The 115343-nt window shown below is 41.0% G+C and carries 105 protein-coding genes, 1 tRNA gene, 1 pseudogene, 1 CRISPR repeat array and 1 riboswitch (1 of these 109 running past the window's edge); of the genes and pseudogenes, 60 read left to right on the forward strand and 47 right to left on the reverse strand.

Features of this window, described 5'->3' with window-relative positions:
* The first annotated feature begins 267 nt into the window (after positions 1 to 267).
* Positions 268 to 1032, forward strand: coding sequence for a putative type VI secretion system effector (locus WA352_RS03600; RefSeq protein ID WP_033134775.1), 765 nt, complete (start codon positions 268 to 270; stop codon positions 1030 to 1032).
* Between the two features lie 81 nt (positions 1033 to 1113).
* On the opposite strand, the gene trmB is transcribed toward WA352_RS03600, so the two are convergent.
* Entirely contained in the window at positions 1114 to 1830 is a 717-nt protein-coding gene (gene trmB, locus WA352_RS03605) for a tRNA (guanosine(46)-N7)-methyltransferase TrmB (protein WP_004654068.1), read from the reverse strand.
* 182 nt (positions 1831 to 2012) lie between these two features.
* Between trmB and WA352_RS03610 the strand changes: the two genes are divergently transcribed.
* Positions 2013 to 4451: an ExeM/NucH family extracellular endonuclease gene (locus WA352_RS03610; protein ID WP_033134774.1), complete on the forward strand. Its 2439-nt coding sequence runs from the start codon at positions 2013 to 2015 to the stop codon at positions 4449 to 4451.
* A gap of 206 nt (positions 4452 to 4657) precedes the next feature.
* Positions 4658 to 5269, forward strand: a complete 612-nt coding sequence (locus WA352_RS03615; RefSeq protein WP_005294962.1) for a glutathione binding-like protein — start codon at positions 4658 to 4660, stop codon at positions 5267 to 5269.
* 53 nt (positions 5270 to 5322) lie between these two features.
* On the opposite strand, the gene WA352_RS03620 is transcribed toward WA352_RS03615, so the two are convergent.
* Positions 5323 to 5667 carry a hypothetical protein gene (locus WA352_RS03620; protein ID WP_004806359.1) on the reverse strand — a complete coding sequence of 115 codons (345 nt, stop codon included), beginning with the start codon at positions 5665 to 5667 and terminating at the stop codon, positions 5323 to 5325.
* A gap of 157 nt (positions 5668 to 5824) precedes the next feature.
* Positions 5825 to 7390: an alkyl hydroperoxide reductase subunit F gene (gene ahpF / locus WA352_RS03625; protein WP_241345081.1), complete on the reverse strand. Its 1566-nt coding sequence runs from the start codon at positions 7388 to 7390 to the stop codon at positions 5825 to 5827.
* 230 nt (positions 7391 to 7620) lie between these two features.
* On the opposite strand from ahpF, the gene WA352_RS03630 reads away from it, so the two are divergent.
* Positions 7621 to 7839 (forward strand): DUF1653 domain-containing protein, encoded by a 219-nt coding sequence (locus WA352_RS03630; RefSeq protein WP_005204420.1) that lies wholly within the window; start codon positions 7621 to 7623, stop codon positions 7837 to 7839.
* Positions 7840 to 7879: 40 nt separating this feature from the next.
* The gene (locus WA352_RS03635) at positions 7880 to 8467 is read left to right on the forward strand and encodes an O-methyltransferase (protein WP_005204419.1); all 588 of its coding nucleotides are present in this window, start codon (positions 7880 to 7882) and stop codon (positions 8465 to 8467) included.
* On the opposite strand, the gene WA352_RS03640 is transcribed toward WA352_RS03635, so the two are convergent.
* Complete coding sequence (locus WA352_RS03640; protein WP_033132995.1) at positions 8444 to 9493, reverse strand: helix-turn-helix domain-containing protein; 1050 nt, start codon at positions 9491 to 9493, stop codon at positions 8444 to 8446. The genes WA352_RS03635 and WA352_RS03640 overlap by 24 nt on opposite strands.
* A 122-nt stretch (positions 9494 to 9615) precedes the next feature.
* On the opposite strand from WA352_RS03640, the gene WA352_RS03645 reads away from it, so the two are divergent.
* Positions 9616 to 10809, forward strand: coding sequence for an alkane 1-monooxygenase (locus WA352_RS03645; protein ID WP_033132994.1), 1194 nt, complete (start codon positions 9616 to 9618; stop codon positions 10807 to 10809).
* A 51-nt stretch (positions 10810 to 10860) separates the two neighbouring features.
* Here the strand turns inward: WA352_RS03645 and WA352_RS03650 are convergent, their stop codons facing one another.
* Both WA352_RS03650 and ahpC read right to left on the reverse strand, forming a co-directional pair.
* The gene (locus tag WA352_RS03650) at positions 10861 to 11070 is read right to left on the reverse strand and encodes a KTSC domain-containing protein (RefSeq protein WP_005204416.1); all 210 of its coding nucleotides are present in this window, start codon (positions 11068 to 11070) and stop codon (positions 10861 to 10863) included.
* Between the two features lie 253 nt (positions 11071 to 11323).
* Positions 11324 to 11887, reverse strand: a complete 564-nt coding sequence (gene ahpC, locus WA352_RS03655) for an alkyl hydroperoxide reductase subunit C (protein WP_004654049.1) — start codon at positions 11885 to 11887, stop codon at positions 11324 to 11326.
* Between the two features lie 477 nt (positions 11888 to 12364).
* On the opposite strand from ahpC, the gene hrpA reads away from it, so the two are divergent.
* Both hrpA and WA352_RS03665 read left to right on the forward strand, forming a co-directional pair.
* Positions 12365 to 16219, forward strand: a complete 3855-nt coding sequence (gene hrpA, locus WA352_RS03660) for an ATP-dependent RNA helicase HrpA (protein WP_033132993.1) — start codon at positions 12365 to 12367, stop codon at positions 16217 to 16219.
* 45 nt (positions 16220 to 16264) lie between these two features.
* The gene (locus WA352_RS03665; RefSeq protein ID WP_004806370.1) at positions 16265 to 17371 is read left to right on the forward strand and encodes a beta-ketoacyl-ACP synthase III; all 1107 of its coding nucleotides are present in this window, start codon (positions 16265 to 16267) and stop codon (positions 17369 to 17371) included.
* 64 nt (positions 17372 to 17435) lie between these two features.
* On the opposite strand, the gene lipA is transcribed toward WA352_RS03665, so the two are convergent.
* Positions 17436 to 18449 (reverse strand): lipoyl synthase, encoded by a 1014-nt coding sequence (gene lipA, locus WA352_RS03670; RefSeq protein WP_033132992.1) that lies wholly within the window; start codon positions 18447 to 18449, stop codon positions 17436 to 17438.
* Between the two features lie 189 nt (positions 18450 to 18638).
* On the opposite strand from lipA, the gene sthA reads away from it, so the two are divergent.
* Both sthA and WA352_RS03680 read left to right on the forward strand, forming a co-directional pair.
* A complete protein-coding gene (gene sthA, locus WA352_RS03675; RefSeq protein WP_004806376.1) occupies positions 18639 to 20054 on the forward strand; it encodes a Si-specific NAD(P)(+) transhydrogenase in 1416 nt (471 codons plus the stop codon).
* A gap of 79 nt (positions 20055 to 20133) precedes the next feature.
* Positions 20134 to 20607 (forward strand): DUF3465 domain-containing protein, encoded by a 474-nt coding sequence (locus tag WA352_RS03680; protein WP_004806378.1) that lies wholly within the window; start codon positions 20134 to 20136, stop codon positions 20605 to 20607.
* A gap of 40 nt (positions 20608 to 20647) precedes the next feature.
* Here WA352_RS03680 and WA352_RS03685 read toward each other — a convergent pair whose 3' ends face one another.
* The 8 genes from WA352_RS03685 to WA352_RS03720 all read right to left on the reverse strand — a co-directional run bounded on the left by WA352_RS03685 (position 20648) and on the right by WA352_RS03720 (position 27665).
* Entirely contained in the window at positions 20648 to 21100 is a 453-nt protein-coding gene (locus WA352_RS03685) for an Mpo1 family 2-hydroxy fatty acid dioxygenase (protein ID WP_004806380.1), read from the reverse strand.
* A 135-nt stretch (positions 21101 to 21235) separates the two neighbouring features.
* The gene (locus tag WA352_RS03690; RefSeq protein ID WP_004806381.1) at positions 21236 to 21847 is read right to left on the reverse strand and encodes a septal ring lytic transglycosylase RlpA family protein; all 612 of its coding nucleotides are present in this window, start codon (positions 21845 to 21847) and stop codon (positions 21236 to 21238) included.
* A gap of 289 nt (positions 21848 to 22136) precedes the next feature.
* Positions 22137 to 23138 carry a lytic murein transglycosylase B gene (gene mltB, locus WA352_RS03695; protein ID WP_033132991.1) on the reverse strand — a complete coding sequence of 334 codons (1002 nt, stop codon included), beginning with the start codon at positions 23136 to 23138 and terminating at the stop codon, positions 22137 to 22139.
* A 19-nt stretch (positions 23139 to 23157) separates the two neighbouring features.
* On the reverse strand, positions 23158 to 24300 hold the full coding sequence (rodA, locus tag WA352_RS03700; RefSeq protein ID WP_004806385.1) for a rod shape-determining protein RodA: 1143 nt from the start codon (positions 24298 to 24300) through the stop codon (positions 23158 to 23160).
* 154 nt (positions 24301 to 24454) lie between these two features.
* Entirely contained in the window at positions 24455 to 25114 is a 660-nt protein-coding gene (locus tag WA352_RS03705; protein ID WP_033132990.1) for a hypothetical protein, read from the reverse strand.
* A gap of 33 nt (positions 25115 to 25147) precedes the next feature.
* Positions 25148 to 25963, reverse strand: coding sequence for an NADPH-dependent 7-cyano-7-deazaguanine reductase QueF (gene queF, locus WA352_RS03710; RefSeq protein ID WP_033132989.1), 816 nt, complete (start codon positions 25961 to 25963; stop codon positions 25148 to 25150).
* Complete coding sequence (locus WA352_RS03715) at positions 25960 to 26733, reverse strand: ABC transporter permease (RefSeq protein ID WP_033132988.1); 774 nt, start codon at positions 26731 to 26733, stop codon at positions 25960 to 25962. The genes queF and WA352_RS03715 overlap by 4 nt, the downstream gene beginning before the upstream one ends.
* Positions 26730 to 27665, reverse strand: a complete 936-nt coding sequence (locus WA352_RS03720; protein ID WP_004654024.1) for an ABC transporter ATP-binding protein — start codon at positions 27663 to 27665, stop codon at positions 26730 to 26732. The genes WA352_RS03715 and WA352_RS03720 overlap by 4 nt, the downstream gene beginning before the upstream one ends.
* Positions 27666 to 27938: 273 nt before the next feature.
* Between WA352_RS03720 and WA352_RS03725 the strand changes: the two genes are divergently transcribed.
* Positions 27939 to 28014 (forward strand) — tRNA-Arg (locus tag WA352_RS03725).
* A gap of 95 nt (positions 28015 to 28109) precedes the next feature.
* On the opposite strand, the gene WA352_RS03730 is transcribed toward WA352_RS03725, so the two are convergent.
* Both WA352_RS03730 and WA352_RS03735 read right to left on the reverse strand, forming a co-directional pair.
* Positions 28110 to 28697 carry a hypothetical protein gene (locus tag WA352_RS03730; RefSeq protein ID WP_033132987.1) on the reverse strand — a complete coding sequence of 196 codons (588 nt, stop codon included), beginning with the start codon at positions 28695 to 28697 and terminating at the stop codon, positions 28110 to 28112.
* Between the two features lie 148 nt (positions 28698 to 28845).
* Positions 28846 to 29529, reverse strand: a complete 684-nt coding sequence (locus tag WA352_RS03735; RefSeq protein WP_033132986.1) for a 3'-5' exonuclease — start codon at positions 29527 to 29529, stop codon at positions 28846 to 28848.
* Positions 29530 to 29771: 242 nt separating this feature from the next.
* On the opposite strand from WA352_RS03735, the gene WA352_RS03740 reads away from it, so the two are divergent.
* The 7 genes from WA352_RS03740 to WA352_RS03770 all read left to right on the forward strand — a co-directional run bounded on the left by WA352_RS03740 (position 29772) and on the right by WA352_RS03770 (position 39734).
* Positions 29772 to 31019, forward strand: coding sequence for an alpha/beta hydrolase (locus WA352_RS03740; protein ID WP_033132985.1), 1248 nt, complete (start codon positions 29772 to 29774; stop codon positions 31017 to 31019).
* Between the two features lie 243 nt (positions 31020 to 31262).
* Entirely contained in the window at positions 31263 to 32516 is a 1254-nt protein-coding gene (glyA, locus tag WA352_RS03745) for a serine hydroxymethyltransferase (protein ID WP_033132984.1), read from the forward strand.
* A gap of 205 nt (positions 32517 to 32721) precedes the next feature.
* A riboswitch (guanidine-I (ykkC/yxkD leader) is annotated at positions 32722 to 32823 on the forward strand.
* Positions 32824 to 32869: 46 nt separating this feature from the next.
* Positions 32870 to 33607 (forward strand): urea amidolyase associated protein UAAP1, encoded by a 738-nt coding sequence (locus tag WA352_RS03750; RefSeq protein ID WP_033132983.1) that lies wholly within the window; start codon positions 32870 to 32872, stop codon positions 33605 to 33607.
* Positions 33608 to 33623: 16 nt separating this feature from the next.
* Complete coding sequence (locus WA352_RS03755) at positions 33624 to 34268, forward strand: urea amidolyase associated protein UAAP2 (protein ID WP_033132982.1); 645 nt, start codon at positions 33624 to 33626, stop codon at positions 34266 to 34268.
* A gap of 9 nt (positions 34269 to 34277) precedes the next feature.
* Positions 34278 to 37883, forward strand: a complete 3606-nt coding sequence (gene uca, locus WA352_RS03760; protein ID WP_033132981.1) for an urea carboxylase — start codon at positions 34278 to 34280, stop codon at positions 37881 to 37883.
* Between the two features lie 299 nt (positions 37884 to 38182).
* Positions 38183 to 38620 carry a CopG family ribbon-helix-helix protein gene (locus tag WA352_RS03765; protein WP_004654007.1) on the forward strand — a complete coding sequence of 146 codons (438 nt, stop codon included), beginning with the start codon at positions 38183 to 38185 and terminating at the stop codon, positions 38618 to 38620.
* A gap of 82 nt (positions 38621 to 38702) precedes the next feature.
* Entirely contained in the window at positions 38703 to 39734 is a 1032-nt protein-coding gene (locus WA352_RS03770; protein ID WP_033132980.1) for an ABC transporter substrate-binding protein, read from the forward strand.
* A 132-nt stretch (positions 39735 to 39866) separates the two neighbouring features.
* Here WA352_RS03770 and WA352_RS03775 read toward each other — a convergent pair whose 3' ends face one another.
* From WA352_RS03775 to yiaA, 8 genes are all read right to left on the reverse strand, one after another.
* On the reverse strand, positions 39867 to 40742 hold the full coding sequence (locus tag WA352_RS03775) for a hypothetical protein (RefSeq protein WP_033132979.1): 876 nt from the start codon (positions 40740 to 40742) through the stop codon (positions 39867 to 39869).
* Entirely contained in the window at positions 40739 to 41755 is a 1017-nt protein-coding gene (locus WA352_RS03780) for an isopenicillin N synthase family dioxygenase (RefSeq protein WP_033132978.1), read from the reverse strand. The genes WA352_RS03775 and WA352_RS03780 overlap by 4 nt, the downstream gene beginning before the upstream one ends.
* Before the next feature lie 53 nt (positions 41756 to 41808).
* Positions 41809 to 42687, reverse strand: a complete 879-nt coding sequence (locus WA352_RS03785; protein WP_033132977.1) for an ABC transporter ATP-binding protein — start codon at positions 42685 to 42687, stop codon at positions 41809 to 41811.
* A 2-nt stretch (positions 42688 to 42689) separates the two neighbouring features.
* A complete protein-coding gene (locus WA352_RS03790; protein ID WP_033132976.1) occupies positions 42690 to 43625 on the reverse strand; it encodes an ABC transporter permease in 936 nt (311 codons plus the stop codon).
* Positions 43626 to 43795: 170 nt separating this feature from the next.
* Positions 43796 to 44050 carry a YfhL family 4Fe-4S dicluster ferredoxin gene (locus WA352_RS03795; protein ID WP_033132975.1) on the reverse strand — a complete coding sequence of 85 codons (255 nt, stop codon included), beginning with the start codon at positions 44048 to 44050 and terminating at the stop codon, positions 43796 to 43798.
* A gap of 1 nt (position 44051) precedes the next feature.
* Positions 44052 to 45419 (reverse strand): prephenate-dependent tRNA uridine(34) hydroxylase TrhP, encoded by a 1368-nt coding sequence (gene trhP, locus WA352_RS03800; RefSeq protein WP_033132974.1) that lies wholly within the window; start codon positions 45417 to 45419, stop codon positions 44052 to 44054.
* Between the two features lie 145 nt (positions 45420 to 45564).
* Positions 45565 to 45993 (reverse strand): hypothetical protein, encoded by a 429-nt coding sequence (locus WA352_RS03805; RefSeq protein ID WP_004806422.1) that lies wholly within the window; start codon positions 45991 to 45993, stop codon positions 45565 to 45567.
* Between the two features lie 236 nt (positions 45994 to 46229).
* The gene (gene yiaA / locus WA352_RS03810) at positions 46230 to 46697 is read right to left on the reverse strand and encodes an inner membrane protein YiaA (RefSeq protein WP_033132973.1); all 468 of its coding nucleotides are present in this window, start codon (positions 46695 to 46697) and stop codon (positions 46230 to 46232) included.
* 238 nt (positions 46698 to 46935) lie between these two features.
* Between yiaA and prfA the strand changes: the two genes are divergently transcribed.
* The gene (gene prfA / locus WA352_RS03815) at positions 46936 to 48024 is read left to right on the forward strand and encodes a peptide chain release factor 1 (RefSeq protein WP_004653992.1); all 1089 of its coding nucleotides are present in this window, start codon (positions 46936 to 46938) and stop codon (positions 48022 to 48024) included.
* Positions 48024 to 48839 carry a peptide chain release factor N(5)-glutamine methyltransferase gene (gene prmC, locus WA352_RS03820; protein WP_033132972.1) on the forward strand — a complete coding sequence of 272 codons (816 nt, stop codon included), beginning with the start codon at positions 48024 to 48026 and terminating at the stop codon, positions 48837 to 48839. The genes prfA and prmC overlap by 1 nt, the downstream gene beginning before the upstream one ends.
* On the opposite strand, the gene WA352_RS03825 is transcribed toward prmC, so the two are convergent.
* From WA352_RS03825 to WA352_RS03840, 4 genes are all read right to left on the reverse strand, one after another.
* The gene (locus WA352_RS03825; RefSeq protein WP_005313245.1) at positions 48836 to 49681 is read right to left on the reverse strand and encodes an ABC transporter permease; all 846 of its coding nucleotides are present in this window, start codon (positions 49679 to 49681) and stop codon (positions 48836 to 48838) included. The genes prmC and WA352_RS03825 overlap by 4 nt on opposite strands.
* A 3-nt stretch (positions 49682 to 49684) precedes the next feature.
* Complete coding sequence (locus WA352_RS03830; protein ID WP_004806432.1) at positions 49685 to 50659, reverse strand: aliphatic sulfonate ABC transporter substrate-binding protein; 975 nt, start codon at positions 50657 to 50659, stop codon at positions 49685 to 49687.
* Between the two features lie 194 nt (positions 50660 to 50853).
* Complete coding sequence (locus WA352_RS03835; RefSeq protein WP_033132971.1) at positions 50854 to 51486, reverse strand: FMN-binding negative transcriptional regulator; 633 nt, start codon at positions 51484 to 51486, stop codon at positions 50854 to 50856.
* A gap of 15 nt (positions 51487 to 51501) precedes the next feature.
* The gene (locus WA352_RS03840) at positions 51502 to 52560 is read right to left on the reverse strand and encodes an AraC family transcriptional regulator (RefSeq protein WP_033132970.1); all 1059 of its coding nucleotides are present in this window, start codon (positions 52558 to 52560) and stop codon (positions 51502 to 51504) included.
* Between the two features lie 143 nt (positions 52561 to 52703).
* Between WA352_RS03840 and WA352_RS03845 the strand changes: the two genes are divergently transcribed.
* Together WA352_RS03845 and WA352_RS03850 are read left to right on the forward strand one after the other, a co-directional pair.
* Positions 52704 to 53474: a 3-hydroxyacyl-CoA dehydrogenase gene (locus WA352_RS03845; protein ID WP_033132969.1), complete on the forward strand. Its 771-nt coding sequence runs from the start codon at positions 52704 to 52706 to the stop codon at positions 53472 to 53474.
* 150 nt (positions 53475 to 53624) lie between these two features.
* Positions 53625 to 54197 (forward strand): hypothetical protein, encoded by a 573-nt coding sequence (locus tag WA352_RS03850; RefSeq protein WP_033132968.1) that lies wholly within the window; start codon positions 53625 to 53627, stop codon positions 54195 to 54197.
* A gap of 12 nt (positions 54198 to 54209) precedes the next feature.
* On the opposite strand, the gene WA352_RS03855 is transcribed toward WA352_RS03850, so the two are convergent.
* On the reverse strand, positions 54210 to 54785 hold the full coding sequence (locus WA352_RS03855; protein ID WP_004806443.1) for a flavin reductase family protein: 576 nt from the start codon (positions 54783 to 54785) through the stop codon (positions 54210 to 54212).
* A 56-nt stretch (positions 54786 to 54841) separates the two neighbouring features.
* Positions 54842 to 55861, reverse strand: a complete 1020-nt coding sequence (locus WA352_RS03860) for a helix-turn-helix domain-containing protein (protein ID WP_033132967.1) — start codon at positions 55859 to 55861, stop codon at positions 54842 to 54844.
* Positions 55862 to 56139: 278 nt separating this feature from the next.
* On the opposite strand from WA352_RS03860, the gene WA352_RS03865 reads away from it, so the two are divergent.
* The 9 genes from WA352_RS03865 to WA352_RS03900 all read left to right on the forward strand — a co-directional run bounded on the left by WA352_RS03865 (position 56140) and on the right by WA352_RS03900 (position 63469).
* On the forward strand, positions 56140 to 57156 hold the full coding sequence (locus WA352_RS03865; protein WP_033132966.1) for a lipase family alpha/beta hydrolase: 1017 nt from the start codon (positions 56140 to 56142) through the stop codon (positions 57154 to 57156).
* A gap of 83 nt (positions 57157 to 57239) precedes the next feature.
* Complete coding sequence (locus WA352_RS03870; protein WP_033133000.1) at positions 57240 to 58271, forward strand: lipase secretion chaperone; 1032 nt, start codon at positions 57240 to 57242, stop codon at positions 58269 to 58271.
* A gap of 57 nt (positions 58272 to 58328) precedes the next feature.
* Positions 58329 to 58772 carry a hypothetical protein gene (locus tag WA352_RS21815; RefSeq protein ID WP_033132965.1) on the forward strand — a complete coding sequence of 148 codons (444 nt, stop codon included), beginning with the start codon at positions 58329 to 58331 and terminating at the stop codon, positions 58770 to 58772.
* 58 nt (positions 58773 to 58830) lie between these two features.
* Positions 58831 to 59099: direct repeats of the CRISPR family, unit length 28 nt; unit sequence TTTCTAAATGACGTATGCCGTCATGAAC.
* 291 nt (positions 59100 to 59390) lie between these two features.
* Entirely contained in the window at positions 59391 to 60119 is a 729-nt protein-coding gene (locus WA352_RS03875; protein WP_171526002.1) for a HesA/MoeB/ThiF family protein, read from the forward strand.
* Positions 60120 to 60175: 56 nt separating this feature from the next.
* Positions 60176 to 61474, forward strand: coding sequence for an ABC1 kinase family protein (locus WA352_RS03880; protein ID WP_004806458.1), 1299 nt, complete (start codon positions 60176 to 60178; stop codon positions 61472 to 61474).
* Positions 61475 to 61500: 26 nt separating this feature from the next.
* Positions 61501 to 61881 carry a dihydroneopterin aldolase gene (folB, locus tag WA352_RS03885; RefSeq protein WP_005313266.1) on the forward strand — a complete coding sequence of 127 codons (381 nt, stop codon included), beginning with the start codon at positions 61501 to 61503 and terminating at the stop codon, positions 61879 to 61881.
* Positions 61838 to 62272, forward strand: a complete 435-nt coding sequence (locus WA352_RS03890; protein WP_033132964.1) for a 2-amino-4-hydroxy-6-hydroxymethyldihydropteridine diphosphokinase — start codon at positions 61838 to 61840, stop codon at positions 62270 to 62272. The genes folB and WA352_RS03890 overlap by 44 nt, the downstream gene beginning before the upstream one ends.
* A 40-nt stretch (positions 62273 to 62312) precedes the next feature.
* A complete protein-coding gene (locus tag WA352_RS03895; RefSeq protein ID WP_005313269.1) occupies positions 62313 to 62864 on the forward strand; it encodes a DUF2799 domain-containing protein in 552 nt (183 codons plus the stop codon).
* Between the two features lie 140 nt (positions 62865 to 63004).
* On the forward strand, positions 63005 to 63469 hold the full coding sequence (locus tag WA352_RS03900) for a hypothetical protein (protein WP_033132963.1): 465 nt from the start codon (positions 63005 to 63007) through the stop codon (positions 63467 to 63469).
* A gap of 59 nt (positions 63470 to 63528) precedes the next feature.
* On the opposite strand, the gene coq7 is transcribed toward WA352_RS03900, so the two are convergent.
* Both coq7 and WA352_RS03910 read right to left on the reverse strand, forming a co-directional pair.
* Positions 63529 to 64164 (reverse strand): 2-polyprenyl-3-methyl-6-methoxy-1,4-benzoquinone monooxygenase, encoded by a 636-nt coding sequence (gene coq7 / locus WA352_RS03905; RefSeq protein WP_005313273.1) that lies wholly within the window; start codon positions 64162 to 64164, stop codon positions 63529 to 63531.
* Positions 64165 to 64167: 3 nt separating this feature from the next.
* Complete coding sequence (locus WA352_RS03910) at positions 64168 to 65487, reverse strand: MFS transporter (RefSeq protein WP_032858926.1); 1320 nt, start codon at positions 65485 to 65487, stop codon at positions 64168 to 64170.
* Between the two features lie 162 nt (positions 65488 to 65649).
* Between WA352_RS03910 and WA352_RS03915 the strand changes: the two genes are divergently transcribed.
* The 6 genes from WA352_RS03915 to WA352_RS03940 all read left to right on the forward strand — a co-directional run bounded on the left by WA352_RS03915 (position 65650) and on the right by WA352_RS03940 (position 77469).
* The gene (locus WA352_RS03915) at positions 65650 to 68364 is read left to right on the forward strand and encodes an autotransporter assembly complex protein TamA (protein WP_033132962.1); all 2715 of its coding nucleotides are present in this window, start codon (positions 65650 to 65652) and stop codon (positions 68362 to 68364) included.
* A gap of 48 nt (positions 68365 to 68412) precedes the next feature.
* Positions 68413 to 72918, forward strand: coding sequence for a translocation/assembly module TamB domain-containing protein (locus tag WA352_RS03920; protein WP_033132961.1), 4506 nt, complete (start codon positions 68413 to 68415; stop codon positions 72916 to 72918).
* A gap of 252 nt (positions 72919 to 73170) precedes the next feature.
* Entirely contained in the window at positions 73171 to 73653 is a 483-nt protein-coding gene (locus WA352_RS03925; RefSeq protein ID WP_033132960.1) for a DUF4124 domain-containing protein, read from the forward strand.
* A 102-nt stretch (positions 73654 to 73755) separates the two neighbouring features.
* Positions 73756 to 74115 (forward strand): hypothetical protein, encoded by a 360-nt coding sequence (locus WA352_RS03930; protein WP_005204329.1) that lies wholly within the window; start codon positions 73756 to 73758, stop codon positions 74113 to 74115.
* A gap of 259 nt (positions 74116 to 74374) precedes the next feature.
* Positions 74375 to 77014, forward strand: coding sequence for a bifunctional aconitate hydratase 2/2-methylisocitrate dehydratase (locus tag WA352_RS03935; RefSeq protein ID WP_004653959.1), 2640 nt, complete (start codon positions 74375 to 74377; stop codon positions 77012 to 77014).
* Positions 77015 to 77247: 233 nt separating this feature from the next.
* On the forward strand, positions 77248 to 77469 hold the full coding sequence (locus WA352_RS03940) for a hypothetical protein (RefSeq protein ID WP_033132959.1): 222 nt from the start codon (positions 77248 to 77250) through the stop codon (positions 77467 to 77469).
* A gap of 108 nt (positions 77470 to 77577) precedes the next feature.
* On the opposite strand, the gene WA352_RS03945 is transcribed toward WA352_RS03940, so the two are convergent.
* Positions 77578 to 79035, reverse strand: coding sequence for a DASS family sodium-coupled anion symporter (locus tag WA352_RS03945; protein ID WP_033132958.1), 1458 nt, complete (start codon positions 79033 to 79035; stop codon positions 77578 to 77580).
* Positions 79036 to 79302: 267 nt separating this feature from the next.
* Here WA352_RS03945 and WA352_RS03950 point away from each other — a divergent pair, with 267 nt between their 5' ends.
* The 6 genes from WA352_RS03950 (at position 79303) to WA352_RS03975 (ending at position 84899) form a co-directional block, all read left to right on the forward strand.
* Entirely contained in the window at positions 79303 to 80286 is a 984-nt protein-coding gene (locus tag WA352_RS03950) for an ion transporter (RefSeq protein ID WP_033132957.1), read from the forward strand.
* Between the two features lie 291 nt (positions 80287 to 80577).
* Complete coding sequence (locus tag WA352_RS03955; RefSeq protein ID WP_033132956.1) at positions 80578 to 81534, forward strand: ABC transporter permease; 957 nt, start codon at positions 80578 to 80580, stop codon at positions 81532 to 81534.
* A complete protein-coding gene (locus WA352_RS03960) occupies positions 81524 to 82480 on the forward strand; it encodes an iron chelate uptake ABC transporter family permease subunit (RefSeq protein ID WP_033132955.1) in 957 nt (318 codons plus the stop codon). Before WA352_RS03955 ends, WA352_RS03960 begins: the two co-directional genes overlap by 11 nt.
* Positions 82471 to 83235, forward strand: coding sequence for an iron ABC transporter ATP-binding protein (locus tag WA352_RS03965; protein ID WP_033132954.1), 765 nt, complete (start codon positions 82471 to 82473; stop codon positions 83233 to 83235). Before WA352_RS03960 ends, WA352_RS03965 begins: the two co-directional genes overlap by 10 nt.
* 9 nt (positions 83236 to 83244) lie before the next feature.
* The gene (locus tag WA352_RS03970; RefSeq protein WP_033132953.1) at positions 83245 to 84198 is read left to right on the forward strand and encodes a siderophore ABC transporter substrate-binding protein; all 954 of its coding nucleotides are present in this window, start codon (positions 83245 to 83247) and stop codon (positions 84196 to 84198) included.
* Between the two features lie 95 nt (positions 84199 to 84293).
* Positions 84294 to 84899 carry a DUF2238 domain-containing protein gene (locus WA352_RS03975; RefSeq protein WP_033132952.1) on the forward strand — a complete coding sequence of 202 codons (606 nt, stop codon included), beginning with the start codon at positions 84294 to 84296 and terminating at the stop codon, positions 84897 to 84899.
* 26 nt (positions 84900 to 84925) lie between these two features.
* Here the strand turns inward: WA352_RS03975 and WA352_RS03980 are convergent, their stop codons facing one another.
* Positions 84926 to 86146, reverse strand: a complete 1221-nt coding sequence (locus WA352_RS03980; RefSeq protein WP_005204315.1) for an MFS transporter — start codon at positions 86144 to 86146, stop codon at positions 84926 to 84928.
* 197 nt (positions 86147 to 86343) lie between these two features.
* On the opposite strand from WA352_RS03980, the pseudogene WA352_RS03985 reads away from it, so the two are divergent.
* Positions 86344 to 87134: pseudogene (locus tag WA352_RS03985) on the forward strand (DUF4198 domain-containing protein).
* A 312-nt stretch (positions 87135 to 87446) separates the two neighbouring features.
* Here WA352_RS03985 and WA352_RS03990 read toward each other — a convergent pair.
* Entirely contained in the window at positions 87447 to 88148 is a 702-nt protein-coding gene (locus WA352_RS03990) for an epoxyqueuosine reductase QueH (protein WP_033132950.1), read from the reverse strand.
* Between the two features lie 242 nt (positions 88149 to 88390).
* Here WA352_RS03990 and WA352_RS03995 point away from each other — a divergent pair, with 242 nt between their 5' ends.
* On the forward strand, positions 88391 to 89311 hold the full coding sequence (locus WA352_RS03995; protein ID WP_162180561.1) for a LysR family transcriptional regulator: 921 nt from the start codon (positions 88391 to 88393) through the stop codon (positions 89309 to 89311).
* 87 nt (positions 89312 to 89398) lie between these two features.
* On the opposite strand, the gene WA352_RS04000 is transcribed toward WA352_RS03995, so the two are convergent.
* Positions 89399 to 89854, reverse strand: a complete 456-nt coding sequence (locus tag WA352_RS04000) for a DUF441 domain-containing protein (protein ID WP_005204306.1) — start codon at positions 89852 to 89854, stop codon at positions 89399 to 89401.
* Between the two features lie 182 nt (positions 89855 to 90036).
* Positions 90037 to 90891, reverse strand: a complete 855-nt coding sequence (locus tag WA352_RS04005) for a hypothetical protein (RefSeq protein ID WP_005204303.1) — start codon at positions 90889 to 90891, stop codon at positions 90037 to 90039.
* A gap of 449 nt (positions 90892 to 91340) precedes the next feature.
* On the opposite strand from WA352_RS04005, the gene WA352_RS04010 reads away from it, so the two are divergent.
* On the forward strand, positions 91341 to 91901 hold the full coding sequence (locus WA352_RS04010) for a TetR/AcrR family transcriptional regulator (RefSeq protein WP_004806520.1): 561 nt from the start codon (positions 91341 to 91343) through the stop codon (positions 91899 to 91901).
* Between the two features lie 139 nt (positions 91902 to 92040).
* Here the strand turns inward: WA352_RS04010 and WA352_RS04015 are convergent, their stop codons facing one another.
* Positions 92041 to 92820, reverse strand: coding sequence for a ferredoxin--NADP reductase (locus WA352_RS04015; RefSeq protein WP_004806522.1), 780 nt, complete (start codon positions 92818 to 92820; stop codon positions 92041 to 92043).
* A gap of 118 nt (positions 92821 to 92938) precedes the next feature.
* On the opposite strand from WA352_RS04015, the gene tsaA reads away from it, so the two are divergent.
* From tsaA to WA352_RS04040, 5 genes are all read left to right on the forward strand, one after another.
* Entirely contained in the window at positions 92939 to 93652 is a 714-nt protein-coding gene (gene tsaA, locus WA352_RS04020; RefSeq protein ID WP_004806525.1) for a tRNA (N6-threonylcarbamoyladenosine(37)-N6)-methyltransferase TrmO, read from the forward strand.
* Positions 93653 to 93700: 48 nt separating this feature from the next.
* On the forward strand, positions 93701 to 95479 hold the full coding sequence (locus tag WA352_RS04025) for a GspE/PulE family protein (protein WP_032811639.1): 1779 nt from the start codon (positions 93701 to 93703) through the stop codon (positions 95477 to 95479).
* A gap of 87 nt (positions 95480 to 95566) precedes the next feature.
* The gene (locus tag WA352_RS04030) at positions 95567 to 95932 is read left to right on the forward strand and encodes a NirD/YgiW/YdeI family stress tolerance protein (RefSeq protein ID WP_033132949.1); all 366 of its coding nucleotides are present in this window, start codon (positions 95567 to 95569) and stop codon (positions 95930 to 95932) included.
* 100 nt (positions 95933 to 96032) lie between these two features.
* The gene (locus WA352_RS04035; RefSeq protein WP_033132948.1) at positions 96033 to 96692 is read left to right on the forward strand and encodes a response regulator transcription factor; all 660 of its coding nucleotides are present in this window, start codon (positions 96033 to 96035) and stop codon (positions 96690 to 96692) included.
* A gap of 4 nt (positions 96693 to 96696) precedes the next feature.
* Positions 96697 to 98031 (forward strand): sensor histidine kinase, encoded by a 1335-nt coding sequence (locus WA352_RS04040; protein WP_033132947.1) that lies wholly within the window; start codon positions 96697 to 96699, stop codon positions 98029 to 98031.
* A 96-nt stretch (positions 98032 to 98127) separates the two neighbouring features.
* On the opposite strand, the gene hemP is transcribed toward WA352_RS04040, so the two are convergent.
* On the reverse strand, positions 98128 to 98298 hold the full coding sequence (hemP, locus tag WA352_RS04045; protein WP_004653932.1) for a hemin uptake protein HemP: 171 nt from the start codon (positions 98296 to 98298) through the stop codon (positions 98128 to 98130).
* A gap of 177 nt (positions 98299 to 98475) precedes the next feature.
* Between hemP and WA352_RS04050 the strand changes: the two genes are divergently transcribed.
* A complete protein-coding gene (locus WA352_RS04050; RefSeq protein WP_033132946.1) occupies positions 98476 to 99387 on the forward strand; it encodes an NUDIX domain-containing protein in 912 nt (303 codons plus the stop codon).
* A 2-nt stretch (positions 99388 to 99389) separates the two neighbouring features.
* Here WA352_RS04050 and WA352_RS04055 read toward each other — a convergent pair whose 3' ends face one another.
* Positions 99390 to 99947, reverse strand: coding sequence for a tetratricopeptide repeat protein (locus tag WA352_RS04055; RefSeq protein ID WP_005204291.1), 558 nt, complete (start codon positions 99945 to 99947; stop codon positions 99390 to 99392).
* A gap of 20 nt (positions 99948 to 99967) precedes the next feature.
* On the reverse strand, positions 99968 to 102379 hold the full coding sequence (gene mrcB / locus WA352_RS04060) for a penicillin-binding protein 1B (protein WP_033132945.1): 2412 nt from the start codon (positions 102377 to 102379) through the stop codon (positions 99968 to 99970).
* A gap of 234 nt (positions 102380 to 102613) precedes the next feature.
* On the opposite strand from mrcB, the gene WA352_RS04065 reads away from it, so the two are divergent.
* The 3 genes from WA352_RS04065 to WA352_RS04075 all read left to right on the forward strand — a co-directional run bounded on the left by WA352_RS04065 (position 102614) and on the right by WA352_RS04075 (position 104260).
* Positions 102614 to 103522 carry an NAD(+) kinase gene (locus WA352_RS04065; RefSeq protein ID WP_032858932.1) on the forward strand — a complete coding sequence of 303 codons (909 nt, stop codon included), beginning with the start codon at positions 102614 to 102616 and terminating at the stop codon, positions 103520 to 103522.
* On the forward strand, positions 103519 to 103791 hold the full coding sequence (locus WA352_RS04070; protein ID WP_005313347.1) for a YeaC family protein: 273 nt from the start codon (positions 103519 to 103521) through the stop codon (positions 103789 to 103791). Before WA352_RS04065 ends, WA352_RS04070 begins: the two co-directional genes overlap by 4 nt.
* Before the next feature lie 61 nt (positions 103792 to 103852).
* Complete coding sequence (locus WA352_RS04075; protein ID WP_032859000.1) at positions 103853 to 104260, forward strand: hypothetical protein; 408 nt, start codon at positions 103853 to 103855, stop codon at positions 104258 to 104260.
* A 39-nt stretch (positions 104261 to 104299) separates the two neighbouring features.
* Here WA352_RS04075 and WA352_RS04080 read toward each other — a convergent pair whose 3' ends face one another.
* The gene (locus WA352_RS04080; RefSeq protein WP_033132944.1) at positions 104300 to 105295 is read right to left on the reverse strand and encodes a glycosyl transferase family protein; all 996 of its coding nucleotides are present in this window, start codon (positions 105293 to 105295) and stop codon (positions 104300 to 104302) included.
* A gap of 247 nt (positions 105296 to 105542) precedes the next feature.
* Here WA352_RS04080 and WA352_RS04085 point away from each other — a divergent pair, with 247 nt between their 5' ends.
* Positions 105543 to 106688 carry an acyl-CoA dehydrogenase family protein gene (locus WA352_RS04085; protein ID WP_033132943.1) on the forward strand — a complete coding sequence of 382 codons (1146 nt, stop codon included), beginning with the start codon at positions 105543 to 105545 and terminating at the stop codon, positions 106686 to 106688.
* 53 nt (positions 106689 to 106741) lie between these two features.
* On the opposite strand, the gene WA352_RS04090 is transcribed toward WA352_RS04085, so the two are convergent.
* Both WA352_RS04090 and WA352_RS04095 read right to left on the reverse strand, forming a co-directional pair.
* Positions 106742 to 107365: a hypothetical protein gene (locus tag WA352_RS04090; protein ID WP_033132942.1), complete on the reverse strand. Its 624-nt coding sequence runs from the start codon at positions 107363 to 107365 to the stop codon at positions 106742 to 106744.
* Between the two features lie 116 nt (positions 107366 to 107481).
* Positions 107482 to 108417, reverse strand: a complete 936-nt coding sequence (locus WA352_RS04095; protein WP_033132941.1) for an alpha/beta hydrolase — start codon at positions 108415 to 108417, stop codon at positions 107482 to 107484.
* Positions 108418 to 108608: 191 nt separating this feature from the next.
* On the opposite strand from WA352_RS04095, the gene pheA reads away from it, so the two are divergent.
* The 4 genes from pheA (at position 108609) to WA352_RS04115 (ending at position 114281) form a co-directional block, all read left to right on the forward strand.
* Positions 108609 to 109718: a prephenate dehydratase gene (pheA, locus tag WA352_RS04100; protein WP_005204264.1), complete on the forward strand. Its 1110-nt coding sequence runs from the start codon at positions 108609 to 108611 to the stop codon at positions 109716 to 109718.
* Positions 109719 to 109793: 75 nt separating this feature from the next.
* On the forward strand, positions 109794 to 112043 hold the full coding sequence (locus tag WA352_RS04105; RefSeq protein ID WP_033132940.1) for a bifunctional prephenate dehydrogenase/3-phosphoshikimate 1-carboxyvinyltransferase: 2250 nt from the start codon (positions 109794 to 109796) through the stop codon (positions 112041 to 112043).
* A gap of 291 nt (positions 112044 to 112334) precedes the next feature.
* Entirely contained in the window at positions 112335 to 112718 is a 384-nt protein-coding gene (locus WA352_RS04110; protein ID WP_004653914.1) for a hypothetical protein, read from the forward strand.
* Between the two features lie 102 nt (positions 112719 to 112820).
* Positions 112821 to 114281 (forward strand): aminoacyl-histidine dipeptidase, encoded by a 1461-nt coding sequence (locus WA352_RS04115; protein ID WP_033132939.1) that lies wholly within the window; start codon positions 112821 to 112823, stop codon positions 114279 to 114281.
* Between the two features lie 18 nt (positions 114282 to 114299).
* On the opposite strand, the gene WA352_RS04120 is transcribed toward WA352_RS04115, so the two are convergent.
* The gene (locus WA352_RS04120) at positions 114300 to 114869 is read right to left on the reverse strand and encodes an RNA 2'-phosphotransferase (protein ID WP_033132938.1); all 570 of its coding nucleotides are present in this window, start codon (positions 114867 to 114869) and stop codon (positions 114300 to 114302) included.
* Positions 114870 to 114881: 12 nt separating this feature from the next.
* Positions 114882 to 115343 carry the final stretch of an RNA 3'-terminal phosphate cyclase gene (gene rtcA / locus WA352_RS04125; RefSeq protein ID WP_033132937.1) on the reverse strand. The gene runs 588 nt beyond the window's last position, so 462 of the gene's 1050 nt are visible here — the last part of the coding sequence; its start codon lies off the right edge, out of view; the stop codon is at positions 114882 to 114884.

Consider the following 115343-nt stretch of genomic DNA (forward strand, 5'->3'; position numbering starts at 1 on the left):
AGATATAAAGAAATAAAATTTGAAATAATTAATATTTTATTTATTTTCTGATCTCTAAATTTTTTTGTAATTGAGCCATGTTTTTTATTTTTAAATTTGGAAGTAATTTTGATGTAAGTAATATGTTAATTGGATAGAAAGTTATTTTTGTTGTGTATGCTTTGGCTTTTTATTTTTAATATTTGGTCTTACACATATAAAAGACTTATTTTTTAATATGTTGTTATCTAATTGATTTTTATTAATGCAATAATGTGATGGATTTAGATGAAAGTTGTTTACGGTAAAATTAAAAATCTTCAGTATGTTGATGCAATGATAAGTGAGCTCCCTAAACCAAAAAAAGTTAGAGCACAAGCTGGAGCTACAGCATTGGTATCGATTTTTTCTGAGTCTGGAGGGATGGGTGCTGCTGCTACCTTGGGTGGAGCAAATGGCGAACCAGGTTATTATATTTATTTCTGTATTGATCATATCAATTTTTATGCCGCGCTTACTTCTGTTTTCTTTAAAGAAGATGAAGACGTATATGTCGTTTATGATGAAAATGTGGAAGGTGACTTTAATGTCTTAGCAGTTATGAATAAAAATAATAAGTTATTAGGCATATCTTTGCCTTTTGGAGAAACGGTAGAAATGGTAACAAATAGCCACAGCCCCAAGAATTTGGCTATTGTTGCATCGGGAATGTCGATATTCATGCTTATAATATCATTGTTCTTGACTGATAACGGCACTATTAATGTAGACATAATGGATTATGTCTTTTTATATGCATGTATTTTAGTTTTACCATTTGTTGTGATATTTGGGATAGGGGCGAGTGCGAAAAAAGAGTTACTCCGTTATGCTCTCATATCGGATCAAATTTATAAGTTGTTAGGAGTAAAAGACTTAAAAGTATTTGAGAAAAGGGATCTTACATTAGCTTATCATGATGTTGAGAATAGACAGTTATGTAAGGATATACATGATTACACCCAGTTTTTAGATTACGATCCTCAGCCACTAGTAGATGTAAAGACTAATTGAGTCATATAAAATCTATAAATAAATGAGAAGAAGTAAAAAGCCACTAAAAAATTAGTGGCTTTCTCGAAAAACTAAATCAGCTTATTTAATTTTCTTAAAGATAAAATCATTAATCTTATGACCAGATTCAAGACCACGACGCTCAAATTTAGTCACTGGACGCCATTCTGGGCGAGGGTAGCTATTGCCTTTACCTGCCAAGTTTTCCATATCTGGACGGTTATCTAGGATATCAAGCATCCACTCTGCATACGGTTCCCAGTCAGTTGCTGAGTGGAAGGTACCACCAAGCTCTAACTTCTGTTCAACCAGTTGCATACGCTCATGAATCACAAAGCGGCGTTTAAAGTGACGCTTCTTCTGCCACGGATCTGGGAAATAAAGCTGTACACAGTTAATGCTGTTGTCTGGCATTTCACGTAACACTTGGATTGCATCGGCATCCAGTACAAACAGGTTCTTTAAGCCCGCCATACCCGCTTCATAAACACACTGTGCGATACCAGGCACATGCACTTCGATGCCGACAAAGTTACGTTCTGGATTGGCTTTTGCCATCAATACCAAAGAGCGACCCATACCAAAACCGATTTCAACAGTTAAAGGGCGTTCAGGATGTTCAAAATGCTGGCGTAAATCACCAACAGGGTATTCCAAAATTAAATCACGATAATCTTCTAAAGCAGTACGTTGTGAAGTATTGAGCGGAGCTGAACGACGCATAAACGTCACAATTTCACGGTGCTCAGGCAAATTGTCGAGTTCCGTAATTTGCGTTTCTAACTGATCGTTTGACATGATTCTGGAGATATAAATATAGAAATGCCGTATTTTAAGTGTTCAGGTGGTCAAGTCAAACTTTAAGTGATTTTATTTAGCCGATCATTTCTAAAATTGCTTAAAATTTGTCAAAAAATCTTCATGTAGCTGTCACAGAAATTGCATAGCCTAATTACAATTTTAACACTAAGTAAAAAACCATGAACAATTTTAAATACCATTCGATCGCCATTTGTTTAGGCCTGTTAGGTGCATCTTCACTCTTTTCTGCTGCACATGCACAACTGATGTTTAGCCAGTATGTCGATGGCAGCAGTAATAAAAAGGGACTGGAAATCTATAACCCCGATGCCACAACCGTGAATTTAGCCGATTATGAAATTCAGCAGTTTAATAATGGTGGCACAGTCAAAACCGCAGCTTTTCCTTTACAAGGTAGCTTGGCCAGTAAACAAAAATTTCTGATAGGTCGTTCTGAATTACAGGCACAATTGGGCGATAAGGTTAATCAAGTTGCGGGATTATCTTTTAATGGCGACGATGCCATTGTGTTGCTTTATCGCGGTACACCCGTAGATCGTTTTGGTCGTATTGGTGAGCGTCCAACGGCAGGTTGGGGCACAACGGTATTCAGTACTGCGAATAGCTTTAAACGCATTCAAACAGTTAATCCTGTAGTGAGTGTTGACCCGACCAGTCCATTTGACCTTGACCAATCTTGGCAGGCATGGACAGATCGAAATGATTTTTCGAATTTAACAGGTTCAACCACCACTCCACCTGTAGATGCAGTCAGCTGTAGCAGTAGCGATACACCAATTGCCAGCCTTGCGCAATCGACTCAAAATCAAAACTATACTATTCGTGGTGTAATCACGGCGGATTATCGTTATAGCAATGGTTTCTCAGGTTTCTATGTACAAACCCCTGATAGCAAAGCTACGCCAAATGTCAGTAATGCGATTTTTGTCTATATTCCTGCAAGCAGTGTAGTCAAAGGTGGGCAGGTTGGTGATGAAGTTATCCTACGTGGTCGTTTAACCAGTTATCAAAACCAACTTCAACTGGATCAGTTACAGCAGGATATTAAAACCTGTAACCAGAATATGGCATCGCTGATTCAACCACTGGACTTAAACTTGCCATTTAGCAGCTTGACCGATACTGCTGGTAATTCACCTAAGCGTTATCAAGGGATGTTGGTGAAATTACCGCAAACGTTGACGGTAAGTGAAAACTATAATTTTGGTCGTTATGGCGAACTTTCTCTAAGCCTTGGTCGCTTATTTATTCCGACCAATCTTTATCCTGCACTTTCAAATGAAGCCAAGGCTTTAGCGCAACAAAATCTGCTTTCAAAGATTATCTTTGATGATGGTTATAACAATCAAAACCGTGCACCGTGGTTGCCACAAAACTTTAGTGCGTTGAATACGCTACGTTCGGGCTATCAGTTAAAGAATGCACAAGGGATTCTAGAATATCGTTTTAATGCATGGCGTGTACAGCCGATTGCAGGTGCAAACTTGCCAGAAGTGGTGAACACGACCAATCCACGTACAACGATTGCGGCTAAACAAAGCAAACATATTCGTGCTGCGGCATTTAACGTGCTGAACTATGACAATGGCAAGAATGGTTTCCCAACCGAGCGTGGCGCCAACAGTCAGGCTGAATTTGATAAGCAACATACCAAAATCGTCAATGCATTAAAATCAATCGATGCAGACGTGTATGGTTTGATGGAGATTGCCAATAATGGTTATGGCAGTGATAGTGCAGTTGCTAACTTGACTAAAGCTTTAGGGCCAGACTGGAAATATGTGATTCCAGAAGGACTTAATCAGTTGGGTACTGATGTGATTGCGGTTGCGATTATTTATAACAGCAAACGTGTTCAGCCAGTGAATAAGCCTGCGGTATTGGATTTAGGGGATAAAAGCCGTTCAACCATTGCACAATCCTTTAAGCCTGTACAAGGTGGACAAATCTTTACAGTGATCCCAAATCATCTTAAATCGAAGAGCTGTCGCGGTGTCGATGAAAACTCTCTGGATGCAGATCAACGTGATGGGCAGGGCTGTTGGAACCCAACCCGAGTGAAAGCGGTTGAGCAACTCACCCAATGGATTGCCAAGAATCCAACCCAAGTGAAGAATCCGAATATCTTACTGTTAGGCGATATGAATAGTTATGCCAAAGAAGACCCAATCTTAAGTTTTGAGAAAGCCAATTACAAAGTTTTGCTGAATGACAGCAAAGTCGGTGAGGGGAGTAAGGCATATAGCTATGTCTTTGGTGTGGCGAGCGATGCCGATGGTTATGGCGGTGCAGGTAACCTTGATCATGCCATTGCCGATGCCAATCTGTATAAACGTGTGATTAAAACCTTTGCATGGCATATCAATGCCGATGAACCAACGGTATTGGACTATAACGAAGAATATAAAACTGATGAGCAAAAGGCTTTGTTCTTCTCGGCAGATGCTTATCGCTCGTCAGATCATGATCCTGTGATTGTAGATTTGGATATGAAAAGCTCGGATTCTCAACTTGAGCCAAATAATCCGAAGAATATCATCGTTGAATTTTTAAACTCATTATTTGAATGGTTAGGCAAACTTTTTGGTCGAGCGTAATCTGATTTCCGTGACATTGTTTGGTTTGTTTTTTCATAAATTAATCAATCGTCACGGAATATAACTTGCAAGGCAGAAAAAAATTCATTAATAGTAGTGGTGTAGATGTTCTTAGCATGAAAGCTATTATAAATTTTGGTTATTTCTGTTCTCGAGTTTCGTAGGAACGTTCTAGGGCATAAGTTGTTAGATAACAAGGATCAATTATGAAGTTGTATTATTCACCTGGTGCATGCTCATTGGCAGCCCATATTATTTTAAATGAAATAAATGTCGATTTTGATTTAGAACGAGTTGATCTAAAAACACATAAAACTTCAAAAGGTGCAGATTATTACGAGATTAATCCAAAAGGCTATGTCCCTGCTTTGGAAATTAATCCAGGTTTGATTTTAACTGAGAATGTGGCAATTTTACCGTTTTTGGCACAGCATGATCCTAAACAGGATTTGATTCCACCATCAGGAATGGGGCGTGCTAAAGTCCTAGAGTGGTTAGGCTACTTGAATTCAGAATTGCATGATGCTTATTCAGTATTCTTTGGCGGGAAGCTCACTGACGATGAGAAAACCAAAGCCTATGCAGAAGTTGATCGTTTGCTTAAATATATCGACAATTATTTAGCTGAATCGGATTGTGATTATTTGGTCGATGATAATTTTGGTCCTGCGGATGCCTATCTATTTGTTCTTACCAACTGGTCAAACCATATTGAACATGACTTAACGCCATATATCAATATTATTGCATTGCGTAATAAAGTGGCTGAACGTCAGTCTGTACAAATTGCGATGCGGGATGAAGGTTTATTAAGCTAATTCAAACCAATAAAAAAGCCTCTGTTTACAGAGGCTTTTTTATTTCAACTCAATTATTGTTGAGCTTTTTCTTTCACATCAGCAGCAGTTGATTCTACTGCACCAGCAACTTTAGCCGTTGCATCACGTGCCGCAGCCTCAGTTTTAGCAGCAGCTTCAGCCGTTGCAGTTGCAGTGTGATCAGCAGCAGCATCAATTTGATCACCAGCAGTATCTACAGCCGTTGCAACATTGCTCGCAGCTGCATCAGCCGCATTTTGAACGTCTGCACCAGCTTGATCAGCAGCATGTTCTAAATGCTCACCCGTGGTTGCACCAGTTTCAGGTGCTTTATCTTTATTACAGCCTACAAGCGCAACAGTAGCAGCAAGACCTAATGCAACAAGTAATTTATTCATTGTCTATTTCCTTTTCTTTGTGGCATCCAATCGGATATGGATACCGAAAATATAAACATAAACTTGATGAATAATAAAGTTGAAAATTTGTTGATAACTTGTAAAAACACGCACTTACATCGGAAAATGTAAGTGCGTGCACATGTTCTGAGTAGACTTATACTCCAGAACGGATCATATAATCAAAAGCAGACAGCGATGCTTTGGCGCCTTCACCTGTGGCAATGATGATTTGCTTGTACGGTACTGTCGTACAGTCACCTGCGGCAAAGACACCTTTGACATTGGTTTCGTTGCGATCATTAATCACAATCTCACCACGATTACTCAACTCAACCGCACTGCTCTTTAAGAAATCTGTGTTTGGTAATAAACCAATTTGTACAAAGATCCCTGCAAGTTCAACTGTGTGTTCAACATTAGTAGCACGGTCTTTGTATTTCAATGCCGTTACCTGAGCACCATCACCAACCACTTCAGTACTTAAGGCATTCATGATCACAGTGGTATTTGGTAAGCTATTTAATTTGTCCTGCAACACTTGGTCTGCACGAAGTTTGGTATCAAACTCAACCAAAGTCACATGCTCAACAATCCCTGCAAGGTCAATCGCTGCTTCAACACCAGAGTTACCTCCACCAATCACCGCAACACGTTTGCCTTTGAATAATGGACCATCACAGTGTGGGCAGTATGCTACACCACGAGTACGGTATTCAGCTTCACCCGGTACATTCATTTCTCTCCAACGTGCACCTGTAGACAGGATGATGGTTTTCGATTCAAGCTTGGCACCATTTTCCAGTTCCACTTCAACCAGACCATTGGCCGTTTGATCTGCACCAGTGATTTTGCTGACACGTTGCAAGTTCATGATATCGACACCGTATTCACGAACATGTGCTTCCATGTCTTGAGCGAACTGAGGACCGACAGTTTTTTGAACAGTGGTGAAGTTCTCAATGTCCATGGTATCCATCACTTGACCACCGAAACGTTCAGCCACAATACCCGTTTTGATGCCTTTACGTGCCGCGTAAATCGCTGCTGTACCACCCGCAGGCCCACCACCAATCACCAACACATCAAATGCATCTTTGGCATTGATTGCGGCTGCATCTTTCTCAGCCGAGTTGCTATCCAACTTCGCTACAATTTCTTCCAAAGTCATACGACCTTGACCAATATGCTGATTGTCTTGGAACACCATTGGCACAGCCAAGATTTTGCGTTCTTCAACTTCGTCTTGGAAGAAAGCACCATCAATCATGGTTGCCGTGGTATTTGGATTGTTAATCGCAATCAAGTTGAGTGCTTGAACCACATCCGGACAGTTATGGCAGCTCAGCGATACAAACACATCAAAGTTGGCAGTCAAGTTTAAGCCTTTGATCTGAGTGAGTACTTCATCAGACACTTTAGGCGCATAACCTGATACTTGTAATAATGCCAAGATCAAAGAAGTAAACTCATGTCCCATCGGTAAGCCAGCAAAGAACACACGTGGTTGTTCACCTGCTTTGGCTACACCGAAACTAGGACGGCGAGCGTTTGAACCGTCAAAACGCGCCGTAACTTGGTCAGAAAGTTCCGCAATTTCAGTCACGAGTTCTTTAATTTTTTCTGCTTTGTCGGAGTCATTTAAAGCAGCAACCAACTCGATTGGACTTTCTAAACGTTCTAAGTAAGCTTTTAATTGAGTTTTAATATTTTGATCTAACATGTATTTCTCCAAACGCTAAGACTTTTAAATCAGCTAAATTCATTCAATGAGGCTATAGTACGCAAAAGTACTGAATAGGTAAAACAGTATGTTTTTATGAGTTTGATCGGTTTTTTGAATTTTTAATAAATTTACTATTTTTTGAAGATTTCTTTCACAAAAAATTTGAGTACAATCAAAGTTGTTATATAACTGCAATCATTTCGTGGCATAAATAAAGGGTAAGTAATATGACCTTACAACGTGGCATTTATCAACACTATAAAGGTCAGCTGTATCAAGTGTTTAATGTGGCTCGTCATAGTGAAACCGAAGAGGAATTGGTGGTCTATCAATGCTTATATGGTGATTACTCAATGTGGGTACGTCCATTGGCAATGTTTAGCGAAACCGTTCAGCTCGATGATGGTCAAATTCTGCCACGCTTTAAACTAATACAAACGACTTAAATTAAATACACTTTGCATAAGCGTAGTTGGGGGATCAGATATGACCAGCACTGTATTTTTAAAACGTATCTCTGATTTATATGATGAGTTTAAACAACATGATGCTCGACAGTCTGATCGTTTAAGACGCTACCGAAATATTGAAGCTGAGTCAGCTAAGCTACTTGCGATGTTGGTTCGTACTCAACGATCAAAACGGATTCTAGAAATTGGGACATCTACAGGCTATTCAACACTTTGGCTGGCGGAAGCAGGTAAAAGCGTCGGTGGGGCTGTACAAACCCTAGAAATTAATGCCTTTCGCAGTGCGCAAGCAAAAAAATATGCGGAAGAATTTGGCTTGGAGCCGTTTATTGATTTTTGGGTGGGAGATGCTGCTGATTATCTGGCCCAAGCGGTTGAACCTTATGATTTGATTCTACTGGATGCTGAACGTGGTAGTTATGTGAGCTACTGGCAAGACTTAAAGCGTTTATTGCAGTCTTCGGGAAGTACTTTAATTGTTGATAATGTGATTTCTCATGCAGCAGAGGTGAAGGAATTCCTCGAACTGATTAAAGATGATGAAGATTACATGAGTACCATTCTGCCGATTGGTGCAGGTTTATGTATGGTAGTGTTGAAGTGAATTGATTTTACTTTGATGATGTAGTCGATATGCTTGAGGGCTACAGCCAATCACTTTATTAAATGCACGGGTGAAATTGGCAGGATTAGAATAACCCAGCTCATAGGCAATATGGGTAATGGTAAAGCTAGAATTTTCTAATAACTCAATCGCACGCTCAGTGCTGATTTGCTGCTTTAAAGCTTGAAATTCAACGCCTTGTTGCTGTAAATAGCGTTGCAAGGTCTTGGTCGAAATGTTTAATACTTTGGCACATTCCATGAGGGTTGGGACTTGATTGGCTTGTCGCAACATCATGCTGACCCATTCCACAATTTCTCCTTGATGATAGATCTTCTGGATTTGTTCCTGACAGCGTTGTTCAACTATTTTTAAACTATGTGCATCTGCCAAAGGTAAGGGGAGTGCTAATTGCTGCTGATCAATCACCACGCGGATACCTGAAAGCCAAGTATAGTTAAAGTGGAAATTGGCTTTTACTAAGGTTAAATAACGTTCTTGATAGCTTGGCTCTGGAACACTCAAATAGACTTGATAACGTTGTAATTGCTGACCTGCCAACTCTAATAGGCTGTAGTAGAACGCTACGGCAATCGCTTCAATATGAAAGGCCAAACATTGCTTATTCATCTGCAAAATTGGTTCAAATAATAGTTCAACTTTTTGTGAGCCTGTTGGAAACTGAATGCTGAGCTTAAAACTTGGCATAATCAGTCTAAAATATTGTGCAATCAGCCTAAGTGCATGTTCCAGATTAGGACTGGTCATGAGTGCATAACCGACGAGACTATGTGAGCTGAGCTTGATATTTTTGCCCAGTTCAAAGGCCAAGTCTTGGGTATTGGGCAGACTTAAACCAATCTCAATGAATTGTTCAATTTGCTGAATCGATAATAATTCTGTTTTTGCCAGTTCTTGCTGCACAGCCATCAACAAATCATTATCGTATTGATGCGTACCGATTAGAATTTCAATCAGTCGTAAATAATAACGTGATGGAATAACAGGGATCTGTTGCTTTTGCACAAGAAAAACTCAGTAAAGTCTTAAAATGATAATAGCAAGTCTTAAAATGATAATATAGAGGGCCGGTGAAGAGACACAATCAACTCAAGCAAAACATTTTGTGTTTGATTGAGGAGTTTCTAATGAATATGCATACTCAACTGGATGTCGAGCAAGCGACAACAACATTTAAGGATAAGAAACGTCATTTATGGCTATTGGGTTTGGCTGTACCGACCATTGCGATGGGTGGTTTGGCGGGCTATCAGTTTGGCCCTAAAAAAACGAAAAAGTTCTTTGCTTCATTTGGGCCATTATTTATTCATGGCGTTATTCCAACATTAGATAAATTAATTGGTGAAGACACCGAAAACCCACCATTAGATGCAATCGCGGATTTAGAAGCCGATCCGTATTACGCTCGAATTGTTAAACTTTTTATTCCATTACAATATGCAACCAATATTTATGGGGCTTATTTAGCCAGTCGTAAAGACACCCCAGTTGCAGATCAGGCCTTATTGGGAACTTTGGTGGGCATGGTCAATGGAATTGCGATTAATACTGCACATGAACTGAGCCATAAGAGTGGGCGTCTAGAGCATTATCTTTCGCATTTGGCTTTAGCGCCATCGGGTTATAACCATTTTCGAATTGAACACCCGTATGGACATCATCGTCGCGTTGCAACACCTGAAGATCCAGCATCTTCACAATTTGGCGAAAGCTTTTGGAGGTTTTTACCGCGTACTGTGATTGGCAGCTTTAAATCGGCGATCGAAATTGAGAAAAACCGTTTAGAACGTAAGAAACTGCCTTTCCTCTGTAAGGAAAATGAGTTAATTCATGGCTGGGCGATGTCTGCTGTATATCATGCCGCCATGTTTAGCAAGTTTGGTATGCGTTCAGTCCCGTTCCAAGTCACGCAAGCAGCTTATGCGATTACCTTGTTTGAATCAGTAAATTATATTGAACATTATGGTTTAAAGCGTGCAAAGAAAGAAAATGGCCAATATGAACGGACTTTGCCAGAACATAGCTGGAATAATAATAATGTGGTGACCAATTTGTTCTTGTATCAATTACAACGTCATTCGGATCATCACGCCAATCCGACTCGAAGCTTTCAAACCTTACGTCACTTTCAAGATGCGCCGCAGTTACCCGCAGGTTATGGTGCCATGATTCTGCCAGCATTTATTCCATCTTGGTGGTCAAAAATCATGGATGATCGGGTTGTAGCGCATTATAAAGGTGACCTCAGTAGAATTAATATGCATGCTGATGTGAAGGAAGAAATGCTCGAGAAGTATATTGAGCAAAATGACGCGGCTTAAATAAGCGAAAGATATAAAACAGATCAGCCCCAACGGGCTGATTTTTTATGACTAGGCTGAAATACAGAGTCGTTTAAAATGTAGATCAAATTCTAGATATTTATGCACAAAGGCAGTTTTATCATTGGTGCGAAGTAAATTATTGTAGATAAACTCTGGAACGGGATGATAAAGCTCACCTGAGCCATTGCTATAGAAAATTTTTAAATAGCGTGAAGAAACATCATATTTCCAAGAGGTTACAACAACTGGTTTTTCCATATATTTGTCCCCATTTTGATTTGATCTTTTAGTACATGGTTAATAACTCTGGTGTTCTATTCTTTGACAGTACTCCAACTGTAACCGTCTGACAATTCATAAATGAAGCTTGCTATAAATTTATAAGTATAAGAATTGTAAAAAAATAGCTATAAATTTTGGGTGTGAAATAGGGCTTGGATTGATAAAAATAATCAATAAAAAAACCACCCTAAAAAGGGTGGTTTCAAACCAATTGGTCTAATCTAAATAATTAGATTTTACCAACTAAGTCGATAGATGGAGCAAGCGTAGCTTCGCCTTCTTTCCATTTAGCTGGGCAAACTTCACCTGGGTGAGCGTGAACATATTGAGCAGCTTTAACTTTACGAAGAAGTTCAGATGCATCACGGCCGATACCACCAGCGTTGATTTCAACGATTTGGATTTTGCCTTCTGGATCGATTACGAAAGTACCACGGTCAGCAAGACCAGCAGCTTCGATTAATACGTCGAAGTTTTTAGAAAGTGTCCAAGTTGGGTCACCGATCAATGGGTATTGGATTTTACCAATAACTTCTGAAGTGTCGTGCCAAGCTTTGTGCGTGAAGTGAGTGTCAGTAGACACGCCATAGATTTCAACGCCTAATTTTTGGAATTCAGCATAGTTGTCAGCAAGGTCGCCTAACTCAGTTGGACATACGAAAGTGAAGTCAGCTGGGTAGAAGAATACAACAGACCATTTGCCTTTAAGATCTGCTTCAGATACGTCAACAAATTGACCGTTGTGGTACGCAGTCGCTTTAAATGGTTTAACTTCAGTATTAATTAAGCTCATCATTGTCTCCATGATTGAGGTTTTATTGAGAGGCTAACGCCTTACTTGTTTACGAGGTCAAGAATAAATAATTTTTAGTTATTGGGGAAATAGTATTTTTACATGACTAAAATCGGAAAATTGAATAAATCAATAAAAACGACTTTCACCCAAGAATATCTGTCCTATTTGACTGCATCGAGATGAAGCAAACATGACAAAAGATCCAGAACTAATGTGCATAACAACATGAAGTCTACGCCATCAAAATTCAAGGGTAAAATTGAAAAAATCTAAAATTATATAAAAAACGGAGATATACGATTAAATATTCTACATCAGATGAATATGTAAAATGATCTGGGAATAAAAAAGTATAATTGGACGAATAAGTGCGGTTTTAGATTTTATCTCAAACAGTTTGAAAAGGTTTCTTTGCATAGCAAGGGCTTAAGGCGTAAAATAGCCGATTATTTAATTTTTCAGGAAAGCTGTTCAGTGCAGAGTCATTTAAATGTAGATCAATTGGTTATGGCACGTGACCGTCACCGTTTAAATCGACTGCGCAAAGATAAAAAAACAGAAACAGCGGAAATCGAAAAACTGATTCAACAATCGAATCATAAAGTAAAACAACGCTTAGCACGTGTTCCCAAGATCAAGCTGAATCAAGACCTACCTGTTACCCAATACGCAGACCGTTTAATTGAGGCGATTCAAAAGCATCAAGTCATTATTGTTGCTGGTGAAACGGGTTCTGGTAAAACTACACAGCTTCCCCAAATCGCGATGCTGGCAGGGCGTGGACTCACTGGGATGATTGGTCATACTCAGCCACGTCGATTGGCGGCTCGAAGTGTCTCACAACGTATTGCAGAAGAAGTGGGCGAGAAGCTTGGCGAATCAATTGGCTTTAAGATTCGTTTTAATGAGCAAGGTTCACAAGATTCAATCGTCCGTTTGATGACAGATGGTATTTTGTTGGCTGAATTGACCAATGACCGTTTTTTATCAAAATACGATACGATCATTATTGATGAAGCGCATGAACGTTCACTCAATATTGACTTCATTATGGGCTATCTCAAGCAGCTTTTGCCAAAACGCCCTGATCTAAAAGTTATCGTGACCTCGGCTACGCTAGATGTAAATCGTTTTAGCCAGTATTTTTATAATGCACCAATTTTTGAAGTAGAAGGTCGCAGCTTTCCTGTCGAGCTACGTTATCGTCCAATCTCTGAGCTGAGTATTGTCGGTAGCGATGACGACGAGTTTGACGATTTTGAAGAAAATTTACCGCGCGCTGTAGTACAAGCGGTAGAAGAGTGTTTTGCCGATGCTGAAGCAAAAGGTCATCCTGAATATGCGGATATTTTAATTTTTGCCAGTACAGAGCAGGAAATCCGTGAATTACAGGAAACGCTGCAAAAATATGGTCCTCGTCATACTGAGGTGTTGCCTTTATATGCACGTTTAGCACTGGCTGAACAGCAAAAGATTTTTAGTCCAAGTGGCAAAGGTCGACGCATTATTATTGCGACCAACGTGGCTGAAACTGCATTGACGGTTCCGAATATTCGCTATGTGATTGACAGTGGTTTTGCTCGTATCTCGCGTTATAACTACCGTTCTCGGGTACAGCGCTTACCGATTGAAGCGATTTCACAAGCTGCAGCCAACCAGCGTAAAGGCCGCTGTGGTCGTATTGCTGCGGGTGTATGTATTCGTCTATACAGTGAAGAAGACTTTTTAAGTCGTCCTGAGTTTACTGAACCTGAAATTAAACGGACCAACTTAGCCTCTGTTATTTTGCAAATGCAAAGCTTAGGTTTGGGCAATCTAGAAGATTTTGATTTTATTGAGCCACCTGATTTCCGTTTGGTGAATGACGGACGTAAGCTCTTGGTTGAGTTAGGTGCATTAAACGAACGTAAGAATGATTTAACCAAAGTCGGTCAAATGATGGCGCGTATGCCAATTGACCCACGTTTAGCACGTATGTTGGTTGGCGGGGCTCATTTTGGTGTGCTCAAAGAAACGTTGATTATTGTCAGTGCCTTGGCTATTCAAGATCCGCGTGAGCGTCCTGCGGACAAGCAAATGCAGGCAGATCAAAAACATGCCTTGTTTAAAGAAGCTGACTCAGACTTTTTATTCTATTTAAAACTTTGGAGTACGCTGCAAACCAGTCCTGAAACACAAACTGAAAATAAGCGCCGTCAATTTGCACGTCAGCACTTTTTAAGTTGGTTACGTCTTCGTGAATGGAAACAAACCCATCAGCAATTGGTTGAATTGGCAGAAGGTTTAAAGCTCAGTTTTAATGAAAAATCAGCCAATTATGAAAACTTACACCGTGCGCTGTTAACTGGTTTGCTTTCATTTATCGCGAATAAAACAGATGAACGTAATACTTTTATGGCGGTGCGCCAGCAGAAGGCTAAAGTTTTTCCTGCCAGTACCTTACACAAGACCAATACCGCTTGGGTTATGGCATTTGAGATGGTGGAAACCTCTCAGGTGTATTTACGGACTTTGGCAAAAATTGATCCTGAATGGATTCTATTGGCTGCGCGTGATTTATTGAAATATCACTATTTTGAACCACATTGGTCGAAAAAAGCGGGTATTGTTAATGCTTATGCGCAGATTTCTCTGTTTGGTTTGATTATTGAACCGAAAAGATTAATCAATTTTGAAAAAGTGGACCAACCTGCGGCACATGAAATCTTTTTACGTGATGCCTTAACGACAGGTAATTTAGGTATTACGCCGCCATTTTTAAAACATAACTTACTCAAACTTCAAGAAGTTGAACGGGTTGAAGATAAATTACGTCGTCGTGATTTGGTGGTGGATGAAGAGACTATTTACCAGTTCTATGCAGAGAAAGTGCCAGAAGAAATTGCCAGTCGCAGCAGTTTTGAAGATTGGCGTGCAACCATTGAGTCAGAGCATCCGCGTTATTTATTTGTAGATGATGATGCGTTATGGATGAATGATCGTCCAACGACGCAACAATTCCCAGATTATTTGCATAATGGACAACTGCGACTTGCTGCCAGCTATCGTTTTGACCCTAGCCATGATGAAGATGGTGCGACAGTTAAAATTCCAGTGCAGGCTTTACCGCAAGTGGATGAAAAGCAGTGGTCATGGGGCATTCCAGGGTGGCGTCAGGATTTAATCGAAGCTTTATTAAAAGCACTACCAAAAGACAAGCGTCGCAATTTGGTGCCGATTCCAGATACAGCTAAAAAGCTCATGCAGGGGATTGATGCGGTTCATCTGCGTGAACATTTATTTAGCTACTTGGCGTTTGCTTTACGCGGTGAGCAGATTACGGAAAAAGATTTTTCTTTTGAGCGCATTGATCAGTATCTGATTCCGTTTATCAAGGTGGTAGATGAAAAAGGCAAGTTGATTGCACAAGGGCGTGATCTAGATGAGTTAAAAGCACGTTGTCGTGTTGAAACCCATCGTCCAGTGAAACAGCAACAAGGCGAGTTCCAGACCTTCCCTGAAAATTTTGTATTCGAAGCATCGCAAAAAGTAACAGGTGTTGTGATCAAGCAATATCAGGCCTTGGTGCCAAGCAAGCTATTTGCTGATCTTGACGCCAAAGATGAATCTGGCGTGGTGATTCAAACCTTTAATGATCAGGATGAAGCGATTAAGCAACATCGAGAAGGGGTGATTCGTCTTGTACATATGCAGTTGGGGGATTTAATCCGTCAATTGAAAAAACAGATTTCCAAGCCGTTGGCTCTCGCTTATTCACCCCTGGGTGATCGTGCCAAGCTGGAACAAATGCTGGTTTATGCAACCTTGCAAGTTTCAATTCAAGATCTACCAAAAAATTCGGCTGAGTTTCAGCAGTTACTCACTGAAACTAAAAAGCAATTTTTAGCAAATGGTCAACAGACATTAAGTGATTTAACTGAAATATTTACTCAATGGCAGCAGATCCGCCGTGAGTTATTGGTGTTGGATCAAAGCATCTTTGGTCGAAGTGTAGATGACATTGAAGATCAACTTGATTTAATGTCATTAGCAAACTTTGTTTATAGCCGTCCTGCTGAAATTTGGCAGGAATACCCGCGTTATTTAAAAGCGCTGCTATTGCGTTTAGATCGTTTGCCCAATAATCTACAACGAGACCTTGCTGCAATTGATGATGTCGATCCATGGATGGACAAAGTATTTAAATTTAAAAATGATCCTAAAATCAAAGAACTGTATTTGATGTTGGAAGAATTTAGAATTTCTTTGTTTTCTCAGCCGATGAAAACAAAGCTGCCTATTTCACCAACTAGATTACAAAAACTATGGGATCGATTAGCAATCGGTTAAACTGAGAAATATGAAAGTTAGAAGCATTCTTTACAGGAGTTTTACATGGGCATCCGTATAACAGGTACAGGTTTATTCCACCCAACCGAATCTATTTCCAATGAAGAATTGGTTGAAAGTTTAAATGCTTATGTAGAACAGTATAACCAAGATAACGCAGCGCAAATTGAAGCTGGCGAAATTGAAGCACTTCGTGGCTCAAGCCCTGAATTTATTGAGAAAGCATCGGGTATTCAACGCCGTTATGTGGTCGAAAAATCAGGTATTCTTGATCCGACACGTTTACGTCCGCGCTTGCAAGAGCGTAGTAATGATGAACTTTCACTTCAAGCAGAGTGGGGTGTTATTGCTGCTAAGCAGGCGATGGAAAATGCAGGTGTTACCGCAGAAGATATCGACGTTGTAATTTTGGCATGTTCAAATATGCAACGTGCCTATCCAGCGGTTGCAATTGAAATCCAGTCAGCTTTGGGTATTCAAGGTTATGCTTATGACATGAACGTGGCATGTTCTGCTGCAACGTTTGGTTTGAAACAAGCCTACGATGCAGTGAAATGTGGTGCACGCCGTGTACTCTTGCTCAATGTTGAAATTACATCGGGTCATTTAGACTACCGTACTCGTGATGCACACTTTATCTTTGGTGATGTTGCGACAGCATCAATTATTGAAGAAACTGAAACCAAATCGGGTTATGAAATCTTAGATATCCATTTGTTTACCCAGTTCTCAAATAATATCCGTAACAATTTTGGTTTCTTAAACCGTAGTGAAGATGCAGTTGTTGACGACAAGTTATTCCGTCAAGATGGTCGTAAAGTCTTTAAAGAAGTTTGTCCACTAGTTGCGAAAATCATTACCGCACAATTGGAAAAACTTGAGTTAAGCGCTGAACAAATCAAGCGTTTCTGGTTACACCAAGCCAATGCCAATATGAATGAACTGATTTTGAAATTGGTGGTCGGTAAAGAGGCTGATTTAGAGCGTGCACCGATCATTCTGGATGAGTTTGCCAATACCTCATCTGCAGGTGTGATTATTGCGATGCATCGTACTGGTGAGCAGGTCAATGATGGTGAGTATGCTGTGATTTCTTCATTCGGTGCTGGTTATTCTGTCGGTTCGATTGTAGTGCAGAAGCATATTGCCTAAAGTTTTGTTTTAATCATAAAAAAAACACCACAATTGTGGTGTTTTTTTATTGCCAACTAAAAAGTTAAGCTTCAATCGCCTGAACTGCAATTTTCTTGGCAGGATCGACTTTACGGCGTACCACTGGAACAGGTTCACCATGGTATTGGCGATCAGCAAAGTAGCTTGAGCGAACCATTGGCGCAGACCAGATATTTCTAAAGCCAAGTTTACGACCATGCTCAGCATAACGCTCGAATTCATCTGGCGTTACAAAGCGGTCAATCGGCGCATGTTGCTTAGATGGCTGTAGATATTGACCAATGGTAATGTAGTCAACATCATGTGCTCTAAGGTCATCGAGCAGGGCAATCACTTCTTCTTCAGTTTCACCGATGCCGACCATCAAACCACATTTGGTTGGTACATCAGGGCAGTATTCTTTAAACATTTTTAACAGCGTTAAAGAGTGCTGATAATCAGAACCTGGACGCATCGCTTTATACAAACGTGGCACAGTTTCAATGTTGTGGTTGAATACATCTGGCGGACATTCAGTCATGATGCGTAAGGCAATATCCATACGACCACGGAAGTCAGGTACTAGAATTTCCAATAAGGTTTTTGGGCTTAATGCACGGGCTTCTTTGATACAATCAACGAAGTGTTGCGCACCACCATCCAAAAGGTCGTCACGGTCAACCGAGGTAATCACGGCATATTTGAGGCCGAGATTGGAAATGGTTTCTGCCATGTGGCGTGGTTCATCTGGATCTAGAGCATTTGGGCGACCATGTGCAACGTCACAGAATGGACAGCGACGTGTACAGATATCACCCATGATCATGAAGGTTGCTGTACCACCACCGAAACATTCTGGTAGGTTGGGGCAAGCCGCTTCTTCACATACGGTATGCAGTTTTTGCGAGCGCAAGGTTGTTTTGATACGCTGAACTTCTTCTGGAGCGGTCATCTTGACTCGAATCCAGTCAGGTTTGCGAGGTACTTCAACCGTAGGGATAACTTTTACAGGAATTCTCGCGACTTTTTCCGCGCCACGAAGTTTTATACCCTGTTCAGGTTTACGGTGTTCAGACATATAATTTCTACAGCCTTTGACTTGAGATATCCCGTTATTATAGTCAAATTTACCGTAATAAAGCATGAAAAGTGGTATTCATTTTGAAAATGTAAATATATAAAAATATATAGTTGTGAAATACATCATCTGGCTGCATATTGGTTATCATATATATAGCAAAACGGTTAAGAGACAAAGGAGCTTTGAATGCCACGTAAGAAAGAGGTCGTTGGTGGGAATATTGTCAAATATGATGCAGTAATTCTCGGTTCTGGCCCAGCTGGCGAAGGCGCGGCAATGAAGCTTGCAAAAGCAGGTAAGCGTGTTGCAATCGTTGATGTTCGTGATCAACTCGGTGGTAACTGCGCACACGTAGGCACAATTCCAAGTAAAGCTTTACGTCAAACAGTTTCAAGTATTATTCGTTATCAACGTGACCCAATGTTTCAAAAAGTAGGTGAGTGGAAACAATTCACCATGAAACAGGTACTACGTAATGCGCATAAAGTCATTCAACAGCAGGTTGATACGCATACACGTTTTTATGATCGCAATAAAATCGAAGTTTTCCACGGTCGTGCGTATATCCAAGATAAAAACACCGTACTGATTTTTGGTCAGGATGGCATTAAAGATACCATTATTTGCAAGCAAATCGTGATTGCAACGGGTAGCCGTCCATACCAACCAAAAGGTTTAGATTTCAATCATCCGCGCGTATTTGATTCGGACAAGATTCTTGACCTTGATTATTCAATCCAAAAGATCATCATTTATGGTGCGGGCGTAATTGGTTGTGAATACGCTTCTATTTTTATCGGACTCGATCATAAAGTTGATTTGATCAACACCCAGCAAAAGCTTTTAAGCTACCTTGATGATGAAATTGCCGATGCATTGTCATATCACTTACGTGAACAAGGGGTATTGATTCGTCATAATGAGCAAATTGATCGTTTAGAAACTTTTGATGATCATGTGGTCTTACATTTACTCAGCGGTAAGAAGATCAAGGCAGATGCGATCTTATGGTGTAATGGCCGTTCAGGTAATACCGATGGTCTAGGCTTGGAAAATGTGGGCTTGGTACCGAATGGTCGCGGTCAGCTCATGGTCAATGATCAATATCAAACTGAAGCTGAAAATATTTATGCTGCAGGTGATGTGATTGGTTGGCCTTCACTTGCTTCCGCTGCGTATGACCAAGGTCGTTGCGCAGGTGCAAACATGGTAGGCGAAAAGAATGTGAAGCCAATCCGTGATGTACCAACAGGTATTTATACCATTCCAGAGATTTCTTCAATTGGTAAGACTGAACAAGAACTGACTGAAGAGAAAGTGCCTTACGAAGTTGGTCAGGCTTCTTTCCGTCATTTGGCACGTGCACAGATTACTGGTGATACCGTCGGTGAATTAAAGATTCTGTTCAATCGTGATACTTTAGAGGTCTTGGGTATTCACTGTTTTGGTAACAATGCAGCAGAGATTATTCACATTGGTCAAGTGGTGATGCACAGTCCAAACAATACCTTGAAGTATTTCGTAGAAACGACATTCAACTATCCAACCATGGCTGAAGCCTATCGTGTTGCGGCTTTGAATGGTATGAATCGACTATTCTAAATGTGATAGACGTTGTATGATCAAAATGCCAATCAATTCGATTGGCATTTTGCTATTTTGCGTCTGATAAAAGGTAAATATGAAAACTCAAAAAAATAATCTGATCATTATTGCGATCATTGTGTTGATTGCAGCTTATTTCGGTCTTGATTTTAAGCAAAAACAAAATACCAGTAATTCTTCCTCTATACCAAGTACGAGTAGTGCTGTAGCGGTCGATGATCAAAACAAGATCATGCAAGCCTATCAGCATCAACGAAGTAATGTACAGGTCCAAGCACAAGGTGTTGTGAAAGCGATTTTGCCAGATGACAATGAAGGTTCAAGACATCAGAAAATGATTCTTAAACTGGAGAATGGTTTAACCGTATTGATCGCACACAACATTGATTTAGCCCCAAGAATCGAAGGGCTGAAAAAAGGCGATACAGTTGAGTTTTTTGGTGAATATGAATATAGCCAAAAAGGTGGTGTCATTCATTGGACCCATCATGATCCACGTGGAAAACACATCGATGGTTGGTTGAAATACCAAGGGAAAATCTATCAATAACAGTTTCCCTTGGCTGGTTGCTTGCAAGATGTGCGCTAAATTAGCTTGTAAGCGCTGATTTTTGACGAATTTTCCATTTAGGTAGGACTTTAGCTAAATAAGCGTCCATGCACCACACAGGGCCAATCAGAAGGAATTGTAAATCTTTAAAGAATGAAGGCTTCTTGCCCTCAACTTTATGCCCATAAAATTGTCCGATCCACGCAATCACAAAAACACCGATATAGAATCCAACTCCCACAGGTAGGATCACAATTAGCCACGCCATGACGGCTAATAAAGCAGCCATTGCTATTGCAAGTACGACATCCAGACGTGCGTAAAACACCAAAGTTAAAACCAGCAATAGGGCGGTGAGTAAGGTGCTAAAGTGCGCCAGAATACCAATGATCGAAAATAGAATGGCAGGAACACAGACCCAGTGGATTTTTTTGTTGGTTTGGTTTTGGTGACTGTCACTATATTCATCAAACCATTCGTCAATCGATTTCACAGCGCGCTCCTTGCAGTATTCATTTTTATTTATTCAATATACCGAAGAATAGGATAAGGCGTAAAGCATTAACAAATGTAATAGATAAAAATAAAAAAGCCGCAATAAGCGGCTTTTTAGTAATGGTCTTAATGATTAAGAATTAGGACCATCAACACGTTCAATGCTCACATTGCCCGTACCTGAACTAGACATACCAAGTTGCTTTGCAGCGCCATAAGATAAATCTAATACACGGTTACCATGGAATGGACCACGATCGTTAACTTTTACAACAACACTTTTGCCATTGTCTTTGTTTGTTACACGGATATAACAGTTCAAAGGAAGGCTACGGTGAGCAGCAGTCATAGCATTCATATCGAATGTTTCACCGCTTGCTGTTTTGCGACCATGGAATTGACGACCATACCACGATGCAACGCCATTTTGGCTGAATTTACGAACGGTGTTCGAAGCAACAGTATTCAGTTTTTCAATCACTGAAGGCTCTTCTGCTGGGATATCGATCTTAGCAGCGATCGTTTGGCGACGTACTTTGTCACCTGAACTCTCAGTGATTGAAAGACTATTAACGTTTGAAAAACGAGAATTAAAATTTTGAGAATCTTTGCTTAGTACGCGGGCAGCCAAGTTAGAACCTTCAACATCATTGGTTAATGATGAAGACTGTACCATTTCAGCATGTAACGGGCTTAAACTTAAGCCTGCCGTCAGCGCTATAATATATTTTAGCGAAAACTGCATTGTATAAACTCCTAGAGAACATGCTTTTCTATTTCAATAAAAACACCTTGAAATATAGTGCACATGTCTAATTATTCACTTTTGCAATTACTTTATCTTGCGGCGATAATATTCATCACTTACGAAGTGTGTCTAGTCCTTAACGATAAATAGTTACAAAAAGGGCAAAAACTTACAGTTTCTGGTTAAAAAATAATCAATATTGTAACAATTTATAAATTTTGCTGATTAAGTGTACTTTTTTAATAAAAAATTTATTGACTTTTCATAATGTTGTAAAAAAGCTAGCCTATCGGCTAGCTACTTCGGTGCCTAATAACCATACAGCAGTTGCATACATGCGACTCTTGTTGTAGGTCGTAATGACTTGGAAATTTGGATAAGTAATATAGTAAATTGGACCAAATTGGTCTTGTAATTGAATAACATTGACTAAATCAAGATCATCAATTTTTACCAAAGGGTCAATTGGTGCGACTCCCAATTTTTTCAATTCACCATAAGGAACTGGCTGGGTCAAATCTTTAGCAATCACGCTATCTGGATTGTTACCTAAGTAGCGAGCAGGGAAGCCAATTGGACGATCTCGCTGCCAACCGTGTTGAGCTAAATAGTTGGCAATTGAACCAATTGCATCAGCAGCAGAGTTTCTTAAATCGATATGTCCATTACCATCGTAATCCACGCCTAATTTTTGAATATTGCTTGGCATGAATTGCGGGTAACCAATCGCACCTGCATAAGAACCCATGATACTGTTGGTTGGATAGCCTTCTTTATATGTCCATGAAATTAATGCAGCCAATTCATCGCTAAAGTAGTCAGCACGACGAGGGTAACCAAAGGCAAGCGTTGCTAAGGCGTCTCTAGTGATGAAAGAGCCTTTATTGGCACCATAGCCCGTTTCTACACCTAAAATGCCGAGAATCACCGATTTAGGTACACCATACTGCTGTTCAGCACGATTTAGTACATCTTCATATTGGCTTTTAAAACGTGCACCACGTTGAATGGTACCTTCAACTAAAAACATTGAACGATATTGATACCAAGGTTTACTTTCACCAGGGCGAGTCATGATGTTCAAAATATTGGGTAAATTACGCGCACCACTCATCGCAGCATCGATTTGTTCGCTGCTTAAGCCGTAGGTTGTCATTGCCTTTTGTTTGAAAGCAAAGTAATTAGGGTGATTGTAAAATTCATTTGCTTGTGCCCAATTACTGCTCAAGAATAAACCAGCACTTAAAGTTAAAAATTTAAAAGTTTTATTCAAAGTAGGAAGAAACATAAGTTTATAAAATTCCTCATTATCGATGTGTATGAATAGACATAACCAGTCCAAAAGTTGACATAAGGGTAATAATTGCAGTTCCGCCATAACTCATGAACGGCAAAGGCACACCTACTACAGGTAAAATACCACTGACCATGCCTGCATTTACAAATACATAAACAAAAAATGACAAACCAAAGGCACCAGCAACCAAACGACCATAGTTATGAAAGCTTTGTAAGCCAATCTGGAATGTTCTAAAAATAATTGCACAATAGAGAAGAATCAGCAGTGTAACGCCAATCAAGCCAAATTCTTCTGAATAGGCGGCAATAATAAAGTCAGTATGACCTTCAGGTAAAAAGTGTAAGTGGGATTGAGTTCCCTCTAAAAAGCCTTTACCTGAAAAGCCACCAGAACCGATTGCAGTTTTAGACTGAATAATGTTCCAACCTGTACCTAGAGCATCGGCTTCTGGGTTAAATAAAGTCAAAACACGTTGGCGCTGATAGTCGTGTAGTAAAAATTCCCATGCGATCGGAATAATGACACCTGCTACACCCGCTGCACCTGCAATCAATTTCCATGATAAGCCACTGAGGAAAAGCACGAAAATCCCACTGGCGAGTACCAATAAGGAGGTGCCTAAGTCGGGTTGTTCAGCAATGAGGAGAAAAGGCACCACAATCAGCAATAAAGACAGAATGACTTGTGAGAAGCTTGGCGGCAGAGCTTTACGTGACAAGAACCACGCTACCATCATCGGCATACCAATTTTCATAAACTCACTGGGTTGCACGCTACCAAAGCCGGGGATGTCAATCCAACGCTGAGCACCCATACGAACTTCACCAAAAATCACCACTGCAAGCAGCGACAGCACTCCAAATACATAAAAGTAGGGAGAAAATGCTTGATACACTTTTGGTGGGATCTGAGCCAAACTAAACATGACCACGAAACCGATACCAAAGCTCATGGCTTGTTTACTTACAAGCCCAACGTCTTGTGCAGATGCACTATATAAGACCGTGAGCCCTAGTATGGCATTGAGAATCAGAAATAGACAAAGCCATGGGTCGATATGCAGTTGTTGCCAACGAGAAGGCTGATTGGCTGTGCTCAAGCCATCACGAGGTGCTTGACGTAAAAATTTGTATTGCGGGCTTGGAGACATGCGATTCTAAATCAGGTAAATCAACGCTTCGCGAATGCTAACATAAACGCTGATTTAGACAATGTAAATTTAGAAATTGTGACATTTATAAGAGATTAATTTGGCATAAAAAAAGCGACGATTTGGCAATCGTCGCTTTCTCAGCATTCTAGGCTTATTTTTGTACCAAAAGTTGGTCGAAGTGCTTGGTAAAGACTTCAAGTTCCACTTGGCTTAAGCTCGGAATCAGTTTTTTAATCACGATATGAACAGCAGTTTCTACGCCGCTGGTCGCAACGCTGGCAACGCCACGTTTCACCATACCTAGACCAAGAGTTTTGTTGAATTCAGTCATAAAGTGATGGATGAGGGCATCAGCAAAAGATTTAAACTGCTTTGTTAAAGCATCACGTTGCTCTTTACCGTTTCCAGCAGCAACTTCTGCAAAGCTTTTTTTCATGTCGTTGACAAGATTGTCTGGTAATACCGTACCGATACGTTGTTTACCCTCATTATCAATAAACAAGCTCTTTTCCATGAATGCTAATGATTCAAGCACTTGTTCATTTGAAGCTTTGCCTAGGAGCTGCTTCATCAAGGTTTCAACAATGCCGCGAATTTTAATCGCAAGACCTTCAGTCGTATCACGTTTGTCACTTGGTGGAAATTGTTGAACCAAGTGAACCAACATAGTGTCAATTAACTCATCAGTTAGCTGTAGAGAAATTTTGTCGCGTAAAGGGTATTGAGGCTCTTTACTGTCACGGTTGGCTTGTGCAAGTTGAATGTCCTGACTCAAACTTGCTGACGGAAGAATCCCGAAATAACTGGTCATTGAAGAACGTCCTCTATATCAAATTTATTCGTTTTATTGTCGTGCCAAGCGAATTGGCTCGGGCATCCATGACAAATCTGATACTCGGCATGGGTTAATATCCAAGCCCCCACGGCGAGTATAAGTTGCATAGACCATCAGTTTTTCTGGTTTTAACAGTTGCCAAATATCCGCAAATATTTGCTCAACACATTGTTCATGGAAACCATTATGCTGACGGTACGAGATAATATAAGCTAAAATGCTGCGATAACAAGGCTTTTTACCTTGCAAACGAATAAAAACAGTGCCCCAGTCGGGCTGACCCGTCACTGGACAATTGCTTCTCAATAAATGTGAATACAACTCGATTTCAACCTCATCTTCAGCGCTTGTATCTAACTGCAACAAAGTCGAATCAGGATGTTCTGATAAACGCTCAGGAATGAGATCGTCAATACAGATCCCTTGAGGTTTAGAAATCGCTAAATCATCAACTTGAAACAGTTGCAGCTCGACTTTAGCACCCGCAGCATTAGATAAATCACCTTCAACGGTTTCAATAAAGGCTTGCTGAGACTCAAATTGGGTGAAGTTCATGCTGTTGAAATAAAGTTTAAGCGACTTTGATTCAATTAAATTGGGTGAATGGGCTGGTAATGTCAAACGGCCAATCGCAACTTGTGGTAAGCCAAGTTGGTTCAACCATGAAATTTCAAAAACATGCCACCAGTCTTTACCCTGCGTAATTCCGTCAACATGTAAATATTGCTGACGTGACTCGGCACGAGCAATCGGAAATAAAACATCGGGTTGATATTGAGTTGGGTATTGGGTGTCTTTACCCAATAAAGAATGTTCAACACTCATTCACGCATTCCTGAACCACGAGCTAATAAATGATAGGCAACTGCATAGAGGACAACACAGCACAACGTCACGATGCCTAAAGAGAAAGATACATTGACATCGCTATGACCCAAGATACCGTAACGGAATGCATTGACCATATATACAATTGGATTAACTAAAGAGACGTTTTGCCAAAATGGGCTGAGTGCACTAATGGCATAGAACACACCACCTAAATAGGTGAGTGGTGTCAATACGAAAGTCGGGATAATTGAAATATCATCGAAGGACTTGGCATAAACCGCATTGATAAAACCGCCCAGTGAAAATAATAATGAAGTAATGATGACGGTATATATAGTCACAAATACATTATAAATTTCTAGATGAGTAAAGAATAGGCTCATTATCGTGACGATCAAACCAACCAATACACCACGGCTAACACCACCAATCACATAACCCCATAAGATTAAGTGTAAGGGTACTGGGCTCATGATCAGTTCTTCAATACTTTTCTGGAATTTGGCACTAAAGAAGCTTGAGGAAACGTTAGCATAGCTGTTGGTGATCACGGCCATCATAATTAAGCCAGGCACAATAAACTGCATGTAGCTAAAGCCACCCATTTCACCAATACGTGAACCCACCAAGTTGCCAAAAATTACGAAGTACAAACTCATGGTAATTGCTGGTGGAAGTAAGGTTTGTGGCCAAATTCGCATAAAGCGACGAATTTCTTTAACCACTAAAGTCCAGAGTGCGGTTTGTAATTGACTGAAATTCATTGATCCGCTCCTGCAAGATTTTTCTCGACCATTTTCACGAACAATTCTTCCAAGCGATTCGATTTATTCCGCATACTGCTGACTTGGATATTCTGTGACTGTAATAACAAGAACAGATCATTCATGCTATGCGCTTTGTCCATCGTTACTTCTAAGGTGACGGGGTCAATTAAATTGAATTTAAAACCAATAATATTGAGATCAAATCCATTGATCGGCTCAGCTAAATCAAAAATGAATGATTCTTCATTCAGCTGATTGAGGAAACCTTTCATCGAGGTATCTTCTTTAATCACACCGCGGTCAATGATTGCGATGCGACGGCACAGCATTTCTGCTTCTTCTAAATAGTGTGTTGTGAGAATGATGGATGTGCCATTTTCATTCATTTCGGTGAGGAAGTCCCACATCGAACGACGCAACTCAATATCAACGCCAGCTGTCGGTTCATCGAGGATCAGCAGTTTAGGTTCATGCATCATCGCACGTGCAATCATCAAACGGCGTTTCATACCACCAGAGAGCATACGCGATTGAATATTACGTTTTTCCCATAAACCGAGCTTTTCTAAATAATGTTCAGCACGTTGTTCGGCCAATTTCTTCGGAATGCCGTAATAACCCGCTTGGGTCACTAAAATATCGAAAGTTTTTTCGAATTGACCAAAGTTAAATTCTTGAGGAACAACGCCAAGACATTGTTTTGCATGTGAGGGATGGGTATCTAAGTTATGCCCAAAAATCTCAACTGAACCAGATGTTTTTTTGGTTAAAGAGCTGATGATACCAATCGTTGTCGATTTTCCTGCACCATTAGGTCCTAATAATGCATAGAATTCACCTTCAGGTACGGTAAGGTCGATCCCTTTTAACGCCTGAAAACCATTACGATAAGTTTTGGACAAACCGCTCAACACCAAAGCATCAGTCATAAACGTCTCACGTTGTTAAATAGAACGGGTATTTTGAGCGATATGAAAAAATAAACCAAGTAGAAAAATAGGTTTATGGCGTGTTAAAAACAGAACGTTGTCTGTTGGGCTTGATTCAAGCGTAAGGAGATCGGTTTTTGTTAAATTAAACTGTTTAAAAGTAATTAGATAATTCTATAAGACCAAAATCGTTGTTTTAATAGGCAATAAACATTTTTGTTTAAGGCTATGTATTTACCAATATGCTTTTTTTGCCTATGATGTGGCTCGCATGCGCTCATAGCTCAACTGGATAGAGTACAGGTCTCCGAAGCCTGTGGCGTGGGTTCGAGTCCCGCTGAGCGCACCAAAATTATTAATTTCTTACATAATATAATAAGCATCGTCTCTCTAAATGAGCTTTTAGAGGATTGCGATTGGCTCAAATTCTTTCTTTTCACTTCTCTATAAATGTTGCACTGAATAATTGATCAACTTTAACGTTTGATTCAGTTGAGCCGGTGGAATGCGTGATTCTTGCAAGGACGTAATCCATTGCATTTGGCAGGCCTTCAGTTGTTGTAAAGAACTAATCGACTGAATTTTTTGTATCAATGGACGCGCCATCAAACCACAATAGGTCGTGAGTGTTTGAATCATGACTTGCTGGATTTCAACAAAAGGTAATTTTTCTAACTCAAGAATTTCAGGTTCGATTTCAGGTTTTAGTTCAACTTCAATCGGTTTTGGTGCGATTGCGATTGTTTCTTGTGTTGTAACGGGCTCTGATGGTGTTTTGAGATCATTAACTTTTAATTCTGACGCTACATTTTCTTTTTGAACAATAGGTGTTGTTTGTTCAGCCAGTAGGCCCATATCAATCAGTTGTTGAACCAGTTCAGTCGGTGCAATCCTTTCCTTATAGTCTTGATCCAGTTCTTTAAAATCTTCATGATCAATTAAAAGTAGTAGACGACGTTGACGTGCAGTCAATGCAATACTACGTTCTTGTAGTGCAGTTTGCCCAAGCTCTGTTTTAAAAAAATGTGACATCTCTTAATCTCCCCAAATCAAGATCTAGACGGAGATTAAGATAAGGTTAAAAAATGACAATAATGTTAACAATTTATTAAATATCATTGTCTTGTTTAAAGTAACTGGCAAATAAGATAAAAATTGAGAACTTTATCCTTTATTTCACTCATTTAGTTTCTAATGCTTTGCGCAAATATGGGTCAAGATCATCCTGACGTATTAACCATTGAATGTAATCAGCAGGGAGGTCTTGAATGGCAGTGCCTTTATGTTTACCAAAGGTAATGCTTTTAGGAATACGGGCGTCTTCAGAAGCAAGATAAAGTTGTTCAATATTTTGAATGTTAAGCTGATGAATAATATGCATCAGAATGTTGGCGGTTAAGATAATGTCTGCATCAGCTCGATGTGCACCTTTCAACATTTCCCGTGCTTTATCACTGCCTTTTGAGATCAAATAAATCAAGGCGGAAATGTTATGTGCCTCTGCATCTTCCCATACGCGACGAGCTAAGGCCAAGGTACAAATTGGTTTTAATTTTGAGGTATCAACGCCACAACGTGCAATAGCTGCAATATCATAATCAACGTTGTGACCAATGATATAAGTTGTTTGAGCAGGAAGTTGAAATTCATTATAAAAAGGTTGGTCTACGAGATCAGATTCTAAAATATGATGTACCGCCATCGCAGCAAATGAAATGGGCTGGCCAACTTGATAAAGCTGATCAAAAATTTGTTTTTTATCGAGACTGAGTTTGCCATTTTCAATTTCAATCGGGGCATAGGCAATTTCAATCGGCAAACCATTCAGTGTATGTGTTTCAGTATCTAAGATGATTGCTTGCATAAAACTAACCTAGCTTGAGTTGAGTGTGCGAATATCTTACAAGAAATTCATAGTCAGCAGTGCTGAATGAAGGGGATGCGATTTAATTTTCTAGTTATCAAAAAGAGTTTGAATAAATAAACAGCAAAATAAAAAAATACTTGAACAATTTGATATTAAGCGCATCCTTATGGAAGTAATTGCCTTAGTAAAAGAAATACTAAGCACTAAAATGAAAACGATAATAATCAGGGAAACATGACATGAACATGAAATTATTAACGGTTGCACTGCTGAGCTCAAGTGTGTTGCTTACAGCTTGTAATGATGATGACGACAATATTTCGTTTGTACCGAAGCCAGAAATTCCAGAAAATAATATTAAAAATCCTGTGGTGGGTATTCCTGTCGCTTATACCAAAACAGATTTTAGCGCTGTGGCTGCTGAAAGTTCGGTCATGACGTATAAAATGCTAGGACAAAATGGTAAAGAGACCATGGCAACCAGTTTATTGTTTGTCCCTGGTGGACCAACGCCAGCAGGTGGCTGGAAAATTGTTGCTTGGGCGCATGGTACAACAGGGGTTGCAGATCAATGTGCACCGAGTCGTAATGCGACTAATCCTGCTATTAAAGATATGATTAGCCAATTTCTGGCAGCAGGTTATGTGGTGGTTGCACCTGACTATGAGGGTTTAGGAGAGCCAAGTGGTCGCGAACTTCATCCTTTCTTGAATGTTAAAAGTGAGGCATATTCAATTACCGATGCGGTGGTTGCTGCACGCTATTATTTAGCAGGGCAAGGTAAACTGCTTTCACGTCAATGGATGACCGTTGGGCACTCTCAAGGTGGGCAAGCCGCATTAGGTGCAGCACAATATCAAAGTCGTGCTAAGCTTGACTATAAAGGGACAATTGCTGTTGCACCTGCCTCAAATTTAGCTGCGATTTTAGTCAATGGTAATGCGTCAGTTGAGAATGCACCTTTAGCGCAAAAAATTGCGATGTACGCACAGTTAGATACATATACTGCATTGATCACAGCTGGGCTTAGAAATAGTGCGCCTGCTTTAACTTATCGAGATGTATTTAAAGTTCCTACAGATGATGTGGCAAGTAAAGCTGAAAGCTTATGCGCTAGTGGCGACAAAAGTTTAGGGCAGGCTTTTGTCCAAAGTATGGGGATTTATGCTGCAAGCCATAATAATAGTCTAGATGGTTACCCGCGAACTCAAACTAACTTTATGGGTATTCCTGTGATAAAAACATTCTTGGATACAGATTCCCAGCCAGCTCAAGTGAAGTTGAATCAACCTGTCACTATTTATCAGGGCGACAAAGATACAACTGTTCCTAAAGCTGTAACGGATGTGTTGGTCACAACTGCTCAAAATAAAGGATCAAAAATCCAATATATTACCAATGCAGAGTGGGACCATAGTACTGCCTATGAGGCGAATATTGTGAATATTGTGGATGATGTAAAAACGAAAATGCCTGCCAATAATTAAGAGACCAGAGGAGCCCGATTTTCCCTTTTGAGAAGATTGGGCTTTTTCAATTTTAGCCTCTAATATATAAAAATGTATAAAAAATAGCTTGTTGATTTTGGCTTATCAAAACCACTGCTAGGAATGAATAAAATTCACGAATAATTAAATAAATATCAATCTGTGAAACCATAAACTTCGTGCTACAATATGCACCAATCTTTAGCACGGCTTAAAAGCCCTAATATATAGGACCCTCCGCTAATGTTTGCCAATATTTCTATTGCTGAATTTGATCCAGAATTAGCTCAAGCGATTGCTTCTGAAGGCGTACGCCAAGAAGCGCATATTGAGTTAATCGCATCTGAAAACTATTGCTCACCAGCTGTAATGGAAGCACAGGGATCAAAACTTACGAATAAATATGCAGAAGGCTATCCTGGCAAACGCTACTACGGCGGTTGTGAATATGTGGATGTGATTGAACAACTTGCGATTGATCGCGCTAAAGAGTTGTTTGGTGCAGACTATGCAAACGTTCAACCACATGCGGGTTCACAAGCAAACTCTGCGGTTTACCTCGCGCTTCTTAACCCAGGTGATACCGTTCTTGGTATGAGCTTGGCTCACGGTGGTCACTTGACTCACGGTGCTAAAGTAAGCTTCTCTGGTAAAACCTATAACGCGGTTCAGTATGGTTTAAATACTGAAACTGGCGAAATTGATTATGAAGAAGTAGAACGTCTAGCGTTGGAACATAAGCCACGCATGATCGTTGCTGGTTTCTCTGCATATAGTCAAATCGTTGATTGGCAGCGTTTCCGTGACATCGCAGACAAAGTAGGTGCATACCTTTTTGTTGATATGGCGCATGTTGCAGGTTTAGTTGCTGCTGGTGTTTATCCTAACCCAGTTCAAATTGCAGACGTTACTACAACAACGACGCATAAAACACTTCGTGGTCCACGTTCTGGTTTAATCCTTGCGAAAGCAAATGAAGAAATCGAAAAGAAACTTCAATCTGCTGTATTCCCAGGCAACCAAGGTGGTCCTTTGATGCATGCGATTGCCGCTAAAGCAATCTGCTTCAAAGAAGCAATGTCTGATGAGTTTAAAACTTACCAACAACAAGTTGTGAAAAACGCGCAAGCAATGGCTGAAGTATTAATTTCACGTGGTTTTGATGTTGTTTCTGGTGGCACAGAAAACCATTTATTCTTATTGTCTTTGATTAAACAAGACGTAACGGGTAAAGAAGTTGATGCTTGGTTAGGTGATGCTCACATTACCGTAAACAAAAACGCAGTTCCAAATGACCCGCGTTCTCCGTTCGTGACTTCTGGTATCCGTATTGGTACGCCAGCAGTGACGACTCGTGGTTTTGGCGAAGCTGAAGTACGTGAACTTGCAGCTTGGATCGCTGACGTGATCGACAGCAAAGGTGACGAGAAAGTTATCGCTGACGTAAAAGCTAAAGTTGAAGCTGTTTGTGCAAAATTCCCAGTATATGCAAACTAATTTGTATATCTAAAAAAGCGCCGTAAGGCGCTTTTTTTATGGATAAAGAAAACCTAAAAGTATCAATCATTCCAATTTCACAGCATCAAATTGGTGCTTTCTTTTTAAAAGCGCACCTAGAATAATCTAAAAATGATCATTTTAGTATTACGAATATGGAAAATCGTATTACCAAACTGGCATGTCTTTTGCTTCATACAATACAGATAAAGTTGTCTAGGGTTCCGATGTGTCCGTAGGGAGACATGACTGGTCCGAGAGATAACGGTTCGATAGAACTACACGGAGGGATAAAAGCCCGGGAGGACAGGCATATCGCCATAACGAGGTTAAGCATCCGCAAGAGGTTTGTTATGAATCAATCGTTCTATCACGACAATAAAATACTGTGGGAAGAAACACTACCGGGTGGGCATCACTGGTCTGATCGCATTCAACGTGGCGCAGTTTTGCAGTTTGAAGCACTGGAACATCGTGCCAATGTGTCTTTGTTCTGTGTCAATGCCGATGACAAGTTGGAGCGCTTTAATATGCCGGATAGTTTGAAAGCACAACATACGGCTTTTCTCTCGACAGGGCATGTTCTGTATTCTGATCTGGGTCGTGTGATGGCCTCCATTGTTCAAGATCAACATGGCTGGAATGATGTGTTTTGTGGTCCGAGTACGGCACAGCATATTGCACAACATTTTGGTCAGAAAAACTTTCAGGATGCGCGTAATGACATGCATCAAAATGGTCTAGATAGTTTATTGGTGGAATTGACCAAGTTTGGTCTAGGCCAAGCGGATTTGAGTGCGACGGTAAATTTATTTTCAAAAGTCCAGCCTGATGATCATGGTCGATTAAGCTACATCACAGACGATAATCAAAATCAAAAGATTGAACTGCGTTTTGAAATGGATTGTTTGGTGTTTCTTTCTGCGGCACCGCATCCACTCGACTCATCCACACCTTATCAGCCCTCCGATATCCAACTTCGCCTATTCAAAGCCAATACCTTAACTGAACAGGACGTTTGTCGGGATTCATGCACGCAAAATCAGCGTGGTTTTGCCAATAACACACGCTATTACGCATTGTCGAATTAAGGTGGGGAGCGAGAAAATGACAGCATCTGCAAAAATTGAACAGATTGTTTTAGATGAGATTTGCCTTGCAGGCGAAGCGTGGATGGGGGAGGTTAAACAAGGTCAGTACTTCCGCATTATTGATCTGGAAGGCAACCAAGCCGTTGATACCTTATTTATCAGTGCCAACAATGCCGAAGAGCGTTATAGCGCAACAGATACTTTGGCGCAAAATCAGCAGCTTTATCTGGAAAAAGGCACAACCTTATTTAGTAATTTTGCCCGTCCTATTGCCAGCATTGTCGATGACAATTGCGGCAGACATGACACCTTAGGCGGCGCGTGTTCATGTGAAAGCAATACGGTACGTTATGCACACGATAAATATCCGATGCACAGTTGCCGTAATAATTTTATGTACGCCTTGGCACAGCACCCAATTGCCAAAAAGCATCAGCTCAATGTCCGTCATATTGGACCCAATATTAACTTTTTTATGAATGTACCTGTGACCGCTGAAGGCCACTTAAAGTTTGAAGATGGGGTGTCTGCACCGGGTAAATATGTCGAGATCAAAGCGGAAATGGATCTGATCATTCTGATTTCGAATTGTCCGCAATTGAATAATCCTTGTAATGCCTATAACCCGACCAAAATTCAACTTGTTATACGTGACACGTGAGGTGACATAATGTTTAAAAAAGTACTCATTGCCAATCGTGGTGCGATTGCCTGTCGTGTCATTCGTAGTTTAAAGAAACTTGGGATTCAATCTGTTGCGGTTTATTCCGAAGCGGATCGGGATTCCTTACACGTCAGTTTAGCTGATGAAGCGATTTTTATTGGTGATTCAGCTGCACAGCAAAGCTATCTTAATATTGAAAAAATTCTGGCTGCAGCACAGCATACTGGGGCCGAAGCGATTCATCCTGGTTATGGTTTTTTATCGGAAAATGCCGCATTTTGTGATTTGTGCGAGCAACAAGGTATCGAATTTATTGGTCCGACTTCACAGCAAATGCGTGATTTTGGTCTAAAACATACTGCACGTGAATTGGCAATTCAAAACAATGTACCCTTACTCCCAGGCAGTCAGTTGCTTATCGACTTGGCTGATGCCGTGTTTCAGGCCGATCAGATTGGCTATCCCGTGATGCTGAAAAGCACCGCAGGCGGTGGCGGTATCGGGATGCGTTTGGTATGGAATGCGCAGGAATTAAAAGAAGCCTATCAAACTGTTTCTTATCTGGCACAAGCCAATTTTAAAGATGCAGGGCTGTATCTGGAAAAGTTTGTCGAAAATGCGCGTCATATTGAGGTACAAATTTTCGGTGATGGTCAGGGTCATGTCATTGCACTTGGTGAGCGTGATTGTTCCGTACAACGCCGTAATCAAAAGGTGATTGAGGAAACACCTGCACCGCATTTGAATGATGAGCAACGTACTTATATTCAAAAAGTTGCGATTCAATTGATGCAGTCGGTGCAATATCGTTCCGCGGGTACGGTGGAATTTGTGATGGATACCGATACACAACAGTTCTACTTTTTAGAAGTGAATACACGTTTGCAAGTGGAACATGGGGTGACGGAACAGGTTTATGACGTTGATCTGGTTGAATGGATGGTGAATTTGGCCAGTGGGGATTGGCAAGCACCGCAACAGATTGCGCCACCCAAAGGTCATTCGATTCAAGTGCGTTTATATGCCGAAGATCCGATTAAGAACTTTCAACCTAGCGCAGGCTTATTGACCAGTGTCAAATTTGACCCTCAATCACGGGTGGAAACCTGGGTGGAAACAGGCTCAAATGTTTCTTCATTCTATGACCCGATGATTGCAAAAATTATTGTCACGGCGACAGATCGCGAGCAGGCGATTGCTGCCATGCAAAATAGCCTAAGCAATACGGAAATTGCAGGGATTGAAACCAATCTCGAATACTTACAGGAAATCATTGCAGGAGAGGTGTTTCAGCAAGGCATACAGACCACGCGTTTCTTGAATCATTTTGAATGGAAAACCCAAAAAATAGAGGTGTTACAGGCAGGGATTCAAACTGCAGTGCAAGATGTAACAGGTCGCTTGGGCTATTGGGACGTCGGTGTTCCGCCTTCAGGCGCAATGGATGCATTGAGTCTGAATGTTGCCAATCAATTGTTGGGCAATACATTTAACAGTTCGGGACTAGAATGTACCTTGCTTGGACCGACTTTAAAATTTCATTGTGACACTCAGATTGCCATTACAGGCGGCGAGATGGAAGTCAGTTTGGATGGCCAACCGGTTGCGATGTGGTCAACGATCAATGTGCGTAAAGGGCAGGTGTTAAAATGTGGTCGTATCAGTACAGGTTGTCGCAGTTATATTGGGATTAAACATGGATTTAATCTGCCTGCTTATTTAGGCAGTTTAGCCACATTTACCTTAGGGCAATTTGGTGGTCATGCAGGGCGTAACTTATTGATTGGTGATATGTTGCCAATCACTGAGGCGAAAACCGAGCAAACAGTTGTATTAAAGCCTGAACAAATCCCTAGTTTTAAAACTGAATGGGAAATTGCGGTCATGTATGGCCCGCATGGTGCACCTGATTTCTTTACGCCAAATGATGTTGCCATGTTTTTTGATCAAGACTGGGAGATTCATTTTAATTCGAGTCGTACTGGTATTCGCTTGATTGGACCGAAGCCTAAATGGGCACGGATTGATGGAGGTGAGGCTGGTCTACATCCGTCGAATATCCATGACAATGCCTATGCGATTGGTGCAATTGATTTCACTGGAGATATGCCGATTATTTTAGGGCCAGATGGTCCGAGTTTAGGCGGTTTCGTTTGTCCTGCGGTGGTGATTAACTCAGAGTTGTGGAAGTTGGGGCAACTGAAAGTAGGCGATAAAGTCAGATTTATTCCTGTCAGCTATACACAGGCGCAACAGCTAGAACAACGCTATCAATCGGCTTTACAGGATGAAACGATATCGCAGGTTAATTTTTCACCTGTATTCAAAGCTGAGCCTGTTACTTTAAAAAATGCGGTGTTGGCGACTTTGGATCAGGGCGCTGATAAACCCAAAGTGAGCTATCGCCCTGCAGGTAACCAATATCTGCTGGTGGAATATGGTGAACTGGTCTTGGATCTTAATTTACGTTTCCGTATTCATGCCCTGATGCAATGGGTACAGCAACAAAATATTCAGGGCATCATTGATCTGACGCCGGGCATTCGTTCATTACAAATTCATTTTGATTCGACAGTCTTAGAGCAACTGGATTTACTCCGCTTGTTACAGGTCGCTGAAAGTGAATTACCTGATATTGAAAATATGCAGGTACCGTCTAGAACTGTGTATTTGCCGTTAGCTTGGGAAGATTCACAAACGCAGCTTGCAACCGAAAAATATACCCAATTGGTTCGTCCAGATGCACCGTGGTGCCCAGATAATATCGAGTTCATTCGCCGTATTAACGGTCTTGCATCTAAGCAAGCAGTAAAAGATGTGGTCTATGACACGGCTTATTTAGTGATGGGTTTGGGAGATGTCTATCTGGGTGCACCTGTTGCCACACCGCTAGACCCGAGACATCGTTTAGTCACCACCAAATATAATCCTGCTCGAACATGGACGCCTGAAAATGCGGTCGGAATTGGCGGCGCCTATATGTGTGTTTATGGCATGGAAGGGCCAGGTGGCTATCAGTTTGTTGGACGTACCACACAGGTGTGGAGCCGTTATCGTCAAAATCCGAATTTTGAACCGCACAAGCCGTGGTTGCTTAGATTCTTTGACCAGATCCGTTTCTATGAAGTGTCCGAATCTGAGCTGTTGGAAATGCGTGAAGACTTTAAAGCAGGACGTTTGCAATTACGGATTGAAGAGGGGGTGCTGAATCTCAAAGACTACAATGCTTTTCTAAAAGACAATGAAAGCAGTATTCAGGCTTTTAAACAGGTTCAACAAAGTAATTTTGAAGAAGAACGCCGTCGCTGGCACGAAGCAGGCTTGGCTGAATATGTTTCCGAAAACATGGATGTAGTACTGGATGATTCAGAAATAATTGTTCCGAGTGGTGGCATGATCGTGGAGTCACATATGCCAGGCTCAGTCTGGAAAATTGAATGTACCGTGGGGGATATTATCGAAGAAGGTGAAACCTTGGCGGTAATTGAAGCAATGAAAATTGAAATCCCAATCCTGGCGCCTGCAAAAATGAAAGTTGACAGTATCTTGATTGATAAAGCACAAACGGTAAAAACAGGACAGGCATTATTCACGCTTGCACCTGCCGTATAGCGATTAAATTCATGATGCAGAAAAGGCCCTATGATGAAACATAGGGCTTTTTTTATGTGCATTTATTCAGCAATGCACACGTTTTTTTCTACTTTATTTGGCTAAAAAACTGGCATAGATACTGCATTAAATATTACGAATTATAAATTTGGTATTACTAAGGCTGAGGTGGTTATGAAAACGCAATCAATCCTAATTCAGTATTTCAAAGTTGCAGCGCGCTGTTTTGCCAATTTACTGAGCGTCCGTGCAGGTCTGTATGTAAAGCAAACCCAGCTTCCTAAACAGTAGTCTTCATTATGAATGCTCGTCCTAAACTAACCCGAATCAGTATTACCGTCCCTGAAAAAACGGTTGAGGCCTTAGATCAAACTATTGTCGAAGAGCATTATGAAAGTCGCTCTCAGGCAATTGTCGACATGATCAACAAGCATCTCATTGCTGAGCAGGCACAGCAAAATGCAGTCATGGTTGGCACGCTGACCTTGCTCTATGACGCCAGTTGTATGCCGTTGCGTATGCAGCTATTAGATTTACAACAGAAATTTTTAGAACAGGTGATCAGTTCATTACATATTCAACTGGATCAACAAAAAATATTGGAAGTGATGCTATTACAAGGTGGCAGTAATGACCTTAAACAAATTAGTCAACAATTTACGGCCTTAAAAGGAGTCATTAAAGGGCATCTGGAACTCATGGATGCCGTGATGCCACCCTTACAGCAAAATGAATAGGAAGCGTCGGCATTGGTATTGTCGCAAAACGTGGGATTCACATGTTCTCTGGGCAAAATTTCAAAAAAGATATGGGGTGATTATGAAGCAAGCAATAGCAACTTTATCCGTTTCAGTGCTGTTGGGACTGAGCCTTACAGCGTGTGATAATTCGGCCAAGGTGCCAACAGCGGAGAAAGCAACCGAGGCCAAAGACTCAATGTCGACGACACCAATGACGATTGGTTATAGTGATTGGCCTGGTTGGGTGGCTTGGCAAGTGGCGATTGAAAAAGGTTGGCTCAAAGACGCAGGCTTAAATGTTGACTTTAAATGGTTTGATTATTCAGCCTCAATTTCTGCCTTTGCTGCCAATCAACTGGATGCGGTGTTTATTACCAATGGAGATAATTTGGTGAATGCCTCGGGCGGAAGCAAGGGCATGATTATTATGGTCACAGATTATTCTGCGGGTAATGATGTGATTATTGCCAAGAATGGCATCAATAGCATTCAAGATTTAAAAGGCAAATCCATAGCTACAGAAAAGGGCTTGGTCGATCACCTATTATTATCGACCGCTTTAACGGATGCCAAGATTCCATTCTCAGATATTAAACTGGTCAATTCGGTAACCAATGAACTTCCTCAAGTGTTTGGCAGTCAGGATGTTGCTGCAATTGCAGTTTGGCAACCTGTTGCCAATCAAGCCCTAAAAGCGGTGGCGGGTTCCAAGATTATTTATAGTTCCAAAGATAAACCAGGCTTGATCTACGATACCTTGGCGGTAAATCCAAGTCATTTATCTGCGCATAAAGAGGATTGGAAAAAGCTGATTCAAGTGTGGGATAAAACGGTGAAATACATCCAAGACCCTGCCACCCATGCAGATGCGGTAAAAATCATGGCCAACCGTGTTGGTGTTGATCCTCAACAATATGAGCAGTTTATTAAGGGGACGCATTTACTGGATATTGCTGCGAATAAGAAAGTGTTCCAGAAGGGAACAGGCTTTGATTCGATTTATGGTTCGACCTATCACGTCAATCAATTCAATGTCAGTAATGGGATTTATAAAACTGAAGTGGATGTAGATGGCTTGATCTATCCAGCGTTGGTGGATGAGTTGAAATAGATATTTTCTAGTATAAAAAATCGTTCTCAATGAACGATTTTTTATACTCTCAGATTCTAAATTAACAGGACGATTGTAATAGAACCCTTTATCACAATCGTCCTTGTCTAGATCAATCACATAGAAATAGGATTAGTAAGTTCGCGTGGCATTTTTTAATAAATGCTTTTGCTCGTCAGCCAGCCATTGTTGTGTATCCGTGGTGGTTGCGGTTGTGGTATGAAATACAAAATCAGGTTGATAGATATCCAAGTGAAAATAAAGTCGATACAGCTCACCCTCAATCTGTTTCAGTTGGGTCAGGGTATTGGCATTTTCTATTTCAAAATCATCCAGTGAAATTGATTGCTGCAAACGACTGGTGATGGTACTAAAACCAATATGACAACCATTTAAAGTGACCGAGACTTCATAGCTTTCAATTGCTTTTAGATCATTATCAGGATGATCAATTAGACCATTCCTCAGTTGAATTTGTTGTTGAGGAAGGCGTGATTGTGCATAAGCCATGTGTTGATCGCAAATCATCAAGCCCCCATCCATAGGTACAATCTTTTGTGTTGCCACATGTTGCATTTGAAATAGACGTAAACCAAGCAATAAGCCATGCTGAGCCTGTTGTCGCCAATCTTCTACGTAGGCATGGGAAGGTGAGAACTCTAAAATGCTATTGCCGATCGGGTAAAGCTTGGCGGGTTCAGGCCATTGAATATGATTTTGATAGTTTTGATGAACCTGCCAAGAGAGTAATTCACGATCTGCATCCCATAAAGTATCGCCAATCCATCCTTGTCGTTCATATACTGGGGTTTGATTGGCATCGATCAGTCGAAGGTCAATGCTGAAAGATTTGGACTGAAACCAATACACAATGGTTTTTTCATCGGTCATGCCATTGAAGAAGCTGATACTTTTACGTCTAAAGCATCCCAGTAAATAGCGCGGTAAGGGGAAGTGAGTATCCATTGGGGTTGGCTGAAGTTGCACTAGTACGTCAAATAGGTTCATTCGCTTGCTCCTTGTTCATTTAAACCAAAGGAGTACAGCGGACGGGCATTTTCAAGTACCAGCTCACCCGACTGAATGCGTTGCTTGAGGTACATAAAAGTTTGAGCGGTTTGATTAAATAGATGCTCACCACCTTTCATTGGCGGATATAACGGCGCTTCATTAGGAATCAGTGGTTGAATCAGATAGTCATAATCACAGGAGAAGAACAGCGGAAATGAGTAACGCTCTTGCTGTACCCGTCTTACACGATGCTTGGTTGCCAGATAACGACCGTTGGATAAGATTTCCATCATATCACCAATATTCATCACCATAGTGTTTTCAATTAAGGGAATATCGATCCATTCGCCTTGTTTATTGAGTACTTGTAAACCTTCCGCCGTTGGAAATAAAAGGGTGAAACATTCATAGTCGGTATGTGCACCAATACCTGATTGATCTTGTGCTTCGGGATTGTAAGGGTAGTGAATCAACCTCAATTGGCTTGGCGCATGCTTTGAATGCGGTTCAAAAAAGTCCTCATTCAAATCAAGTGCCAAAGCAAAAGCTTTAAATAGTTGATTGCCGATGGCTTTGATATGTTGATAATAATTTAAGACCGTGTGTTTAAAGTGAGCATCTTCAGGCCATAGTGTTGGGCCGAGTAAAGGACGACGATGCCGTTCACCGAGATAGTCATAATTAATGTCATAAGATTCTTTTAGATCATAGACATTGGTTTTGAATTGTTCTTCGCCGATTGGCACATAACCACTATGATTTTCGGATAGACCAATATAATGTTGCATTTTAGTGGCTTGGTCTTGGCTAAAATAATGCTGCGCGGTTTGTTTTAACTGATCGAACAGTTCGGGTTGAAATTGCTCCCCCTGAATGTATAAGAAGCCAACGTCTTTACAGGCTTGATCAAGTTGCTTCACCACCTGTTTGCGATCTTCTAAACTCGTGCTGTTGAGGAGTGAAATATCAATTAAGGGCAACACATAATCATGGTTCATGAGATTCACCATTGGCTGGTCGTCCAGCAATAAATGAAGCGTATTGGGTCGTCCCAAACGCTATTTTATTTCTGTGTACTCATTTGGGTCATACGTGGAATTTTAGGTAAATCCTGCAACGCGGGATCTAGGGCTTCCTCTTGGTGATGTACCAACAGATCAACACGTTCCCGTAGTCGTTTAAATTCAGGCGACTGCATCAATTCCATGCTTCGTGGGCGTGGTAAATTGACCTCAATAATCTCTTTGACCTCACCCGGATTGGCTTTTAAAGCCACAATACGATCTGCCAGTAAAATGGCTTCATCCATGTCATGCGTGACAAATAAAATAGTAATATCAATGTTTTGCCATAAGTCCATGAGATGCTTTTGCATTTTTTGTCGGGTGTAGGGATCAAGTGCCCCAAAAGGCTCATCCATCAGTAAAATCTTGGGTTCATTGACCAAGGCCCGGGCAATCGCGACACGCTGTTTCATCCCACCAGAAAGTTCATGTGGAAACTGATTTTCATATTTTTCTAAGCCAATAATATTGATCCATTCACGCGCCATTTCTTCGGCACGGGTTTGACTGATGCCTTTCATCAAAGGCCCAAACATCACATTTTCTTTGACGGTTTTCCATGGAAATAAGGTATAGCCTTGAAACACCATGCCACGTTCTGAACTTGGGCCTTTAATTTTTTGTCCTTCAACCAGAACCTCACCACTGTGGTAGTCATCTAGACCTGCAACCACACGGCTTAAAGTTGATTTTCCGCAGCCCGAAGGACCAATCACACAGGCAAACTCACGCTTATGAATACGTAAATCAATCTGGTTCAGTACGGTTCGTTCTGAATCACCATGCTGAAAAATTTGTGTTAGTTGCTTAGTTTCCAACATTACGGGACGCGTATAAATATGCTCAAAATAGGCTTTGGCATCAAAATGATCTGTCATATTTATACTCCTTTTTTCCATTTAAACAGGGAGTTGCCGAGTTTCATTAAAATCAAATCACATAACAGTCCAATCACCCCGATAATCAGGATGGCGGCATAAACATTATCGAAATTTTGATAACGCGCTTGTTGCGTAATGAACCAGGTAATTCCTGAGGTCGCACCAATCAGTTCCGACACGATCAAATAGGTCCAAGCCCAACCCAATAGGACACGTTGATCACGATAAATATCAGGCAGTGCTGCAGGAATCACTACATGGAACAGGCTTTTAAGCTTATTGGTACCTAGGGTATAACCTGCTTCAACCAAGCCGCGATCAACCATTCGAGTGGTATTGGCAATGATCAGAATTTGCTGAAATAAGGTTCCAATTACGATAATGGCAATTTTCGGAGCATCATTAATGCCTAAAATCGCCACCGCCAATGCCCCGAAAGCGGGTGCGGGCAGGTAGCGAAAGAACTCGACAAAGGGTTCAGTTAGCTTGGAAATAGTATTGGAAAAGCCACAGAGGATACCAAGCGGCACACCGATCAATGAAGAGATAAAAAACGCCGTAAACACAATCTTGATACTGTGCCATAGGCTTTGATGTAACCAAGGGGCATCGGCCTGTTGCGGAGGCGTGGTAAACGAAGTGAAAAGTGCTTTCGCCACTTGATGTGGTGCAGGCAAATAAATTGGATTGACCAGAATACCTGTAGGCGGTGTTTTGCCTTGATTGACGGCATCTTGAGCCTCTGCATAGTAAGCCTGCTTATCTATTCGGGTGCCTGCCTGTAGATAAGTGGCTGAGCCTGCATTGGTAATTTGAACTTGTGGATGCCAGATAAATGGTAAGTAACTGACACAGCTCCAGATTAAGATGGGAATCAGAAAAGATCCCAAACTCAATAAAAGCTTTTTCCTTTTTGACAATACTGAATGATGCATAGGTGCACACCCGTAGTAATACTAATTGAATAAAACGTAATACTAATTAGCAATTTTGATGCCAGTGCAGATGCTGAATCGCAAAATAAGGGTGAAGTGCAGTCAATGAAAAGAGAGATAGGCACTTTGTAATGCTTTTAATGTGTTTGTACCTATCTGTAAGTGAGTCCTTAATGCTTGAATAGATTCAGGTTATTGAATTTTATCAGCAGTTGATCAGGAGATTCCAGCCACGCTGGGTCAGGCTGAATACAATCGATGGGACAGACAGCGAGGCAGGTGGGTGCTGTGTAGAAACCGACGCATTCGGTGCAACGTTCTGGGTCGATTTCATAGAGTTTTGCACCTTCATTAATCGCTTGATTGGGGCATTCAGGCAAGCACATATCACAATTGATACATGCATTGGTAATGATGAGTGCCATATCAATCTGCCGAATAGGCAAGTGCTGCAGATTGCAACTCGGTTGTGGCGTGGGGCAAATTACGAATCAATAGGGCATATTTAATATCGATCTCAGCGGAGAGTGGAATTTCTACGATATGACCTGAACCTTTGGCATTTTCAATGGCATTGCCCTTAAGATCACGCATCTGTTCTAATTTGAAGTTGATATTGCCTTTGGGTGTCATTAACTCAAGTGAATCACCAATCACAAAGCGGTTTTTAACCTCAATGCGAATATAGTCACCATGACGGCCAATCACTTCACCGCAAAATTGTTGATAGTCAAAATGTGATGAACCATCGGTATAATTTTGATAATCGCTATGCACATGGCGTCGCAAGAAGCCCTCGGTATAACCACGATTGGCCAATCCTTCCAGTTGTGTCATCAAGCTAGGATCAAATTCTTTACCCACTAGTGCATCATCAATGGCTTTGCGGTAAATCTGTGCAGTACGGGCACAATAAAAATAAGATTTGGTACGACCTTCAATCTTTAAAGAAGCGACACCCATTTGAGTTAGACGATCCACATGCTGTACTGCGCGTAGATCTTTGGAGTTCATGAAATAGGTGCCATGCTCATCTTCTTCAGCGGCAAACATATCTTCATCATTACGCTGCACCAAAACAGTTTGCGCCGTATTAGTGTTGTTTGATGTCTGTGAGCAACATTGCTGTTGGGTATCGACTTGCTGAACAGGAATGACATCACCATTGGCATCTTCTTGCGCTGAGTGGATTTTATAGTCCCAACGACAGGCATTGGTACAGGCGCCTTGATTGGCATCACGTTTATTCATATAGCCCGATAACAAGCAACGACCTGAATAGGCCATACACAGTGCACCATGTACGAACACTTCCAGTTCAATTTCAGGGACATGTTTCTGGATTTCTTCTATTTCTTCTAGCGAAAGTTCTCGTGACAAGATCACGCGACTTAGACCATAGTCTTTCCAGAATTTTACAGTAGCCCAATTGATCGCATTGGCTTGTACCGACAGATGAATCTGCATCTCAGGGAAATGTTCACGTACTAACATAATCAAACCAGGGTCTGACATAATCAGCGCATCGGGTTGCATGGCAATAATAGGTTCGATATCTCGGATAAAGTTTTTGAGCTTACTGTTATGCGGCTGGATATTGACCACCACATAAAATTTTTTGCCTAGGGTGTGGGCTTCATCAATCCCGATTTTTAAATTGTCATGATCAAATTCATTGTTGCGTACGCGTAAGCTATAACGTGGCTGGCCTGCATAGACCGCATCGGCACCATAAGCAAAAGCATAACGCATATTTTTAAGTGAACCAGCAGGAGAGAGTAATTCAGTATTCATGATGCGGAATAAAAGGCATATAAAAAATAAGGAATTATTTTAGAAAGTTCAGCATAAGGATTCAACCTAGCATTTTGCTCAGGATTTTATAGATGTTTAGGGGAAATCTAGGCCATAAAAAAGCACCCGAAGGTGCTTTTTAGAATTAGTGATGACGGTGCTTTCTTTTCTTCTTGTATTTTTTAGACTGGTAATTGTCATAGTCACGGTCTTGACCGACTTTACGGCCTAGAGCAGAACCACCTGCCGCACCAGCAGCAGCACCGATATAACCGCCAGTCGTACCACCGAGGTTTTTACCTACAGTATAACCACCCACGCCGCCTAAACCACCACCAATGGCAGCTTCAGTACGGGTACGTTTGCTACTTGCAGCCGCTGCACCACCAGCACCACCGAGTGCAGAGCCAATCATTGCGCCGCTGTTTCCACCCATTTCTTTACCAATTGCAGTACCTACAACACTACCAAGCGCAGAAGTTGCAGCAACACGGGTTGCATTATCAGCATGAGCAGCAGTAACCAATGATGAGCTCGCAAAAACAGCAGCACATAACCAAGCATTTAATTTCATTTTTGACTCCGTGTCCGAAACATGACGGACCTCTTTTTCATGGCTGCAAATGTAACAAAGTTTGAGTATGAAAGTGTGGAGAAGCTTTTCTGAATTATTACTCTTTGGTGTCTGGATTGTAGTGTTTTGTTGCTGAGAATAGTAAGGAATGAGGGTTAAGTTTGATTAAACAATAAGATAGTTAATCACTGCACAAAAAAATGAAACCTTATTTTAAGGTTCCATTCATTTTTGAATTAATCTAATGGAGCATCTTTGCTGCTTTGTTCTTCAATTTTGAGCTGGCGAGGATTCAGTTCAGTTTGCAAACGTAGATAGTTTAAGTCACGGATATTCTTTTGGGTTGCGACCACGCCAAACAGACTTAATAAGAAGGACATGATGTAAAAGCCTTTTTCACTCATGGTCAGATCCGCATTCCATAAGCTCACCAATAAAAGACCGATACAAAGTGCCATCGAAGCCCAGCATAGCCCATAGTAAATCGTCGTAACGGGAATTTCTTCGAGTTGGTCACGGACAGTTTTCTGTAATGATGCAGCAGAGAAAAGTCCATAAAGCAAGATCACTAGATAATAGCCTTTTTCATGCAAGGGCATATTGGCATTCCATAGACCAATCATAAAGCCAACGCCACCTGCGAGTAAGGCCACCCAACTCGCAGCGATAAAGGCTGAGGTGGGGCGGTTTATAAAATTATTCATAGATTATCCTGTTGTTTTATCTTTCTATTTGTCTTTCATTATTTATATATAAGCCTTGATCAGAGAACAAGCAATGAAAACTAAAACTGAACAATTTGTGATGAAATGGGTGAGGAATAGTAAGTTCCCCTGATTCTCTATGTCTTTTAAGCAGTAGAGTCTGTAAACTATGCGCAATTTTTTGATTTTGCTCGTGCTTCATTGGCACTGAGTCTTTAGATTTTGAGATATTCCGCCCATGAAAGCATCACTCCGTTTAAGACTCGATCAACTTTGTGATCGTCACGAAGAGCTGACTGCATTACTCGCTGATGTAGAAGTAATTTCGGACAATAAACGTTTTCGTAAACTGTCCCGTGAACACAATGATTTAACTGAAATCACCGAGGTTTGGAGCAAATATCGTCAAGCGGAAGAAGATATCGAAACGGCTGAAATGATGAAATCAGATCCTGATTTCAAAGACATGGCCGAGGAAGAAATCAAAGAAAATAAAGCACTTTTGGTTGCGCTTGAAGAGCAGTTAAACGTGTTGATGATTCCGAAAGATCCAAATGATGCCAACGCAGCCTATCTTGAGGTGCGTGCGGGTACAGGTGGTGATGAAGCGGCGATTTTTTCGGGTGATCTATTCCGTATGTATAGCAAATACGCTGAAACACAAGGCTGGCGTATTGAAGTGCTTTCTGAAAACGAAGGCGAGCATGGCGGTTATAAAGAGATCATTTGCCGTATCGATGGCGAAGGCGTGTATGGTCGTTTGAAATTTGAGAGTGGTGCACACCGTGTACAACGTGTCCCTGCGACTGAATCACAGGGTCGTGTACACACTTCGGCTTGTACCGTTGCGATTCTGCCAGAAGTCGATGTAGATACCACCGTTGAAATCAATCCTGCCGATTTGCGTATTGATACTTACCGTGCATCAGGTGCGGGTGGTCAGCACATTAACAAAACCGATTCAGCGGTACGTATTACTCATATCCCATCGGGTGTAGTGGTGGAATGTCAGGAAGAACGTTCACAACATAAGAACAAAGCCAAAGCGATGGCTTTGTTAGTCTCACGTTTAGAAAATGCGAAACGTGCAGCAGCGGATGCAGCCACCTCAGAAATGCGCCGTGACTTGGTCGGTTCAGGTGACCGTTCAGAACGTATTCGTACGTATAACTACCCGCAAGGTCGTATGACCGATCACCGTATTAACCTGACTTTATATAAGTTGGATGCGATTATGGAAGGTGATTTAACTGAATTACTGGATAGCTTACACCGTGAATATCAAGCGGATCAGTTGGCGATGCTTGCACAGGAAAATGGCGGCTAATGAATATTGCTCAAGCCTTAGAGATCAAAGGTGAAATTGATAGCTATGAACGTCAAGAGGCGGCGTGGCTACTCGAACATATTTTGGGGATCAATGCTTTAGAACTCAAATTAAGACTTGAGCAAGAACTGACTGAAATGCAGGAGCAAGCTTATTTAGATGGGCTGGCTCGTATCGAACAAGGTGAACCGTTGGCCTATGTCACAGGTTCACAACCGTTTTGGACGCTTGATTTAAAAGTTACCCATGACACTTTGGTGCCGCGTCCCGATACCGAAATCCTTGTGGAAACGGTATTAAAACTGCCATTAAGTTCACATGCCAATATTGTTGATCTAGGTACAGGCACGGGTGCAATTGCTTTGGCACTGGCGAGTGAGCGTCCACAATGGCAAGTGACTGCAACTGATATCTATGCACCGACTTTAGAAGTGGCACAGGACAATGCCGTTCGACATGGTCTCATGCAGGTGAAGTTTGCTTGTGGTGCTTGGTTTGAGGCTTTAGAACAGCAACAGTTTGATCTGATTGTATCGAATCCGCCATATATTGATCCTGATGATGTGCATATGCAAAAGCTCAAGTCTGAACCTGAGCGTGCATTGATTGCAGATAAGCAGGGTATGGCAGATATTGAGATTATCATCACCCAAGGTAAAGACTGGCTTAAACCGAATGGCTGGATTGTGCTTGAACATGGTTATGACCAAGGCCAAGCAGTACGTGATATTTTTGAGCAACACGGTTTTGAGCAAATTCAGACCATCAAGGATTATGGTGGCAATGACCGAGTGACCTTGGCTCGTTGGGTTTAAGCCTGTTTGTGAATGGTATCACGCCAACCTAATAATCTATTTTCCAGTAGTTTCATCAAACTATCAGATATTTTTCCAAGCAAAGCCAATAAAATAATCGCAATAATTACAATATCTGGGCGTGAAGTTTCTCGTCCATCACTGAGTAGATAACCAATTCCTTGAGTTGCAGCAATCAGTTCGGCTGCAATCATAAACATCCATGATAAGCTCAAGCTATTGCGTAAACCTGTCAGGATTCCAGAAGACGCGGCAGGCAACACAATTGAGATAACTCGTTGCAATGCATTGAGGCGATAGACTTTTCCAACCTCAATCAGTTTGCGATCTACATTATGGATGGCTGCGACCGTATTGGTATAGGTCGGAAAAAAAGCACCTATCGCAATCAGTGTGATTTTAGAAGATTCATCAATCCCTAACCAAAGTAATAATAATGGAATCCATGCCAGGCTTGGAATGGATTTGAGTGCGGAAAAAGAGGGTTCTAAATAGGCTTCTACTTCTTTGCTTAAGCCAACCCAAATCGCAAAAATTAAAGCTAAACCACTACCGATTGCAAAACCGATGAGTACTCGCCAAGTACTGATGTAAATGTGCTGGAGTAAATCAGTTTGAGCCAAATCCCAAAAAGATTGCCACAAGCTACTGGGCGCAGGAAGCAGATATGCTTCGATATCGCCATTTCTAACTAAGAATTCACAGAGTATTAACAGCAGAGTAGGAAGTAGCAATGCTTTTAGCCAACGAATGAGGTTTGGGCTAAAACGCTTTTTATTAGTTTGTGTGCTTTGCTGAGCGAGAAAATCGGTTAGCTCAGCCTTGTGACTTGAATTGCTCATGGATTATTTCACAACTTTTTGAGCAAAGCGTGGATCAAGTAGCTGATCAATCACTTGATTGACATCAGTTCCTTTTCTAACCAAGTCTTCTTCTGTCAAGATTTTTCCTGATCGTTTCAGTGCTTGAGCTTGGGTAACTGAAGGAATGTTTTGGTCAAAGTTGGTACGGCTCAATTGTAATTGTGCCACTGGTAACGGGAGCTTAGCTTCACGTGCCAATAATGCTGCAACTTTATCTGGATTGGCTTTGGCCCATTTTCGTGCTTGTTCGTAGGCTTTAATTACCGCCTCAATCGCTTCTGGGCTTTGTTTACTAAACTCTTCTTTGACGTTCAAGACGCTATAACTATTAAACGCAACATTACGATAAAGCAATTTAGCCCCAGATTGGATTTGTGCAGATGCCATTAAGGGATCAAGTCCCGCCCATGCATCTACTTGACCGCGTTCTAATGCAGTTTTGCCGTCTGGGTGTTGTAAATGAACCAATTGAACATCACGTTTATTCAATCCGACTGTATCCAATGCCTGGAGCGTAAACAGGAAAGGATCTGTGCCTTTGGTTGCAGCAATTTTTTTGCCTTTGAGATCTTTTAAGTTTTTGATCGGTGAGTTTGCAGGAACAACCAATGCTGTCCATTCAGGTTGGCTTTGAATATAGACCGTCTTGATTGGGCTGCCATTTGCACGACTAAGCACTGCAGCCAAACCCGCGGTTGAAGCGAAATCAATACTATTGCTATTTAAATATTCTAGAGAACGGTTACTACCTTGGCTAAATACCCATTTAATTTCGGTATTGGGAAGGGCCTTTTCTAACAGTTTTTGATCTTTTACCACTAAGCTGGTTGGCGCATAGTAGGCATAGTCAAGTTTAAGTGTGGTGGGAATGGCAGCAAAACTGGAGGATATAAATACCGTAGAGAAGCCTAAAGCGAATAAAGTCTGAGAGAGAGGTAATTTAGAAAAGAAAGACATGAGATAAATCAGCGCCGTATAATGAAATATCAGCGATCTTTACATGGATCACAGCGCATCCCAACTGAGTTATTTTGATTTAGAAATCATGATAATAGATAAAAATCAAATTGGTCTCAAAACACTGTTTTTATTCACGAACAATGTTGATTATTACGTTGGGCTGCTATTGAAAATATCGTGATATCCTCAGCTTAATCTTCGATATATTGCTGTACTGCATTGGCTAAACGACTTTCACCTTGTTGTTGTAGTCCATCCACCACGCCCAGAGCATCTGGCTTTTCCCGATTTTGGCTGAGTTTATACTTTCCCGTGATCTGTGAGATCGGAATTTCGATCCCGACAATGCCTTGCAGTTCTTGAGCAATATAGTCATCTGGTGCCTCCGACATTTTCCAAGGCGTTGCTTGTTTGGCTTCATGGGTACGTGTCAGTCTGGCCAAGATGCCGCGTAGTGCTTTTTCATCATGTAAGAAATTGATGCTTCCTTTGACATGAACCACTTGATAGTTCCAGGTGGGTACATGTCGATGGTGTTGTTGCTTGCTAGGATACCAATTCGGTGAGATATAACCGTGTTCACCCTGAAAAATAATTAAAACCGCTGCGCCATTTTCAATTTGAGTGTGTAGTGGATTATTCTTGGCTATATGCGCAATCAGTGTCGCTGTTTGGCTGTGCTCATCACGCAATAAATGAAAGGGTAAATGATTGGCTTCTAAGCCTTCAGCACTATGACTTATCAGTGTGGCAAAAGGGTAGTCCTGAATCAGTCGGTATAATCTTTCAAGATCTGTTTCTTCAAATATTTCAGGCAAATACATTGCTTATTCCTTCGATTATTCTAAATGGCCCAAACGTTTCTTTTTATTGGGTGAAGACTTTCTATAGCTGCCCGGACTGACTCCCGTCCATTTTTTAAAGGCACGATGGAACGCACTTGGGTCATGGAAATGCAAATCATCACTGATGTTCTGGATTGAATCATTGCTTTTACTGAGTCGTTCAATGGCAATATCACAGCGGATATCATTTTTAAGCTGTTGATAGCTGACACCTTCTTGCTTAAGGCGACGTTGAATAGTTGCGGTTGACATATTTAGTTGCTGTGCAATCTCTTTCAGTTCATCCCATTGCGATGGTGGCTGTAGCAGCAGTTGACGGCGGATTTGCAAGCTTAACGAGTTCTCATTTTTAAAGCGTACAATCAGGTTATAAGGTGTATGTTTGAGAAAATCCTTGAGTGCTTGTTTATCTTTTTTGATTTTATGCTTGAGATAATGCGCGTCAAACTCGATTTGATTTTGCTCGGCATTAAATTGAATGTTCTCGCAAAACCGTACCCGATAATCTTGTATTTCCACAGGTGGATGACATCTAAAACTCATTTTTTGGAAACCAATGCGCTGATCACTCAACCAGCACATCAAACTATGCACCAACATTAAATAGGTTGAATAGGTAAACATCCGTTTCGGATGCTCACGATCATGCAAGATCAGATAGGCTTTACTGCCTTTTTGAATCAGTTCACCCCGAATATCATCCAGCACCAAACTTAAAAATTTTAAAATTTCTTGGATGGCTTGCTCCAGCGTTTCGGCATTAAAAGCTAATTTTGCTAATAGGCTATAACTGCCTCGGCGCATGGGATGAGTATCCATACCAAGAAATTCATCATTCATACTTTCTGCAACTTCGACCCATAACTGCGCACATTGGGTCACAGGCACTCGCGCCTTGGAGGAAGTCAATAGTTCAGCTGAAATACCTGCGCGATTGGCGATATTGACAATATTCAACCCACGACTTGCAGCAACACTTAATGCTTCACGGATTAAAGCATTTGAAATGGTGTCCTTAGCCGAATTAAGATCGAGGTTGAGGTTTTTGTTCATATATCAATAAAATACAGGAGAAGAATGAAATCGAATGCTCAAAAGCCGCAGCAAATTTGCTACTTTTTGAAATTGTATCGGAAAAAACTTGCCTTTAGGCTTAGTTATAAAAATTTATATCTTTAATTTGATAGGAAACGTAAATGAAAATTCAGGGAAAACATTTTGTTATTACAGGTGGCGGTTCAGGCCTAGGCGCAGCAACAGCGGAATATCTAGTTGAAAAGGGGGCTTCCGTCACTTTGGTTGATATGAATATCGAAGCTGGGGAGCAACAAGCGCAGACTTTGGGTGCAGCAGCAGAATTTGTAAAACTGGATGTGACCGATGAAGCGGCAGCAGAACAGTTCTTTAAAGATGTATTGGCGAAACATGGCAGCGTTTATGGTTTGATCAACTGTGCCGGCATTGGTCCATCTGCAAAAGTCGTCGGTAAAGAAGGCGTACATGATTTGGCGATGTTCTCTAAAACCTTGCATATCAACGTGACAGGTACATTCAATATGTTGCGTTTCGCAGCGGAGGCCATGAGCAAAAATACTGTTGCTGAAGGCGATGAAGATCGAGGCGTGATTGTGAATACAGCGTCAGTGGCTGCCTTTGATGGTCAGATTGGACAAGCGGCTTATTCAGCATCAAAAGGTGCTGTGGTGGCGATGACTTTACCGATAGCACGAGAGTTAGCACGGCATGGTATTCGTGTCATGACCATTGCTCCAGGGATTATGGAAACGCCAATGTTGAAAGGCTTGCCTCAAAATGTACAAGACGCCTTAGGACAAATGGTGCCTTATCCATCACGTTTAGGTCGCCCAGAAGAGTTCGCGCGTTTAGTGGCGCATATTGCTGAAAACTCCTATTTGAATGGTGAAGTGATCCGTTTGGATGGAGCAATCCGTATGGCAGCCAAGTAAGTTTTACTTTAATTCGAAGATTATGCTCTGATTTTGTTTAAAACCGTTGTGGATCTCACAGCGGTTTTTACTTTGTTATTTGATATTGTGTCCGAATCGATTTCGTTTTAAGGTCGAATCAGAATATTGATTTGGATGATAATAACAACGATGAAAGCACTGATCTTTTTATCTGCAGCAATGACTGTGTCTTTAGCAGGTTGTGTGGGCAATATGAACCCGACGGGTGGCAACTCAAGACCGAATTATCCTTACTATGTGACACAGCAACCGATGCTGGTTAAAAAAATTCATGTTCCAGCAGGAACGACCTTGGTCTATAAGGAACAGTACTTCAAACAAGGCAAACAAGACCAGATGATGTCAGAAAATAAACTGACCGATATTCGATTGCCGATTGGTCAAAGCATTGATTGGGGTGGTGTGCCGGTCACCATGATTTCGCAGTTTTTTAATTCAGCTATGCGTGGTTATTCTGTCCATGCAAATTTTAAAAAACTAGATGCAGCTAAGCGAACCAGATTTTCTCAGTTATGGCAGAGTTGTGATGATGAGCTAGGCATCAGCATTAAGGACAGAAAGGATTGGTCATTTAATAAAGCCAATATTGCGGATGTTGAAAGCTGTAGTACCAACTATCAACGTTACTTTAAAAATGACCAAGAACAGCAGCAGTTCTTGGATCTTATGTATCGGGAATTGATGAAAATCAATGGTCAATAAAAGAGGCAAAGATTATTTGGCCTTAACTTCATCCCCAATCAGATAAAATGTACCGCCTGCAATGTAATGCAGGCTGCGCAACGCTTTACTGGCCTCTTGAAAGTGCCAATGTCCATCGCGGAATACCCGTGAATCAGCCCAAGCACCCACCACCGAGCCGATAAATAAATCATGCGCTTGTTGATTGTGTGGTTCTGGAATCACTTTACAGACCAGCCAAGCCAGACTACCTGCTACCAGTGGGACAGGAAAATCATCTTGGTAAAACAATTCAGTTTTGCATTCTTCTAACTTGCTTGGATGATCAAACTGGCTAATGCTTCCGAGTTGATGCACCATATCAATTTGCGCATAGCAGGGCACTTGTAAGGCAAAATAACCACTTTGCTCAACCAATTGGCGAGTCTTGGTACTTTTATCTAAGACCACTGTGACTTTGGCTGGAGTAAGTTCCAATGCACAAGCCCAAGCTGCGGCCATGACATTGCGTTCTTGCCCATACTGAGCAGAAACCAAAACTGTCGGGCCATGATTGAGCAGGCGATAGGCTTTAGAAAGTTCAACAGCGGTAATTTCTGACTGACTCATATAACATCCACAAGGTTGAGACATCGCTCCATTGTTACATAAACTTCAGCAAAACTTTATTCAATTTCCCAACGTTTATAGGCACGATTAAAACTTGAAAGAGAGGAATACCCCAGCTTTTTAGCCAGCTCATCTTTGGTTATAAACGGATTCAGCATCAGTTTCTTGGCTTTCTCCTTTCGGACTTCATCATACAAAGTTTGAAAGCTGATCATTTTTTCTTGCAACATCCGTTGTAGGGTTCTTTTGGTCAGGTTTAGCTTTTGAGCAACTTGATCAATACTTAGTAAGCCTTCTGTTTTATCATCAATTAGATATTTGACTCGTTGTAAAATATCTTGGGTTGTAAGTAGTTCATCCAATTCTTTTTGGCACAGTAATTTAAATTTTTCTGCGGTGAGCGGATCGGCCATACTGAGTGGCGCCTCTAGAAAAGCTGCGGCGGCAATTAAGCGGGTATAAGGCTGTTCATAACGTATTTCTGCGAAAGTTGATGTCAAAATGTCAGTAAAACGAGAAAAATAATCAGGATATTTACATTGTAGATCAACACTTGGTTTGAAATCTGGAATAAAGAAACGGACTAAATGCACAAAACCGGTCAGAAAGAAAATACAGCTAAATTCGTAGGCTTGTGTATCCGATTCATCATTAAAATTTAGTAAGGAACGATCATAGGCAATGTTGTAATAGGCGAGCTCATTTTCAACTTTAAAATTTAATTCGACAAATGAACATTGCAAGCTGACAAATTGATTAATGGTTTCAATCGCTTCTAAGGCATTTTTTGAAATGGCAACGGTGAAACCGAGTAAGCCATGCGAACTGATTTTTAATTGTGTACCTGCATAAAAACCGATGCCTTGTTCTTGTGTTAACTCAATGGTTCGGGCAATCACTTTTTTAAAAGCATTCAGACTGATCTTATCATTGAGATCAGATAGTTTTTCGATTTCAACACCAGTGCCCCAAAATAAGGTTTCAGCTGAAATATTCCATCGTGATACCACCTCACTCAGTAGGTGTGCATAAGAGCTGCTAATAAAATGCTGATTATGAAGACGGGGAATACTCATAGTGCGAAGTAAATTCCATTTTAAAGCTGATCCAATTCATTCTGAAATTAAAGCAGAGTGATGGATTTGAAAATGTACATTCATCGGAATTTTTTCAATCCAGCGTAATTTTGGCACGAATTGTTATGATTTTGGCACAGTTTGTTTTAGTCTAAAAATCACACAATATTTCGAAGGAGTATAATTTCTGCCAGTCGTTTGTATGCTCGGAATGATTCCAGATACGAAGAAAAAGACTAAATCGTTGTAATAAAAATGAAAAATGCTAGGAGCAAAACGTGAAGAAAAAATATTTAAATGTCATGACGCTAATGGCGGGCATATTGGTGAGTAGTGGATCTGTGGTACATGCAGGTTTGTTCGATTTTTTTGCACCAAAAGCATCATGGCAAAACTGTAATGTGAACTCTTGTTCAGTCGGCGGTAGCACCAGTGTTACATCAAGCTATGCAAAAACCAAGTATCCAATTCTACTTGCGCACGGGATGGCAGGCTTCTCTGCTGTTGGCCCTTTGCAATATTGGAATGGCATTACTGAGGACTTGGTGGGTAATGGTGCGAATGTCTTTGTTGCACAGCAAGCTTCTTTTAATTCATCGGAGGTACGCGGCGAGCAATTATTGCTACAGGCGAAACAAGTATTAGCGATTACAGGTGCGGAGAAAATTAACTTAATTGGCCATAGTCATGGCTCTCAATCGGTTCGTTATGTCGCAAGTTTGTTACCTAACAAAGTTGCTTCAGTCACAGCAGTGGGTGGTCCAACCAAAGGCTCAGATGTTGCAGATGTGGTTGACTCAGTGGTTAAATCACCTGTGGGCCCAGCACTTGCACCGATTATTGCGGCAGGGGTGAATGCCTTCTTCTCGTTGGTGGGGATTGGTTCAGGACATTATTATGATCAAGATGCACTGGCGGGCTTAAATTCATTAACCACTAGCGGTTCAGCAAACTTTAACCAACGTTTTCCAGCAGGTGTACCAACCACAGCTTGTGGTTCAGGAACAGAACTGGTCAATGGTGTACGTTATTATTCATGGAGTGGAACCAGTCCATTTACCAATGCTTTAGACCCGATGGATTATGCATTAACAGCAACTTCTTTACTGATTTCTGGTGAAAATGATGGTTTAGTGCCACGTTGTTCGAGTCATTTGGGCACCGTGATTCGTGACAATTATGCATTTAACCATTTGGATGAAGTGAATCAGATTCTCGGTTTAGTTGGATTCTTACAGAACCCAGTAACACCTTATCGTACTCAAGCAAATCGCTTAAAAAATCAAGGTTTATAATTCATTTACCAAAGGAGCAATCCGTTGCTCCTTTGGTTTTAACGGTTCAAACAAAGAAAGAATGATAAATAGAGCAAGGGATGATGAACGGTAAATTTTTGAATAATAAAACCATCAGTATAGTTTTAATCGTATGTTTATTGCTCTTGTTGGCTTTAATCTATTGGATATTTAAACCAGATCCTCAAAATACCCAGCAAGCACCAAATCAGCAGGCTCAATCACAGGTCTCCGAAAATGGCTTAGAGGTGAGTGCGCAAAATAATTTAAAAGGCAAAATGCCTGAATTGGCATCTTCATTGCGAGGCACCGAAATTGACTGTCCGATTCAGGTCGATGCCAATGGTAAATTGATTTTAACCGTTGGAATTCGCAGTTGTTTTGATTATTTCTTTTCCAGTTTAGGTGAAAAAACTGAAACGGAATTGATTGCCGATATTCGACAGTATCTCAGTGCGACTTTACCTGACACGGCTTCAAGTTATGCCAGTTATCTGCTAGATCAATATGTTGCTTATACTCACGCCTTGAAAAATATAAAACCGACGGGCAATTTTAAAACTGGTGATATTGATGGCTATCAAAAAGTAATTGAGCAGATGTACAAAGTACAACAGCAATTTTTTAATGCGGCTGAGATCAATGCTTTATTTGGCAATGAACGTAATTTGAACCAGTTCAATATTGATCAAATGCGTATTCATGCCAATAAAACCCTGACCGCTCAGCAAAAGGCGACTGAGTTGGCGAAATTGATTGATCAACTTCCAACAACTTTGGCTGATGGTGTTCGGGTTTCAATGCAATTTGCTGAATTGCAGCAACTGACTCAAGAGGTACGGGAAAAAGGTGGTTCCGCACAAGAGCTGCGCAATATGCGTGAAAGTCTATTAGGGCCTGAAGCGGCTGATCGTTTGGAAAAGGTTGATCAAGAAGAAGCTGGATGGCAAACGCAGGTGAATGGATATTTGGCAGCACGTGACCAAATTTTAAAAAGTGATGCGAGTGATGCCAGTAAACAACAGTCGATTAATCAGTTACGCAATCAATCATTTGGAACTAAAGAAGATCTATTGAGAGCGCAGTCATATGAAATGATGCATGATCGGAAGTAGAGTCAAAGTAATAGATGGAAATATAATCGGTAATCATTTTATTAGGCAAAGTTGAATATGTATGTGGCTGATTATATCGGTTTAGAATTAATCCAAGATATGACAGATAAGAGTTTGCCTCAGTCTGAAGTCATGGTTAGGGGAAAAAAGACAGGGGTTATGGTTGAGGGTAAAGTGTTAGAAGGTGTGGTCTGTGTATATTCGCACTGCTATCTTCTTTTCCTTAGCCATGATTGTATCTTTGAGGAAACTTTAACTTTGGCCTTAGTCGATCTGGATAAAAATATATTGTTGGAGTCATTATGGATAGGACTGGCTTATCAGACAGATATCTTTACTGGCCCGAGAATATGCAATGATAAAATCTTATTTGAATTTTTAGCCGAAAAAACATGGGTTCTTCAAGTATTACAAACAGCCAGACTTCGATTTCCTATTTCTTTAAATGCTGTGATACATCGTGGTTTTCAGTTTAAATCTTATTTCAAGTTAGAACATTAATTTATGTGACGTATGTCGTCATGAACAACCACTGCCAGAGCACGTTCTTCATTTCATGTTTCTAAATGACGTATGCCGTCATGAACAACCATTCAGGAAGATATGTTGAGTGGCCAAATTTCTAAATGACGTATGCCGTCATGAACGCCCTAATTGCGCTTTGAGCATCAAATCGATATTTCTAAATGACGTATGCCGTCATGAACTCAAAAGTGGGATTTTACAATGGTCTTGACTAATTTCTAAATGACGTATGCCGTCATGAACTATCAGCGCGGTTCGGTGATGCCGTCCCGTCTTTTCTAAATGACGTATGCCGTCATGAACTATAAAATAATGAAAATAATATAAGCTAAAACATCAGGTTATATCCAAAAAGGCAGAAATACCCAAAGTTTTTAACTGATATAGTAACTTATTGATTTTATTAAGCTGTTAAAGAGTAAGAAAAATATTGGGGTAAAAATAGCTTTTTGTCAAAAGAAAACCATGTTCGTTCCAATTTATTACTTTCCTCTAAGCATACATCGACTTAAAATCAGCATTACCTTTGATGATAAAGAAGCAAGTCACGTGTCAGACCATTTAGAAAACGAATTTGAGCTAAGCAATGAGGAAATGCATCTCTATAGTCGTCAGATTTTATTAGATGGTTGGGATATCGAAGCACAAGAAAAACTCAAACTCGCGAATGTGCTGATTATCGGAGCAGGTGGGATAGGTTGTACCAGTGCCGAGCTATTGGCACGCGCAGGTGTGGGCAAGATTACCATTGTCGATGCCGATACCATTGAAATAAGTAATCTACAAAGACAAATCGCATTTACAGCAAATGATTTAGGTCGGTACAAAGCCGAAATATTGGCTAAACATCTACAAGACATTAATCCGCATATACAGGTCAGCTATCAAAATATACGATTTGATGAAACGAATGCTGATGAACTCGTACAGCATCAAGATGTAGTCTTAGATGGTTGTGATAATTTTACAACCCGTTATCTGGTCAATGCGGTGTGTAAAAAACATCAAGTCCCACTGATCAGTGCGTCAGCCATTGGTTTTGAAGGGCAGATGTTTATGGTGGAATCGGATTCAGCCTGTTATGAATGTTTGTTTCCGAAAGAAGAGCATGCCAATGAAGGGCTACGCTGTGCAGAGTCAGGCGTATTGGCAACCACACCTGTAATGATAGCGTCATTACAAGCACATCACACTTTGCTGTTTTTAGGCTTGGGTTTGACCCCACTTAAGCAAAAATTGTTGCTTTGGAACGGCTTAAATCTATCGCAACGCATTCTTAAATTTGAAAAAGATGTAAATTGTCCAGTTTGTCAGGCAACTTGATCGGTAAATTGAGCAAAATTTGCTAAACTAATGCCATCTGTGAGGCAAGAAAGATTATGAAAAGAAATATTTTATTCGATGGATTACGATCTGTTGCACGTATTGGTGAAACAGTGGTGGTTGCAGCACAAGCAGGTGTGAAATATGCAACTGAAAAACCAAGTAACGCCAAACTTATGCGTGAGACCTTTGAATCGCTTGGTTCGACTTATATCAAACTGGGGCAATTTATTGCCAGTACGCCGTCTTTATTTCCCCGCGAATATGTTCAGGAATTCCAAGGCTGTTTAGATCAAACCCCGACTTTACCATTTAGCTATATTCAAAAAGTATTGGCCGAGGAATTTGAAGGCCGCAATCTCAATGAAATTTTCAGTTTTATTGATGAAAAACCTTTGGCTTCAGCCTCAATAGCACAAGTCCATGCCGCTCGACTAGTCACGGGTGAAGATGTGGTGTTAAAGGTTCAAAAACCTGGTGTCGAAACCATTTTATATACCGACTTAAATGTAGTGCATTGGGCGACAAAACTTTTAGAAAAAGCTGTACCAAAAATCAAGTTTGCATCGCTTTCTGAAATCGTAGATGAGATCAAAACACGTATGGTTCGTGAAGTCGATTTTATTGAAGAAGCTCAGAACCTAGATGACTTTATTCAGTACTTGAATGTGTCTGGTAATCAAGCGGCAACTGCGCCAAAAGTTTATCACCAGTTTTCGACTCGCCGTGTGCTCACTATGCAGCGTTTGTATGGTGTGTCATTGACTGACTTTGATGTGGTGAAACAATATGCCAAAGACCCAACACAGGTCTTGATTACTGCGATGAATACTTGGTTTGGCAGTTTAATGTTATGTAAGAGCTTCCATGCGGATTTACATGCAGGCAACCTGATGTTGCTTGAAGATGGCCGTATTGGTTTTATTGATTTCGGTATTGTTGGACAGCTAAATCCTGAAGTATGGACGGCATGTATGGCGTTTATGGATGCTTTACAGCATACCAATTACAACGCAATGGCTGAAAACATGCTGAAAATGGGCATGACTCATCAGAAAATTGATACCCAAGTCTTGGCTGATGATTTAGAGCGCTTATTTAGTGGTGTGTTATTGGCAGATCCGCAAGAAATTCTCAGTTCCAATCCTGCAGATTTGAATGACATCATGATGGATATGGTGGCTGTCGGTGAGCGTCACGGTATCAAATTCCCGCGTGACTTCGCCTTGTTATTTAAGCAAATGCTATATTTTGATCGTTTCATGCGTGTTCTCGCACCATATACCGATATTTATGCTGACCAACGTTTAAAAATGGTTCACAATATTGAACCTGCTTCGTTTTTAAAGCATTAATTTATTTATCGGTTCATTAGGTCATTATGGATGCCATTATAATTGAAGGGTTGAAGGTTGATACTGTGGTTGGCTGTTTCAATTGGGAACGCCAGATTATTCAACCTTTAATGCTAGATCTCACCATTCATAATGATCTATCACACGCTGCCCATTCGGATGAGCTAGAAGATACGCTCAACTATGCGCAGCTTTGTGAGCTTGCAGCCCAAGTTATACAAGAGGCGAAACCGAAACTGATTGAGCACGCTGCACAATTGGTACTTGAATGTCTATTTAGGACTTTCCCCTCGATCGAATCGATCAGTATCACCATTCGCAAACCCGCCATCATTGCACAAGCCAATGCAGTAGGAATTCGCCTTGAACGCAACAGAAACAATTTTTGCGCTCGCACTGGCGAGTAATGTCCAGCAGCAACAAAATTTCACTTTTGCCTATGAGCAGCTCGCAAGTTTGGGTACAGTGGAATTTTCTCCGATTTATGAAATTCCATGTCGAGACGGGATTGGGGCTGATTATTGGAATTCTGCCTGCCTATTAAATAGTCGCCTTTGTGTCGATGAAGTGACAGAAATCCTTAAACAATTAGAAATGCAGTCTGGTCGAGTTCGCCCGTCACATCACATCAGTTTGGATATTGATGTGATTGCGTGGGGTGAAACTTTAGATCATATGCAATTTAATCCCAAAAAGTTACCATTGGCTTTGGATGTAAAAATTCCTTTATATGATTTATGGCAGCATGCAGATTTAGCCTATCTTCAAAGCATACATTATCCTGTCATTACAATGTAATACTTTGATAAAGTAACACTATAATAATAGGAAGTTTTTTATGAAACTTATTTTAATTTTATCGACTTTAACGGTTTTACTTTCGGGTTGTGCGGCCATGAGTGTCGAGCAATGCAAAACAGCAAATTGGTTTAATGTGGGCGAAAGAGATGGCTCCGATGGGCATGAATCCCGTTTAGATAAATACTATTCTTCCTGTCAAAAAGCCAATATTGTGCCCAATCAAAAGCTATATGAACAAGGCTATCAAAAAGGTCTAGGCTATTATTGCCGACCCGAAATTATCTTTAGTGAAGCGCTCGAAGGTCGTGGCGATATTCGTGTTTGTCCAATCGAAAAACGTGAATCCTTGCGCAGTTACTACCAAGTTGCCAATGAATATTATCAAGCAGATTCAGAGTTTAATCGCTCCCAAAATGATATGAACCGTTATTTGAAAGAGCTAGAACGAAAAGATCTCTCAAGCAAAGTTCGGGATGATTATCAAAAACGTTTATATGATCTACGTATCAATAGTAGTTGGGTACAGTCACGTTATCATCAGGCTGTCAGAGATCTAGAACGCTTTAAGGCCGAACATGGTTTGTATTAAGCAGTGATGTTTGAGTGATGATTTAAAAATCCATGGCTAAGCCCATGGATTTTTGTTTGTGACGAAACACACTTGAGTTACATACGCATGTATACAGGGATGGTTAAATAGATAACAAGCGAATAATGAAGGAATTATTTATGCAAGCCAAGTTACTTATTGCTCTAGGGATTATCCTCTGTGGCAGCATGAACTCAGCCTATGCAATTGATGCCAAATATCGACAACAATTAGAACAATCGGGTTGTACCCAAGTCAGTGAAGCACAGGGTTGTGATATTAGCAAAAGCAAAGAAGAAAATAGCAAGGCGGGATTTGTCGAGCAGACGGTAGAGGTATCAAGCCCGAGTGCATCAGCAACAACGCAGCAACCACAGTGGATTGCTGAGAGATCGGATGGTTCAATATTGGCTCTGATTAAAATTGATCAACAGCAGCGGGTTTGGGTGAATGACACACGTGTTATTGCAGTAAAGAAGAATGATCAGCTAAGTTTTAGACAAGGTAAAATCGACTACACGATTTTTACAGATTTAGACAAGCAGTCGCAGAGCTTTTGGAATGACCGTTATTCAACTGATAAAGGTAAAATTGTATTTCGTTAATTTTGATCGTGTCAGTTAAAAGAAAAGGGAATTACCTCGTAATAATTCCCTTGGATAACTTAAAGATAATAACTGGTTTTAGTCATGAGTTTTGAAATGGCAGTCATGGTAATCCGTACAGGTGCTGGTAAGTCCACACCACCTGCTTCTAAGGCGGTATCGCGATGATGCAATTCATCTTCATTCATCTGGACTAAAATTTTACGTGAACGTTCATCATGTGCAGGAAGTTGTTGAATGTGTTCCTGTAAGTGTTGGCTAACTTGACGTTCAGTTTCTGCCACAAACCCCAAACTATATTTGTCGCCTGCAATTCCTGCAATTGCCCCCATACCATAAGACAGGCCATACCAAATTGGATTTAATACACTGGTGTGGCTATCTAATTCTTTTAAGCGATCTTCACACCAAGCCAAATGGTCTTGTTCTTCAATCGCGGCTTGCTGCATTTCTTCACGGACATGCGGTAGTTTTGCTGTTAATGCCTGACCGTGGTAAAGCGCTTGAGCACAGACTTCACCACTATGATTAACTCGCATCAAGCCTGCAACATGACGGGCATCACTGACACAAAGTTGTGATGGTTCATCACTGGCGGGATTCGTCCGTTGTGCACTGGTCGCGCCTGGTACCAAACTACGTAAGGCTTGATCAAAAGAATGAATTACTTTATCGAGACCTGTGTAATGACGCATAGATTAATCCTCTAAAGTATTGGGAGCATTTTCCAATAAAGGTTTTAGGCGTTTTAATAACCAAAATGAAAAAATTGCACTTAAAACAGCGGTAATGGTAAATAAGATTTTAATATCAATTTTTAAAATGCTTAAGATTAAAATTGAAAAAATTGCGGAAGAGACCATAAATACAGCATTTAAAATATTATTTGCTGCCACAACTCGTGCTCGATGTGAGCGTGGTGAATAGGCCTGCATCATGGCATAGAGTGGCACAATATAAAATCCACCACTAATGCCCAGTAAAGTCACTGCCAACATCACATGATAATAGACTGCACCGAGCGTAAACATATCTTTTAAGCTGAGTAAGTCACCCGTACGCTCAGGCACAAAGGCTAGACTTGCTGCCAGATATAGCGCGAAAACGGTTAAACCAATTGCGCCATAGGGCACCATCTTAATATTAATGTCTGACCCACCAATTTTTCGGCAAAGTAAAGAACCGACACCAATACCGACCGAGAAAAAGGTGAGTAATAGGCTCACCACATTTTCCGAAGCATGCAGGTTTTGTTGAGTTAGTTGCGGAATCTGGGTTAGGTAGGTTGCGCCATAGAACCAATACCAAGAGTTACCCAACAAAATTACAAATACGACAGGGATGCTTTTGGCATATTTAATGGTTTGAAAACTGGTACGAATAAAGTTCCAGTCAATTTTTAAATCAGGTGCGGCGACTTTCTGTGGGAGAATAAATCGACTGCATAAATAGCCTAAGCAAGCAATTGTAACGACGGTGAGACTAATCCAGAGTAAATTACCTTCAGACGTGGCAATCACGGCACCACCTAAAATCATCCCCAGTAAAATCGCAATCGATGTACCTGACTGAAACAAGGCATTGCCTGACATGAGTTCTTGTGGTTTTAGTATTTCAGGCAAAATCGCATATTTGATTGGGCCAAAACAGGTGGAATGAGTGCCCATTAAAAACAAGGCAAACAGCAGTAACCACAAGTTTCCAAGCAGGAAGCCAGCAGTACCAATTAACATGATCACGATTTCTAATATTTTAATGAAGCGAATTAGTTGCGAGCGTTCGTATTTATCTGCAATTTGACCAGCAGTCGCTGAAAAGAAAAAGTAGGGCAAAATAAATAATAAGGCAGCTAAATTATTGAGGGTACTGACAGGGGCACTTTGTTGTTGAATCCAGCCATAGGTAATAACTAACAGCAGCGCTTGCTTATAAACATTATCATTAAGTGCGCCAAAGAACTGAGTGAAAAACATCGGGGCGAACCGACGCGAAGTCATTAAGTGCTCGTCTTGTTTCATCGTGTGTTCACTTCATTGTGATTTATAAAAAAATGTGACGAACTGTAAAAATGTGATGAAATGCATGTATGATACCTATGTCTGATTGGATGAAAAATCAAAGATTTGAAGTTATTTCACCCATCAAAAACGATAAATTAAAAAACAAATTTAGAGTTTTACATGTCATCTAAAACGAAGTTTAAACAGTCGACACTGGTTCATTCTATGCATTTAATTTTTAAAATGCAGGGTTTTCCTAAACTTATTTGTAGTGGTTTCTTAATTAGTTCTTGTATATCAGTTGCTTATGCTCAAGAACAAAATTCAACTGTGCCTGAAAATCAGGCAGCTGAACAGACGGAACAACCGGTCGAATTAGCCGTTGCAGCGGCAGCGCCAACGGTTCCAGCAATCAATCTTGCTGATCAAGGGGTATTGCCTGGGCAAGACAGTTTGGCTGCATTAAAAGAACAAGAACAATCCACTAACCAAATTAACGAATTGAAACCGATTCAGTTGGATGACAATTTAGAAAATTTGCCTGTGATTCCAGTGGATCAAGGTATGGCAAATGAAATCTTCCGTGTTGCTGAAGATGCGAAAAATGAAGCACAAGCATATCGCGAAAATACGGCAAGAAATCCTGAACCTATCATTGCTGATGCATCACAGACGGAGCTGACTGAAATCAAGCAAGCGCCGCTGAATATTGACCAATTGATGGGTGAGATTCAAGCAGACAGTAAAATTGTGGTTGAGGCCAATGAAACAGGTAAAACATTAGCTGATTTGCAGCCTAAGTCTGATCAACCACAGGAAAAAGTTGGATTCTTTAAGCGAATTGTAAATCGCTTCCGACCAGAAAACTTATTAAATACCGATAAAATTCCACGTATTACAGCGGATGTGAGCGGTGCACCGCCTATTCTTGCCCTCAATATTAAGGCAAAGCTCTCAAGTTTTACTCAAGAATCATTTGAGGAATTTAATGTCGCTTTACCACAACTTCGTGCACTCACTAATCAGGCAGCACAGGCAGTCGGTTATTACAATGCAACTTATACTTTTGTAAAAGAGAGCGACAGCAAAGTTAAGGTGATTGTGGTTCCAAATGAACCCGTTAAAATTAAAGAACAAAATATTGAATTCACTGGTGCAGGCGCCAATACACCACAATTCCAAGTGATTCGCTTAATTCCAGAGCAAGATGTAGGCGATATTTTTAATCATGGTTCATATGAAGCAACCAAAACTAAAATCACCACGGTGGCTTCAGACAATGGTTATTTTGATGCATTTTGGCGATTGCATGATGTCAAAATTAGTCAGCCTGAAAAAACGGCCGAGATTAATTTAAATTATGAAACAGGTGAGCGTTATAAATTAAAGCAAGTTGAATATCGGATGAGTGATCCGAGCAAGCCTTTGCCACTCACTCAGAAGGTTTTAGATAGTTTGGCACCATGGAAAGAAGGTGATGATTATGCCTTCTGGCGTGTCAATGCATTGGCGAACAACTTAACCAACTCGCGTTATTTTAACTATACCTTGGTTGATACGATCAAGCCGGATGCCATTCAACCGCCTCTTGATTTACCACCTGACTTGCAAGCTTTGGTTGATCAGCAACGTGTGCAAGAATCACAATTGATGAGCAGTCAACAAAAAGCAGATATTGCGCGTGCAAAAATTACCTCTGCGCAAGAAGTGACGCAGGATGTCGTGGATGAATCGCAATTTTCAGGTGCTGAACCTGCACAACCTGCTTTGGCTCGTTCAATGCCAATGCCGCCTGTACATGATGATGACGATGAAGAACGTCAAAAACTCGAAGAGCAAGCACGGGTAGAACGCAAAATTCCTGTCGTGGTGACGCTGAATGCCGACCGTTTAAATAGTCTTGAAACAGGTATTGGTTATGGGACAGATACGGGTGCACGTATTCGTACTCAGTACCGCCGTGCCATCGTCAATAAATATGGGCATTCTTTCGATGCCAACGTTGAGGTTTCAGAAATCCGTCAATCGATTGATGGTCGTTATAGCATTCCTTATAAGCATCCATTAAATGACTACTTTAACCTTGTCGGCGGTTATGAACGTGAAACCCGTGACGATATTGGTCCAGATGTCAACTTATTGGTTGAATCAGCGGTACTGGGTGGTGAGCGTGTAATTAAGAATCCATTGGGTGATTGGCAACATACTTTTGGTTTACGTTATCGTTTAGACCGCCTCACCAAAAAAGGTGATGTCAATGTTGATGAATTACCTGATGCTTTTAAAGTTTCAGGAATTGATTCTGAGCAAGAATCTTTGCTATTGGGTTATGAAGCATCAAAAACCAATACCAATACCCGTTTAAATCCAACCCGTGGATTTAAACAGACTTATAAAGTCGAATTGGGGACTGAATCTTTACTCTCCGATGCCAATATGGCAATTGTAAGTGCAGGTTGGCGCTTCATCTATTCCTTGGGTGAAAATGACAATCATCAATTTGTCGGTCGTGGCGATGCAAGTTATATTTTCACCGATGACTTTAATAAAGTTCCTTATAACTTGCGCTTCTTTACTGGTGGTGATCAGTCTTTGCGTGGTTTCGACTATAAGAGCTTATCACCTGAAGAAAACGGCTATAAGATAGGTGGTCAAGCCTTAGGGGTTGGCTCTATAGAATATAATTATCAATTTAAAGATGGCTGGCGTGCTGCTGTGTTCTCGGACTTCGGTAACGCGTATGACAAACAATTTAGCAACCCAACAGAATATAGTGTGGGTGTAGGTATCCGCTGGAGATCACCAATTGGACCAATTCGATTAGATATCGCATCTGGTATTTCTAATGATAACAATCCAATTCGATTGCATTTCTTTATTGGTCCACAGCTTTAAAACTTTTTAGCCCTGTGTTTGATCAGGGCAAACAATCTCGGGTTGATTATGACGGAAGTAGAACAGCAACTTACCCCTCCAACAAAACCAAGACCACCGCGGCGCATTGCTCGAAATGTTGTGCTGATTGTGCTGATCATTCTTTTATTATTGGTCAGCTCTTTGGTTGTGATGATGTCAACGGATAAGGGGAGCCGTTTTCTATTAGACCGTGTACTTCAAAGCCAGAAAACCATTAAATACGAATATGAAAGCGGTAATCTGCTTTCAGGCATTATCTTAAAAAATGTGTTGGTACGACTGGAAGGAATTGACGTTTCTTTAGACCGTGCCGATGTGTCTTTAGGGTGGAGAGCAATTCTTAAGAAAGAAGTACACCTTAGCCATGCCGATGTTCGTAATCTAAAAATTCTTGATAAGAAACCACCATCAGGTAAACCTTTTGGATTTGATCCAATCAAACTTCCTTTTGTATTGCGTGTTGATGAAGCCAGCCTAGACCATTTGCAACTTCAAACCACAACATCTAAAGTCGATTTTAGCGATATCTATCTAAAAGATGCTTTATGGTCAGAAACAAAATTAAAGTTCAAAGACTCTCGCATGAAAATGGAGTATTTGGCCGTCCAAAATGCAACGGGAGAAATGGACTTTAGTGGAAAATATCCAATCAATGCCAAAGCAGATCTGATTATTCCATCACTCAAAAGCCTAGATATTGATGTCATTAAAGTTGCTGCTAGAGGTTCTTTAGATACCTTAAAAGTAGGAGTTGCAACACGTACCCCAGACCTGCTCACAGGTTGGGCAGTCGTCCATCCAGTTCGTGATCATGTACCGATGAATGGTGAGTTATTCTTTAAAAACTATCATTTGCCATTACTGAAAGATCAAAAGTTGTTTGTTAAGGATGGTATTGCGAAATTTAATGGGGATATCCAAAAACTGATTTTAACGTTGGATACAGACCTAAAAGGCGAGCAAGTGCCGGAGGGTCAATATACAGCACAGATGGATACTGATTTAACTCACCAATTGAATATCCGTGAGTTTAATGGCCAGTTGATGGGCGGTGTGGTCAGCTTACTGGGTTTTGTAAACTGGCATGATCATGTGTCTTGGGATGTTAAAGGTCGTTTAGAACGTTTGGATCCGAAAGACAAAACCGTACCGCAAATTGCACAAGATTTCTTGCCACCAAACTTGGATGCGAATTTAAGTTCTACAGGTTCAATGGAAAAAGGCTTGGTGCTGAACGCACAACTTGCATTTGATAAATTTGAAACTTGGGCGGTTAAGCTAGACCAAGCGGAAGAAAAAGATAATAAAGCACAACCAATGTTGCTGGATGTTTCATGGAAAGGGATTGATCGTGCTATGCCATATATTGGCTGGCTCAGTAGTGAAGAAGGTCATACTAACCTGACCTTAAATGAAGGTCGGCAAGACATCTATCTGACAACCACGATTCGTCCTCATGAACAAGCTTTGTTACCAACAGGAAAATATGATGCGCGTTTAGATGTAAAAGGCGATCTATTAGATGTGGAAAGCTTCCGCTATGAGGCGGAAAAAGGCAGCTTGTCGGGACAGGCTAAAGTTAAGTTGCCTAACGAAAAGCAACAGCTTTCATGGCAAGCTCAGCTTAAAGCTCAGGATTTTAATCCGCAAACAATTGCCGCTGCTGCACCGATTAACTTATTAAATGGTGAAATAAAAGCAACTGGTTTTGCCAAACCGAATCAACAAATTATTCAGCTTGAACAGATTGATTTAATAGGGCAATTACCACAAGACAATAAAACAGAAACGATTGCCCTCAAAGGGAAAAGTACGGCTGCCTTGATGTTTAATGACGAAAAAGCAGGTGGTGGATTTAAGAGTTTTGCAGTCAATTATGATGGCTCTTTAAATGCATTAAACCAAGGTAACGGCGTATTAAAGATTAAGGTTGCAGGTACGCCTGATTACATCAAGATCAATGAACTTAATCATGATGGTGTGGCAGGCAAAATCTATGCAACGGGTGCTGTTAATCTCAAAGATAAACTTGGCTGGGATATTGATGCCTCGCTGGTACGTTTTAAGCCGCAGTATTTTGTTTCTAGTGTCAAAGGTGAAGTCTCTGGACGAGTTAAAACACTTGGTGTTTGGTCCGATAAATTGAAACGTATTGATATCCGTCAGCTCAATGTTGCAGGTTTCCTGAATAACAAACCAATTCGTGGTCGCGGTAATCTGAGTTTATTGCTTGATTCGAACCAAGAAGGTTTCTTGCCACAACAATTCGAAGCCAACGACTTATTCTTTGCTTATGCACAGAACCAGTTGCAAGCCACAGGCAATGCGCAAAACTTACGTATTAAGTTGAATGCACCTGCCTTATATGAGCTTTACCCAGGCTTACGTGGTCGTGCATACGGTAGCTTAAATGTGCAGTCGCAGCCACGCCTAAAAGCAACTGCGAATATGATGGTTGATAATTTTGCCTTTAATGATTTGGTGACGATTCGTTCATTAAAAGTGCAAGGTGAATTACCGACTTCTGAAACCACTCCAACACAACTGACTGCAACTTTAGATCGTTTGCGTAATGGCAATCGTGAAATTGAACAAGCAACAGTAAACTTGGCAGGAACACGCAAGGCACATGTGTTGAAGGTGGAGAGCAAAAACCGTCAATCGAATTTCTATCTGCAACTTGCGGGTGGTTTTAATCCGAAGAACGACTGGTTAGGCCAATTGCAAAAAGGTAACTTTACTTCGCGTAATATCAGTTTGGTACAAAACCAAAGTGCGCCGATTATCTATACCACGGCGCAACAGGAATTGTATGTTGGTCAACATTGCTGGCAGAGTTCGAGCAGTCAGTTATGTCTGGATCAGCCTGCACGCCTTAGCAAAGCCAAAGGTAGCTTCTCCTTTATTACCAAAAATCTGGACTTAAAAGACTTTACCGCATTTATGCCTGAAGGTTTGGCGGTCACAGGTCAGCTTAATGGTTATGCCAAAGCATCTTGGGCTCAGGGTAGTCATCCGAAACTAGATGCTCGTTTAGTCACTCAGAAAGGTGAAATCGGATTGGCGGCGGATGATCCACAAGATCCTGCTACAACGGTCACTTATGATGAGTTGAGTCTGATTGCAAAAAGCATCAGTGAAGGTTTGTTGTTACGTGTTGATATGAAAACACCTGACATTGGTACCGGTTATGCCAATGTGATTGTCAACCCATATCAAGCCAATATGCCAATGCGCGGTGAAGTTGCATTTAATGATGTGCAGTTGAAAGTCTTTAAGCCGTTTATTAAAGACGTACGTTCAATGTCAGGGACTTTGGCTTTGGCTGGTAAAATGAATGGAACCTTGACTCAACCTGAGTTTGTCGGTGAGATGCGCTTGAAAAATGGCGCAATTTCGATGATCTCTCTGCCTGTGAATTTAAGCAATATCCAGCTTTATTCCTCAATACGTCAACAATCTGCCAGTATTGATGGTGCATTTAATAGTGGTCAGGGTGTTGGGCGTTTGAAGGGTAATTTTGATTGGAAGAATGACCCACATTTAAATCTGACCCTGAAAGGCGACAACCTATTGGTACGCCAAGCCCCGATGATCACGGCGATTGTAGAACCTGATTTAAGTTTGGATGTTTATCCTTTTGATCAGCGATTAAGCCTGAAAGGGAAAATTGATGTACCACGTGCACGTATTTCGATGCCAGAAAGTTCTGCAACGGTGGTGAACTTGTCACCTGATGTACGTGTGGTTCAACAAGGCCAAGACTTGCTGGCGACTTTAAAAGCGGCTAAACCGTGGGATATCCGTGCCGATATGACTGTGACTTTAGGCAACCAAGTTATTTTCCAAGGTTTTGAAAGTACCATTCCATTGGTCGGTCGTTTGCACTTATCGCAACGTGGTTTAGAAACTGCAATGCGTGCCAATGGTGCGATTGGTGTCAGTCAAAAAGTGAAGATTGAAGCCTATGGTCAAAGTCTTGATTTGAATCGAGCGATTGCACGTTTCAATGGACCATTGGCCAACCCGACGTTGGATATTGATGCCAATAAACCGGTTCAAGGTAGTATGGTCGGCGTACGTGTCACAGGTACAGCCACTGTGCCGAATATTCAGATTTATAACGATGCAGGTTTGTCTGAGCAAGAAGCCTTGAATGCCTTACTCACAGGTCGTATTAATGAAGGTAACAGTGGTTTAAGTAATACTGAAGGCTTTAAGTCTGACGTGAATAACACCATTGCTGCTGCGGGTATCAGTATGGGCTTAGGCGGTACGCGTGCCTTGACCAACCAGATTGGTCGAACCTTTGGTTTGAGTGGTTTGGCATTGGACGCACAGGGTACAGGTGATGATACGCAGGTGAGTCTGACAGGTTATATTACGCCTGATCTTTTTATTCGTTATGGTATTGGTGTATTTACCCCAGTGAATAAGTTGACCTTGCGTTATCAGATGAACCGTCGTTTATATCTGGAAGCAAGCCAGTCCTTAGAACGTGCAATTGACGTATTCTACAATTGGAGGTTCTAACTGTACGTTTAGTTTAGAATCAGAAAGAGGAATTATTTCGCTGAAATAGTTCCTCTTTTTTATGGTTGTAACACTACTTGAACCTCCCAAAAAAGCATCCACATAAAAATTAATGAGGACAGATGTGTTAATGGTCTGAGCGAATTTTTAAACAGATTTCATAGCGGATGGTTTTAGAAAACAAGAATTGTGATAGAATTAATATAAACTATTGAAAATAAACGATTTTATGACATTTTTTGGAGGAAATAAATGAAATCTGTCACTTTTGGTCAGCTTTGGGCAGTGCTTGGCTTAGTGCTCTTCAGTTCGACACTCCAAGTCAATGCCAAGGAATATTATAAGTGGGTCGATGCCAAAGGCGTCACCACTTATTCAGCAACGCCCCAACCTGTACAGAGACAAGAACCTCAGCTCGATCCAGTTAAAAAGAATAGCGCTACCACAGTACAACAGCCGACTGCTCAAACTGGAACGGCACCGAAAGAGCCAAAAATCACAACAGTGATTGCAACTACAGCAACAACACCAACCAAACCTGTAACGACGACCACAACAGCCACAAGTAATCTTACTGCGACAAGTGACGTGCTTATCGCCGTCAAAAACTGCAATGGGGTCAGATGTTGGGATATGAAAGGTAAGTCCTATAATCTCGTCGCAGGAACGACATATCTGTCTGCCAATGGAGGAAAGTGTCAAAAGTTAGGCAATAACATGCGCTGTAGCAAATGATTTGTATGTTTTTATTACGGAAAGCATGGTTTTAAAGGCTTCCTTTTGCAAAATAAACAAGTTTCAGTATGATGTGTGCATCAAATTAGCCGCAGTATGATGATGAAAAAAGTTTTGTTTATTGCAATAGGTTTAGTTTTGGCTGGTTGTGCTGAGAAAAAGCCGTTAACCCCTGAAGAACAATGGCATGGCTATTGTGTCAGTGTGGGTAACGCTGCACGTTCGATTACACTAGATCGTCAAAATGGAATTGAGCAAAAACAAGCAACGGAATATGCGGCAAAGATTGAAGATGAGACCACACGTAAGTTTATCTTTAAAATTTTGGACACAGTTTATGCACTTCCTGCCGATCAACTGAAAAAAGATCCAGAAGCATTACGTGAGAATTTAAAGAAACAGTTTATGGAAGAATGCTTGGTTACCCCACATGACAAGCTGCCTAACTATAAACTTTTTTAATGTGTATATAAAAAAGACAACACCGTTTGTCTTTTTTTATGGGTGTAATTTATTGTTTTATTAGACTTTAACCTAAGACCAAAGCGGTATTTCCAAGGGATGAACATTTCGCTATAAAATAATGGGCATCACGTAGAAATACGGTAGTTGCATTAACATTTAACGCGAAGTCTAGTAAAATTTTGCTGTCCACATTACTTGTAAAGCTTGTAGCAAGCTGGAACTTACAAGTAATTTTTTAAAAAAGAGGAATAACACTGTGCTAGAAGCTTACCGCCAACACGTTGAAGAACGTGCCGCACTCGGAGTCCCACCGAAGCCGCTTGATGATGCTCAAACTGCTGAACTCGTAGCCTTATTAAAAAATCCACCAGCAGGTGAAGAAGCTTATTTAGTAGATTTACTAGAAAATCGTGTTCCAGCAGGTGTTGACCAAGCTGCATATGTAAAAGCTGCTTTCTTAGCTGCTGTTGCAAAAGGCGAAGCAACCTCTCCACTCGTATCTAAAGAACGTGCAGTTTACTTACTAGGTACAATGCTTGGTGGTTATAACGTAGCACCACTTGTTGAACTTCTAGACAATGCTGAGCTTGCTGAATTAGCGGCTGAAGCGTTAAAGAAAACACTTCTTGTATTTGATGCATTCCATGATGTAGCTGACAAAGCAAAAGCAGGCAATGCTGCTGCTAAAGCAGTATTACAATCTTGGGCTGATGCAGAATGGTTCACAAGCCGTGCTGACGTTCCAGAAGAAATCAAAATCACTGTGTTCAAAGTAACAGGTGAGACCAATACGGATGACTTGTCTCCAGCTCAAGACGCTTGGAGCCGTCCAGACATCCCATTACATGCAAACGCAATGTTGAAAAACGAGCGTGACGGTATTAACCCTGAAAAACCAGGTGAAGTTGGTCCATTAAACCAAATCAAAGAATTGATCGCGAAAGGCAACCAAGTTGCTTACGTAGGTGACGTTGTTGGTACAGGTTCTTCTCGTAAATCCGCAACGAACTCTGTACTTTGGTTCTTCGGTGACGAACTTCCACACATTCCAAACAAAAAAGATGGTGGTGTGTGCTTAGGTTCTAAAATCGCGCCAATTTTCTTTAACACAATGGAAGATGCAGGTGCATTACCTGTAGAAATCGACGTTGCCAACATGAACATGGGTGACGAAGTTGTATTGAAAATTGATCACGCTGCTGCAAAAGTAACTGCATTTAAAGACGGTGCACAAATTGCAGAAGCTGAGCTTAAAACCCCTGTACTTTTAGACGAAGTACGTGCTGGTGGTCGTATTAACTTGATCATTGGTCGTGGTTTGACTGCGAAAGCGCGTGAAGAATTAGGTCTTGCACCTTCTACATTGTTCCGTACTCCAGTACAACCTGCTGACACTGGTAAAGGTTTCACCCAAGCACAGAAGATGGTTGGCCGTGCATGTGGTTTAGCAGAAGGTCAAGGTATCCGTCCGGGTACTTACTGTGAACCTAAAATGACGACTGTTGGTTCTCAAGATACAACAGGTCCGATGACGCGTGATGAGTTAAAAGACTTGGCATGCTTGGGCTTCTCAGCTGACTTAGTGATGCAGTCTTTCTGTCACACTGCTGCGTATCCAAAACCAGTTGACGTAACAACTCACCATACATTACCTGACTTCATCATGAACCGTGGTGGTGTATCTTTACGTCCAGGTGACGGTATTATCCACTCTTGGTTAAACCGTATGTTACTTCCAGATACTGTTGGTACTGGTGGTGACTCACACACACGTTTCCCAATTGGTATTTCATTCCCAGCGGGTTCTGGTCTTGTTGCGTTCGCAGCTGCAACTGGCGTTATGCCACTTGATATGCCTGAGTCTGTACTTGTTAAGTTCAAAGGTAAAATGCAGCCTGGTATCACTTTACGTGACCTTGTACATGCAATTCCTTACTACGCGATTCAAGCGGGTGACTTAACTGTAGAGAAGAAAGGTAAGAAAAACATCTTCTCGGGTCGTATCCTTGAGATTGACTTATCAGAAATGGAAAATGACTTGACTGTTGAGCAAGCATTCGAACTTTCTGATGCATCTGCTGAGCGTTCTGCTGCTGGCTGTTCAATCACACTTTCTGAAGAGAAAGTTGCTGAATACTTACGTTCTAACATCACCATGTTGAAGTGGATGATTGCTGAAGGTTATGGCGATGCGCGTACTATGGCGCGTCGTGCTGAAAACATGCAGAAGTGGTTAGATAACCCAAGCTTGTTAAAAGCTGATGCTGATGCAGAATACTTAAAAGTTTACGAAATCGATCTTGCTGACATCAAAGAACCAATTCTTTGCTGCCCGAACGATCCAGATGACGCAAAACTTCTTTCCGACGTTCAAGGCGACAAGATTGATGAAGTATTCATCGGTTCTTGTATGACTAACATCGGTCACTTCCGTGCAGCGGGTCAGCTACTTGACAAAGTACCTGGTGGTTCATTGTCTACTCGTTTATGGTTGGCTCCACCAACGCGTATGGACGAGCATCAATTGATGGAAGAAGGTTTGTATAACATCTATGGCCGTGCTGGTGCACGTACAGAGATGCCAGGCTGTTCATTGTGTATGGGTAACCAAGCACGTGTAGCACCGAACACAACATGTGTATCGACTTCTACACGTAACTTCCCGAACCGTTTAGGTCAAGGTGCGAACGTTTACTTGGCTTCTGCTGAGCTTGCATCTGTAGCTGCGGTTCTTGGTAAATTACCAAGCCCAGAAGAATATCAACAGTACGCTTCGCAAATCGACAGCGCTTCTGCTGACATCTACAAATACTTAAACTTCGACAAGATGAGCGAATATACAAAAGAAGCTGATCAAGTTGATACCAAGAAAATCCAAGCAGCTCAATTAACCTAATACCTTAGTGAGCTAAAAATAAGGGCTGAGTAATCAGCCCTTATTTTTTTATATAATTTTTAATTAATCTAAATTTGAAAACCAAGATATACATCAAAAAAATTGTAGTGATATCCTGTGATATAGGAATCCAGTAATTTAAATTGAGATGGTCTAGCAATTTTGTCTTTACAGTTCAAATAATCCATCGTTTAATCATCGAAAATGAATGATTTAAAAGTAGATTCAACTCAATGGCGAAACAATCCCGCTTCTTATGTATTGGTGGATTTCTTAATGGTTCAGCTGTGAAAGATCAAGGTGACAGTTTTATCTGTATTGAAAATGGCAAACAAGTAAGCTACCACAAAAAGGAAATTTTCCATCAAGACTCATGGCATCAAGATTACTACGTCTGCGAAACGACGACGGATCAACAAGCACGAAACTGGGTTTATGACATCAAGCCTAATTAATGAAGCTGCTATCATTTTATTCGGTGTCTGGGCTTATAATCCTAGTATTCTTTAAATACATACATAAAAAAGCCCCTTTGATAGGGGCTTTTTTTAAACTAAATCATCCTACCAATAACCCAGCATTTTCCACCAAAGTCCGCCAATCACCACAAAGATGATGATATTGACCACACTCATGACAAAGCCAGCTTTCCACCATTCACCCAGAGTGGTGTAACCCGAACCAAACACCACAGGCGATGTACCCGTTGCATAATGGGTTAAGGTCATCATGATACTCGAAGCTGCTGCCATCATTAAGGCAAATAACATCGGTGGTGCACCCAGCGCCAGTCCAGCCGTATAGAAGGCCGCAAACATGGCAGTGATATGGGCCGTGGTACTGGCAAACATATAGTGTGCATACAGATAAGCAAGCATCAATAATAAACAGGCAGGCATCCAACTAAGACCTAAATGACCAATCCCTGTTTCTAACACACCTGAGAACCATGTGATTAAACCGAGCTTATTTAAATAAGTCGCCATCATCACCAAGGCAGCAAACCAAGTGATGGTATCCCATGCGCTTTTTTGCGTCAGGATATCTTCCCAAGTCAATACGCCCGTAATCAGTAGCAAGCCCAAACCAATAAAGGCAGTCGTGGTGGGATCAACCGCCCAAGCTGAACCGAAGATCATGGCAGGGATACCTGCCCATAACAGCAGTAAAATCCCAAATACGCCAAGCATAATGATTTCATTTTTGCTGACAGGCCCCATTTCTTTTAACTTGGTTTTGGCAAACTGAGCCGCATTCGGAGTTTCTTTGACTTCAGGTGGATACATCCAGTACATAATCAACGGCATGACGATCAAGGCAATTAAACCTGGTAATAACATCGCCAGTGCCCAAGTACTCCAACTCAAGGAAATCTGACTGTTGGTTGCTTTCGCTACAAGATCAACCACCAAAGGGTTAGGAGCGGTTGCGGTAATAAACATGGCAGAAGTAATTGGGTTGGCTTGATAGTTGACCAAAGCTAAGAATTTCCCCATACGACCTTCGGTGCCTTTGGCAGGGTCAGAGTCATAACTGGTAGAAATTGCACGTACAATCGGGTGAATAATCCCACCACCACGTGCAGTATTACTTGGGGTAACTGGTGCAAGAATCAGTTCAGACAGTACCATGCTATAACCGATACCAATGGTTTTCTTGCCCCAAACTGCGATAAATAAATAGCCTAAGCGTGCACCCAATCCAGTTTTTTGCAAGCCTTTAGAAATCATGATTGAAATACCAATCAACCAGATCAGCGGGTTAGCAAAACTGCTGAGCGCATCTTGAATGGCACCACTTGGGCTATCGTTGGTAACACCTGTCACGGCGACCAATGTAATGGCAATAATCGCAATCGCACCAATCGGCATGGCTTTACCAATAATGGCGGCAATCACACCGACAAACATTGCGAGTAAATGCCATGCATCAGGATCAACACCTGTAGGCACAGGAATGACGAACCAGATAATTAATGCAATAAATAAAGAGATCAGCGTCGGGAGAGCTTTAAATCCCATGTAATTTCCCCTTGTTGTACGGGTTTAATAAAATTTATAGTTCTTTATGAATGAATCGTTAAAGAAAATAACCACTAAGCTTTTATTATCGTTGAAGCGAGCAATAAACTGCAAAGAAAGTTTTGTTGAAACAGCGTTATATAGCGCAATGAAGTGAAGAATGATTTTTTTTAAACGAGAAAATAAGGCTTAAGGTTAAAATCCCTTATTAAATATGAAAGCATCATGCTACATTTTCAGCTTACTTGATCAAACAATAAGTATGGTATGACTCAATTTTCATGGCAGCAATTAAGACGCTTTGTTTATGACAACTTGCACAATGATGACTATAAAAGTACGGTCAGCACCTGCGTAAACTATCTATTGATTGCCTTGATTATTGGCAACGTTGCTGCGGTTTTGTTGGAGTCCGTCAACGAATTTTATCAACTGTACAAGCCTTATTTCGATATCTTTGAAAATCTCTCGATCATGATTTTTAGTGGGGAATATCTGCTCAGGCTCTGGAGTATTGTTGAGGAAGAACCACAAGAGGATGCATGGAAACAGCGGATTCGCTGGATGAAAAGTGGTGGGGCAATTATCGACTTATTGGCGATTTTACCTGCTTATCTCAATTTCATTGTTCCGATCGATTTGCGTTTCTTACGGGTCTTACGCTTGGTTCGCTTACTAAAACTGACCCGATATTTTGTTTCCCTGCAAATTCTATTGCGCGTGATTCAACGCGAAAAAGGCTCATTCCAAGCGGTCATTTTTATCTTGGTGATTATGATCGTGATGACGGCATCAGCGATTTATGTGGTGGAAAATAAAGCCCAGCCTGAGGCGTTTAGTTCAATACCACAATCGATGTGGTGGGCAGTAGTTACCTTAACCACGGTTGGTTATGGCGATGTAACACCAGTAACTAACTTGGGTCGGATACTTGGTGCATTCATTACCATTCTTGGCGTCGGTATTGCCGCTTTACCTGCGGGTATTTTGGCTTCTGGCCTTGCCAATGAATTAAATATGCGTAATCAGCGATTGGAACAGGAGTTTAGGGAAGTATTACAGGCCAAAGGTTTGGATCTGTTGCATGATCAAGTGGAAATTGAACGGATTCGCAAAAAGGTCGGTTTACCCAAAGAGCAGACCCATGAAATTATTATGCAACTGGTCAGAGAAAAGTTGCTAGAAGATCAGGAGCAGGAAAAGAAACTGTGCCGTTACTGCCCACACTGTGGTGAAAAGCTTCCTGAATAATTTGAAATTTATTATAAAAATGTAGCCTAAGGCTTCAGTATAAGTTGGTAATGCTTAGCTATTTATTCGGATGAGGCGACACTCGATTTGGCTCTAAAGCTCGGTAATACTGAGACTTAGGGCTTTTTATTAAAAATTAAAAGTTCAGTTCATTAAGCGTTACTTCACGCAGATATCATTTCATTTAAAAAAGTTAACAATAATCTTTATCATTTGTGATAGTTTCTTGTTAAATGTTTTGTAATTTTTAAGCTTCTTTTAAGTTTAAGCATACTATGAAGTTCTCCCAACATGATTAAGCGGCGTTATCTAATTTTATTATTGCTTCCACTGGCATTGATTTCCCTATTTGTCGGTGTAGGCGAGATGAGTCTTGCTGGTTTGTGGGCAGGCAATCCACAGGATTGGCAATTGTTCTGGACCAGTCGTTTGCCGCGTCTTATGGCAATTGTTGTGGCTGGCGCGGGCCTGAGCGTCTGCGGTTTGATTATGCAATCACTCAGTCGCAACCGTTTCGTTTCTCCAACCACCGCAGGTTTATATGACTGTGCCCGTTTAGGTGTATTGGTTTCGATTATCTTGCTACCGAGTGCTTCAATTTTTGTAAAAACAGGTTTTGCCATAACTGTGACACTGATCGGGGCAATGGCCTTTATGAGCATTCTGGCAACCCTCAAGCATCGAGATACCGTCTTTGTTCCTCTGGTGGGGATGATTTTTGGCAGTATTATCTCAGCCTTTACCACCTTTATCGCCTTGCAAATGGATTTATTGCAGAACTTGGCGGGGTGGTTGCAAGGTGACTTTTCCACCATTTTAAATGGTCAATATGAGCTGATTTATCTTAGTATTCCTGTCTTGATTCTGATTTATATCTTTGCCAATCGTTTTGTCTTGGCAGGCTTGGGACAGGATTTTGCCACCAATCTTGGACTGAATTATAAACAGACCTTATTTCTGGGTTTGCTTCTGGTCTCGGTGATTACCGGTGTGGTGATTGTGACCGTGGGTGCGATTCCGTTTCTTGGGCTGATCGTACCGAATTTGGTCAGCTTATATCTAGGTGACAATATCCGCCGAACCTTATCACATACGGCGCTCCTGGGTGCTTTGCTAGTTCTGCTGTGTGATGTTTTTGGTAGGGTAGTGATCTATCCCTATGAGGTGTCGGTGAGCCTGATTATGGGCATCGTTGGTAGTGTGATTTTCCTGTGGTTATTGCTCAGGAGATACCGCTATGCCACATAAAACCAAGCTCATTGTTTTAGCCTTTTTAACTATCCTCAGCATTGCCTTGTATTTGGGTTGGGGCTTAGGTGTGACATGGCAATATGCACTCGGTCTGCGTTTAAAAACAGTTACCGCAATCATTGTCGCTGGCGTTGCTGTAGGGGTGTCGACTTTGGTATTTCATACCATTGTCAATAATCGGGTCGTGACACCGCAGGCATTAGGATTGGATAAATTATATGAACTATCCAAGACCAAGATTATTTATTTCTTTGGTGCCAGCACCTTGCTGTCATTTAACTTTGTCTTGGATTATTTGATCAGCTTGGTGTTAATGCTGAGCTTTGCCTTATTGTTGTATCGCTTTATTTTCAAGAAAGTTGCACAGCAAAATATTTACTTCCTGTTGTTGGTCGGGCTGATCTGTTCGACTTTATTCGACAACATGACCACTTTCTTTCAAGTCTTGCTCGATCCTGATGAATTTCAGATTGCAGCCTATGCCGGTTTTGCCAGTTTTAATGTGGTGAAAATGGAAACTGTTGGACTGTCTTTACTGACCATTGTGCCGATTCTATTTTACAGCTTAAAGCATTATCACAAGTTGGATGTGATGGCGTTGGGACGCGATCATGCTCTGAATTTGGGTCTGTATTATGACAAGACCAGCCGCTCGCTATTGATTCTGGTGGTATTGGCATTGGCTTCTGCGACAGCCTTGGCAGGCCCGATGATGTTCCTTGGTTTGCTGGTCCTCAACATTAGCCTTGAGCTGTTCAAGACCCATCAACATCACATCTTATTAGTCGGCATTATTTTGGTCAGCATCCTGTGTCTGATGATTGGGCAATTCATCGTATTACATCTATTGAATCTTAAAACCACGCTCAGTGTGATCATTAATTTTGTCGGTGGAATTTATTTCTTCTGGATATTACTGAAGGAAAATAAAAAATGGCAATAGAGCTAAAGAATTTAAGCAAAAGCTATCAGCAACAGCAGGTGGTACAAGAGCTTTCACTCAGTATTGCCAAAGGTCAGTTTACGGCTTTTATTGGCCCGAATGGCGCGGGAAAAAGTACCGTGCTTTCGATTATGAGCCGTCTAATCGAGGCTGATCAAGGACAAGTTTTGCTGGATGGACAGGATCTACGCCAAATGAAAAGTGCCGAGATTGCAAAAAAACTGGCCATCTTAAAACAGTCCAACCACACCGAGTTACGACTGAGTATTGAAGATTTGGTGTCATTTGGTCGTTTTCCCTATTCGCAAGGCCGCCTAACGCAGGAAGACCGTGAGGTGATTGATCGTTCCATTGCCTATATGGATTTAGAAGCATTACGCCATCGCCAATTGAGTGAGCTGTCAGGTGGTCAACGTCAGCGTGCTTATATCGCCATGATTCTGTCACAAGACACCGATTATATTTTGCTGGACGAACCTTTGAATAATCTGGATATGAAGCACTCTTCACAGATTATGAAGGTGTTAAAAGATCTGGCTGAAAATCATGGCAAATCCATCATTGTGGTAATTCATGACATCAATTTTGCCTCGGTCTATGCCGATCACATCATTGCCATGAAAGAAGGGCAACTGGTCTATCAAGGTCATCCACAGCAGATGATGGATGAACGCATTCTCAATGATATTTTTGATTTTCATATCCCGATTCAACAGGTTCAACAGCACAAATTAGGTTTGTATTTTATTAGTTAGGAGTTCGTTATGCTTTTCAAAAAAACATTGCCAGTCATGATGCTGAGTGTGGTCTTGGCTGCATGTGGTAATTCCGAAGCACCTTCGGCAAAACAGGACGTAAATGCTACTGCGACACAGGATAGTTTGAGCTTTAATAGTAAGGCTGGTCAGATCACGATTCCTGCAAACTTGTCTCGTATTGCGGTACTGGATACCAATGCCCTAAATACCATTCATGCCTTGGGTGCGAGTGATAAAGTGGTGGCCTTACCCAAAGGCACGCCCTTACCGAAAGTACTGCAAGATTTTAATGATGGGAAGTATCTGGATATTGGAACAGCCAAAGAACCGAATCTGGAAAAAATTGCAGCCAGTCAGCCTGAGCTGATTCTCATGAGTGGCCGTATGGAAAATCTGATGGGGCAGATTAAACAGATTGCGCCGACTTATTTTGTTGATGTGGATTACAACGATCAGTTTAATTCCTTTAAACAGCAAACCCTAAATATCGCTGAAATGGTGGGTAAAAAGCCAGAAGCAGAGCAACAGTTGCAAACTTTAGAAAAAGACATTAACGCATTAAAAGCCAAGACTAAGGGTAAAACAGCGTTAGTGATCTTGGTCAATAACAGCAAAATTGCAGCTTATGGGCCAGGCTCACGTTTCGGTAATATCCATGATCTATATGGTTTTACTCCTTCAGATCCTTCAATCAAAGTGGGCTTGCATGGTATGGCGGTGTCGCATGAATTTATCGCTCAGAAAAATCCAGATTATCTATTCGTGATTGACCGCGGTGCTGCAATTACTGAAAATCAGCAAGGTGCAAAACAGGTCTTGAATAATAAGATTATCAACCAAACTAAAGCCGCGCAAAATGGCAATATTGTTTATCTAGATTCAAGTAACTGGTATTTAATGAACAATGGTTTGGATGGCATGAAGGACATGTTGAAAGAAGTGGCAGATGCCGTAAAATAAAAATTCAATCTGCTGATTTTATAACAAAAACCCGAAGGACTTCCTTTGGGTTTTTTATATGATGGGATTTAATAAATCACTACTTTTATAACATCATGCGTATTTCTTTATTGTATTTGGGCACGGCGATTTTAGCCATTTTGCTGCTGATTTCTGGAATTCAGCCTTTTGATCGAACCACATGGTGGCTTGAAGTGATACCCGTATTGATTGTGGTCCCGTTATTATTTGCCACTTATAAAGCTTTTCCACTCACTCCTCTGTTATATGGACTGATTTTCTTGCATGCCATTGTGCTGATTGTGGGCGGGGCATATAGCTATGCGCGTGTGCCGTTGGGTTTTGAAATGGCACAATGGTTTGGTTTAGAACGTAATCCTTATGACAAAATTGGACATTTTATGCAGGGCTTTGTCCCAGCCATAGCTGCGCGTGAAATCCTAATTCGCAACCATATTTTAAGCAAAGGCAAAATGCTGAGCTTTATTGTGATCTGTATTGTATTGGCCATCAGTGCCAGTTATGAATTGATTGAATGGGCGGCTGCATTGTCTTTGGGACAAGGGGCAGAAGAGTTTTTGGGGACACAAGGGGATGAGTGGGATACACAGTCAGATATGTTTTTTGCCTTGATTGGGTCGATCACAGCCTTATTGTTATTCTCTCGATGGCATGATCGACAAATAGCAGAGTTAATCTAGTCACTGCCAATGCAATGAATCTACCGTTAAGACACGGCAGATTCATTTTTTTGTGAATATTTGGCGTACGCTAGCGCAATCAATAGAATCGCTAGACCACCTAAACTTAATACAAAACCGACCCAAATCGGTGCTAACCAGCCCATATTATGACTGAGGACCCAACCACCCAAGAAAGCACCGAGCGCATTGGCCAAGTTGAAAGCTGAATGATTCAGTGAGGCCGCCAAAGTTTGTGCATCACCCGCAATGTCCATCAAATGGGTTTGTAAAGCACCGCCTAGACCGATTACGGTAAAACCAATTAAGAATAGGGCCGCAATTGCTGTATAAAGATTGGACATCATAAAACTGGCGGCAACAAAGGCCAGTGCCGAACTGATCAAGATCCCAATAATAGTTTTAAACAGATTTTTATCTGCCAACCAGCCAGCAACTAGACCACCAATCACCATACCTACACCCCAAATTGCAAGGGCCACAGGCACCACACGAATATCGGCATGGGTATATTCGGTTAGAATCGGTGAAACATAACTATACACCGAGAACATGCCACCAAAGCCAATTGCACCAACGGCAAGAGTCAGCCACATATTGATATTTTTTAAACCCGCCAACTCTGCTTTGATACTGGCCGTTTTCTGCAATGGGATATTGGGAACAAATAGACTGACACCGATCAGGGTAATAAACGCGATCACCGCAGAAAACTCAAAACCTGATTTCCAGCCAAATTGTTGACCCAACCATGTGGCAATCGGCACGCCAATGACATTGGCAATGGTGAGTCCCATCATCACTTGTGCAATCGCGGTGGCACGGCGTTGTTTGCCTGCCAGTTCAGCCGCAACCAATGCGGCTACACCAAAATAAGCACCGTGTGGAAATCCTGCAATAAAGCGAGACAGTAACATGGCTTCAGGTGTAGTGGCAAAAGCGGTTGCTGCATTGGCCAAGCCATAAAAAAGCATCAAGCTAAGCAATAGTGTCTTACGGGGTACTTTTGCGCCTAAGATCGCAATAATCGGTGCACCCACCATGACACCGAGTGCATAAGCGCTGATGAAATAGCCTGCATGTGGCACACTAACGTTTAAATCGGTAGCGATTTCCTGAATCAATCCCATTGCCACAAATTCAGTAGTACCAATACAGAAACTACCCACTGCAAGGGAGAAAATAACCAGGAATAAGGAATAGTTGGGTGAGGGAGATGAGTGCAAGGGAGAGCTTGACGAGGACATAATATCTCGAGTCTAAAAGTACCGCCGTATTATATTCGACTCGCTTTGGGAAAGGTGAAATAGAACACAATTTTTATCTCAATTGGTTTGGGGGCGGTACTATATAAAAACACAATAATTGAATGATAATTATTTTCATTTATGTATAATGCAAAGCAGACATTTTTAGCTGAATTTTTATAAAGGGTGGGAAAAGAGTGAAAAAATTATTAATTAGTCCATTGTTGCTTGTTTCAGTTTATAGCTTTGCTCATGAGCCCTATGTTGCGCCGCTTGCATATACAACGGAACAAACCCAAGTCGCAATTATCTCGGGTTATGCAGAAGAAGCTTTACAAAGTGAATATGCATTAAAAAATGCGAAGTTTGAAATTACCGCACCGAATAATACGAAAACCACAATTGAGCCAGATTCTAAGCTCAGTTCGGCAACTGTATTTGACTTGAAACTGCCTGAAGCTGGGACTTATACGGTCAAAACCAGTGCCAGTTATCCTTTGAAATATGTGCAAGATCAAAAAGAATGGAAAATGTTCTTTGATATGCCAGCAGACAAAGCACCTGTCAGAACTGAGCGTGATTTTATCATTCCTTCAGATTTAAAAGCGAAAAAATTTACACCTGTTGAAATTACCCGTGAATGGACATTTTTGACTTATGTGTCTAAAGAGAAGAATACGCCAGTGCAAGCAAGCACAGCACCGATTCAAGTTGAATTTTTAACCCATCCAAGTGAGCTAAAGGCCAATCAAACAGTGAAAATTAAAGTATCAAAAACCATCAAGCATTGGCCAATGCCAATGTGGTCATTCGTGCTAAAGGGGCAACCGATAAGCAAGGCATTAGCTTGAAGACAGCTGCAGATGGCAGTGCTGATTTAGTTTTTGCTAAAGCAGGCGAGTATTTGATTGAAGTCAGCGAAGCAGTCGATACGAAGCAAAAGCCAAGCAATCAGTTCTATAGCATTATCAGTGTTGCTGTAAACTGACCTTTTAATGGAGATTAATCTAGAGAAATTATGCTATTTCAGAGTCTTTAAATGAAAAGACTAGTATAAGGATTAACCTTCGGTTCGACCTACTTTTCTTTCGGGAAAAGTAGGCAAAACCATTGCCATTCGCAAAACTCGTTCGCTACCAACATTTAACACTTTGCATCGCAAAAACATTATCTGGCAAAAGTAATCCTGTCTCAAACAGTTGCGAATGACGTTGCCGCGTATCTAAATATATGAGCTGCCTTTTATATGGTATATAAATCATTTAGATGATCATACATTTATAATATTAGCATCGAAGAGCTAGTTTGATTGATTTGACTCGTCATCCATTGCATTACTATAAAATTTAACGCCCAATTTAATTCGATCTCGACCATTGCTCATACGCCAGCGATTACTATCTCTGAGCGAATAAACACAGCCACAGTATTCCTGTTGATAGAACTCTTCACGTTTGCTGATCTCCAACATACGGACTGCGCCGCCATGTTTACGCCAGTTATAATCCCAATATTGGATATCTGGATAATGCGCCGCTGCACGCAGACCACAGTCATTGATTTGCTGCATATTCTTCCAACGTGAAATGCCCAGTGAACTGCTGATCAGACTAAAGCCATGTTCATAGGCATATAGTGCGGTACGTTCAAAGCGCATATCAAAACACATGGTGCAGCGAATGCCTTTCTCAGGCTCATTTTCCATGCCTTTGGCACGGGCAAACCAGTTATCCGTGTCGTAGTCACAATCGATAAACTGAATATTATGCTTTTCGGCAAAGCGAATATTTTCCTCTTTACGGATTAGATATTCTTTCACAGGATGAATATTCGGATTATAGAAAAAGATTGAAAAGTCGATGCCAGACTCAATCAAGGTTTCCATCACTTCACCTGAACATGGTGCACAGCATGAATGCAGCAACAGTTTGTCATGTCCTTCAGGTAGGCTGAGTGTTTGGCGTTCAAGCGTCTTTTGACTTGGATGAGGCATCGTCGGCATAGTCTGCAAAAGTGAATTGTTTATTGTAAAAGCTTTAAACGTCTGTGGAGCTCTAATTCCATGAAATGTTCTCAGCTCAAGCTGAAAATTTTTAAATACCAAAAGCATTGGAGTATTAATCGAAATTGGTGTGCTGAGTTTTTAAACGCCCGTGAACAGGTAAGTAATGAAATAAAAGTCATGGTGAGACAAACTAATTAATATCATGCTAAGATGAATTAAATTCAATAATGGTAGTGGTCGTGTTAGAACTCCGTCATTTAAAAACGTTAATTGCTTTAAGAGAGCACGGTTCATTAGTATCTGCAGCAACAGATTTATGTCTTACGCCATCGGCAATCTCACATCAATTAAAAGAATTGGATCACTGGTATGGGGTAGAAGTGGTTAACCGTCGTAGCCGTCCTGTGAGTTTTTCCAATGTGGGTGAACGTTTACTGAAACTGGCAGATGATGTACTGCCACAGGTGCAAATTGCACAAACCGATATTACCCGTATTGTGCATGGGCAAACTGGACGAATTATTTTCTCATCCGAATGCCATAGCTGTTTTGATTGGCTCATGCCATTACTCAATCAATATCGCCTGCAATATCCTGATGTGGACCTAGACTTTGCAGCAGGTTTCGAATCGAATCCGCACGAGTTATTGCAAAATGCGGAATTTGATTTATTAATTACGGCTGATCCGATTGCATTAAAAGGAATTGAGTATTTCCCAATCTTTGAATACGAATCTCGTTTAGTGCTTTCCAACACCCATCCCTTGGTACGTGCAGAGCAGGTTTCAGTCGAAGATTTAGCAGAAGAAACCTTAATTACCTATCCCGTTGATAAGCATCGTCTTGATATCATGGCGCACTTGTTTATCCCTGCCAATATTCAACCCAAACATATTCGGACCACCGATTTGACCCAAATGTTGATTCAATTGGTTGCCAGTGGGCGTGGTATTGCAGCATTACCTGATTGGGTCGTGAATGAGTATGAGCAAAAAGGTTGGGTAGTAAGCCGTCGTTTAACCTGTGTTTCACCACAAGGATTGAGACGTACCTTATATGCTGGTTATCGAACAGAAGATAAGGAAAAAAACTATTTTGAGGGCTTTATTAAGCAACTTGAAAAGTTTTCTAAGATGCGAACGGTTTATTACGAGCAATAATTGAGTTTTGATTGCAATTTATAAAAGGTAGAGGGAAATAGCCTTCTACCTTTTAGCAATAAGATAATGCATGCAAGCATTCAATATTTAAGACTTGCCAATGAGAAGAGATAAGATTCCTGCGGCAATCAATGGACCTACAGGAACACCGCGTAAGAGCGCAACGCCTGCAACCGTTCCAATCAGAAGTCCTGCAACTACATCGGGTTGATTACTCATCAGTTTGACACCGCGTCCACCGAGCCACGCCACTAATAACCCAACTGCAATCGCAGCCAATGATTTAATACTGATAAATGATTTTAGAATGCTTTCACCGCTGATTTTGCCGCTTGCGATCGGTGCAAGGACACCAATGGTCAGGATAATAATGCCTATATTCAAACCATGATTTTGAATATAGGGGAAAAACTGATTTAGAGGAGTCAGTTTAACTAAGATCAGGCATGCTGCTGCGACTGTGACTGCCGTGTTTTGACTAAAGATACCGCAGCCCAATAAAACAAGCAGAACCAATAAGTTGACATCAAATTGTGAAAACATGCGCGAAACGTTTGCGGGAAAGAAAGTTGAATTATACCGTAAAATATAGGCTAACTTCGGTTAAATTCATTTTAATAGCTGAGGGGAAGGCTTTCACAATCAGGATTTTGTAGATTCTCCAAGACATTAAAAAAGCCATCTTTCAACTAAAAGTTGAAGATGGCTTCCTTGTGCGAAAGAGATTAAGCCAATTTTTTGAATGTTCCATAATAGGCAATTTGTTCATCCCAGAACTGTTCCCATAAATCGCAATATTCAAGGCAAATTTGGCGGATCGATGCATATTCAGATTCAACACAGGCTTGTGCCAATACGAACCATAAATCGTCTTCATGATCATCATCAGCCGCTTCAGCAGATGCATCATGTGAAACACCATGAACATAGTAATAACCGCTATTAACATCAAAGCCGATAGCGTTGGTTGCTTGACGCAATGCAGGGCTAAATAAAATGACTTCCTCTTCCGCGACTGCTAACAGGGCAGAAACGGCTTGATAGCTATGAAATGAGTTTTCCAGATAATTGCGAACACGTTGTGAAATAAGAGAAGGTTGATAGTCATTCCGTTCTGCTTGACTGAGTTCAAAGTCATTTAACACATCTTCAAACAGTGGGTAGTGGGCATACTCAGGATTGCCTGAATAGTAACCTTCTTCGTCTAAACCAGGACGGAAACCAAATTCATCCAGAATATTAAGATTAAGTAAAAAACGAGGGAACATTTTTGAACCAGAGAGTAAGCGCGGTTCTAACTGTTTGGTTTGAAATTGAGCCATTAATAAAGCATCAGTAAATACTTGTACGATGGCATGGCGATATTCTAAATGAATGTGTTTTAAGGTTTCTTTATCAATTACACCGTCATTTAAAAGTTGAATAGCTGGATGGCGTGAAACAGGGTGATTTGAAATTTCTGCACGTAGTTGTTTCAGAAAGTTCAGGTTCTTGTTCCATTGTTCTGCAGAAATACTATTCTTCATTCCTTCAATAGCTTTCTGTCTTGGGTCGTTAAAGTTTTCAAATTTTTTTGGCATAGTCTTGTACTCGATGAATTAATAATATTATTGCTTTTCCAATTATTTAGTTAGATTTTGTTTGGTTGCTTATGAATATAACTATTAGTTCAACCAAAGAACTTTTTATTGGATGATTTAAATATAAAATGAATTTTTTGTGAAATCAATTTATTAAGTCGGCTAAAAAATAGCAAGAAAGTTTATGAATTAACTTAACTGTAAGTAAACAGTGAAGTGTTTCACGGAAAAAACAAATATTTTAAAAATAGAAAGATTTTTTTACAAATGATCTTGTATGTAGACTGATTTTTACATACCCTATAAAAGGAACAATAAAGAAAATACGACTTTTCTATTAATGCTCTTAAAATAACATAAACATACATAGTGGCCAGAATTTTCCAGCATGTAAACTATGTCTAAATAATGCATTAAGTTTTTTGATAGAATTCTACAAGGATAATAAAATGTCAAAAAAAGAAGATATTATTGCAACGGCTCTAGACCTTTTTAACCGTCATAACTACAGTTCTGTGGGTGTGGATCGAATTATTAGTGAGTCGGGTGTTGCTAAGATGACGTTCTACAAATACTTTCCTTCCAAAGAGAACTTGATCGAAGAGTGCTTGTCTCGAAGGAATAAAAGTATTCAGGCGGCCATTGAACATGAAATTAGCTTAATCGAAGCAGATGATTATTTGGGGAAAATCAAGGCAGTCTATTTTTGGCATTTATCTTGGTTCAATTCCGATGATTTTCATGGTTGTATGTTTCAAAAAGCTTCTTTAGAAATTCTACAACAATATCCCTCTATTATTGGGCCAATTGTCGAATATCGAGAGTGGTTAATGGCTTTGGTTGAAGATTTATTTGAAAAGGCTAAAGTATTTCAACCTCATGTGCTCACAGCCATGTATATCAATATTTTAGACGGTATGACAGCTTATGCAAAAGTGAATAAGGATCATGCCCAAATCGAAGAGTGTTGGTATTATATTGAGCGTTTGATTCATTTAGAGGCGGCTTAATTAATTATTTTGTTTAGTTTTTTTTAATGACGGTTTTATGAAAATTAATATAAATAAAAAATTAAGCTTAATTTAACTCATGTTTAAAAAAGAAAAACCGAGGTTAATACCTCGGTTTTTCTAGATTATTGATTGAAATTTATTTTTCAACAAATGCACGTTCGATGACATAATCACCCATCACGCCCATGCGTGGTGATTCAACTAAACCATGTTCATCAAGCAGTGCTGCAACATCTTTAAGGAAGGCAGGGCTACCACACAACATGGCACGGTCAGTTTCACGGTTAAAACGTGGTAAACCTATTTTTTCAAATAGTTCGCCAGATTCAATTGCAGTCGTTACACGACCTTGAGTATGGAACGGTTCACGTGTCACCGTTGGGTAATATACCAATTTGTCTTTAATCCCTAATTCTTCAAAGAACTCGTGGTTTGGTAGTTCATTTAAGATTAGATCTTGGTAAGCAAGTTCTGATACATAACGTGTACCGTGGACCATAATTACTTTTTCGAACTTTTCGTAAGTTTCAGGATCACGAAGCAGTGAAAGGAATGGAGCAAGGCCAGTACCAGAAGATAAAAGGTATAAATTTTTACCTGGTAATAAATCGTCGTGTACTAAAGTGCCTGTAGGCTTTTTAGAAATCAGGATCTCGTCGCCCACTTGTACTTTTTGTAAGATAGAAGTTAATGGACCGTCTTGTACTTTAATAGAGAAGAATTCGAGTTCTTCTTCATAATTCGCACTCGCGATCGAATAAGCACGCATTAAAGGCTTACCATTCACTTCAAGGCCGATCATCACAAACTGACCATTTTTAAAACGTAAGCTGGTGTCGCGTGTAGTTTTAAAACTGAAAAGCGTGTCATTCCAGTGGTGAACATGAGTAATGCGTTCAACGTTAAAAGCAGCCATTAAAGGTCTCGATCACAGTTAAAAGAAACAGATGGCTATTCTAATCTAAAATCATTCTCGATAAACTGAATATATTTAATTGTGTTTATAAGAAAAAGTGATGAGCAACTCAGTAGTCATGCCGATCATTGGCCATATGCATTCGCCTTATCGTGAGAAGTTTGGTATTCCGCGACAGCCAAATCTCGTACAAGTCGAGTCCTATATAGAGATGGCGGAGCCTTATAACGATATTCTGGCTTTTGAAGGGATCGAAGATTTTAGTCATTTGTGGCTGTTATGGCAGTTCCATGAAAACAAAAATCAAGATAACTCTTTGAATCAAATGTCTAAATTTCGTCCACAAGTGCGGCCGCCACGACTCGGTGGTAATCAAAAAATAGGTGTTTTTGCAACCCGTAGTATGTATCGTCCATCCCCAATGGGCTTGTCTGTGGTACGTTTTTTACGTGTTGAAAAGCAGGCTAAGTCAGTTCGCCTGTATGTTATGGGCAGTGATTTACTGCATGGTACACCGATCTTAGACATCAAACCGTATATCCAATATTCGGATGCGATTGCAGATTCACAGAGTGGTTATGCGCAAGAAGAGCCAATCCGTAAAACAGTGCTTTGGACGGAAACTGCACAGTCACAACAGCAACAGTTATTAAAGCAGAGAATTTTGGATAAAAAGATATTCGATGAACTGGAACAAGTGTTATCTTTAGATCCAAGACCTGCGTATCAAGATGATGCTGAGCGGGTATATGGCATGTGTTTTTCAGAATTGAATATTCGTTTTACAGTGGATGATCGGAGTGTCACAGTTGTAGCTGTAGAGCAAAGCTAAAAAACTTTAAAAAAATAATTGAGTCATACATTTGGGGAACTGACGGTGATACAAGCGCAGGCAAAATTTGCAAACTTTTCGTTTACGATTGATGTAACGTGGTGCTTAGAGCAACTACTGAAAGATGGTCGTATTACTGAACGGGATAAGTTACTCATCCAAACCACACATCGTCAGAAGGATCAGTTGAAATGGCATCCTTTGCAGTGGATTGCCAATTTTAATTTAAAAGATCAACTCAATGTCGGTTCCACGCTAGCGATGAATCGCTTGTGTCAGTGGTTGGCTGAAAAAGCAGATATTCCTTTATTTGTGATTGACCCACTCAAAGCAGATGTAGCTGCTTTAACCAGTGTCATGTCACAAGAATTTGCGGCCAGAAACCATATTCTGGCGGTGGAAGTACACGCAGATCGGATTTTGATTGGAACCGATCAACCCTTTACCACTGAATGGCTCAATAATTTGGAACGAAGCTTAGCGCCAAAGAAAATTGAGAAAGTGCTGCTCAATCCCGAGCAACTGCAACGTTATCTGGTTGAATACTATCAAGTCAGCCGGGCGGTCAGTTCATCGCAGAATGCCAGTATTTATGATCGGGAAAATAAAGGTGTTGAGGCTTTATTGCAGTTAGGCGATACCCAAAACCCTGATGCCAATGATCAGCATATTGTAAAGTTGGTAGATTGGGTGCTGCAATTCGCCTTCGAGCAAGGCGCCAGTGATATTCATTTGGAGCCAAGGAAAGATAAAGGTAAGGTACGTTTCCGTATTGATGGTGTTTTACACACGATCTATAACATGCCTGCCAATACACTCACTGCAGTGATTTCGCGCATTAAAATCTTGGGTCGTATGAATGTGGCTGAGAAGCGAAAACCGCAAGATGGGCGCTTAAAAACGCGTACACCGAAAGGGCAAGAAACAGAATTGCGTCTTTCTACCTTACCGACCGCCTTTGGCGAAAAGTTGGTGATGCGTATCTTTGACCCAGAAGTGTTGGTCCGTAGTTTCCAGCAATTGGGTTTTGAAGGGCATTTATTGCAGAGCTGGCAGCAACTCACTCAGCACAGTCACGGCATTATCTTGGTGACAGGCCCAACAGGTTCAGGTAAAACCACTACGCTGTATTCATCGTTAAAGCAATTGGCAACCGAGCAGGTCAATGTCTGTACTATTGAAGACCCGATTGAAATGCTGGAGCCAAGCTTTAACCAAATGCAGGTCAATCCGAATATTGAATTAGGCTTTGCGGATGGTGTGCGTGCCTTAATGCGTCAAGACCCTGACATTATTATGGTCGGTGAGATTCGTGATCACGATACTGCAAATATGGCGATACAAGCGGCATTAACAGGGCATTTGGTGCTTTCTACTTTACATACCAACGATGCGCCGTCGAGTTTGACGCGTTTACATGATCTTGGAATCCAACCGTTCCTTACCGCAGCAACAATTTTAGGGGTATTAGCACAACGTTTGGTGCGTCGTCTTTGTCCGCATTGCAAACAGCAAACCGCCATCAATGAGCAAGAATGGGAACATCTCACTTTTGACTATATGATGGATATGCCGACTACAATGTATAAGGCTGTAGGATGCGAGGTGTGTCGTCAGACCGGTTATAAAGGCCGCGTTGGCATTTATGAATTCATGCCAGTGAGTTTGGAGTCAAAGTCGTTGATCAGTGCAAATTGCACACTCAATGATTTAAGAGCACAGGCCAAAAAAGAAGGGATTGAGCCCTTGCGTATTGCAGGGGCACGTAAAGTCCTTGAAGGGGTAACCACTTTGGAAGAAGTTTTACGCGTGGTGCCTCTGAGTTAAACAGAAAATTTGAATCTTCAGATTCACCTCATCTTCATTTGTTTTAATGCCTACATCGAAATGATGAACCACAATGAGGGTATCAAGATGAACGTTTTTTCTAAAGTTGCAGTGATTGCTGGTTTGGTTGGTGTGATAACTTTTGCAGTTGCAAATACAAATGCAGTAAATCAACAAGCACTGGCACCAACTCAAATCACTACCGTTAAACAAGCATTGACGATGAAAGATGATACGCCAGTGCAATTAAAGGGTTATGTGGTGAAAGCAACAGGTGATGAGAAATATCAGTTTAGCGATCAAACCGGTTCAATCACCGTCGATATTGATGATGACTTATGGCAAGGTAAAGCCGTATCGGCAAAAACGCCTGTGACATTGATTGGTGAAATTGATATTGATTACAAACCAGCCAAGCGTGTTGAGGTTGATGTAGACCAAGTTCAATTCTAAGTAAGCTGATCATCCCAAAAGACCACATGACAATCATGTGGTTTTTTGCTTATGCTTTATTCTCAGAAAAATGTTATAGATCAAGTGAGAGGATTATTTTATGCGAATTTTATTGGCTGAAGATGATGCCTCTCAGGCAGAGAGTATTAAAGACTGGTTAGAGATGGATGGTTATAGCGTTGATTGGGTTGAACGTGGTGATCATGCCATCTTGGCGGTCGAACAGCATCAATATGATTGCATCTTACTGGATCGGGGCTTACCACAGGCCACAGGGGATGACATTCTGAAAGCGATTCGCCGTCAGGACAGCAAAACTCCGGTTATTTTTATTACGGCCAAAGATCATATTCATGATCGGGTCGAAGGTTTAGACCTTGGTGCTAATGATTATTTGGTGAAGCCATTTAATTTAGAGGAATTATCGGCACGGGTCCGTTCACAATTACGCCAGCATCAAGCCCAAGCAGGGCTGTATCTAAATTTTTCCGATTTACAGCTAGACCCACAAGCCAAAACACTGAGCAAAGCAGGACAGGCCATTAATCTGACCGCAAAGGAATTTCAGATTTTGCATAAACTCATGCAAAAGCCCGATCATATTTTGACACGGGAACAATTGGAAGAATCCTTATATGCATGGGGGGATGAAATTGAAAGTAATGCCATTGAAGTGTTTATTTATCAGATTCGGAAGAAAATTGGCGGGCAATATATTAAAACCATTCGTGGTTTAGGCTATCGCATGCATCAGGAATAACAGCATGAAAGTGGTGTCTTTACAAAGCAAACTGGTTAAAACCTCTTTAATCAGCTCCGTCGTTGCAGGATGTGTGGCACTGCTTTTATTCGCGGTCATTTCTGCGTACCAAACCATGCAAGTACAAGACGAAATCATGGATGAGATTTCAGATATGTTGCTTATCGCGGATTTAACCAGCCCCTCTGGGCAGCAAATTGATGAGCTCAGTGATCAGTTTGATATTCAATATCGTTTGAGCAATCAGCAGCAGGTACTGACCCAGTCAGAAGGCTTTCATCTCGATCAACAGTATTACAGTTTGATTGAGGCCGCACATGGCGACTATGGTTTGATTTGGCAGAAAGGTCAACTCTGGCGAAGTTATGCGGGTGAAGATGAAAATTCGCATATGCAAGTGTTGATATTGCAACCTTTAGAGGAACGTTTCCAAGATTTACTGCATAACTTTGTGGGATATGCACTGGTCTTAATGTTGGTGTGGTTAATGCAGTGGATCATGCTGCATTTTCTGATCAAGCGCCAATTTAACGTAATTCATCAATTATCAAAGCAAATCTCGGCCAAGAATGCGGATGATCTTAGTCCTGTTCAAGCGGGTGAGGTGGAGTTAAAAGAACTACAACCGATGTTGGGTCAGCTTAATCGCTTATTACAGCGCTTAGACCACTCCCTACAGTCTGAACAACGTTTTACCGCGGATGCCTCGCATGAGTTACGTTCTCCTTTGTCTGCGATTCAGATGCGTTTGCAGTTATTGCAGCGTAAATATCCAGAACGCGCAGTTGACTTTAGCCAAATGCAGCAGGATGTGAGTCGAGGTATTCAAATTTTAGAGAATTTATTGTTATTGGCACGTTTAGACCCAGAGCACACGGATAATTTGCCCAAGACTTATCTTTCGATGCAGGAGAGTGTTGAAGAGGCAATACAGGCACTTCACTTATTTGCCAAGGAAAAGCATATTCAATTGCATTGGCAGGCTGCAGCAGATCTGCAGGGGCAGATTCTTGCCAATCCGCAGTTGATCTTTACCTGTGTTCGAAACCTTGTGGACAATGCCATTCGATACACGCCAGAATATGGACAAGTCTATATCTCTTTACAGCAACAGCAGCAATATTTGGCTTTGATTGTAGAAAATGAAGGCCAAGGGATGGATACAGAAAATTTAGCACGTTTGGGTGAACGTTTTTATCGGGCTTTGGGAAGCAAAACACAAGGCTCTGGTTTGGGTTTATCGATTTGCAGCAAAATTGTCGAGTTACATCAAGGTAAAATTCAGTTTGAACAGTCCCAATATGGTGGTCTGAAGGTCAGCATCCTGCTTAAACGTTAAGTTGGGTTGGGGTTGAGATCAAACGCATTAAAAAAGCAGTATGCGCTGACATACTGCTATTCCCACGTTTTTTGTTATTGTCCGATTATTATTATATTACTTCGTTAAAATCAGGCGATTATTACGGGTTAAACGTAAGCGATATTCCTCACCAGCATGCATGATGCGGATTTCGCGACCTAAGGCAAAAAGGTTGTTTGAATGCAACATTGGCAATGATTGAGCTGCATCGGTACTACGAGTAAATAGGCTGAATGGTGCGTTCATTTGTTATGCTCCGTGGTGTGTTTTTTAATGTTTTAAATGATAATCATTATCGAATAGACCTGTCAACGGAAATTTTAAGAATTTACAAAATCATCTATTAATTTTATTTTTTGACATGGGAATGCCGAGTTAAATTCCTTAGAATGGATCTGAAAAGCTGAGAGATTTTAAACGGTTATGACAAAAGCTACAGTTGATGTTGCGATCGCAATTTTATTACACAAAACTAAAGTTTTAGTGGGTTGGCGACAAGCAAACCAACATCAAGGCAACAAACATGAATTTCCTGGCGGAAAAGTTGAGCAGGGTGAAACACCTGAACAGGCTTGTCGTCGAGAAATTTATGAGGAAGTTGGCATTGGTTTAAAAGAGTGGCATGCTTTTGATCTGATCCAACATGAATATGAAGACATCATTGTCAATTTATACTTATTCCATGCTTATGTACCTGATGAGTTACTTAATCTTATTCATCAACCATGGGCTTGGTATAACCGTGATCAATTGATTGATCTCAATTTCCCGAAAGCAAATACCGTAATTCTGCAACGTTTAAGTTGGCCACATCTGATTAAAATTAGCGATCAGATCGATGCTTTGCCGCAACAAGAGGCGCTATTGTATTGGCGTACACAAACGGATGATATTGAGCAAATTGAGCAACAGCTTGATGCTTTAAAGGTTGATCAATTGAGAAAACTCATTGTTAATGTTGATCTGTGGCAAAAACTAAGTGTAAAACTGCAAAACAAGATACAGACCATTCATTTAAAGCAATCGCAGCTGATGAGTTTAAGCAAAGGTGGCTTGGTCGTGGGGAAACGCTTTATCGCTGCTTGTCACGATGCTGTGTCGTTACAACACGCTCAGCATATTGGCTGTGATGCTGTGTTTTTGAGTCCTATACATGCCACAGAGACGCATCCAGAAACGAAAGTATTGGGGTGGGATCGTTTTCAGGAATTGGCACAGAATAGTGATATTCCTGTATTTGCTTTAGGTGGGCTTGCACTGGCAGATTTAGAACAAGCCCAAAAACATCATGCTTATGGGCTTGCTGGAATTCGACAGTTTAGTTCAATTGATTAAGCTTAAAGTGTCTGAATGGTTCTACGTGCTTCTTGGGCCTTAATGGTATGACCGCGTGCTTCGCTCGCTTTCAGGATGATAAACCAAAGCTGTTTCTTCATAGCGTTGCTTTGCGCATAACTTAAGCCACGACGTGCCAATGCTTCGGCATTGGCATATTCTTTGCGCTGATCCGCGATCATTGCCAAATACAAATAAGTTTCTGTGGCTTGTGGCGCAATACGTTGTGCTTGTAAGGCATAACGCTCAGCTTCTGCGAGTTGCTGTTGCTTATAAGCCACTTGTGTTTTCTGCATTAAAGTCTTAAATGCAGGTAACTGGCTACCATCATTAAACTTCTGCTGAACCTTTTGTTGCGGAACAACAACGGGAACACTTTGACGTTTAATTTCTTTCTGTTCATAAGGTGTAATTTTTACACCAGAAGAAGGTTGGGTGACCTTCTTCTTTTGCGAGCTACTCGTTGGTGGCTGATTTGCAGGTTTGGTGGTTTTCTCTGGTGCAGTTGTACAACCTGCGAGTAGCAGCACACCAAGTAGAACCGTGGTTTTATTCATCATGTCCAATCATCCTTGTAAACTTAATTGTCACTGTTACCGTTATAGCTGCCGCTAGAAATAACGCGTGTTGGAGTGTGATTGGATAAATCTGTATCCATTTGAGTTTCACTTTCACGAATATAGTTGCTTATACCGTCATTATGATCATCTGTAGGTGTTGCATCGTTCGGAATATAAGTTGGTTCTACTTCGTAGTGAGATTGACCGCATAAGGTTGCACGACGTGGTACGGTCTGACGCAGTAATGGAATATACATCGCACCATCACAGCCTTGAGCAGATAAATCACCGCTGGCACTATCAATCCATTGCCATTGAACATTATCGGTTTGGCGCAGATTGACAGGTTCTTGACGGAGCTGTTTCATCACATTGATCCACACAGGCAATGCACCTGATGAACCAGTTAAGCCAGTGACTTTATTGTCATCCAGACCTAACCAGACAACTGCAACATGATTGCCAGAATAACCTGCGAACCATGAGTCTCTGGTGTCATTTGTAGTTCCAGATTTACCTGCTAAATTGAGTGATTCTGGTAGGCTGTTATATGCAGAACGACCCGTACCAGAACGCATCACTTGCTGTAGGCCATAGTTAAGAATGTAGGCAGCAGCAGGATCAATGGTTTGTTGTACATTTAAGCCATAACGTTCCAGTAAATGGCCTTTGGCATCGACTACGGTACGAATTGAACGTGGTGGGTATTTAAAGCCACCTGTCGCAAAATTACCGTAAATGCTCAATACTTCCATTGGTGACATATTTACAGCACCAAGGTAAATCGAAGGGTAGGCAGGGATATCAGAACTTACCCCGAACTGTTTGAGCTTATTGCTGAATGCAGATAAACCAAATTCATTGGCTAAGCGTACAGTAGAAAGGTTGTATGAATTTGCTAATGCTTGTTGCATTGGCACAACACCATGTTCACCACCACTATAGTTCTTCGGTGTCCAGCTCTTGTCACCATCAATCGGAATATTGACTGCACTGTCTTCAATTGGGCTTGCCCATGTATAACGCCCAGATTCGATTGCATTTAAATAAATAATTGGTTTGAGTAATGAACCCACTTGACGTTTAGCATCTAAGGCACGGTTAAAGCCTGTAAAGTCTTGAGTGGAACCCACAGCCGCAACCAGTTCACCATTTTCAGGATGAGCAACCAGAACCGCACCTTGCAAGTTTTTCAAACGGGCAGGGTTGGCTTTGGCTAAACGATCGACAGTGCTCTTAAATGCATTTTGGACTTGGGTCTGTGCAATTGGATCAAGTGTGGTAAAGATTCTTAAGCCTTGATTGGTAATATCACTTTCTTGGTATTCAGTACGAAGTTGACGACGCACAATATCCAAGAAATCTGGGAATTTTGCAGGGCCTAAGGTTGGCTTACTCACCACATTTAATGGACGAGCAATCTCATCTTGATATTCTGCTTCTGTTAAATAGCCCATCACTTTCATGTTGTTTAAAACAACATCACGGCGCTTTTTCGCAGATTCAGGATTACGCCAAGGGTTATATAAAGAAGGGCCTTGAACCAGACCAACCAAGTAGGCTTGCTGTGAAATATTCAGCTCACGTAGAGGTAAACCAAAATAAAACTGTGATGCTAGACCATAGCCATTAATCGAATAGCTGCCATTTTGGCCTAAATTCACTTCATTTAAATAGGCTTCAAGAATTTCATCTTTGCTGTAATGTAATTCAATCAATATAGCCATCAATGCTTCATTGACTTTACGTTTCAGCGTTTTCTCTGGTGATAGATAGAAATTCTTGACCAACTGCTGCGTTAAAGTTGAACCACCTTGACGGCGACCACCTGTGGCATTACTGACCAAGGCACGTGCTGTACCACGGATCGAAATACCATGATGATGATAGAAATTACGATCTTCTGTTGAAATTAGCGCTTCAATCAGGGTTTTTGGAACTTTATTTAGTTTGATTAGAACGCGGTCTTCATTGTGCTGTGGATAAATACCACCAATCAATAAAGGCTCTAAACGAGCGACACCTGTACTCGAAGGCTTGGTTGAACGGATTTCACTCACCTGACCATCAGCGAAAGCAAGTTCTAGCACTTGCTCAGGTTCATTACTATCGCCATAGTCAAAACCGCGGGTATGTACATACATCTGGTTGCCTTGTACTACATAGCTACCAGACTTGTCATAATTCGCTGTGTTTTTGTAACCCAGTAATTTTAACTCTTGGGTAAAATTCTCTTGAGTAATCGGTGCACTAGAATAGATTTCTAATGGGCGAGCAAACACCTTGGCAGGGATGTCCCAACGCTGACCTTCAAACTTGTCACGAATAATATTATCCAAGCGGATCAGATAGATACTAAAAGCAACAAAGACACCTATCACTAACATTGAGAAAATGAGTGCTAGAAAACCAATACCACGTTCAAACTTCATAGATTTGCGTTAAAACCAAAACAATGTCGGTAATGATGCGATAGCTTATTGTCATTTTGCAATCATAAAACTGTGAATAAATAGCAACATGCAATAAAAACTTTAAGAATGCGTTGACATTAAACGTATAAAAAAACAACGGATAGACATTTTTATACTTTTTAATCAATCATCAACGCAACATTGGTTGTTAATGATATGATAGTCAGTAATCGCGACGGAGCTGAATTATTCGTGCAAATTTCACATAAATCCTTTCGAAATATTGGTCTAATTGGACGACCAGACAAGTATTCTGTAGTAGAAACGTTATGTTTAATTCATGATCATTTGATCACTTTAGGTTTAAACCCCGTTTTTGATCAGGAAACAGCCAAACTGGTGCCTTATAGTTATGGGCAGACAGTGAGCCGAAATTTACTTGGGGAAGTGGTTGATTTAGTTGTAGTTGTAGGGGGGGATGGTTCACTTTTACATGCTGCACGTGCATTGGTTCGACATAATACGCCTGTAATTGGAATTAACCGCGGTCGACTGGGCTTTTTAACAGATATTAAGCCAGCAGAAGCGATATTTAAGCTTGATCAGGTGCTACAAGGTCAATTTCAGCTAGATCGCCGTTTCTTGTTGGAAATGGAAGTTCGTACCAATGGTGAAACGATTTATGATGCAATTGCATTGAATGATGTGGTTTTACACTCTGGGAAATCGGTTCATATGATCGATTTTGAACTGAATATTGATGGACAATATGTCTATCGTCAGCACAGTGATGGCTTGATTGTTTCAACGCCAACAGGTTCAACCGCATATTCACTGTCAGGTGGCGGGCCAATCTTACATCCGAGTATGGATGCGATCGCTTTAGTGCCGATGCATCCACATACGTTGTCGTCACGACCGATCGTGGTGGGTGGTCACAGTGAAGTTAAAATTACCATTCGTGAAAACCGTGTTTTGCCGATGGTCAGTGCCGATGGTCAACATAGTGTTGCATTAAATGTCGGTGACACGGTGCATATTCGCAAACATCCGTTTAAACTAAGCTTATTACATCCACCAGGTTATGATTTCTATATGGCATGTCGTACCAAATTGGGGTGGAATCAAGATTTTGAATCTTTTCAACAGGATGACTCATGAATATTGAACAAATGCTCGCTATTTTAAATCCTGAAATTGTTGAGCGCCTTCGTACTGCTGTTGAAATTGGCAAATGGCCAAATGGGATTGCATTAACCAAAGAACAGCGTGAAATCTGTATGCAAGCAGTGTATGCATGGGAAATGGAACATTTACCAAAAGAACAGCGTAGCGGTTATATCGATCGTGGTACTAAAGAAGACGGTGAGGAGTGTGATGATGACCACCATCACAACGAACCAGAATTCAAACCGATTCGTTTTGTTTAATTTAAGAAGCTCAGTGATTACTGGGCTTTTTTTATGTTTACAAAATATAATAAAGAATCTTATGAAACATTTAAAATCTGTTTATGCACTATTATCTCTTATATTTTTTAGTGATGCTGTATTGGCTAAACAACCCATTGAATGTTTACTCAAGGTGAAGGTCGTTGCCAACCAGAAATACACTTCTCCCCAAACCGAATATACAAGTATAAAGAACGATGGTTATCCCATGTTATTGATTGGGATTCAGGTGATGGAGTCGCAATCAATACGAAGCTCCCAAAAGGTCAAAGCGCATCATGCATATTGTAAGGCACTTATAGGTCAACAACGAGATGCTTATCTTTCGGGTCCTTACGATCCTAACAAGATTACAATCAAAATAGGTGATCACCTGAAGCTAAGAAATATTCATTCTTCAGGTCGGGAATATCCGTTTTGGCCAGATTTTTATTATATTGAAACTTAAAACCAAGGCTATCCGATATAACCTTGGTCATTCGTATAATCAGAAACGACTCTTCCACAATTCTTTCGCTTTTTCCATTGCATCATCATAGCTATTGACTACACCCATGGTATACAACGCGATTCCCATCGTTTCGACGATTGCCAATTCGCCATATTCATGCGTATGTTCGCCCAACCAAACCGCTTTAAACACAGCTAAATCAAGCTCTTCTTCAATCGGACTACGGTCAGGGGTTAACTTTGGTAGTTCGTGTTCGTACAATTCACCATTTTTAATGCCACAAATTAACGTTTTGGCATCAGGATTACGTTCAAACTCACCACCTTCACCTTTAATCACTGCACTGTTTTGATAACCCAAGCGGAACGCAGTCTGTTGATGTGAAGTACGATAAGCTGGATGGAAGATCGCTTGTAAGGTCGCTTTGGTATTAAATGGATTAATTAAGCGTGCCAAAGTATGGATTGGAGAGCGTAACCCCATCACATTTCTTAGCGAGATCAATTCACTTAGAATTGGTGAAATGGCTTCAAGTGGTAGATAAGCAAAATTGTGCTGTTCAAGTTGTTCACGGACATCCTGTTGATTTTGACAAATTGAAAAGCCTAAGTATTGTAAAACTTGTTCGGTATAGACACGGTTAATGGTGTGACCTGATGCACCATGCATCACAATCTTGTAACCATGATGTGCTAAAGTCAGTGCTGCCAATAAGAACCATGGATAGTGCTTACGCTTGCCTGCATAAGAAGACCAGTCAAGATCGACCTCAAGTGGCTGAAAGTTGAGTTGATCTCGCGTAGCTTGGACAAAACCTGCTAATTCATCGACAGATTCCTCTTTAACACGCAAGAGCATCAAGAATGCACCCAACTGCACATCCAAGACTTCATCTTTTAAAATCATGCTAAAGGCTTGATAGGCTTCTTCATAACTGAGCGAACGGGAACCAGTTTTGCCCTTACCTAAAATACGCACATATTGAGCAAAAGGATGTTCAGCGGTTTTATAGATATTACGTTTTGTGTTCATGGTCGTATTGAAGGTTGTCACAAAGAATAAAACGAATATGACATAAAACTGAGCTGTGTAGCATAAAAAAACCAACAAGCTGTTTAATCAATAAGCAACTGTTGTCTAAAGATAGACGATGCAAACAAAATTATTGACCGAATCAGTCTAGTGATTTGATGTAAACGGGACATGACAACCTATCTAAAAGTTATTAGCATGACTGCGAACGAATTTTTAAGAACAATGAAAGCGAAAGGAAATAATGATGTTAGCTTACGATTCAGATTTGGAACTCTTCCGCGATAACTTTAAACGCTTTATGAGCGAGCAGATTGCACCTCATTATGAGCAATGGGAACGTGAAGGCATCATGCCGCGTTCAGTATGGAACGCATTAGGCGAAAATGGATTCTTGTGTGTCGATGTCCCAGAAGAATACGGTGGTTATGGTGTGCCAACGCATTATTCATTGATGTTGGTTGAAGAGTCTGCACGTGCGGGCTACTGTGCATTATCAACCGCGATTTCATGTCACTCTGAAATTGCAGCACCCTATATCCAACACATTGCAACAGAAGAACAAAAACAGTATTGGTTACCAAAAATGGTATCGGGTGAAGTGGTCGGTGCCATTGGCATGACAGAACCAGGTGCTGGTTCAGATTTACAGGCGATGCGTACCAGTGCCATCCTGCAAGATGATCATTATCTGTTAAATGGTTCAAAAACCTTTATTTCAAATGGTCAGCATGCGGATCTTGTAGTTCTTGCAGTGAAGACGGATCCACAAGCACGTGCCAAAGGTGTGTCTTTGATGTTAGTGGATACACATTTAGAAGGCTTTAAAAAGGGCACCAACCTCGACAAAATTGGTTTGCATTCACAAGACACCTCAGAATTATTCTTTGATAATGTCAAAGTACCGAAAGATCAATTGTTGGGTCAAGCAGGGCAAGGTTTTGCTTACTTGATGCAAGAGCTTCCGCGTGAACGTACTGCGATTGCTGCGACTGCATTGGGTGCAATTCGTGGTGCGATTGATATTACCACGCAATATGTAAAAGAACGCCAAGCCTTTGGTCAGGCAATTTCACAATTCCAAAATACACGTTTTGTATTGGCACAAGCGAAGATTGATGAGTTGGCAACAGCCGCTTTCTATAATCAAAACGTGGCTTTATATAATGAAGGTAAACTGGATGTAGAAACGGCCGCAGCCTTGAAGAGCTTTAGTACTGATATGCAAATGAAAGTGGCTGACAACTTGCTGCAATTATTTGGTGGCTACGGCTATATGACTGAATATCCAATTTCACGCTTCTTTGTTGATGCGCGCATTCAGCGTATTTATGGCGGAACCAACGAGATTATGAAAGAAATCGTGGCGCGTGGCATTATCGGTAAAGCTTAATTGGCATTTATCTCGTCAAATAGCCTGCTTTTGAGCAGGCTGTTTTGTTTTAACTATTTGCTTGGTCTTTGGATCATGGGATAGTTCTGTTGTTTAGGTAATTGCTGTAAGGCTTGGTTGATCTTTCTAAGAAACTCATTGGCTTCATCTTGCCGAAAGGTATCTTCCGTATATTCACTGCGTTGTTGAAAGCGGCCACAGCCTCGTATTTGCATATTAGATGGATTAAATGACCAGTCATTGGTGTTTTTTAAGTTGATATCTAAGTCACTTTCACAACTTTTCCATAAATTTAAGAATGCATTGGATTGTTCTGATTTAAACCCTGTTGCAGGGTAAACCGTAAAGCCCTGCATTGCGGGATTGGCATATTGAATAAACCGCTCAACCGGCATACCGCCCCAAAGGATTGCAGTATTTTCAGGCAAGGCGATACCAGTTAAGTTCTGTTCTTTTAAAGCATGAGTTTGCTGAAATTCTTGTTTAAAGTGCTGTGATTGATAAGTCAATTTGGTTTGATGGGGGATGGGAATTCCTCGAGCTTGACTGCCCACAGGAGTGATAAAGTAAGGTGAGCGATCGGTGCCATTGCAACCTGCAATCATGGGGCAACCGCTACATGCGGTTAAACCGATACTAATTAGGCTCAGTAAAGCTAAGCTGAAAATCTTATTCATTGTATTTACTGTTGTTATGACATCTTCTTGCAGTATAACCAATCTATTCTATAGAAAAGTTCAAATTTAAGTGGAACAAATAGCCCGCTTAAATTTAGCTATGTTTATTCAGGACTTTATGGTGTTGGTTCATCAAATAGATTTGAACAACTTTGTGGCTGACAACCTGCCAACATAATCGCTTTCGGTAAGCTGGCATACATATTAGTCAAATGCTGTTCAGCAGGATGTCGATAATTCAAGAACAAGAAATGCTTTGAACGTTGCTGATTAAAGTTTTGATAGAAGTTATTCTGCTTCTGCAAGGATTCAGCGTCTGGTGTTGGACTTCGACCATGTTCATGTGTACCCACTGTGGTCATCAGCATGATATCTTGAGTTTTATTTTGATTCTTTAACCAATCTGCCTGCCGATTGAGCAACGCATAATTATCAAACCAGAGTGAAGGGCTGGCCGCAATATAACGTTGAAACATTTGCGGTTGGCTAAAGAAAGTGTGTAAAACAAATAGTCCACCAAAGGAATGTCCAAATAAACTCTGTTGCTGTGGATTAACTTTAATTTTGGTTTGAATCGCAGGCTTTAGTTCTTTCTCAAGAAATTGAATGAATTGGTCTGCGCCACCATAAGTGTACTTGGCTTGTTTTTGAAATTCAGCCGATGCTTTTGGGGTGTAGTCTAAAGCACGTTTTTCGACATCAAAACTGTTTTGCTGTGGGTAGCCGATTGCAACAATAGCGACTGGACTCAAGCCCAAACGATTGGCACCACCACCCACCGACTTAGCAATATTGGCAGCACTATCAAATGCGGCATTGCCATCCAATACATACAGCACAGGAAAACCTTCACTTGGGACTTCACCAGCAGGAACCGAGATCTGAATCAAATAATCATGTTTTGTATATTTGGATGCGATTACAAAGCTTTGTTGAATATTGGTTTGTGATTTAAGAGGCGCTTTATTTGAACTCGAGATCGTCGGTTGAGCAAAAGCCAATGGTGTTGCCATGAGCAGAGAAAAAGTCAAAATACCAAGTGGTTTAAACATAATTTATTCGCAAGCATTGAAATTTTGCTAGCAATATATAATGAAAATCATTATCAATAAAGTTCGGTAATAAAAAGAGTTAAAACTCAGCGTGTTTAATAGCTTAAAGTGTTGTTATACTAGCTCGGATAATCAATTCACAGATGAATTGTAATCCATTCTTATAGATGATTTTGCTGAGGCTGCATTCAATGGTAAACGATGGACAAAACACATCGAATTCACTTAATTTAGAACAAATTCGTAACGATATTGATAGTGTTGATCAACAAATCCAAGAGTTACTCAACCGCCGTGCGACGCTTGCAGAAGCTGTAGCCAAAGCGAAATTTGCATCCGAAGAGAATCCGCTGTTTTATCGACCTGAACGTGAAGCTCAAGTGCTGCGTAAAGTCATGGAGCGTAATCAGGGACCTTTGTCTGATGCGACCATGGCACGTTTGTTCCGTGAAATCATGTCAGCATGTTTGGCACTTGAAGCACCACAAAGCATCGCATTCCTCGGACCAGAAGGGACTTATACCCATTCTGCGGTATTAAAGCATTTTGGTAAAGATGCTGTTGTGCGTCCATTGCCAACCATTGATGAAGTATTCCGTGAAGTTGAAGCGGGTAGTGCACATTATGGTGTCGTTCCCGTGGAGAACTCATCAGAAGGTATCGTCAACCATACACTGGATTGCTTTAAATCATCGACAGTTAATGTAATTGGTGAAGTTGAACTTCGTATCCATCATCAGTTCCTTGTATCTGAAAATACTCGCAAAGATAGTATTAAGCAGATTTATGCGCATCAGCAAACTTTGGCACAATGCCGTAAGTGGTTAGATGCACATTATCCAGGTGTAGAGCGTGTCGCGCTAAACTCAAATGCGGAAGCGGCACGTCGTATTCGTAACGAGTGGCATTCAGCTGCGATTGCATCTGATATTGCGGCAAGTATGTACAACCTTGAGATTTTACATAGCAATATTGAAGATAATCCTGAAAATACCACACGTTTCCTTGTGATTGGGCGTGAGAAGATTCCTCAAAGCGGTAATGATAAAACCTCTTTATTGATCTCTGCGCATGATCGTGCGGGTGCTTTATTGGAAATTCTTGCGCCGTTTGCCAAGCATCAGATCAGCTTGACCAGTATTGAAACGCGTCCTGCATTGCCTGAGAAATGGGCTTATGTGTTCTTTATTGATTTAGAAGGACATATCGGTCAGGAAAATGTTGCGGCGGCATTGGAAGAAATCCGTCCAATGGTAAAAGAGTTACGCGTACTCGGTTCGTATCCAATCGCTGTTTTATAATCCCGTTTTATCGTATGGATAGATGACTTCGGTATCTATCCATATCAAAGTCGTCTCATTAGGCAAATATGTTTTATGTCTCAACCATTATTTAAGAAAGTTGCATTTATTGGGCTTGGACTGATTGGGTCGAGTCTTGCTCGTGTGATTGTGGCAGAACAACTTGCAGCTCAAATTGTGGCTTCAACACGCTCAAAAAAAACATTAGAAGATGCTAAGGCACTCGGTCTTATTCAACACGGTTATGCAACGCCAGAAGAAGCAGTTCAGGATGCAGATTTAATTGTTTTAGCATTACCTGTTCGTGCGACACAAAAAGTGTTGGAACAGATCAAGCCTTATCTTGCAGACAATGTCATCATTACCGATGTCGGTAGTACCAAAGGCAATGTGGTTGAAGCCGCAAAAGCCGTATTTGGTGAAAATCTACCTGTTGGTTTTGTACCAGGGCATCCGATTGCAGGTGCTGAGCATACTGGGGTACATGCAGGTAAAGTTGATTTATTCGTCAATCATAAAGTGATTTTGACACCACTTCCAACCAGTGCTGATTGGGCGGTTGAAAAACTGATTCAACTTTGGTCTGCTGCAAAAGCAGAAGTGATTTGTATGGATGTCACCAAACACGATGAAGTATTGGCACATACCAGCCATTTACCGCATTTGATGGCATTCAATCTGGTCGAGCAACTGGCAAATCGTGAAGATAATTTAGATATTTTCCGCTATGCAGCAGGAGGTTTTCGTGACTTCTCGCGTATTGCTGCCAGTGATCCACAGATGTGGCATGATATTTTCTTTGCCAATAAAACTGCAATTCTGAATGCTGTTGATGGCTTTGAACAGCAATTGTCCGTTTTAAAGAAATTGATTGAACAGGAAGATTCGCACGCGTTGATGGGACTGCTCGGGCATGCTCAAGCAGCACGTCAGCACTTTAACCATATGTTGGCCAAAAAACCTTTGATGGAGAAAAACAAGGTGACACAGCAATTTACCATTTTACCGGGAAAGAAAACATTTACAGGTAAATTCACCGTACCAGGTGACAAATCTGTGTCACATCGCTCAATCATGTTTGGGGCGATTGCAGAAGGCACAACACATGTAACAGGCTTCTTGGAAGGTGAAGATGCACTCGCAACTTTACAGGCTTTCCGTGATATGGGTGTGAGCATCGAAGGACCGAAGAATGGTGAAGTCACTATTCATGGCGTGGGCATGCAAGGTTTAAAAGCGCCAGTAAGTGCTTTGTATATGGGTAACTCTGGCACCAGTATGCGTTTGCTATCTGGCATGTTGTCTGCGCAGAAGTTCGATTCAGTGATGACCGGTGATGCGTCATTGTCTAAACGTCCAATGGAACGTATTGCAAAACCACTTCGTGAAATGGGTGCACTCATCCAAACCACCGGTGAGAAAGGCACACCTCCAGTCAGCATTACAGGTAGCCAAGCATTAAAAGGCATTCAATATGACTTACCAATGGCGTCTGCTCAGGTGAAATCAGGCATTTTATTGGCGGGTTTATGGGCTGCGGGTGAAACTTCAGTGACTGAGCCAGAACCAACCCGTGATCATACCGAGCGTATGTTACGTGCTTTTGGTTATGATGTGAAAACCGAAGGCAATAAAATCTCGCTTATCGGTGGTGGCAAATTAGTCGGTACCGATATTCAAGTACCTTCGGATATTTCCTCAGCGGCATTCTTTATGGTCGGTGCTGCAATTACCGAAGGTGCCGATGTGATCCTTGAAGCGGTTGGCATCAATCCAACGCGTACAGGTGTCATTGAAATTCTTAAGCAAATGGGTGCTGATCTAACTGTAGAAAATGAACGTATTGCAGGTGGTGAACCCATTGCAGATATTCATATCAAAGGTTCTAGAACGCTGAAAGGCATTCATATGCCAGAAGACCAAGTGCCATTAGCAATTGATGAATTCCCAGTATTATTTATTGCTGCTGCATGTGCCGAAGGTCAAACTGTTCTAACAGGAGCAGCTGAGCTGCGTGTTAAAGAATCTGATCGTATTCAAGTGATGGCAGATGGTTTGAAAACTATGGGCATTGACTGTACCCCAACCGACGATGGCATCATCATTGAAGGTAAAGGTAAATCAGGTGATTGGTCTGCTATTTTCGCTGGTGGTGAAATTGAGTCACACCATGACCACCGTATTGCTATGAGTTTTAGTATGGCTGGTTTGCGTACTTCAGGTAACATCACCATTCATGGTACAGAAACTGTGGCAACAAGTTTCCCAACCTTCACCGAGCTTGCAAATACTGCAGGTTTGGATTTGCAGGTTGTGAATCCATAAGCTGATCTGGAAAGGCAGTGTTTAGCTTGATTAATTAAGTTAAATGCTGCTTTTTTTATAAGCATATTCATAAAAACAATTGGCTAAACATAAGGCGAAAACGCTTAAATAAGAAAAATGCTGAGTTTGTAGATGTACATATCTAATCGGGTCTAAATTTATCAATTTAGCTATAGAACTAAGACAATCAGCTAATCTATTAAAGACAATTGTATATATAATAATTCTTACCGTTCGCGTCGGATTTACTCTGCGATCCAGAGTTAAAAACATAAAAATAGAGGGAATAGCATGAAAACGTTGCAATTTATAGCAGATTGCCCAAAACATGGGGTGGTTGATCATCCACCGAATGAATGCTATATCACGCAAGAGTACGTGGCTGCATTGCTATATAAACAATTAGAACAATATGGCTTTGATGCACAGCATATTCGTCATGAGCATGAAAAAATTGAAGTGCGTATCGACAATCACCAGTTACCACTTTCAATCTTATGCTCGCAGCAAGATACCGAAGGACATATTCTTTGTGAAATCTCAGCCAATCCACAGCAAGAACAAGCTTGGTTTGAGCGTATAGAAACACAAAGTATTATCCGCCAATTGGCTCAGGCTGTTGAAAACAGTTTAAAAGCAGAACATAGTTTTTCTCAGTTTGTGTGGAAAAGCTAAGTCAATTTTGCGCATAAAATCTTAATTGAAGTGATTTAAGCACCGCCATTTGAGTTGTATGGTGTATATTGATTTAAACGCTTTATTTGAGAGTATAGGTGCATGATACAGGTCGATTTTTCTAAATTATCACCCCAAGCAGTTTGGCAACATTTTGAGACCTTATGTACGATTCCTCGACCATCCAAGCATGAACAACAACTAAGACAACATTTAAAAGATTGGGCGGAACAGCGCAACCTAGAAACTTATGTCGATGACATTGGTAATTTAATTATTCGAAAAGCTGCTACAGCAGGTAAAGAGCACGTTGCAGGTGTGATTTTGCAAGGGCACTTAGATATGGTGACTCAGGCAAATCGTGGTACGCAACATGATTTCTTTAAAGATCCCATTCAACCTGTATTAAAAAACGGCTGGCTGATTGCTGAAAATACCACACTAGGTGCAGACAATGGCATTGGAGTTGCGCTGGCACTTGCTGTATTAGAATCTAGCGATATCGCCCACGGACCGATTGAAGTTCTGCTAACCATTGATGAAGAAGCAGGAATGAGTGGTGCTCGTTTACTTGAGTCAGGTGTTTTAACAGGACAGTGGCTTTTTAATATTGATACCGAAGAATGGGGCGAGTTGTATCTTGGCTGTGCTGGGAGTATTGACCTAGAAGCAGGGCAGCCAATTGAATATGAAAAAGCACATGCTAATTTAATTTATGTAGATGTGCTGGTGTCAGGTCTAAAAGGCGGCCATTCAGGGGTTGATATTCATTTAGGTCGTGGTAATGCCAATGTGATTTTAGCCAATTTCCTGAATGATTATTTGGCACCATCCAATGGTCGACTGGTTGAATTTGTCGGTGGATCGGCACGTAATGCCATCCCACGTGAAGCTGTGGCAACCATTGCAATTAAAATAGATCAATTGACTGGTCTAGAAAAAGCCGTCGCAGCAACACAGGTTGAATGGCAACAAAAGCTACAGGGCGTTGATGATCAGCTACAGATCAGCGTACAGCAAAATGTCAACCCGATAAATGAAGTTATGACATTGCAGCAGCAACAAGCTTGGTTGCAGGCATTGGCAACGTGTCCATACGGCATTGCACAGTGGAGCCGTGCTTTAGCTGATGTGGTTGAGACTTCGAATAATATTGGTGTGGTCAAACTGACGAAAGACGAAACCAAAACTTTGATTATGGTTCGTTCGATGGTCAACCAAGAAGCAGTGACATTTGCACATAACATTCAACAGCACTTTGCCAATTTCCAGATTCAATCTGAATTAACACCGTTGGTCTCAGGTTGGACACCAAATCCAGATTCAGCTGCATTGAAATGCTTACAACAAGCGTATCAATCTGCATTTGGAATTGAGCCGAACTTGAAAGTGATTCATGCTGGTTTAGAGTGCGGCATTATTGCAGAGCATTATCCTGATTTGCAGATGGTGTCATTTGGCCCTGATATTCAGGGCGCACATGCACCCGGTGAAAGAGTTAAAGTCGACACGGTAGAGAAATGCTGGAAGTTATTGGTGACAGCTTTGGAAAGTGTGCGTTAACTGAATCTTAGAATCAGATCAGACCAATGATCCTGTCTTGGTCTGATCAATCAACGATAAATATTGTGTTGGTACATGTATTGTTAGCCAAACACCATTTTCTGCTTGATAAAACTCAAAGCCATCTTTATACATTTGCGGTGTGTTAATTAAGAAGAGTACAGGCTTACCGTAGCGTTGGCCTACATTCAAGGCCGTTTCTTTATTTTCACTTAGATGTACATAATGGCGCTGTCCTGCGATTAGGCCTTGCGTCTGAATTGAATCTATAAATCGACTCGCTGTGCCATGAAATAAATATTGTGGTGGCTCAAGCGCAATCATTTGCCGTTGTACGGTATGTGTTGAGTGGCCTTGAACAGCTCTGATCATCAAATCATCGTCTGAGATTTGGAAGCGTTTTTTATCATTTTGTTCGACGATTATATGGAGTAATGCTTCATCTAGACGAGCGTCGTGTTGTTGCGCAGCTTCAATGAGCTCAGCAATTTTTGCCCAACCTTCTTGATCAAGCTGAAGTCCAATTTGTTCAGGCTTATGTCTTAATATCAGGCTTAAAAATTTGCTTATTTGAGTATGTTCTTTCATATTTAATATTCACTATTCTACGTTTACTTTGACCTGAAATAGCGTTTTATCCAACTCGATAAATTCAATTTTGCAATCAATAAATTTTTCAATCATCGTGGCCTGAGTACGGGTGTGTTCACTAATACATTGTGCGGTAAATTCGCCCCCTTGTCCCAATGCCAAAGGTAATAACAACTGATCCGCTAAATATTCATCGACTGCAGCATTAGATTCCAGATATTGCTTTACCTGTTCCGCCAAATGATTGGCAATTTGTTCTGCACTTTTACGCATTTCACCTAAAGCCGTGAATAGCTGAATGTGCTGCTGATGTTCAACTTTGACATACACCGTATTGCCCTGACTGATCCCACTTAAATGGAATTGCTGCTGTGTATCCAGTTTTAGTCTTTTATTTAAAGTTGCTAATTCGCGTTGTGCGATTTGTGCTTCTTCGGAAAGGTTGAGTACTGCCGCAAAAGCCTTTGTCGT

Origin of the sequence: Acinetobacter sp. 102, from assembly GCF_037028485.1 — a bacterium.
Taxonomy (GTDB): Bacteria; Pseudomonadota; Gammaproteobacteria; order Pseudomonadales; family Moraxellaceae; genus Acinetobacter; species Acinetobacter higginsii.

Coding starts and splice junctions, on each gene's coding strand:
- WA352_RS03600 (WP_033134775.1), top strand. CDS start 268: ATGAAAGTTGTTTACGGTAAAATTAAAAATCTTCAGTATGTTGATGCA.
- trmB (WP_004654068.1), bottom strand. CDS start 1,830: ATGTCAAACGATCAGTTAGAAACGCAAATTACGGAACTCGACAATTTG.
- WA352_RS03610 (WP_033134774.1), top strand. CDS start 2,013: ATGAACAATTTTAAATACCATTCGATCGCCATTTGTTTAGGCCTGTTA.
- WA352_RS03615 (WP_005294962.1), top strand. CDS start 4,658: ATGAAGTTGTATTATTCACCTGGTGCATGCTCATTGGCAGCCCATATT.
- WA352_RS03620 (WP_004806359.1), bottom strand. CDS start 5,667: ATGAATAAATTACTTGTTGCATTAGGTCTTGCTGCTACTGTTGCGCTT.
- ahpF (WP_241345081.1), bottom strand. CDS start 7,390: ATGTTAGATCAAAATATTAAAACTCAATTAAAAGCTTACTTAGAACGT.
- WA352_RS03630 (WP_005204420.1), top strand. CDS start 7,621: ATGACCTTACAACGTGGCATTTATCAACACTATAAAGGTCAGCTGTAT.
- WA352_RS03635 (WP_005204419.1), top strand. CDS start 7,880: ATGACCAGCACTGTATTTTTAAAACGTATCTCTGATTTATATGATGAG.
- WA352_RS03645 (WP_033132994.1), top strand. CDS start 9,616: ATGAATATGCATACTCAACTGGATGTCGAGCAAGCGACAACAACATTT.
- WA352_RS03650 (WP_005204416.1), bottom strand. CDS start 11,070: ATGGAAAAACCAGTTGTTGTAACCTCTTGGAAATATGATGTTTCTTCA.
- ahpC (WP_004654049.1), bottom strand. CDS start 11,887: ATGAGCTTAATTAATACTGAAGTTAAACCATTTAAAGCGACTGCGTAC.
- WA352_RS03665 (WP_004806370.1), top strand. CDS start 16,265: ATGGGCATCCGTATAACAGGTACAGGTTTATTCCACCCAACCGAATCT.
- lipA (WP_033132992.1), bottom strand. CDS start 18,449: ATGTCTGAACACCGTAAACCTGAACAGGGTATAAAACTTCGTGGCGCG.
- sthA (WP_004806376.1), top strand. CDS start 18,639: ATGCCACGTAAGAAAGAGGTCGTTGGTGGGAATATTGTCAAATATGAT.
- WA352_RS03680 (WP_004806378.1), top strand. CDS start 20,134: ATGAAAACTCAAAAAAATAATCTGATCATTATTGCGATCATTGTGTTG.
- WA352_RS03690 (WP_004806381.1), bottom strand. CDS start 21,847: ATGCAGTTTTCGCTAAAATATATTATAGCGCTGACGGCAGGCTTAAGT.
- mltB (WP_033132991.1), bottom strand. CDS start 23,138: ATGTTTCTTCCTACTTTGAATAAAACTTTTAAATTTTTAACTTTAAGT.
- rodA (WP_004806385.1), bottom strand. CDS start 24,300: ATGTCTCCAAGCCCGCAATACAAATTTTTACGTCAAGCACCTCGTGAT.
- WA352_RS03705 (WP_033132990.1), bottom strand. CDS start 25,114: ATGACCAGTTATTTCGGGATTCTTCCGTCAGCAAGTTTGAGTCAGGAC.
- queF (WP_033132989.1), bottom strand. CDS start 25,963: ATGAGTGTTGAACATTCTTTATTGGGTAAAGACACCCAATACCCAACT.
- WA352_RS03715 (WP_033132988.1), bottom strand. CDS start 26,733: ATGAATTTCAGTCAATTACAAACCGCACTCTGGACTTTAGTGGTTAAA.
- WA352_RS03720 (WP_004654024.1), bottom strand. CDS start 27,665: ATGACTGATGCTTTGGTGTTGAGCGGTTTGTCCAAAACTTATCGTAAT.
- WA352_RS03730 (WP_033132987.1), bottom strand. CDS start 28,697: ATGTCACATTTTTTTAAAACAGAGCTTGGGCAAACTGCACTACAAGAA.
- WA352_RS03735 (WP_033132986.1), bottom strand. CDS start 29,529: ATGCAAGCAATCATCTTAGATACTGAAACACATACACTGAATGGTTTG.
- WA352_RS03740 (WP_033132985.1), top strand. CDS start 29,772: ATGAACATGAAATTATTAACGGTTGCACTGCTGAGCTCAAGTGTGTTG.
- glyA (WP_033132984.1), top strand. CDS start 31,263: ATGTTTGCCAATATTTCTATTGCTGAATTTGATCCAGAATTAGCTCAA.
- WA352_RS03750 (WP_033132983.1), top strand. CDS start 32,870: ATGAATCAATCGTTCTATCACGACAATAAAATACTGTGGGAAGAAACA.
- WA352_RS03755 (WP_033132982.1), top strand. CDS start 33,624: ATGACAGCATCTGCAAAAATTGAACAGATTGTTTTAGATGAGATTTGC.
- uca (WP_033132981.1), top strand. CDS start 34,278: ATGTTTAAAAAAGTACTCATTGCCAATCGTGGTGCGATTGCCTGTCGT.
- WA352_RS03765 (WP_004654007.1), top strand. CDS start 38,183: ATGAATGCTCGTCCTAAACTAACCCGAATCAGTATTACCGTCCCTGAA.
- WA352_RS03770 (WP_033132980.1), top strand. CDS start 38,703: ATGAAGCAAGCAATAGCAACTTTATCCGTTTCAGTGCTGTTGGGACTG.
- WA352_RS03775 (WP_033132979.1), bottom strand. CDS start 40,742: ATGAACCTATTTGACGTACTAGTGCAACTTCAGCCAACCCCAATGGAT.
- WA352_RS03780 (WP_033132978.1), bottom strand. CDS start 41,755: ATGGTGAATCTCATGAACCATGATTATGTGTTGCCCTTAATTGATATT.
- WA352_RS03785 (WP_033132977.1), bottom strand. CDS start 42,687: ATGACAGATCATTTTGATGCCAAAGCCTATTTTGAGCATATTTATACG.
- WA352_RS03790 (WP_033132976.1), bottom strand. CDS start 43,625: ATGCATCATTCAGTATTGTCAAAAAGGAAAAAGCTTTTATTGAGTTTG.
- WA352_RS03795 (WP_033132975.1), bottom strand. CDS start 44,050: ATGGCACTCATCATTACCAATGCATGTATCAATTGTGATATGTGCTTG.
- trhP (WP_033132974.1), bottom strand. CDS start 45,419: ATGAATACTGAATTACTCTCTCCTGCTGGTTCACTTAAAAATATGCGT.
- WA352_RS03805 (WP_004806422.1), bottom strand. CDS start 45,993: ATGAAATTAAATGCTTGGTTATGTGCTGCTGTTTTTGCGAGCTCATCA.
- yiaA (WP_033132973.1), bottom strand. CDS start 46,697: ATGAATAATTTTATAAACCGCCCCACCTCAGCCTTTATCGCTGCGAGT.
- prfA (WP_004653992.1), top strand. CDS start 46,936: ATGAAAGCATCACTCCGTTTAAGACTCGATCAACTTTGTGATCGTCAC.
- prmC (WP_033132972.1), top strand. CDS start 48,024: ATGAATATTGCTCAAGCCTTAGAGATCAAAGGTGAAATTGATAGCTAT.
- WA352_RS03825 (WP_005313245.1), bottom strand. CDS start 49,681: ATGAGCAATTCAAGTCACAAGGCTGAGCTAACCGATTTTCTCGCTCAG.
- WA352_RS03830 (WP_004806432.1), bottom strand. CDS start 50,659: ATGTCTTTCTTTTCTAAATTACCTCTCTCTCAGACTTTATTCGCTTTA.
- WA352_RS03835 (WP_033132971.1), bottom strand. CDS start 51,486: ATGTATTTGCCTGAAATATTTGAAGAAACAGATCTTGAAAGATTATAC.
- WA352_RS03840 (WP_033132970.1), bottom strand. CDS start 52,560: ATGAACAAAAACCTCAACCTCGATCTTAATTCGGCTAAGGACACCATT.
- WA352_RS03845 (WP_033132969.1), top strand. CDS start 52,704: ATGAAAATTCAGGGAAAACATTTTGTTATTACAGGTGGCGGTTCAGGC.
- WA352_RS03850 (WP_033132968.1), top strand. CDS start 53,625: ATGAAAGCACTGATCTTTTTATCTGCAGCAATGACTGTGTCTTTAGCA.
- WA352_RS03855 (WP_004806443.1), bottom strand. CDS start 54,785: ATGAGTCAGTCAGAAATTACCGCTGTTGAACTTTCTAAAGCCTATCGC.
- WA352_RS03860 (WP_033132967.1), bottom strand. CDS start 55,861: ATGAGTATTCCCCGTCTTCATAATCAGCATTTTATTAGCAGCTCTTAT.
- WA352_RS03870 (WP_033133000.1), top strand. CDS start 57,240: ATGAACGGTAAATTTTTGAATAATAAAACCATCAGTATAGTTTTAATC.
- WA352_RS21815 (WP_033132965.1), top strand. CDS start 58,329: ATGTATGTGGCTGATTATATCGGTTTAGAATTAATCCAAGATATGACA.
- WA352_RS03875 (WP_171526002.1), top strand. CDS start 59,391: ATGCATCTCTATAGTCGTCAGATTTTATTAGATGGTTGGGATATCGAA.
- WA352_RS03880 (WP_004806458.1), top strand. CDS start 60,176: ATGAAAAGAAATATTTTATTCGATGGATTACGATCTGTTGCACGTATT.
- folB (WP_005313266.1), top strand. CDS start 61,501: ATGGATGCCATTATAATTGAAGGGTTGAAGGTTGATACTGTGGTTGGC.
- WA352_RS03895 (WP_005313269.1), top strand. CDS start 62,313: ATGAAACTTATTTTAATTTTATCGACTTTAACGGTTTTACTTTCGGGT.
- WA352_RS03900 (WP_033132963.1), top strand. CDS start 63,005: ATGCAAGCCAAGTTACTTATTGCTCTAGGGATTATCCTCTGTGGCAGC.
- coq7 (WP_005313273.1), bottom strand. CDS start 64,164: ATGCGTCATTACACAGGTCTCGATAAAGTAATTCATTCTTTTGATCAA.
- WA352_RS03910 (WP_032858926.1), bottom strand. CDS start 65,487: ATGAAACAAGACGAGCACTTAATGACTTCGCGTCGGTTCGCCCCGATG.
- WA352_RS03915 (WP_033132962.1), top strand. CDS start 65,650: ATGTCATCTAAAACGAAGTTTAAACAGTCGACACTGGTTCATTCTATG.
- WA352_RS03920 (WP_033132961.1), top strand. CDS start 68,413: ATGACGGAAGTAGAACAGCAACTTACCCCTCCAACAAAACCAAGACCA.
- WA352_RS03925 (WP_033132960.1), top strand. CDS start 73,171: ATGAAATCTGTCACTTTTGGTCAGCTTTGGGCAGTGCTTGGCTTAGTG.
- WA352_RS03930 (WP_005204329.1), top strand. CDS start 73,756: ATGAAAAAAGTTTTGTTTATTGCAATAGGTTTAGTTTTGGCTGGTTGT.
- WA352_RS03940 (WP_033132959.1), top strand. CDS start 77,248: ATGGCGAAACAATCCCGCTTCTTATGTATTGGTGGATTTCTTAATGGT.
- WA352_RS03945 (WP_033132958.1), bottom strand. CDS start 79,035: ATGGGATTTAAAGCTCTCCCGACGCTGATCTCTTTATTTATTGCATTA.
- WA352_RS03950 (WP_033132957.1), top strand. CDS start 79,303: ATGACTCAATTTTCATGGCAGCAATTAAGACGCTTTGTTTATGACAAC.
- WA352_RS03955 (WP_033132956.1), top strand. CDS start 80,578: ATGATTAAGCGGCGTTATCTAATTTTATTATTGCTTCCACTGGCATTG.
- WA352_RS03960 (WP_033132955.1), top strand. CDS start 81,524: ATGCCACATAAAACCAAGCTCATTGTTTTAGCCTTTTTAACTATCCTC.
- WA352_RS03965 (WP_033132954.1), top strand. CDS start 82,471: ATGGCAATAGAGCTAAAGAATTTAAGCAAAAGCTATCAGCAACAGCAG.
- WA352_RS03970 (WP_033132953.1), top strand. CDS start 83,245: ATGCTTTTCAAAAAAACATTGCCAGTCATGATGCTGAGTGTGGTCTTG.
- WA352_RS03975 (WP_033132952.1), top strand. CDS start 84,294: ATGCGTATTTCTTTATTGTATTTGGGCACGGCGATTTTAGCCATTTTG.
- WA352_RS03980 (WP_005204315.1), bottom strand. CDS start 86,146: ATGTCCTCGTCAAGCTCTCCCTTGCACTCATCTCCCTCACCCAACTAT.
- WA352_RS03990 (WP_033132950.1), bottom strand. CDS start 88,148: ATGCCGACGATGCCTCATCCAAGTCAAAAGACGCTTGAACGCCAAACA.
- WA352_RS04000 (WP_005204306.1), bottom strand. CDS start 89,854: ATGTTTTCACAATTTGATGTCAACTTATTGGTTCTGCTTGTTTTATTG.
- WA352_RS04005 (WP_005204303.1), bottom strand. CDS start 90,891: ATGCCAAAAAAATTTGAAAACTTTAACGACCCAAGACAGAAAGCTATT.
- WA352_RS04010 (WP_004806520.1), top strand. CDS start 91,341: ATGTCAAAAAAAGAAGATATTATTGCAACGGCTCTAGACCTTTTTAAC.
- WA352_RS04015 (WP_004806522.1), bottom strand. CDS start 92,820: ATGGCTGCTTTTAACGTTGAACGCATTACTCATGTTCACCACTGGAAT.
- tsaA (WP_004806525.1), top strand. CDS start 92,939: ATGCCGATCATTGGCCATATGCATTCGCCTTATCGTGAGAAGTTTGGT.
- WA352_RS04030 (WP_033132949.1), top strand. CDS start 95,567: ATGAACGTTTTTTCTAAAGTTGCAGTGATTGCTGGTTTGGTTGGTGTG.
- WA352_RS04035 (WP_033132948.1), top strand. CDS start 96,033: ATGCGAATTTTATTGGCTGAAGATGATGCCTCTCAGGCAGAGAGTATT.
- WA352_RS04040 (WP_033132947.1), top strand. CDS start 96,697: ATGAAAGTGGTGTCTTTACAAAGCAAACTGGTTAAAACCTCTTTAATC.
- hemP (WP_004653932.1), bottom strand. CDS start 98,298: ATGAACGCACCATTCAGCCTATTTACTCGTAGTACCGATGCAGCTCAA.
- WA352_RS04050 (WP_033132946.1), top strand. CDS start 98,476: ATGACAAAAGCTACAGTTGATGTTGCGATCGCAATTTTATTACACAAA.
- WA352_RS04055 (WP_005204291.1), bottom strand. CDS start 99,947: ATGATGAATAAAACCACGGTTCTACTTGGTGTGCTGCTACTCGCAGGT.
- mrcB (WP_033132945.1), bottom strand. CDS start 102,379: ATGAAGTTTGAACGTGGTATTGGTTTTCTAGCACTCATTTTCTCAATG.
- WA352_RS04070 (WP_005313347.1), top strand. CDS start 103,519: ATGAATATTGAACAAATGCTCGCTATTTTAAATCCTGAAATTGTTGAG.
- WA352_RS04075 (WP_032859000.1), top strand. CDS start 103,853: ATGAAACATTTAAAATCTGTTTATGCACTATTATCTCTTATATTTTTT.
- WA352_RS04080 (WP_033132944.1), bottom strand. CDS start 105,295: ATGAACACAAAACGTAATATCTATAAAACCGCTGAACATCCTTTTGCT.
- WA352_RS04085 (WP_033132943.1), top strand. CDS start 105,543: ATGTTAGCTTACGATTCAGATTTGGAACTCTTCCGCGATAACTTTAAA.
- WA352_RS04090 (WP_033132942.1), bottom strand. CDS start 107,365: ATGAATAAGATTTTCAGCTTAGCTTTACTGAGCCTAATTAGTATCGGT.
- WA352_RS04095 (WP_033132941.1), bottom strand. CDS start 108,417: ATGTTTAAACCACTTGGTATTTTGACTTTTTCTCTGCTCATGGCAACA.
- pheA (WP_005204264.1), top strand. CDS start 108,609: ATGGTAAACGATGGACAAAACACATCGAATTCACTTAATTTAGAACAA.
- WA352_RS04105 (WP_033132940.1), top strand. CDS start 109,794: ATGTCTCAACCATTATTTAAGAAAGTTGCATTTATTGGGCTTGGACTG.
- WA352_RS04110 (WP_004653914.1), top strand. CDS start 112,335: ATGAAAACGTTGCAATTTATAGCAGATTGCCCAAAACATGGGGTGGTT.
- WA352_RS04115 (WP_033132939.1), top strand. CDS start 112,821: ATGATACAGGTCGATTTTTCTAAATTATCACCCCAAGCAGTTTGGCAA.
- WA352_RS04120 (WP_033132938.1), bottom strand. CDS start 114,869: ATGAAAGAACATACTCAAATAAGCAAATTTTTAAGCCTGATATTAAGA.